The 115,343-nt window shown below is 64.3% G+C and carries 76 protein-coding genes and 3 pseudogenes (2 of these 79 only partly in view); 47 read left to right on the forward strand and 32 right to left on the reverse strand.

Translation table 11 applies throughout. From position 1 onward, the window contains the following. Positions 1 to 598 carry the 3' portion of an AMIN domain-containing protein gene (locus FRC98_RS08440; protein WP_146980859.1) on the forward strand. 146 nt of this gene lie to the left of the window's left edge, so the window shows 598 of its 744 coding nt (coding positions 147-744); its start codon lies beyond the left edge, outside the window; it ends in the stop codon at positions 596 to 598. A 22-nt stretch (positions 599 to 620) separates the two neighbouring features. Further along, positions 621 to 2,828, forward strand: coding sequence for a hypothetical protein (locus tag FRC98_RS08445; protein ID WP_146980860.1), 2,208 nt, complete (start codon positions 621 to 623; stop codon positions 2,826 to 2,828). Between the two features lie 3 nt (positions 2,829 to 2,831). Here the strand turns inward: FRC98_RS08445 and FRC98_RS08450 are convergent, their stop codons facing one another. Beyond that, positions 2,832 to 3,560 (reverse strand): tetratricopeptide repeat protein, encoded by a 729-nt coding sequence (locus tag FRC98_RS08450; protein WP_146980861.1) that lies wholly within the window; start codon positions 3,558 to 3,560, stop codon positions 2,832 to 2,834. Positions 3,561 to 3,669: 109 nt separating this feature from the next. Between FRC98_RS08450 and queA the strand changes: the two genes are divergently transcribed. The 9 genes from queA to FRC98_RS08495 all read left to right on the forward strand — a co-directional run bounded on the left by queA (position 3,670) and on the right by FRC98_RS08495 (position 29,600). Beyond that, a complete protein-coding gene (gene queA, locus FRC98_RS08455) occupies positions 3,670 to 4,833 on the forward strand; it encodes a tRNA preQ1(34) S-adenosylmethionine ribosyltransferase-isomerase QueA (RefSeq protein ID WP_146980862.1) in 1,164 nt (387 codons plus the stop codon). Positions 4,834 to 4,869: 36 nt separating this feature from the next. Then, positions 4,870 to 6,018, forward strand: a complete 1,149-nt coding sequence (gene tgt / locus FRC98_RS08460) for a tRNA guanosine(34) transglycosylase Tgt (protein ID WP_146980863.1) — start codon at positions 4,870 to 4,872, stop codon at positions 6,016 to 6,018. A 232-nt stretch (positions 6,019 to 6,250) separates the two neighbouring features. Next, complete coding sequence (gene yajC, locus FRC98_RS08465) at positions 6,251 to 6,604, forward strand: preprotein translocase subunit YajC (protein WP_146980864.1); 354 nt, start codon at positions 6,251 to 6,253, stop codon at positions 6,602 to 6,604. Positions 6,605 to 6,755: 151 nt separating this feature from the next. Next, complete coding sequence (secD, locus tag FRC98_RS08470; RefSeq protein ID WP_230467428.1) at positions 6,756 to 8,570, forward strand: protein translocase subunit SecD; 1,815 nt, start codon at positions 6,756 to 6,758, stop codon at positions 8,568 to 8,570. Between the two features lie 91 nt (positions 8,571 to 8,661). After that, positions 8,662 to 9,852, forward strand: coding sequence for a protein translocase subunit SecF (secF, locus tag FRC98_RS08475; protein WP_146980866.1), 1,191 nt, complete (start codon positions 8,662 to 8,664; stop codon positions 9,850 to 9,852). Between the two features lie 209 nt (positions 9,853 to 10,061). Next, positions 10,062 to 11,816: a single-stranded-DNA-specific exonuclease RecJ gene (gene recJ / locus FRC98_RS08480; protein WP_230467429.1), complete on the forward strand. Its 1,755-nt coding sequence runs from the start codon at positions 10,062 to 10,064 to the stop codon at positions 11,814 to 11,816. A gap of 18 nt (positions 11,817 to 11,834) precedes the next feature. Beyond that, positions 11,835 to 12,158 carry a hypothetical protein gene (locus FRC98_RS08485; RefSeq protein WP_146980868.1) on the forward strand — a complete coding sequence of 108 codons (324 nt, stop codon included), beginning with the start codon at positions 11,835 to 11,837 and terminating at the stop codon, positions 12,156 to 12,158. Positions 12,159 to 12,609: 451 nt separating this feature from the next. Beyond that, positions 12,610 to 20,547 (forward strand): PPC domain-containing protein, encoded by a 7,938-nt coding sequence (locus tag FRC98_RS08490; RefSeq protein WP_146980869.1) that lies wholly within the window; start codon positions 12,610 to 12,612, stop codon positions 20,545 to 20,547. Positions 20,548 to 20,897: 350 nt separating this feature from the next. Next, a complete protein-coding gene (locus FRC98_RS08495; protein ID WP_146980870.1) occupies positions 20,898 to 29,600 on the forward strand; it encodes a PPC domain-containing protein in 8,703 nt (2,900 codons plus the stop codon). Positions 29,601 to 30,213: 613 nt separating this feature from the next. On the opposite strand, the pseudogene FRC98_RS22230 reads toward FRC98_RS08495, so the two are convergent. Further along, positions 30,214 to 30,630: pseudogene (locus tag FRC98_RS22230) on the reverse strand (hypothetical protein); the annotation flags it as partial. A 287-nt stretch (positions 30,631 to 30,917) separates the two neighbouring features. On the opposite strand from FRC98_RS22230, the gene FRC98_RS08505 reads away from it, so the two are divergent. After that, positions 30,918 to 31,244: a PPC domain-containing protein gene (locus FRC98_RS08505; RefSeq protein WP_146980871.1), complete on the forward strand. Its 327-nt coding sequence runs from the start codon at positions 30,918 to 30,920 to the stop codon at positions 31,242 to 31,244. 143 nt (positions 31,245 to 31,387) lie between these two features. Here FRC98_RS08505 and FRC98_RS08510 read toward each other — a convergent pair whose 3' ends face one another. The 5 genes from FRC98_RS08510 to FRC98_RS22170 all read right to left on the reverse strand — a co-directional run bounded on the left by FRC98_RS08510 (position 31,388) and on the right by FRC98_RS22170 (position 34,154). Further along, on the reverse strand, positions 31,388 to 31,774 hold the full coding sequence (locus tag FRC98_RS08510; RefSeq protein WP_146980872.1) for a barstar family protein: 387 nt from the start codon (positions 31,772 to 31,774) through the stop codon (positions 31,388 to 31,390). After that, complete coding sequence (locus FRC98_RS08515) at positions 31,765 to 32,139, reverse strand: polymorphic toxin-type HINT domain-containing protein (protein ID WP_146980873.1); 375 nt, start codon at positions 32,137 to 32,139, stop codon at positions 31,765 to 31,767. The genes FRC98_RS08510 and FRC98_RS08515 overlap by 10 nt, the downstream gene beginning before the upstream one ends. Positions 32,140 to 32,629: 490 nt before the next feature. Next, positions 32,630 to 33,616 carry a HipA domain-containing protein gene (locus FRC98_RS08520; protein WP_146980874.1) on the reverse strand — a complete coding sequence of 329 codons (987 nt, stop codon included), beginning with the start codon at positions 33,614 to 33,616 and terminating at the stop codon, positions 32,630 to 32,632. After that, positions 33,613 to 33,945, reverse strand: a complete 333-nt coding sequence (locus tag FRC98_RS08525; protein WP_146980875.1) for a HipA N-terminal domain-containing protein — start codon at positions 33,943 to 33,945, stop codon at positions 33,613 to 33,615. The genes FRC98_RS08520 and FRC98_RS08525 overlap by 4 nt, the downstream gene beginning before the upstream one ends. Next, positions 33,945 to 34,154, reverse strand: coding sequence for a helix-turn-helix domain-containing protein (locus tag FRC98_RS22170; protein ID WP_146980876.1), 210 nt, complete (start codon positions 34,152 to 34,154; stop codon positions 33,945 to 33,947). Before FRC98_RS22170 ends, FRC98_RS08525 begins: the two co-directional genes overlap by 1 nt. 295 nt (positions 34,155 to 34,449) lie before the next feature. On the opposite strand from FRC98_RS22170, the gene FRC98_RS08535 reads away from it, so the two are divergent. Then, on the forward strand, positions 34,450 to 34,647 hold the full coding sequence (locus FRC98_RS08535) for a ChaB family protein (RefSeq protein ID WP_146980877.1): 198 nt from the start codon (positions 34,450 to 34,452) through the stop codon (positions 34,645 to 34,647). A 170-nt stretch (positions 34,648 to 34,817) separates the two neighbouring features. Beyond that, entirely contained in the window at positions 34,818 to 35,645 is an 828-nt protein-coding gene (locus FRC98_RS08540) for a metallophosphoesterase (protein ID WP_146981046.1), read from the forward strand. A 657-nt stretch (positions 35,646 to 36,302) separates the two neighbouring features. Here the strand turns inward: FRC98_RS08540 and FRC98_RS08545 are convergent. Both FRC98_RS08545 and FRC98_RS08550 read right to left on the reverse strand, forming a co-directional pair. Next, positions 36,303 to 37,616 carry a hypothetical protein gene (locus FRC98_RS08545; RefSeq protein ID WP_146980878.1) on the reverse strand — a complete coding sequence of 438 codons (1,314 nt, stop codon included), beginning with the start codon at positions 37,614 to 37,616 and terminating at the stop codon, positions 36,303 to 36,305. A 151-nt stretch (positions 37,617 to 37,767) separates the two neighbouring features. Next, complete coding sequence (locus FRC98_RS08550; RefSeq protein WP_146980879.1) at positions 37,768 to 40,668, reverse strand: ATP-binding protein; 2,901 nt, start codon at positions 40,666 to 40,668, stop codon at positions 37,768 to 37,770. 257 nt (positions 40,669 to 40,925) lie between these two features. Here FRC98_RS08550 and FRC98_RS08555 point away from each other — a divergent pair, with 257 nt between their 5' ends. Both FRC98_RS08555 and FRC98_RS08560 read left to right on the forward strand, forming a co-directional pair. Then, on the forward strand, positions 40,926 to 42,002 hold the full coding sequence (locus FRC98_RS08555) for a hypothetical protein (protein ID WP_146980880.1): 1,077 nt from the start codon (positions 40,926 to 40,928) through the stop codon (positions 42,000 to 42,002). Positions 42,003 to 42,178: 176 nt separating this feature from the next. Beyond that, positions 42,179 to 44,242, forward strand: coding sequence for a hypothetical protein (locus FRC98_RS08560; RefSeq protein WP_146980881.1), 2,064 nt, complete (start codon positions 42,179 to 42,181; stop codon positions 44,240 to 44,242). 91 nt (positions 44,243 to 44,333) lie between these two features. Here the strand turns inward: FRC98_RS08560 and FRC98_RS08565 are convergent, their stop codons facing one another. Beyond that, entirely contained in the window at positions 44,334 to 44,825 is a 492-nt protein-coding gene (locus tag FRC98_RS08565) for a HugZ family pyridoxamine 5'-phosphate oxidase (RefSeq protein WP_146980882.1), read from the reverse strand. Between the two features lie 51 nt (positions 44,826 to 44,876). Further along, on the reverse strand, positions 44,877 to 45,530 hold the full coding sequence (locus FRC98_RS08570) for a DUF6498-containing protein (protein ID WP_146980883.1): 654 nt from the start codon (positions 45,528 to 45,530) through the stop codon (positions 44,877 to 44,879). Positions 45,531 to 45,829: 299 nt separating this feature from the next. Between FRC98_RS08570 and FRC98_RS08575 the strand changes: the two genes are divergently transcribed. The 8 genes from FRC98_RS08575 to aroF all read left to right on the forward strand — a co-directional run bounded on the left by FRC98_RS08575 (position 45,830) and on the right by aroF (position 55,968). Next, a complete protein-coding gene (locus FRC98_RS08575) occupies positions 45,830 to 46,984 on the forward strand; it encodes a TPM domain-containing protein (RefSeq protein WP_283809647.1) in 1,155 nt (384 codons plus the stop codon). 276 nt (positions 46,985 to 47,260) lie between these two features. Next, entirely contained in the window at positions 47,261 to 48,163 is a 903-nt protein-coding gene (locus FRC98_RS08580) for a 1,4-dihydroxy-2-naphthoyl-CoA synthase (RefSeq protein ID WP_146980885.1), read from the forward strand. A gap of 94 nt (positions 48,164 to 48,257) precedes the next feature. Then, positions 48,258 to 49,595 (forward strand): isochorismate synthase, encoded by a 1,338-nt coding sequence (locus FRC98_RS08585; protein ID WP_230467433.1) that lies wholly within the window; start codon positions 48,258 to 48,260, stop codon positions 49,593 to 49,595. After that, positions 49,592 to 51,463, forward strand: coding sequence for a 2-succinyl-5-enolpyruvyl-6-hydroxy-3-cyclohexene-1-carboxylic-acid synthase (menD, locus tag FRC98_RS08590; RefSeq protein WP_146980887.1), 1,872 nt, complete (start codon positions 49,592 to 49,594; stop codon positions 51,461 to 51,463). The genes FRC98_RS08585 and menD overlap by 4 nt, the downstream gene beginning before the upstream one ends. After that, entirely contained in the window at positions 51,460 to 52,350 is an 891-nt protein-coding gene (locus FRC98_RS08595) for a 1,4-dihydroxy-2-naphthoate polyprenyltransferase (protein WP_146980888.1), read from the forward strand. Before menD ends, FRC98_RS08595 begins: the two co-directional genes overlap by 4 nt. Next, positions 52,347 to 53,501, forward strand: a complete 1,155-nt coding sequence (gene menC / locus FRC98_RS08600) for an o-succinylbenzoate synthase (protein ID WP_146980889.1) — start codon at positions 52,347 to 52,349, stop codon at positions 53,499 to 53,501. Before FRC98_RS08595 ends, menC begins: the two co-directional genes overlap by 4 nt. Further along, positions 53,498 to 55,051 (forward strand): class I adenylate-forming enzyme family protein, encoded by a 1,554-nt coding sequence (locus FRC98_RS08605; protein WP_146980890.1) that lies wholly within the window; start codon positions 53,498 to 53,500, stop codon positions 55,049 to 55,051. Before menC ends, FRC98_RS08605 begins: the two co-directional genes overlap by 4 nt. A 38-nt stretch (positions 55,052 to 55,089) precedes the next feature. Further along, positions 55,090 to 55,968 carry a 3-deoxy-7-phosphoheptulonate synthase gene (gene aroF, locus FRC98_RS08610; RefSeq protein WP_146980891.1) on the forward strand — a complete coding sequence of 293 codons (879 nt, stop codon included), beginning with the start codon at positions 55,090 to 55,092 and terminating at the stop codon, positions 55,966 to 55,968. 302 nt (positions 55,969 to 56,270) lie between these two features. Here the strand turns inward: aroF and menH are convergent, their stop codons facing one another. Further along, positions 56,271 to 57,059 (reverse strand): 2-succinyl-6-hydroxy-2,4-cyclohexadiene-1-carboxylate synthase, encoded by a 789-nt coding sequence (gene menH, locus FRC98_RS08615; protein ID WP_146980892.1) that lies wholly within the window; start codon positions 57,057 to 57,059, stop codon positions 56,271 to 56,273. 154 nt (positions 57,060 to 57,213) lie between these two features. Here menH and FRC98_RS08620 point away from each other — a divergent pair, with 154 nt between their 5' ends. Then, positions 57,214 to 58,800: a hypothetical protein gene (locus FRC98_RS08620; protein WP_146980893.1), complete on the forward strand. Its 1,587-nt coding sequence runs from the start codon at positions 57,214 to 57,216 to the stop codon at positions 58,798 to 58,800. A 114-nt stretch (positions 58,801 to 58,914) separates the two neighbouring features. Here FRC98_RS08620 and FRC98_RS08625 read toward each other — a convergent pair whose 3' ends face one another. Both FRC98_RS08625 and FRC98_RS08630 read right to left on the reverse strand, forming a co-directional pair. Continuing rightward, positions 58,915 to 59,856: a hypothetical protein gene (locus FRC98_RS08625; RefSeq protein ID WP_146980894.1), complete on the reverse strand. Its 942-nt coding sequence runs from the start codon at positions 59,854 to 59,856 to the stop codon at positions 58,915 to 58,917. A gap of 31 nt (positions 59,857 to 59,887) precedes the next feature. Further along, a complete protein-coding gene (locus tag FRC98_RS08630) occupies positions 59,888 to 61,042 on the reverse strand; it encodes an LNS2 domain-containing protein (RefSeq protein WP_230467434.1) in 1,155 nt (384 codons plus the stop codon). A 186-nt stretch (positions 61,043 to 61,228) separates the two neighbouring features. Between FRC98_RS08630 and FRC98_RS08635 the strand changes: the two genes are divergently transcribed. The 7 genes from FRC98_RS08635 (at position 61,229) to FRC98_RS08665 (ending at position 70,651) form a co-directional block, all read left to right on the forward strand. Beyond that, entirely contained in the window at positions 61,229 to 63,253 is a 2,025-nt protein-coding gene (locus tag FRC98_RS08635) for a hybrid sensor histidine kinase/response regulator (RefSeq protein WP_146980896.1), read from the forward strand. Between the two features lie 93 nt (positions 63,254 to 63,346). Further along, positions 63,347 to 63,700 (forward strand): arsenate reductase (glutaredoxin), encoded by a 354-nt coding sequence (gene arsC, locus FRC98_RS08640; RefSeq protein ID WP_146980897.1) that lies wholly within the window; start codon positions 63,347 to 63,349, stop codon positions 63,698 to 63,700. Positions 63,701 to 63,739: 39 nt separating this feature from the next. Then, positions 63,740 to 64,345 (forward strand): SRPBCC family protein, encoded by a 606-nt coding sequence (locus tag FRC98_RS08645; protein WP_146980898.1) that lies wholly within the window; start codon positions 63,740 to 63,742, stop codon positions 64,343 to 64,345. A 54-nt stretch (positions 64,346 to 64,399) separates the two neighbouring features. Further along, on the forward strand, positions 64,400 to 65,020 hold the full coding sequence (locus tag FRC98_RS08650; RefSeq protein WP_146980899.1) for a hypothetical protein: 621 nt from the start codon (positions 64,400 to 64,402) through the stop codon (positions 65,018 to 65,020). 102 nt (positions 65,021 to 65,122) lie between these two features. Next, positions 65,123 to 65,737: an inorganic pyrophosphatase gene (locus tag FRC98_RS08655; protein WP_146980900.1), complete on the forward strand. Its 615-nt coding sequence runs from the start codon at positions 65,123 to 65,125 to the stop codon at positions 65,735 to 65,737. Between the two features lie 39 nt (positions 65,738 to 65,776). Next, entirely contained in the window at positions 65,777 to 69,151 is a 3,375-nt protein-coding gene (locus FRC98_RS08660) for a hypothetical protein (RefSeq protein ID WP_146980901.1), read from the forward strand. A 51-nt stretch (positions 69,152 to 69,202) separates the two neighbouring features. Beyond that, complete coding sequence (locus FRC98_RS08665) at positions 69,203 to 70,651, forward strand: HAD-IG family 5'-nucleotidase (protein WP_146980902.1); 1,449 nt, start codon at positions 69,203 to 69,205, stop codon at positions 70,649 to 70,651. An 8-nt stretch (positions 70,652 to 70,659) separates the two neighbouring features. Here the strand turns inward: FRC98_RS08665 and FRC98_RS08670 are convergent, their stop codons facing one another. Continuing rightward, complete coding sequence (locus tag FRC98_RS08670) at positions 70,660 to 71,484, reverse strand: SDR family NAD(P)-dependent oxidoreductase (protein ID WP_230467435.1); 825 nt, start codon at positions 71,482 to 71,484, stop codon at positions 70,660 to 70,662. Between the two features lie 93 nt (positions 71,485 to 71,577). Between FRC98_RS08670 and FRC98_RS08675 the strand changes: the two genes are divergently transcribed. The 3 genes from FRC98_RS08675 to FRC98_RS08685 all read left to right on the forward strand — a co-directional run bounded on the left by FRC98_RS08675 (position 71,578) and on the right by FRC98_RS08685 (position 75,020). Further along, positions 71,578 to 72,969, forward strand: coding sequence for an ICP22 family protein (locus FRC98_RS08675; RefSeq protein WP_146980904.1), 1,392 nt, complete (start codon positions 71,578 to 71,580; stop codon positions 72,967 to 72,969). A 317-nt stretch (positions 72,970 to 73,286) separates the two neighbouring features. After that, positions 73,287 to 73,490, forward strand: coding sequence for a hypothetical protein (locus tag FRC98_RS08680; protein WP_146980905.1), 204 nt, complete (start codon positions 73,287 to 73,289; stop codon positions 73,488 to 73,490). 213 nt (positions 73,491 to 73,703) lie between these two features. Beyond that, entirely contained in the window at positions 73,704 to 75,020 is a 1,317-nt protein-coding gene (locus FRC98_RS08685) for a hypothetical protein (RefSeq protein ID WP_146980906.1), read from the forward strand. Between the two features lie 12 nt (positions 75,021 to 75,032). Here FRC98_RS08685 and FRC98_RS08690 read toward each other — a convergent pair whose 3' ends face one another. From FRC98_RS08690 to FRC98_RS08720, 7 genes are all read right to left on the reverse strand, one after another. Beyond that, entirely contained in the window at positions 75,033 to 75,650 is a 618-nt protein-coding gene (locus tag FRC98_RS08690; protein ID WP_146980907.1) for an anthranilate synthase component II, read from the reverse strand. After that, complete coding sequence (locus FRC98_RS08695; protein WP_230467436.1) at positions 75,650 to 76,387, reverse strand: aminotransferase class IV; 738 nt, start codon at positions 76,385 to 76,387, stop codon at positions 75,650 to 75,652. The genes FRC98_RS08690 and FRC98_RS08695 overlap by 1 nt, the downstream gene beginning before the upstream one ends. Further along, a complete protein-coding gene (locus FRC98_RS08700) occupies positions 76,371 to 77,798 on the reverse strand; it encodes an anthranilate synthase component I family protein (protein WP_230467437.1) in 1,428 nt (475 codons plus the stop codon). Before FRC98_RS08700 ends, FRC98_RS08695 begins: the two co-directional genes overlap by 17 nt. An 8-nt stretch (positions 77,799 to 77,806) precedes the next feature. After that, positions 77,807 to 79,030 carry an OmpA family protein gene (locus FRC98_RS08705; protein ID WP_146980910.1) on the reverse strand — a complete coding sequence of 408 codons (1,224 nt, stop codon included), beginning with the start codon at positions 79,028 to 79,030 and terminating at the stop codon, positions 77,807 to 77,809. A 56-nt stretch (positions 79,031 to 79,086) separates the two neighbouring features. Continuing rightward, the gene (locus FRC98_RS08710; protein ID WP_146980911.1) at positions 79,087 to 79,536 is read right to left on the reverse strand and encodes a hypothetical protein; all 450 of its coding nucleotides are present in this window, start codon (positions 79,534 to 79,536) and stop codon (positions 79,087 to 79,089) included. Between the two features lie 45 nt (positions 79,537 to 79,581). Continuing rightward, positions 79,582 to 81,888, reverse strand: coding sequence for a PrkA family serine protein kinase (locus FRC98_RS08715; RefSeq protein ID WP_230467438.1), 2,307 nt, complete (start codon positions 81,886 to 81,888; stop codon positions 79,582 to 79,584). Positions 81,889 to 81,959: 71 nt separating this feature from the next. Further along, the gene (locus tag FRC98_RS08720; protein WP_146980913.1) at positions 81,960 to 82,472 is read right to left on the reverse strand and encodes a hypothetical protein; all 513 of its coding nucleotides are present in this window, start codon (positions 82,470 to 82,472) and stop codon (positions 81,960 to 81,962) included. A gap of 394 nt (positions 82,473 to 82,866) precedes the next feature. Here FRC98_RS08720 and FRC98_RS08725 point away from each other — a divergent pair, with 394 nt between their 5' ends. From FRC98_RS08725 to FRC98_RS08735, 3 genes are read left to right on the forward strand one after another with little or no spacing between them, the layout of a single operon-like run. Beyond that, a complete protein-coding gene (locus tag FRC98_RS08725) occupies positions 82,867 to 85,533 on the forward strand; it encodes an HD family phosphohydrolase (protein WP_230467439.1) in 2,667 nt (888 codons plus the stop codon). Next, a complete protein-coding gene (gene ybeY, locus FRC98_RS08730; protein ID WP_230467440.1) occupies positions 85,520 to 85,951 on the forward strand; it encodes an rRNA maturation RNase YbeY in 432 nt (143 codons plus the stop codon). Before FRC98_RS08725 ends, ybeY begins: the two co-directional genes overlap by 14 nt. Then, positions 85,948 to 86,841, forward strand: a complete 894-nt coding sequence (locus FRC98_RS08735; RefSeq protein WP_146980916.1) for an ATP-binding protein — start codon at positions 85,948 to 85,950, stop codon at positions 86,839 to 86,841. Before ybeY ends, FRC98_RS08735 begins: the two co-directional genes overlap by 4 nt. Positions 86,842 to 86,957: 116 nt before the next feature. On the opposite strand, the gene mnmG is transcribed toward FRC98_RS08735, so the two are convergent. Continuing rightward, positions 86,958 to 88,862 (reverse strand): tRNA uridine-5-carboxymethylaminomethyl(34) synthesis enzyme MnmG, encoded by a 1,905-nt coding sequence (gene mnmG / locus FRC98_RS08740; RefSeq protein WP_146980917.1) that lies wholly within the window; start codon positions 88,860 to 88,862, stop codon positions 86,958 to 86,960. 820 nt (positions 88,863 to 89,682) lie between these two features. Here mnmG and FRC98_RS08745 point away from each other — a divergent pair. From FRC98_RS08745 to FRC98_RS08770, 6 genes are all read left to right on the forward strand, one after another. Beyond that, positions 89,683 to 91,728 (forward strand): ATP-dependent helicase, encoded by a 2,046-nt coding sequence (locus FRC98_RS08745; protein WP_146980918.1) that lies wholly within the window; start codon positions 89,683 to 89,685, stop codon positions 91,726 to 91,728. A 199-nt stretch (positions 91,729 to 91,927) separates the two neighbouring features. Next, positions 91,928 to 92,575 (forward strand): HEAT repeat domain-containing protein, encoded by a 648-nt coding sequence (locus tag FRC98_RS08750; protein WP_146980919.1) that lies wholly within the window; start codon positions 91,928 to 91,930, stop codon positions 92,573 to 92,575. After that, the gene (locus tag FRC98_RS08755; protein WP_146980920.1) at positions 92,572 to 94,176 is read left to right on the forward strand and encodes a zinc metalloprotease; all 1,605 of its coding nucleotides are present in this window, start codon (positions 92,572 to 92,574) and stop codon (positions 94,174 to 94,176) included. Before FRC98_RS08750 ends, FRC98_RS08755 begins: the two co-directional genes overlap by 4 nt. 167 nt (positions 94,177 to 94,343) lie before the next feature. After that, complete coding sequence (locus FRC98_RS08760; RefSeq protein ID WP_146980921.1) at positions 94,344 to 94,979, forward strand: HEAT repeat domain-containing protein; 636 nt, start codon at positions 94,344 to 94,346, stop codon at positions 94,977 to 94,979. A gap of 227 nt (positions 94,980 to 95,206) precedes the next feature. Then, the gene (locus FRC98_RS21425) at positions 95,207 to 96,598 is read left to right on the forward strand and encodes a hypothetical protein (RefSeq protein ID WP_230467441.1); all 1,392 of its coding nucleotides are present in this window, start codon (positions 95,207 to 95,209) and stop codon (positions 96,596 to 96,598) included. 376 nt (positions 96,599 to 96,974) lie between these two features. Beyond that, the gene (locus tag FRC98_RS08770) at positions 96,975 to 97,745 is read left to right on the forward strand and encodes a DUF3825 domain-containing protein (RefSeq protein ID WP_146980922.1); all 771 of its coding nucleotides are present in this window, start codon (positions 96,975 to 96,977) and stop codon (positions 97,743 to 97,745) included. A gap of 96 nt (positions 97,746 to 97,841) precedes the next feature. Here FRC98_RS08770 and FRC98_RS08775 read toward each other — a convergent pair whose 3' ends face one another. From FRC98_RS08775 to FRC98_RS08820, 9 genes and pseudogenes are all read right to left on the reverse strand, one after another. Next, positions 97,842 to 98,003: a YqaE/Pmp3 family membrane protein gene (locus FRC98_RS08775; protein ID WP_146980923.1), complete on the reverse strand. Its 162-nt coding sequence runs from the start codon at positions 98,001 to 98,003 to the stop codon at positions 97,842 to 97,844. 113 nt (positions 98,004 to 98,116) lie between these two features. Then, positions 98,117 to 100,894 (reverse strand): excinuclease ABC subunit UvrA, encoded by a 2,778-nt coding sequence (gene uvrA, locus FRC98_RS08780; RefSeq protein ID WP_146980924.1) that lies wholly within the window; start codon positions 100,892 to 100,894, stop codon positions 98,117 to 98,119. 73 nt (positions 100,895 to 100,967) lie between these two features. Continuing rightward, complete coding sequence (locus tag FRC98_RS08785; protein ID WP_146980925.1) at positions 100,968 to 104,735, reverse strand: ATP-binding protein; 3,768 nt, start codon at positions 104,733 to 104,735, stop codon at positions 100,968 to 100,970. Continuing rightward, the gene (locus FRC98_RS08790; protein ID WP_146980926.1) at positions 104,732 to 105,844 is read right to left on the reverse strand and encodes an ABC transporter ATP-binding protein; all 1,113 of its coding nucleotides are present in this window, start codon (positions 105,842 to 105,844) and stop codon (positions 104,732 to 104,734) included. Before FRC98_RS08790 ends, FRC98_RS08785 begins: the two co-directional genes overlap by 4 nt. Then, positions 105,844 to 106,974 carry an ABC transporter ATP-binding protein gene (locus tag FRC98_RS08795; RefSeq protein ID WP_146980927.1) on the reverse strand — a complete coding sequence of 377 codons (1,131 nt, stop codon included), beginning with the start codon at positions 106,972 to 106,974 and terminating at the stop codon, positions 105,844 to 105,846. The genes FRC98_RS08790 and FRC98_RS08795 overlap by 1 nt, the downstream gene beginning before the upstream one ends. A 1-nt stretch (position 106,975) precedes the next feature. After that, positions 106,976 to 107,647 (reverse strand): annotated as a pseudogene (locus tag FRC98_RS22175) (ABC transporter permease); the annotation flags it as partial. Positions 107,648 to 107,995: 348 nt separating this feature from the next. Then, positions 107,996 to 108,376: pseudogene (locus tag FRC98_RS22180) on the reverse strand (hypothetical protein); the annotation flags it as partial. Positions 108,377 to 108,386: 10 nt separating this feature from the next. Then, the gene (locus tag FRC98_RS08815; protein ID WP_146980928.1) at positions 108,387 to 109,409 is read right to left on the reverse strand and encodes an ABC transporter permease; all 1,023 of its coding nucleotides are present in this window, start codon (positions 109,407 to 109,409) and stop codon (positions 108,387 to 108,389) included. 105 nt (positions 109,410 to 109,514) lie between these two features. Then, a complete protein-coding gene (locus FRC98_RS08820; protein WP_146980929.1) occupies positions 109,515 to 111,236 on the reverse strand; it encodes a peptide ABC transporter substrate-binding protein in 1,722 nt (573 codons plus the stop codon). Positions 111,237 to 111,480: 244 nt separating this feature from the next. Between FRC98_RS08820 and FRC98_RS08825 the strand changes: the two genes are divergently transcribed. From FRC98_RS08825 to FRC98_RS08835, 3 genes are all read left to right on the forward strand, one after another. Continuing rightward, complete coding sequence (locus FRC98_RS08825) at positions 111,481 to 112,431, forward strand: hypothetical protein (RefSeq protein ID WP_146980930.1); 951 nt, start codon at positions 111,481 to 111,483, stop codon at positions 112,429 to 112,431. Positions 112,432 to 113,290: 859 nt separating this feature from the next. Next, a complete protein-coding gene (locus FRC98_RS08830) occupies positions 113,291 to 114,805 on the forward strand; it encodes a M16 family metallopeptidase (RefSeq protein ID WP_146980931.1) in 1,515 nt (504 codons plus the stop codon). Continuing rightward, a protein-coding gene (locus FRC98_RS08835) for a M16 family metallopeptidase (protein ID WP_146980932.1) crosses the window boundary here: on the forward strand, positions 114,805 to 115,343 show its 5' end (the start). 1,006 nt of this gene lie beyond the right edge of the window; only the first 539 of its 1,545 coding nucleotides appear in the window; the start codon lies at positions 114,805 to 114,807; its stop codon lies beyond the right edge, outside the window. The genes FRC98_RS08830 and FRC98_RS08835 overlap by 1 nt, the downstream gene beginning before the upstream one ends.

A 115,343-nucleotide genomic window follows, 5' to 3' on the forward strand; every position in this document is an offset into this window, starting at 1 on the left:
GCAGCCTGCACAGCCCGCCAGCGGTGGCGGTGAGGCGCAGGAAGAAGCTGGCGAGGAAGGCGAAGATGTCGGCTCCTACCAGATCTCGATGTACGGCACGCGCAGCCAGAACATGCGTCGGGCCGAGACGGCGCAGCTCGCCAACCGCCCTGTCGGTGAGCTTTATCGGGGGGTGATTCCGGGGACTCGCGATGAGCTTCCGCACCTCTCGGACGCGCGGCGCGAAGGCGCCCGGGCCGACCGCCCCAACCAGCTGACCTGGGTAGGTTTTCAGCCTGAAGAGACTCGCACGCGCGTCTTCTTCCAGAGCCCGCGGCCGATGCGCTACCGGGTCAACCAGGGCATGGGTGAGCAGCCCTCGCTGGTGTTGATCTTTGAAGATGCCGAGATCCCGACGCGTAACTTCAGCCGTTTTGTCGACGCAAGTTACTTCGGGCGGGCCGTCACCCGCATTGATGCCCGTGAGGTGGGGAGTGATGTGGAGGTGACCCTTCAACTTCGTGAGCAGGTCGAGCCTAAAGTGAGCACCGAGGGGGAGTATCTGTACGTGGACTTCCCCTACCAGCCTTCAGAGAGCGCGCAGGCGAGCGCAGACTAATCTTGAGGCCGGGTCCGACGACATGAGGCGACGATGGTCAGGGATTGGAGCCACCGCGCTGGCGTTGTGCCTGAGCCTGGCAGCTTCTGCAAAGGCTGAGCAGCCCGCTGAAGCGGAGGGCGCCGGCGGGTTAGAACTCCCGCCGGCTTTTGCGTTTCTTGAGACGCTGGAGCGCGTGCATACCCGCACGCGTTCGGCGCTCTGGGAGTGCAAAAATGTGGCGAGCGCCCTTTGCCCCTGCGTAACGATCGAGGGCGATGCGTTTAACGTGGTGCTAGTGGGGGTGGATGCGCGCGCCGACCAGGTGCGTGTCGCCGAGCTGCGCGCGGGCTCCGATAAGGGTGTGTGGGTCGCGCGGGATGTGATCTTTGAGCGCGGGCCAGAGAGCGGGCCTCATGCGACGCTTGGCGAGCTGCGCTGGCGAGAGGCGGGCTCGGCTGAGGTGTTTCGCGCAGAGCATGTTGAAGCGGACTGGGGTCAGGCAACGCTGCAGTTCGACGAGGTTCGCTGGCAGAGCGCACTTCTCGACGTTGAGCCCATCGCATCTCCCTCCTGCGAGGCGGCTGAGCACGATGGGTTGGACGTGGCCTGGCCGGATGCCTCGGGGATGGTGGTCGAGCGCGCCGAATTTACGAGAGATGAAGGCTGGCAGCTACATGGTGGTCGCGTCGCCGGGCGGCTTCCGCTGGCCCGGCGCGTGCCCGTGGGAGAGCGCATCGGCGGGCTGGTGCCCCCGGCGCTCCGGGTGGCCCCGGGAGGTTTACAGCTGGAACTTGGCTACTACGTGGCGGCCCCTTCCCTTTTGATGCGCGCCTCGATCGACAGCGCCCGCATCGCCGGCGTGGGGCTGAGCCGGGTGGCGCAACCGGTGACCTGTGCCCGCGATCGCTGCCGCTTGCAGGCGCTGCATCTGGATGCGGCGTTTGGCGGCGACGACCAGGCGGCGGTGGGCGTGGACGGTCAGCTCAGCGTGGGTGACGCGCGCCGACACCTGGGCGTGGAGCTTGAGACCTTGCGACTCTGGGGGGAGTCGCAGGCGGCGGCCTGGCGCCGGCGCAGGTTGGAGCGCAACGCCCTGCTCCGCGACTGGCGTCTGCAGCGCGCCGGGGTGAGCTGGGGTGGCGCTCACTCAGCTCTGCAGATCAGCGCGGCCCACGCCGACCTCCCCTACGCCGGCGCTAATGCCGGCGTGCGGATGCAGGATGCCTCGGTGGTGGATCTTGTCTACGGCGGCGGAGTTGATCTGGGTGCGTTGCGCGCCGATCTTCGCCTCTCGCACACCGAGCGTCGCGACGCCATCGCTCGAGGGCGGCTGGGAGGTGCTCAGATCGGGGTGCACCGCACCTTCGGTGATGCCGGGCGTGTCTGGATCCGACCTCGTCTCAACCTCAACCTTGCCTGGGCCGATGTACAAATGCCGGACTCGACCGAGCCTCCTCCGGGGCCTGTGAGTGGGACGTCGGCCGACGCGATGGTCGACGCCGGGCTTGCGCTTCGTGCGCGACTGGGGCGGGTCACCCATGTGTTGGCCCCGCGTGTGATCGCAGGGCGCAGGCAGGGGGCCGGCGACCTTAGCGCGTTCGCTCTACCGCTGGAGCCCGGGAGCGACGAGGAGCCCACCCGCCTTCTGCAGCGCGACGCGGCCTTCAACCTGGCCGGCGCTGTGGTCGACCAGGCGCTGATCTTTGGTAAGGGCTGGGCGTTGGGAGTGCCCCTGGGCGTGATGCTCACCGATGATGGACGCGCGCAGAACTGGCAGTCCACATACCAGGGGTCGGTGCGTCTTGTGGCGCCGGTGCTTCGGAAGCTGGTGGTGCGTGCCGACGCGATGTGCCACGGCCGCTGCCAGTCGTTGAGCTTTGCCGCCCGGGTGGAAGTCGCCTGGTTCGGCCCGATCCGCTCCCGCCATGTGCTCTGGCGGGGTCGTGGCTACCAGCCGACGTCGCCCTTTTTCGATACGCGCTTTCGCACCGACTACGTGTTGGGCTGGCACCCTGCCCTGGCCGCAGATGATGCGGCGGTCTTTCACACCTCGGCCTTCTTTGCGACCTGGCGGCGTTGGGCTGGCGAGCTGCGCCTTCACGGCGACGTGCAGACGCCCACCGAGCGCGGCGGGGAAGTCACACTGCGCTACGGCTGGCCCGAGCTGGGCTGGGCGCTGAGCATGAAAGCGGCGGCCTGGCCGGTGGTCGGACGCTGGGCGGGCTTTGTGGGGTTCTCGCTGCTCTGAGACTCAGAGGCGCGCGCGACGCTTCAGGCGCTCCAGGCGCGGATGATCCGGCTTGAGCTTCTCCAGACGCTCGATGGCGCGTTGTATCATCGCCTTATTCTGCGTGTTGATCGCAAAGCGCGCGCAGAGCACAAAGACCTCCGGGTTATCCGGCTCCATGCTCATGGACTGAGTCAGAAGCCGGCCGGTCTCATCGACGACCTCACGACTGGTCGGATCGAGTTTAAAGCGGGTGTAGGCGAGGTTGGCCAGGATGATGCCTCGCGAGGGATCGTAGGCCACGGCGCGTGTGAGCACGTCGTTGGCCGCGTTGAAATCGCCCAGGCGCAGGTAGGTCAGGCCGTCACGAAAGTAGATATCGCCCATGGCCGCAGCGTCCGGATCGACGCCGGGCACCTCCACACGCGCCGGTGCAGCGGCGGGCTTGTTCGAGGGCGGCTCCTGCTGCTGGTGCGACTGAATCTCGACGACCGCCCGGCCGATGGCCCGGCGAATATCGAGCGCCTTGCGCGTCAGGTCCATATCGCCCAGACGCTGGAAGTTCTCGGCGCGGTAGAAACGTTCGTAGCGCTCGTAGCGGCTGCGCACCTCTTCCATCTCGGAGCCCGGCGCCAGGTTGAGCACGACATAGGGATCGCCTGTGCTCTGAATGCGCTCGTAGTCCTCATGCACAATCGTCTGGATGCGGCCCAGGCGGCTGGCGCGGTCGTCGCTTTCGTCGGGATTACCCATGAAAATGCACTTTTAATCTGGACGGAAGTGTGTTTTGAGTCCGGAAAAGTCGTCGCTGGCGAGTGTAGCAGGAAGAGCGCCCGGCACAAAGGTTGTGGCAGGGAGAACGATGAGTATCGATGCAAAAAAAGAGCGCGTGACCCTCGACGTCTGGGCTCGCCATGAAGACGACGTGGCGCTGGACGATGTGGAGGCCTACGACTACGCCCTGCCCCCCGAACTTATTGCCGAGACGCCCGCCGAGCGCCGCGAGCACTCTCGCCTCCTGGTCTACGAGCGCGCGGGTGAGCGCCTTACGCATACGCGTTTTGATGCGATCGTCGACCATCTGCGTCCGGGGGACCTGCTGATCTTCAATGATACGAGGGTGGTGCCGGCGCGGCTGGAGGCTTTTAAAGAGACAGGCGGGCGCGTGGAGCTTCTGGCGCTGGAGGTGGAGCAGCCCGGCGGAGAGCATCGCTGGAGCGAGCCGGCCGCTGGACAGCTTCAGATGCGCTGCATGACGCGGAGCTCCAAGCCGCTTCGCACCGGTATGACGCTGACGGTTCGCGCCGGTGATGACGCCTTTCCGGTGGAACTTCTGGAGGTGGCGCCCGGCCGCGCGCTCGTCGCCGTGGACTCGTCCGGGAGCGCGCTGGCCTTTCTGGAGCGTTTCGGGCGCATTCCCCTTCCTCCTTATATCGAACAGCGCCGTCGAGAGTCCGAGGTCGATGTGGCCATCGACGACAGCGTGCGCTACCAGACGGTGCTTGCCAGTGAGCCCGGCGCGGTGGCCGCGCCGACGGCGGGACTTCACTTCTCTGAAGTTTTACTTGAAGGACTGGAGGCTCGCGGCGTGGAGCGCGCTACGCTTACGCTGACCGTGGGGCCCGGCACCTTTAAACCGGTGACCAGCGATACGCTCGATGAGCACCCCATGCATGCCGAGGCCTACCGAATCCCCGAGGGGCTTAAAGCAAAGGTTGAGGGTTGCAAGGCGCGCGGTGGCCGTGTGATCGCCGTGGGCACCACCTCCGCGCGCGCTCTGGAGGCCGAAGCCCGCCGCGAGGAGCCCCTTCTGCCCGGGTGGCGACAGACCGATATCTTTTTGCGCCCGGGCGACTCGTTGCGGCTCTGCGATGGTCTGATCACCAACTTCCATCTCCCCCGCTCTACGCTGCTCGCGCTGGTGACGGCCTTTGTCGGCTATCCGGCGGTGCGACGCATCTACAACGAGGCGGTCGCCGGCGGATATCGATTCTACAGCTACGGCGACAGCTCTCTGCTGCTCTGATCCCCCCTGCCCGCTCGGGCTGAAAGGACCCCATTTATGACGTCGATCGCCAACAGTGTACGTTGCGAGACTTTTTCATTCAGGGAGGTGGCGCGAGACGGCGCGGCACGCGCCGGCGAGTTGCAGCTGACCCACGGCACGGTCCAGACGCCGATTTTTATGCCGGTGGGCACCGTGGGCACGGTCAAAGCGATGCGCCCCGATGAGCTCGCCAGCCAGGTGGAGGCTCAGATCATTCTGGGCAACACCTACCACCTCTACCTTCGGCCGGGCCTCGACGTGGTGCGCGCCCACGGGGGGCTCCATAAGATGATGGGCTGGGACCGGCCGATCCTTACCGACTCGGGGGGCTACCAGGTCTTCAGCCTTAAAGATCTGCGCAAGATCCGCGAGGAAGGCGTGGAGTTTCAGGATCATATCTCCGGGTCCTACCACCTCTTTACGCCGGAGAAGGTCATCGAGATCCAGGAGACCCTGGGGAGCGATATCATGATGGCTTTTGACGAGTGTCCGCCTGCCGGCGCCGATGAGCACTACATGCGCGAGTCGATGGCGCGCACCACCCGCTGGGAGAAGCGCTGCCTGGAGGCGCGCACGCGAACCGACTGCGCGCTCTTTGGTATCGGCCAGGGAGGCACCAGCGAGAAGCTACGGCGCGAGCACCTCGAAGAGCTCGGGCCCCTTCCCTTTGAGGGCATGGCCATCGGAGGCCTGAGCGTGGGTGAGGAAACCCAGGCGATGTACGACACCGTCGAGTTCACCACGCCGATGATGCCCGATGAGAAGCCTAAATATCTGATGGGCGTCGGAAAGCCCGAAGACCTGGTGGAGTGCATCGCGCGCGGCATCGATATGTTCGACTGTGTGATCCCCACCCGCAACGCCCGCAACGGCCAGTGCTTCACCAGCCGCGGGGTCGTCGTGGTGCGAAACGCGGTACATAAAGAAGATCTGCGCCCGCTGGACCCAGATTGCGACTGCTACACCTGCCGAAACTTCACGCGCGCCTACCTGCGTCACCTCCTCAAGAGCGGAGAGATGCTCGGGCCGCAGCTCTGCACCCTGCACAATCTGCGCTACTTTTTGACGCTGGTCGGGCAGGCCCGCGAGGCGATCGTCGAGGGTCGTTTTGAGGCCTTCCGCAAGCGCTTCCATGAACTGCAGGCCGAGGGAGGCTCGCGCTGAAGGCGGCGTAAACGCCCCGGCCTGCGCACCCGACGCCGCGCCAGAGCCTGCGCCGGCGCGCGCTTGACCCGCCCCCGGAAGGCTGCTAATTCACAGCGTCCTTGCGAGCCGGAGAAAATGCCCTTTTGCTGCTGCCGGGAAATAAAACCCTCGCTGCGCCGGGCTATGGCCTCGCCAGCGAATCTGGCTCGAACCTTTCATCTCTCTCTGCGGTCTGGAGACCTCGCCAATCATGCAAAGCCCCCAACTCGTGATACTCGCACAGGCGGCCGGTGCGCCGAACCCGATGATGAACCTGGTCTTTATCGGCCTGATGGTGCTGATTTTCTGGTTCATCGTGCTCCGCCCCCAGGCCAAAGAGGCCAAAGCCCACCGCGATTTTGTCTCGGGGTTGAAGGCCGGCGATGAGGTCATCTCCGCCGGCGGGCTCTACGGCAAGGTGGTGAGCATCGACGGCGCCATCGCCCATGTGGAGCTGACCCGGGGCACCAAGGTTCGCTTCGACCGCAATAAGTTGCACCCGATCCCGGGTAGCGCCGTGACCGTTGGCGACCCCGAGCCCGAACAGAAGAAGAAAGACGACTGATTTGGCGGCGTCGCCTGACGCCTGCCCCAAGAATGTGTCCGGGCCCTCTACGATGCGGGGTCCGGCTCGCGAATTGACGACAGAGCGCGCTTTGCCGCCCGGGCCAGGATGGCCCGGCGCTGGCCGCGCGCTCGAACGGAGTTTCGGTTTTATGAAGAGCTCACTGTACCGCTGGGGAGTTGTTGTCGTGGCCTTTCTGGTCGCGCTCTACGTGCTGACCCCCACGATCATCGACTGGTCCGATGGCAAACTCGACGGCGCCCCGGGAAGCACCGATGGCGTCGCCTCGATGTTCCTGGAGACCAATGAAGCTACCGGCCAGGTGACCTGGGAGGGCATCCAGCCCCTGACGCTGGGCCTCGACCTCCAGGGCGGGCTGCTTCTGCAGTACCACGTCTATGTCGACCGCGCCGTCCAGGACCGCCTCACGCGTATGGCCTCCGACCTCGAAGAGCGTCTGGCTCAGGAGAAGGAAGGCATTGAGGTGGAGGCCAATCACCCCCCGGGTGAGACCTACATCGATGTCACGCTGGGAGAGTCGGCCGACAAGGATCTCTTCACCGAAGAGTTCATGGGCTTCTTCCCCAGCATGCTGCTGACCGACACGGGCAGCAACACGATGCGCCTGGAGATGGACCCGAACTACATCGACGAGACCAAAGATTTCGCGGTGACCCAGGCCATCGAGACCATCCGCTCGCGTATTGACGCGCTGGGTGTGGCCGAGCCTTCCATCACCCGCCAGGGCATGAGCGACATCGTCATTCAGCTCCCGGGCATCCAGGAAGAGAACATCGAGCGCGCCAAGGAGCTCATCGGTCAGACCGCGCAGCTTCGCTTCCAGATGGTCGACGACGATGGCACCAACCAGTACTTCGGCCAGTTCCGCGGCCAGCTCCCCGCGGGCTTTGCGCTTCGCAGCATCGACGGCGGCTACTTCTCGGTGACTCACCAGAGCAAGGACGCGCTCAAGGAGTTCTTCGCCGGCCGCGCTCCCGACGACCGCGCCATCGGCTACCAGTTCCACCCGGTCTACATCGACCGCGAGAACGGCGTCATCGATGAGCAGCAGTCCTACTGGAAGACCTACCTGGTCTACCGCGAGGCGGAGCTGACCGGCGACTACATCCAGGATGCCCGCGTGGCGGTCGACCAGCAGTTCAACCGCCCCTACGTCTCGCTGAACTTCGACGCCAAGGGCGCCGAGCTCTTCGGGAACACCACCACCGAGTACACCGGCCAGCGTTTCGCCATCATGATGGACGACGAGGTCAACAGCGCTCCGGTGATCAACGAGCCGATCCTCGGCGGTCGCGCCCAGATCACGCTCGGCTCGATGCAGTCCTACTCCGAGATTCAGCAGGAGGCGCAGGATCTCGTCATCGCGCTTCGCCACGGTGCGCTCCCCGCGCCGATCGAGCGCCAGTTTGAGACGATCGTCGGCCCGACCCTCGGTCAGGACTCGATTGACTCCTCGATGCGCGCTTTGATGGTGGGCAGCATCCTGGTCATCCTCTTTATGCTCATCTACTACCGCCGCAGCGGCTTCATCTCGACGATCGCGCTGACGCTCAACCTGGTGCTGATCATGGCCGGCCTGGCCGCCATCGGCGCCACGCTGACCCTTCCGGGCATCGCCGGCATCATTCTGACCGTCGGTATGGCCGTCGACGCCAACGTCATCATCTACGAGCGTATTCGCGAGGAGCTGGTGGTGCGTAAGAAACCCATTCGGGTGGCGGTCAAGGAGGGCTTTGATCTGGCCTTCTCGGCGGTTCTCGATGCCAACATCACCACCGGTATCGCCGCGCTGGTTCTGTTGCAGTACGGCACCGGCCCGATTCGCGGTTTTGCTATCACCCTGCTCATCGGGATCGTCTCGACGCTCTTCACCGCCGTCTACGTGACGCGCATCCTCTTTGACGACTGGATGGCGCATAGCAAGAAAGACACGCTGAGCATCTGAGCGAGACCCCTAATTACCCGAACGCGCGAACGCGTCGCCGGCCGGTCATCACGACTCGCCGGCGGCGCCCTCGAATAGCAGTGAGATACTCATGAAGATGTTGCAAATTTACCCCTACGATGCGCAGAACGACATCATCGGGAAGCGCAAAATCACCGGGATCGTGTCGATCATTCTCATGATCGCGAGCCTGGTGCTGCTGGTCACCGTCGGCCCCAAATGGGGCATCGACTTTCGCGGCGGCACCGAGCTGATCATCAAGGTCGACCCCAGCGTCACCGACGATGAGGTGCGTGACGCCGCCGCCAGCATCGGGCTGACTGACGCCTCGGTGCAGCGTTACGGTGCCGAGAGCGAGGGTCGCTTTATGATCCAGACCCAGGAAGTCTCGGTGGTCGATGAGGTCAAGGTCGAAGAGATCCGCAACGCGATGGAAGCGCTGGGCGACCTCGACGCCGCGCTCTGGAACGATGAGCAGCCCGACCGCATGGACCTTCGCTTCAGCGCCCAGAAAGACACCGCGCAGATCGAGGAGGCCATCCTGGCCACCGGCCTCTCGCAGGTGACGGTGCAGACTGCCGGTCAGGCCGAAGAGGCCTTCTACACGGTGCGCTTCCAGGACCTTCAGAACATTATTCGCGAAGGGTTCGCGGCGGCGTTCGGCGAAAAATTCACCGAAGCCGGCGGCCTGGAGCGCCTGGAGACGGTCGGCCCGCGCGCCGGTGAGCAGCTGCGTAACAGCGGTCTGGTCTCGATCATCGTCGCCCTGCTGGCGATCCTCGTCTACATCTGGTTCCGCTTTGACATCCGCTACTCCCCGGGCGCGGTCGGCGCGCTGGCGCACGACGTGACGATTGCCCTGGGCATGTTCGTTTTGCTGCAGATCGAGATCAGCCTGCCGATCATCGCCGCCGTACTCACCATCATCGGTTATTCGCTCAACGACACCATCGTGCTCTTTGACCGCATCCGCGAAGACCTCGACAGCGCCGGCACCAAGCCCCTGATCGAGGTCGTCAACGACGCGATGAATGAGACGCTCAGCCGTACCCTGATCACCTCGCTGACCACGCTGCTGGCGGTCACCATGATCGCGATTATCGGCACCGGCCTGATTCAGGATTTCGCCGTCGCGCTGATCATCGGCATCGTCGTCGGTACCTACTCCTCGATCTTCATCGCCGCGCCTTTGATGGTGCGCATGGACGGCTACCTCAAGGAGCGTCGCAAGGCTCAGGCGCTGCTCGATAAGGCCGACGCCGACCAGGGTGCCAGCGTGTGAACGCAGCCCTGACGCGTTGACGCAAGACGCTTAAGAGCCCCGCGGCGCCCGCCGCGGGGCTCTTTTTTTGAGCAGTAGGCCGCCCCCTCTCCTCTGCGCGGTGAATGACGTTGGGGGGAAACTTTGTTAGGCTCACCGTCGCCCGGCGCGCCCTTTTGACGAACGACCCCGCGCGCCCTTGTATTGCGCCAGACGCAGGCCCAACGACCATGGAACAGACCTCCCCCGAATGGGTTGTAACCCGAGCTCAAGACGTCAGCGCCGAGACGCTGGCCGGAGAGCTTGGCGTGCACCCGCTGACCGCACGCATTCTCTTGCAGCGCGGCATTGGCGACGTCGACCAGGCCGCGCGCTTCTTGAACCCCTCGCTCAAACAGATGGCCGACCCTTTTGGCATGAAGGGCATGGAAGAGGCCGTCGTCGAGGTGCTCACCGCCATCGATCGGGGTGAACGCATCATGATCCACGGCGACTACGACGTCGACGGGGTCTGCAGCGTCGCCCTGCTCTACCAGTTTCTGCGCCAGCTCGGCGCCCAGGTCGAGTACACCATCCCCCAGCGCGATCAGGACGGCTACGGGCTCAACGCGCGCAGCGTGCGCCGCTTTGCCGAGGCGGGTATCTCGCTGATCATCACGACCGACTGCGGCGTCTCCAACGTCGAGGAGATTCGGCTGGCCCGGGAGCTGGGCTTGCGCGTGGTGGTGGTCGATCACCACACCGTGCCGCCGGTGCTTCCGCCGGCCAACGCGATTCTGAACCCCCTGCAGCCCGGCTGCGGCTTCGCCTTCAAACAGCTCGCTGCGGTGGGGGTGACCTTCTGCCTTGTGGTGGCGCTGCGCTCGACCCTTCGCGACCACGGGGTATTTCGTCACATCCCGGAGCCGGACGTGCGCGAGTACCTGGATCTCGTGGCGCTGGGCACGGTGGCCGACGTGGTGCCGCTGGTGGATCTCAACCGCATCTTTGTGCGCCACGGCCTCGACGTGCTGGGCGGGCGACGACGCGCCGGGATCTCGGCCTTGATGGAGCGCGCCCGCGTCGACCAGGGGCCGATCTCTCCGCAGACGATCAGCTTTCGGCTGGCCCCGCGTCTTAACGCTGCCGGTCGCATGGGCGACGCCTCGATCTGCGTGGAGCTTCTGACCACCGAGAGCTACGCCCGCGCCATCGCCCTGGCCCGCGAGCTTGAGAGCCAGAACAAGGCCCGCCAGGGCCTGGAGCGGGAGCTTCTGGAGCTTGCGATTCCCGAGGCCGAGCGCGAGGTGGCGCTGGGCCGCCAGATGCTCGTTGTGGCCGGACGGGGCTGGCACCGCGGGGTGCTGGGCATTGTCGCCAGCCGCCTGGTGGAGCGTTTTCACCGGCCGGTGGCCATGGTGGGCATCGACGAGGAAGGTGTGGGCAAAGGGAGCGTGCGCAGCATCGACGGCATCAACGTCATCGAGGTGCTGCGCTTCTCCGAAGACCTGCTCGAGACCTTTGGCGGGCACACCGCCGCGGCCGGCCTCTCGCTGCTGGAGAAAAACGTCGAAGCCCTGCGCGAGCGCCTCGACGAGGGCCTCTGCCGGGGGCTGGAGGGGCGAGTGCTGCCGCAGCGCCGCCTGGACATCGACTGCGAGGTCTGCCTGGGGGAGCTCGATGAGCGTTTCGGGCGAGATCTGAGGCGGCTGGGCCCCTTCGGGACGGGAAACCGGGAGCCGGTGCTGCTCTGCCGCCAGAGCCAGGCCTCGCATGTGCGGGTGGTCGGCAACAACCATCTCAAGGCGAAGTTTCGGGGCGGCGGAAATGCCATCGACGGCATCGGGTTCTCTATGGCAGAGGAGGCGGCGCTGCTCAACGTGCCCGTCGCCGTCGCCTTCGTTCCCCGCTTCGCGACCTTCCGCGGGCGCACTCGCCTGGAGATGCATATCCGCGGTCTGCGCCGCGCCGATGAGCGCTGCCCCGACCGCGTGCTCACGCCCTGAATCAACCCCCGGTCCCCTATGCCACGCTACCGACGCCCCATCCGCCGGCGCGCGCTGAATATGCGCGCGGCCGCGATTCAGATCGCCGTACTCACGCTGATGCTCGTCGCCCTGCTCTCCTTCAGAGACGTGATCGGTGTGGGGACCACCGCCTTTGTGGAGTCGCTGACCTCCGAAGACGTGCAGGTGGCCGCCCCGGCCACCTCGCCAGCGGGCGAACGCAGCGGCGCGGAGACGCCGACGGTCGACACTGAGAAACGCCCCGAGACCGACGCTGAGATGGGCGATACGGCAGCGCCTGACGATGCCGCCGGCGCTCCGGTGCGCCCCGAGGGGACCTGAAGGCATCGGGCATCCCCTCAATTCTTCTAAAGCGCGACAGATTGGCACAGCCGATGCCCTGCCCGCCACCCCTGGTGTGGTATTTTGCAACATGGCATCGCCTCGACCCCACCCCTGGCGTGGTATTTTGCAACATGGCATCGCCTCGACCCCACCCCTGGCGTGGTATTTTGCAACATGCCATCGCCTCGACCCCACCCCTGGTGTGGTATTTTGCGACATGCCATCGCTTCCGGCGCGATTTTAAGGCGCGGAAAGGCATCGTGCATCGCTCCGGGCAGGGGCGCGCGCCCTCTCATCAGCTCCCTCCTCCTTCCCGGGCGACCCGGGGATCGGCGGTGACCGGGCGGTCAGCCCTACCTTGACCGCAGAGCGCCTTTTCGCGACGGTGTTAACGCTTTCTTACGTCGTTGACCCGGGCTTTTGGCCCGTCGCTTTTAAGGCCTGTGCCATGCGCGTCTCCCGTCTTTTTTTCGTCTTCTATATGTGTGTGGGGCTACTCGCCTGTGGTGGCGAGGAGCCGCAGCTGGAGTGCAGCGAGCGTGCCCCCTGTGAGCGGGGCGCCTGCACCTCCGAGAACGTCTGCGAAAACGCGTCAGTCTGCGAGCTGCCGGATGATTGCCTGGAGGGGTTCAACTGCATCGACGGCGCGTGCACCGACGCGGAGGCTGGGCTCTGCGAAGGGGTCAGCTGCGCGCGGGGCATCTGCGACCCGGCCAGCGGCCAGTGCGTCAACGACGCGGCGTGCAGCTCGCTGACCGTGGAGACGGCCTGCCTGGAGGCGCACCTCTGCGTGGAGGGAAGCTGCGTGAGCGAGGGGGACTTCTGCGCCGATCTGGGCTGTGAGCGTGGCGCGTGTTCGGTGGAGGAGCGCGCCTGCGTCAACGCCGAGCGCTGCGACGGCGACGACGCGCGCTGCCTCGCGGGCTTTTACTGCGCCGAGGACGACACCTGCCAGCCCAACGTCTGCGACGACGAAGGCGTAAGCTGCGCGCGCGGGGTCTGCGACCCGGCTTCTGGCGAGTGCGTCAGCGCTTCCGTCTGCGACGACCAGACGGAGTGCCTCGATGGCCTGTGGTGCGTCGAGGGCAGCTGCGAAGCCCCCGACGAGGCGTGTGCGCGCTGCGCGGGCAACACAAGCTGCGATGTCGACGACACGTCCAACGAAGTGATCTGCCGGGAGAATGTGCTCGGCTGCGAGCGCTCGGTGGACTGCCTCGACGGCCGGGTCTGCCGTGCCGGGCGTTGTGCCCCGGCCGAGGAGCTCAGCTGCGTTCAAGACAGCTATGAGCCCAACGACGGGACTGGCGAGGCCACCGACTTGAACGCCGCGCAGGCCGTCGATGGCGAGGTGCGCGCGTCGGTCTGCGAGGGCGACGTGGACCGCTTTACCTACAATGTGCAGGGCCAGGGGCTTATCCGCGGCGTGGCAATCTTTGAGCTTCGACTTGCGGAAGAGGACCTGGGCGCGGGCCAGCTCGACGTGCGCCTGCTCGATCCGAATGGCGAGGAGATCACCCGCGCGCAGAGCGACGAACGGGGCGTTTTGCGCCTGGAGAAAGACGTGCGCGCCTTTGAGCTCGGCGTCTACACCCTGGAGGTGCGCCCGGCCGAGGGTGCGCCCTCTTCCGGGCTTCGCTACAGCCTCTTCGGGCGTTTTGTCGAAGAGAATATCGCGGCGTTTTGCGCCGACGCCGAGACGATCGAGCCGGGGATTCACCCCGGCGACACCACCGACGCCATCCAGGGGATCGATGCCGGCGAATGCCTCGACGCGAGCTCGCCGGCCGAGGCCTACCGCTTTGTGCTGGAGCGTCCGGGGCGAGTGAGCCTGAGCGTGCGTTCGAACTCGAACGCGGCGCTGGGGGTGGTGTTGCGGGAGGGGTGCGACAGCCCGACCGGAGCGCTGGCGTGCGCGCTGGCGGAGGAGGTTGTGGCCGGAGAGACGCTGCAGATGACGCTTCGCGAAGGGGTCTACCACGTGATCGTCCAGGGGGAGACTACCGTTGAGCGCGGCGCTTACGACCTGACCCTGGCCATCGACGACTTGAGCTGCACCCCGGGCCAGAGCCGCTGCGTGGGTGAGGACCAGGCGGAGGTCTGTCTGGACGATGGCACGGCCTATGCGCCGCAGAGTTGCGAGCAGGGCTGCTCGGCTCAGACCGGTGCGTGTGTGGTCAGCGAGGGCGACCGCTGCTCGGCGGCCATCGACGCCACCGACGGGTTTGAAGGGGTGGTCAGCTGGCGCGATCTGACGCCGGACTACGATCCGGGCGCAGCGAGCTGCCTTCCCGGCAATCTCGAGTCCCGCTCGACCTCCCAGGCCGACGCGGTCTACCGCGTCACGCTCGGCCCCGGGCAGGCCGTCGAGGGGTGGCTGAGCAGCAACATCGCCAACACCGCCCTCTACATTATGGAGAACTGCCAGCAACCCGCCTCCAGCTGTCTGGCCGGCGCCGACAGCCGCCAGGCCGAACTTAACGGGCGTTTTGAACAGAGCGTCGTCTACGTCAACAGCTCGGCCGTCGAGCGCACCGTCTTTGTGGTGGCCGACAGCGGTGAGGCCCAGATCGCCGAAGAGGCCCCGCTGCGCATACTCGCCGGCGAGGTCATCTGCGAGCCGGGCACGACCCGCTGCGCCGGCGACATGCTGGAGGTCTGCAGCCCCTCGGGGGTGGCCTACCTCGATGAGCGCAGCTGCGCCTTCGGCTGCGCGGAGGCCCAGGCTCCGGACCAGGCGGCACGATGCGCTCCGATGCAGAATGACGTCTGTAAAGGGGCCGTGGCGCTCAGCGATGGCACGAGCTTTGAGGGACGCATCAGCGACTACGCCACGGGTACAGGCGCCAACGCGTGCGATGAGGCCGTCGAAGGCCCCGGCGCGCTCTTTTTCGCCGATCTGCAGGCCGAACAGGTGCTCGATCTGCACCTCGACGCGCAGTTTGAGGCGGCGATCGAAGTCGCCACGCGCTGCGATGATTTTGCAGGAAGTTGCCAGGCCTCCCAGCTCAACACGTTCCCCGGAGAGCAGGAGCTGCGCTTTGTGGCACCGAGCTCCGGCCGTTATTTCGTACGGATTGGCGCACAGCGGGCGGCGGCCGCCGGCGCGTTCACCTTAAGCGCCTCGGTGCTCTCCCCGAGCTGCGCTCCGGGCGAGCTTCTGGGCTGCATCAGCGCCACGGAACTCGGCTACTGCGACGGTTTTGGCCAGCCCCAGAGCTACGCCTGCGCCGGGGGCTGCAATGAGGGCGCGTGCGCGGAGCCCTCGGGCGATATCTGCGCCGACGCCCGCCTCATTGAGGTTGGCGAGCAGGTCACGGGCGACTTCCGCGGCATCAACGCGCTCGATCTGGGCACCGACCCGGTGGGCAGCTGCCAGCTCGACGCTTCGGGGGCCGGCCCGGAGACGATCTTCGCCATCGACGTGCCCGCCGGAGAGCGTCTGGACGTGGAGGTCGCCTCGGAAAACGCCTTTACTCTGGCCTACCTGATGACCAACTGCGAGCTTGCCGCGACCTGCCAGGATGGCAGCGGCCAGGGCCGTGAACACACCCTCTCGTACACCGCCGGCAGCAGCGATGAGCGCGTGTTTGTGGTGGTCGACCGGGTGATCGGCGCGCCGAGCTCCTCGGAGTTTGAGCTGACGACCTCGCTGCAGTCGCCGGGCTGCGCGATGGGCCCGGTGGCCTGCATCGACGACGCCACGCTCGGGGTCTGCGACGCCTCGAACTTCTATGAGCCCTACCGCTGCGAGGGGGGCTGCATCGACGGCGCGTGCGCAACGCCCAGGGGCGATATCTGCCAGGACGCGATCGTGCTCGGCGATGGCGAGTCGGCCACGGGCACCTGGGTGGGAAGCGACAGCATCAACCCCACCGAAGGATGCGCCGGCGTGACCGGTGAGGCGGTGGGCATCGATACCCTCTACGCCGTGGATCTGCAGGCCGGCGATGTGTTGCGCGCCGACCTGGATACAACGGCGAACACCGCCCTGCTCTACCTGGTCGACGATTGCGCCGGCACTTCAAGCTGCCTGAGCGCGGCGGCTCCCGACGAGGACTTTTTGTACCACGTGGCCGAGGAGGCCGGGCGCGTCTATCTGGCGGTGGACCGCACCGTGGCGAGCCCGCTGACACAATCCTTCGAGCTCTCGGTGAGCATTGAGCCGCAGGTTTGTACGCCCGGCACCCAGACCTGCCGCCCCGACGGGGCGACCCTGGCCTACTGCAACGCGTACGGCATCTACGACGAGTACCGCTGCGGGGTGGGATGCCTGGATAGCGCCTGCACCTTCCCCTCCGGAGAGTCGTGCTGGGAGCCGGTGCCCCTGGCCGAGGGAGAGGTCGCCCGTGGAGATCTGGTGGGCGATAGCGACTTCGATCTCGGCGATGATCCTCCCGCGGCGTGCATCGGAGGTGGGTATAGCCGGGCAACCCCGGGGGCGGACCGTTTCTGGGAGGTGAACCTTCGGGCAGGCCAGACGATGACGGCCTACTTTGAGAGCCCCTCGGCAGACGCCACCCTCTACATGCTCGATGACTGCCGCAGCCCGGCCGGCTGCCGTGCCCGCAGCCAGACCAATGGTCGGCGCGGCGAGTTGCGCTGGACGGCGGAGGATGACGAGACGCTGGTGGTGGCGCTGGATCGCACCTCCAGCTTCTCCAGCGGCACCACCCCCTTCACCTTCTACTACACCCTGGAGAGCAGCCCCTGCGCCATCGGCCAGCTCACCTGCGCCGGCGACGATGTGCTGGCCTACTGCGACGCACAGGAGCGCCGCCTGCGTGCCATCGCTTGCGAGAGCGGCTGCTCCGATGGGGCGTGTGTGGTACCCGGCGGGGACATCTGCCAGGACGCGATTCTGATAGGCGCCAACACATCGCTCAGCGGCGACTTCACCGGCACCAACCACATCGATCCCCCCGAGGAGATGGCCGGCCAATGCGACGTGGGAACGAACGGCACCTCGGGCGTTGATACGATCTACGCCATCGACCTGCAGGCCTCCCAGGTGCTTCGTGCCTCGCTCACCACGTCGGCCTACGGGGAGACCCTCTCGGTGCTGGAGAGCTGTGACCGTGGCGCCAACGCCTGCCTGCGCTTTGAGAGTGGCTACGACCCGAGCCTGGAGTTCGTGGCCCCCTCCACCGGTCGCTACTTCCTGGTGGTCGACCGCACCTCCACCTCCAGCACCACGCTTGCCTTTGGGCTTGAGGTCGAGGTGCTCGACCCGCAATGCACCCCGGGTCAGGAGCAGTGCTCAGCCGATGGCACTCAGCTTGAGCGCTGCGCGGCCAACGGGCTCTGGGAGAGCCACCCCTGCTCGGGGGGCTGCCTCGACGGGCGTTGCACCAGCCCCACTGGCGAGAGCTGCGCGGAGGCCGTGGTGCTCACCAGCGGACAGGTCGTGAACGCCTCGTTTGGCGGAAGCTCCGACATCACTCCGGGCAGTGGCGAGGTGGGCCAGTGCGACTTTGGCTTCAACACCGGCGGCGGGCCCGAGGGGGTCTATACGGTGGACTTGAGCGCTGGCGAGGTCTTGCGCGCCGAGCTCAGCACCACCCTGACCAGCGCGCTGCTCTATGTGCTCGACGACTGCTACGAGGCCTCAACCTGCCTGAACAAGCTGGCCGACGCCGGGCCGGGCACCCTCTACTTCCAGGCCCCGGAGAGCGGCACCTACACCCTGGTGGTCGACAGCCGCTTTACCACCAGCACCAACGACTACACCCTGGCCGTCGACGTGCAGTCGCCCGGGAGTTGCCAGCCGGGCAGCACCACCTGCGCCGACAACGACCAGAACCTGGCGGTGTGCAACGCGCTGGGCGTCTACGACTACGTGGCCTGTGATGGAGGCTGTGTGGGCGGCGCATGCGTTAACCCCACCGGCGACCGCTGCGTCGATATGATCGACGCCACCGCCGGCGGCACCTTCAGCGGCGGCTGGGCGGGCACCGTCGACATCAGCACCGATGCGAGTCAGGTGGGGCTCTGCGACTTTGAAAACCGCCCACCACGCGGTCGCGACACGTACTACCGCGTCGCGCTGGAAGCTGGTGAGGTCTTGCGGGCGAAGATGACCACCACCAACGCCTCCGCCCTGCTCTACCTCCTGGAGAGCTGCGGGCAGATCGAGAGCTGCCTCTTTGCCGAGGCGAACCCGCGCGACAACGAGCTCTTTTTTGTGGCTCCCGAGGCGATGGAGGCTGTGCTCGTGGTGGATACCACCAGCAGCTGGTCGAGCACCTCGACCTACGAGCTGACCATCGCCACCGAGACCCCCGGCTGCACCTACGGCGCTCGCCAGTGCAGCGCTGACGCAGGCTCGGTGGAGTACTGCAATGCCTATGGCGTGTGGGAGTCTTTTGCCTGCCAGGGAAGCTGCCTGGGCGGCTTCTGCGAGGTGCCCTCGGGCGATATCTGCCTGGACGCCATCGCGCTCAACCCCGGCGACGAATTTACTGGCGAGTTTGTCGACTTCAGCCCGCAGATCGACCCGCGCGACGCCGACTGCGTCTACGCGCAGCCCATCGGTGGCGCCGGTCGCGACGCCGTCTTTGCGCTGAGTTTGAGCGCCGGCGACATCCTGGAGGCCAGCGTGGTCAGCGCGCTGAGCAACATAAGCCTCTACCTGCTCAGTGACTGCCAGCAGTCGGTCGATGAGGCGTGTGTGGTCGGGCGCACGCGCACCTCTCGGGAGTCTTTCTATATCCCGGAGAGCGGCACCTACTACCTGGTGGTTGATACGACGAGCAGCTGGTCGACGGGGGCGTTCACGCTGCGCACCGAGATCGTAAGCGGCGGGGGCATCTGCCAGCCCGGCCAGCCCTACTGCCAGCCCGACGGCCAGACGCTTGCCCAATGCAACGATCGCGGCACCCAGGTCGACGCCCTGGTCACCTGTGAGTACGGATGCGACCGCGACCGCTGCGCGTCGCCGCCGGACGAAGAGCTCAACGATACCTGCAACACGGCGATGATCATCGATCGCTCCCAGCGCGTCAGCGACACCCTTACGCGCTTTAGCGATCAGCTCACCCTGCCTTCCTCAAGCTGCACCGGTTTGAACAGTTATGGCGAAGACGCCTTCTACGCCGTGCCCATGGAGGCTGGTGAGGTCTTAAGGGTGAGCATGGAGGTCGCCAGCGGCTCGGCGATGCTCTACCTCCTTGAAGACTGCGCCGACGCCGAGGTCTCCTGCCAGTCGGCCAGCGGCATGGGCACCCGGAACGTTGTCGAATACGCCGCGGACAGCGCGCGCACCGTGTATGTGGGGGTGGATACGACCTTCTACTCCTCGGTGCTCTATACCCTGGACTTTGAGCTGGGCCCGGCGGAGTGCGTGCCCGGCCAGAACGTCTGCGAAGACGGTGACACGCTGAAGGTCTGCGACGGGCTGGGTCGCTTTGAGGAGCAATCCTGCTACTTCGGCTGTGCGTCGGGCGCGTGCCTGCCGCCTCCCAACGACACCTGCGTGGAGGCCATCGACGCCACCGAGGGCATCAGCTTCGTGGCGGATCTGGGCGCGTACACCCCCCTCTACTCCCCGGAGGCTGCGTCGAGCTGCACCGGCAGCGAGGAGCTCGGGCCGGAGGCGGTCTTCTCGGTCGACGCCCAGGCCTATGAGCGCATCATCGTGGCGATGCTCTCCGATCAGACGGACCGGTCGCTGTGGATCAGCCAGGGTTGCGCGATCGAAGGCGACGGGGGCGGTGAGTGTGTTGCCGGCGTGCGCGGCTCGGCCGCTGGCGAGGTGCAGGTGATCGAGTTCCTGGCGCGCGAGCCCGGCCGCTACTTCATCTACGCCGACGCCGGCGCTCCGGCTGCCACTGGCGAGTTCAGCGTGGATATCTGGGTCGAGAGCCCTCAGTGCCAGGCCAGTGAGACCATCTGCTTCGATCCGCAGACCCTGGGCGTCTGCAACGAGGAGCGCAGCGGCTTTGTCGACTACCCCTGCGATGGTGGCTGCCTCGACGGCGCCTGCGCCGCCCCGCGCGGTGATATCTGCGAGGATCGCGTTCCCCTGAGCACCTCCGGCACCATCACAGGCGACCTCTCCACGCTCACCAACACCCTCAACCTGGCCTACCCCAGCTGCACCGGCTTCGACACCCCGGGCCCCGAGGCCCTCTTCGAGGTGACCCTGGAAGCTGGCGAGCGCATGGATGCCGTCGCCCGCAACATGGAGGGGGCTCAAGCCGACCTCGCGCTCTATATCCTCGAGCACTGTGGCGACGCCAACAGCTGCCTCGCCGGCCAGGACGCCTTCGGCCCCGTCGACGAGACGCTGAGCTTCACCGCCCCCGAGGCCGGCACCTACATCCTGGTGGTCGACAGCTACGACGCCGAAAGCGCCGGAGCTTTCGAGCTGGAGGCCACCTTCTTCTAAACTCTTCGGCTCCTTTTTCACCTTGATGCGCCGGCGAATCATCGCCGGCGCATTTTTTTCTTGCCCGATGTTTACAAAATCTCACAACCCCTCTTCTCTCGGCCGCCTCTGGCTCCCACTCTCGTGCAGCCCTGAGGCGGGATCGGGAGGGGTGATTACGCTATTTCTGTAAAAATACGTCACGGCTGCAATCCCCTTGACATGGATATGCAATTTCCCCATCGTATTCGACGCGACGTATTCCCGCTAACATAGCGAAAGTTAAGTGTTTCACAGGTTCTCTGGCGAGCAAGCCCGGCTTCGCTCCCTGATTTGTGGTCACAGGCGCACCCTTTACGTGAGGAGTCACCATGCAGCGGCCCCCCCTTCGGAACTGGACACCAGACGCGCAGAATCTGCGCCGGTGGTTCACGCTCGTGATGCTGAGTAGCTTCACACTTTTTGCCGCAGCCTGCGGCCCCGACGACGACCCCCAGGTGACCAACCTCTGCGAAGACGTCACCTGTGAGCGGGGCGTCTGCGAGGCCGGTGAGTGTGTCAACGCCGGCGAATGTGCCATCGACGAAGATTGCGTCGATGGCTTTTTCTGTGGCGACGACAACGTCTGCCAGGAAGCCAGCTGCGAGGACGTGACCTGCGAGCGCGGTGAGTGCTCCGAGGCCACCGGCCAATGCGAAAACGCCCCGGCCTGCGCCATCTCCACCCAGGATGAAGACTGCCTCGACGGCTTCGTCTGCTCCGTAAACCTCTGCGTCACCGAAGAGGCCTTCTGCGAAGAACTCGCCTGTGAAGACAGCCGCGGGGTCTGCTCGGTGGACGAGCGCGCCTGTGTGAACGCCGAGAACTGCGAGGGCTCCGACCAGCTCTGCGCCGACGGGTTCTTCTGCGCCGAAGACAACACCTGTCAGGCCAACCAGTGTGACGAAAACGACGAGTGTGCCCGCGGCGTCTGTGACCCCGCCAGCGGCGCATGCGTCGACCCCGAAGTGTGCTCGGCGGAAGACGACTGCACCGACGGCTCCTACTGCGTGGCGGGCAGCTGCCAGCCCGAGGCCGACGCCTGTGCGGCCTGCGAAGGCAACCAGATCTGCAACTACGACGCCGACGCGCTCAGCGTGAGCTGCGAAGAGAACCCGGCTGGCTGCTCCAGCGCCTTTGACTGCGCCGGTGACCGCGCCTGCCAGGGCGGCATCTGTGTCGACCCGGTGGCCTGTGTGCCCGATGCGCTTGAGCCCAACGACGACGCCGACAACGCCACCGACCTGGCCAACGCCGAGGGCGGCGTGACCGCCGCCGGCATCTGCGCGAGCGACGTCGACGTCTTCACCTTCAACACGCTCGGCCGCGGCCTTGTGCGCGGCACCCTTGTGGTGGACGTGCGCACCGCCTCCGAAGATCGGGGCCTGGGCCAGCTGGAAGTCGCTATCTTTGGCGTCGACGGCACCGAGCTCAGCCGCCAGACCACCAATGAGGTGGGCGTGGCCTCGTTTGCGCGCCTTCGCAACGCGGCCCAGATGGGCGTGCACCGCATCGAGGTTCGCGATGCTGGCGAGGTCCGCGATCCGGGCGTGCGCTACGAGATCTTTGCCGATGTGGTGCCCGAGGCCGTCGCCCAGGTCTGCGCCGACGCCGTCGTGCTCGAAGACGGCGACACCGCCAGCGGCGACACCTCCGACAGCACCAGCTACCAGATCCAGCCCTCCTGCGCCGAAGAGGGCAGCACCGCGGGTGAGCGCATCTTCACCTTCGAGGTTGCCGAGCGCAGCCGCGTCGAGCTCAACCTTCGCCCCTCCTCCCAGGTCGAGCTGACCCTCTCCTTGCGCACCACCTGCGAGTCCGCGTTCAGCGAGCAGGCCTGCCAGTTCACCTCCGGCGCCGGCGTCATCCAGCGCATCCGCCAGACGCTTGACCCGGGCACCTACTTCGCCGTGGTCAAAGGCCCGAGCAACAACACGGGCGGCAACTTCAACATCGATCTGAGCATCGACCCGTTGGTCTGCTCCCCCGGCGCCGCGGTCTGCCTGGATGAGGGCGCCTCCCGCGTCTGTAACGCTCAGGGCACCGGCTTTGAAGAAGAGACCTGCCTTGACGGCTGTGTGGCAGAGACCGGGCTGTGCGAGCGCCCCGACGGCGACACCTGCCTCAACCCCATCGACGCCTCGGGCGGCTTTTCCGGCATCATCGACTGGGGTGTTTACGAAGACGAAGTCAGCCTGGACGGCGGCGATGTCGAAGCTGGCGAGAGCTGCATGAGCGCCGGGCAGGCTTCGCGCACCTTCGGTCCGGAGGTCGTCTACTCAGTTAACCTTCCCGCCGGCCACGCCCTGCAGGCCAACCTCATCACCACCAGCGACCACGCCGCCCTCTTCGTCGTCGAAGACTGCGCCGACGCAGATCTGAGCTGCCTGGCCGCCCAGACCTCCGCCACCGAGCTTCTCGACGGTCGCTTTGAGCAGGAGCTGGTCTACACCAACGAGACCACAGGAATTCAGAATGTGTTGGTCGTGGCTTCGTCGTCGACGACACCGACCGGTGACTCCGAGATTCGCATCACCTCGGGTGAAGTGATCTGCGCGCCCAACGTCGCCCAGTGCGACGGCGATGCCCTGGTGCGTTGCAACGCCGCCGGCACCAACCTCATCGAAGAGCGCACCTGCACCTTCGGCTGCAACCCCGAAGGCGAGCTCCTCGAAGAAGAGACCGACGACGAGCCCGCTCTCTACGGCGGAACCTGCAACCCGGGGACCAACCAGATCTGCCGCAACGCCATCGACATCCTCGCCGAAGGCGGCATGTTTGAGGGCGCGATTCAGGACTACAGCAATGACCTTGACCCGGACGACAGCGCCAACCCCACCGGCTGCACCGGCCGTCGGGCCACCGGCGGCGACGCGACCTTCTTCGTCGACGCGTCGGCCGGCGACGTGATCACCGCGCGTCTTAACACTGAGTTTGACGCCTCACTCTGGATCACCACCGACTGCAGCCGCGCCGCCGAGACCTGCCTCGCGGGCAGCGACTCGGGTGTGGCCGCCGAAGAGTTTGTGCAGCTCACCGCCCCGCGCGATGGCCGCTACTTCATCATCGTCGACTCTCAGTCGGGCGAAGAAGGCCTCTTCACCCTGGAGGCCACCGTCGCCCTGCCCACCTGCACCCCGGGTGAGCTTCTGGGCTGCGCCGACGCCGACACCCTGGCCTACTGCGGCCCCAAAGGCGCCCCGGCCAACTTCGCCTGCGCCGGGGGTTGCACCGGCTCGACCTGCAACTCGCCGCGCGGCGATGCCTGCTTCGACGCCATCCCGGCCGTCGATGGCGATGTGTTCGCCGGTTCGTTCAACGGCCGCTCCAACACCCTGGAGATCCCCGGCGAGGTGCTCGGCGCCTGCGACTTCTCCAACTCGGATGACACCTACTACGCCGGCGACCCCGTGCTCGGCCCCGACGCCATCTATTCGGTGGCGCTTGAGGCCGGTCAGGCCCTGGAGGTCAGCGGTGTGAACAACTCCTTCAGCGGCGTTTACTACATCCTCACCGAGTGCGGCGCGGCCCAGAGCTGCTCCGATAACTCCGTGCGCGGCGAAAACCCCAGCCTGGTGCACTTCGCCGAGCAGGATGAGACGGTCTACGTGGTGGCGTCGCGCTACAACGCGCGCTCCTCCTCGTCGGAAGGCTACGTGCTCAACTTCAAGGTGGTCGACGTGACCTGCACCCGTGGCGAGCGCCGCTGCATGGACAGCGTCACCGCCGAGGTCTGCACCGCCGCCGGCTACTGGGAGAGCTTCGAGTGCCCCACCGGCTGCACCGATGGCGTGTGTGCCAACGCTCCGGCCAACACCTGCGCCGACGCTCAGGTTGTGACCGAGACGAGCACCTTCTCCAACAGCTTCGCGCAGCTTGAAAACACCATTGAAGTCGAGCCCAACACCGCCCCCAATGGTTGCTTCGCCGAGTACACCTCCTCTCTGGACACCGGCGGGCCGGACGCCTTCTACGAAGTGCGTCTGAGCGCCGGCGACAAGCTCGACGTTCGCAGTTCGGGCGGCTCGCACGTCCTCTACGTGCAGAGCACCTGTGGTGAGTTCAACTCCTGCCTTGCCAGCAACAGCGGCTCCAGCACCTCGCTCAACCAGGAGCTGACCTACATCGCCGAGCAGGACGAGACGGTCTTCGTGGTCCTCGATACCCTCTTTAGCTCCAGCAGCGACTTCGAGGTCTACTTCGGCATCACCCCGACCAACGCCGGCTGCACCACGGGCGACGCCTACTGCATGGCCGATGGCGAAACCCTGGCGGTCTGTGACAGCAACGGTGGCTACAACGCCTACCGCTGCACCGACGGTTGTGCGAACGACCGTTGCGGCACGCCCGACGCGCGCATCTGCGAAGATGCGGTGACGCTGACCGCCGGTCAGACCTACCGCGGCGACTTCAACGGAACCGCGTCGGTGCCCCTTGATCTTGCGGCGCAGGGCCAGTGCGACTTCGCCTCGCTCGTTGGCGAAGCCGAAGACTACGGCGACTGGATCACCCGCGTGCACGCTGTCGACGTGCGTCAGGGCGAGCTCCTGACGGCGAAGTTGCGCAGCCGCGCCGACGACTTCTTCATGTACATCACTGGCGAGTGCGGTCAGGGCACCGCGGCGTGCGAAGCGCTCTCGGATACGGGCTACAGCCCCGAGGTCAGCTACCTGGCCGACCAGGACGAGACGGTCTACGTGGTCGTCTCGCGTGCCGACGACGCCTCCAGTGGCTACTACCTGCTTGATGTCGCCACCCAGACCCCGGGCTGCACCCCCGGCACCACCCAGTGCCTGGCCGACGGCCGCACCCTGGGCACCTGCAACGATGAGGGCGTCTTTGACATCTACCCCTGCGGCGGCACCTGCTCCAATGGGGCCTGCGACCAGCCGGTGGGCGATGCCTGCTTCGACGCCATCCCCCTTGTCACCGGCCAGCCCACCACGGGCACCTTCATGGGCACCAATCAGATTGAGCCCGCCGAAGGGCAGGCTGGAGCCTGCGCGTTTGAAAACACCTTCGCCGGCCCGGAGACCGTCTACAGCATCTTCGTCCCCGCCGGTCAGGCTCTGACCGTGGAACTCGATACCCCGGTCTTCGGCGCCTACGTCTACATTCTGGGTGAGTGCGGTGAGGCCAACTCCTGCATCGCCCTGGCGCGCAACGACCGCGAGAGCACCACGACCTTTGTGGCCGACCGCGACCGCACCGTCTACGTGGTGGTCGACAAGACCGGCGCTGTGATCGACGAGCGTGAGTTCGCCCTCACCGCCGACTACCAGACCCCCGAATGCACCCCGGGTCAGCAGCGCTGCAGCGGTGACGGCACCTCGCTCCAGATTTGCAACGAGTTCAACTTCTTCGAGACCTACGCCTGCAACAGCGGCTCCTGCTCCGCGGGGCGTTGTGAGACGCCCAACGGTCAGAGCTGCCAGGACGCCCTGCCCCTGGAGCTCGACCAGTTCACCACCCTGACGCAAGGGTCGGTCAACTGGCTCGACTCGGGCGAAAGCGACTCGGGTGCCTGCTCGATCTCCGGCAGCAACCCCGTCGGTGAAGCGTACCGCTATGTCGACCTCGAAGAAGGCGATGTGCTCGACGTCGTCGTCGACCGAGCCACCAACTTCTTTATGGAGTTGATGATTCTGGAAGACTGCTTCGATTTGAACAGCTGCCAGGTCTCCGACGCCCTCTCCACCTCCAGCGGCGGCGAAGTGCGCTATGTCGCCGACCAGGCTCGCCGCGTCTACGTCGTCCTCGACGATGACTCGGAGTGGGGCTCGCAAGAGCTCTACGCCACGGTCACCCCGGCGGAGTGCTCCGAGGGTGAGCGTCGCTGCAACGCCGAGAGCGGTAACATTCAGGTCTGCAATGAGTTCGGCATCTATGAAGACGACTACCAGTGCGACGGTGCCTGCACCGAAGCCCTGACCTGTGAGACGCCGAAGGGCGACCGCTGCTTCGACGGGATTCCGCTGCCCGGTGACGGCGTGGCGGTGAGCGACAACGTCTCCGGCCTCTCCAATGAGATCGGCTTCAGCTCCGGTACTTACGGTGCCTGCACCTTCGACCACAGCGCCACCAGCGGCTACGACCGTATCTACTCGGTCCAAGCATCGGCCGGCGATGTGCTGCGGGTGAACTACAGCACCACCGACACCTCCAGCTTCTTCTACGTGCTCAGCGAGTGCGGTCAGATTGATAGCTGTTTGGCCAACGGTCACTTCCGTGCCGGTGCGAAGGATGTCTTCATCCCGATCACCGAAGACGGCACCTACTACATCGTGGCCGACCGCCAATCCTCCTCGACCACTAAGAACTACACCCTTGAGGTGGAAGTCACCCAGCCCGACTGCATCGCCACCGGTGTTACCCGCTGCACCCCGGAGGGCACCGGCGTTGAGTACTGCAACGCCTACGGCGTTTTGGAAGTCACGGAGTGCAATGGCCAATGCGTCAACGACCGCTGCGAAGCGCCCACGGGTGGAACCTGTGGCGACGCCATCACCGTGGTCCCCGGCCAGGTCTACACCGGCGACTTCAGCGGTCAGAACAACCTGGGCGCCTACAACACCGAGAGCACCGGCGTTTGTGAGTTCCCGTCGACCAACGAGACCCACGGTGCGGACACCTTCTACGAGGTCAGCCTGCGCGCCGGCGACGTGATGCTGGTGAACTTCACCTCCAACGCGTCCGAGGGCATGGCCTACCTGGTGGAAGACTGCCGCGACATCGGCACCTGCCTTGCGCAGGGCGTCTCGTCGGGTACCTCGAGCACCCCGCGCGGCTTTGAGTACATCGCCGAAGAAGACAAGACCGTCTTCATCGTGGTGGACCGCCGTGCCACGAGCACCAGCACGAGCACTTACGAGCTGAGCGTGGAGCTCACCGCGCTTAACTCCTGCACCCCGGGCACCACCGCCTGCTCGGCCGATGGAACGTCGATTGAGTACTGTGACGATCGCGGCATCGAGCGCTCCTACGCCTGTGCCGGCGGCTGTGTGGCCGGTCAGTGTTCGCCGCCGGAGGGCAACCTCTGCTTCGACGCCATTCCCGTCACCAGCGGTCAGACCCTTGACCACGACCTGGAAGGCGCCACCAACTCCTTTGAGTTCGGCGTCAACTCGGGCTGCTACCTCTCGGAGCGTTTTGAGCCGATTGGCCCGGACCGCGTCTACAGCATCGAGCTCAGCGCCGGTGACCGTCTGGATGTGGACTTTGAGGCGAGCTCGTATAACGCCGATAACATCCTGATGTACGTGCTCGACAGCTGCACGGGTCAGGTCGACAACACCTGTCGCACCGCGGCGTTCGGTAACTGGGATCTCTCCTTTGTCGCCGACCAGTCGCAGACCTACTACGTGGTCGTCGATGAGCTGCGCTCCAGCCCCTCGACCACCGTCTCGCGCACGCTGACCTTCAACGTGACGCCGGCGCAAAATGGCGAGGTCTGCCTGCCGGGTGAGTCGCGCTGCGAGGGTGGCACCGTGAGCATCTGCAACGCTGAAGGCACCGGCTTCGATACCCAGGCCACCTGTGAGTTCGGCTGCGAGCGCGACTTCTGCGCTGGCCCCGCCGAGCCCAACGACACCTGCGCCGACGCCCTGCTCATCAGCGGTCCGACGGTCATCTACGACGACTTCAGCGAGTTCGAGAACGACTACGGCGGATACTCCAACCGCTGCGGTAGCTCCTCGGCCTCCGGTCGCGACGCGGTCTACCGCCTGGAGATGGACCCGGGTCAGGTCGTGCGCGTGCGGGCTCGCTCGACGCGCAACACGGTCGAGCCTCAGGTCTCCATCGTGGAAGACTGCGAGAACATGGAGGCGTGCCTGGCCAACGATCGCAACGAGCCCGACGCCGTGGCTGAGTTCTTCTCCGCCACCGGCGGTACCTACTACGCGGTGGTCGACGGATCTTCGAGTCTTCAGGAGATGTACATCGTCGAGTTCGACTTCGACGTTGCCGATTGTTCCCCGGGTGAGCAGGTCTGCCTGGATGCGACGACCCTGGAGTACTGCACCGAGACGGGCGTCTTCGACACCATCGAATGCCCCCTGGGTTGCTCCAGTGACGCCTGCAACCTGCCGGCCAACAACACCTGCGAGGGTGCTATCGACGCCGGCGAGGGCCTGGAGCTGACGGTGGATATGGATGACTTCACCCGCAACTACGACCCCGACCTGGGCAGCGGTGTGGCCTGCACCGGTCGCCAGGGTGACGGCCCCGACATGGTCTACTATGTCGACGCCCAGAAGAACGACGTCATCAACGCCACCACCGGCAACTCCGACTTCTGGCGCGTACTGTGGATCACCACCGACTGCTCCGACCCGGCCACCATGGCCAACGAGTGTGTCGCCGGCACCAACGCACGCTTCAGCAGCGACGCCTCGCTGAGCTACCGGGTCCCCACGGCCGGTCGCTACTACATCATCGTCGACTCCTACGACTCGGTGCTCGACGAGGTCACCGGCACGCTGGACATCGACATCAGCGTCGACCGCGCGCTCTGCCAGCCGACCGAAGGTTTCTGCGATGAAAACGGCAACCTGAACTTCTGCGCCGCCGACGGTTCCGGCTTCATCACCCAGACCTGCGCCTCGGGCTGCGCCGACGGGTCCTGCACCCCGCCGGTGGGCAACGTCTGCCCCGACGCCGTTCCGCTCACCAGCGGCGTGGCGTACGTGGGTGATTTCGCCAACTACACCAACCACTTCGACCCGGGCTACGAGGGCTGCACCGGCTTCGACGCCCCCGGCGCCGACGCCGTCTTCTCCGTGCAACTCGACGCCGGCGAAACGCTCACCGCGACGGTCGAAAACGTGGCCGACGCGACCAACGACATGGCCCTCTACCTCATCAGCGATTGTGGTGATGAGCGCGCCTCCTGCCAGGCCGGCTCCGACCGTCCCGGCGAAGGCGCGGAGAGCGTGACGTTCACGGCAACCGAAGCCGGGGTTTACTACCTGGTGACGGATACCTGGATCGAAGGCGCCAGCGGTGAGTTTGAGATCACCGCGACGGTGAACTAAAGGTTGGTGCCCTCCCCTGCCGCATGAAGGCGTGTGGTGGGGGAAGTTGGAAGTACGAGCGGTCTCTTGAAGTAAAAAAGCCCGATCCCTGTGAGGGGGTCGGGCTTTTTCGCTTTGGCATTGCGAGAAATAGCGTTAACAGGAAAATGACACTGACCTTAAATACAGACCCAGAAAGCCGTTAAATACATTCTACATAAGTTATAAATCAACCAGGCCATCAAGCCCAAGGATGCTTGCCATCAACACTTTCCTGGCTTGCAAAAGAGAATTTATCGAATTCTCCTCAATAAGTTCACGACATCGCAGGATATTTTCATCGAGCTCTTGGAAATACAAAGACAAATAGACACAGATCGAACTAAGTAACGTTGAGGTCGGCGTTGCAAGGCATAAACAAGCGAGCGCGAATCTAGCGCCTTCAAGTGGTAACCACTCAAGCTGTTCGAACTCAGCAATAAAAAATTGCGCTGCAGCTTCTGACGCGCACGCGGGCCCGCTGTCAATATACACGTTTCGAAGTTCACTCATCGGGTTGACGCTATGACGTTTGCGCAATCTTCGCCCCTTACTTGACGCGGTTTATGCCTTTTCGCTGTGGTTCTAAATATAACTATGGATTCACCCAATACGTAACAACTCGAGTCTCACCATTGGCCAATGACACAGACCTATAGCCAAATGAGTTTCCATCGACATTAATGGTGCGATCAAAATTTGTGGGGCTGGGGCTTGGAACTCGCCCCCCTGCTTCCATAAATGAGTCCAGATCTTGCACGATCGACGACTCCAAACGGTTTTGTGAAACACCAGTCGATGATGGTGATATCCCTGATTTGTGACCTCGATCCCACGCATGATCAGAATTTACTGAGTAATTCCTACCATTTAAGGTCGTGTCTCGAAGACCAGTAGAAACACCGGTTCGAGAATTACGAGGAGTAAAAGCGCAAGTATTGTGCACCAACACCCCGGGACTTCCCCGCGGCGAGCTCACATAGTAGTTGTGGGCATCCTCGACCTCAAAATTAAAAACCTCGAAGCTGCCCTAGCGCCGCTCCGAGCCACCACGCGGGCCAGGCTGCCGTCGGTGGTGCGCAGCACCGTCCCGGCCTCAAGCTCCCCCATCGGTGGCCATAGACTCGCCAAGCGCGGGCACGAAGAAGGGATGCTCGGGGGCGCCCGAGATGGTGGTGGGTTCGGGAGTGCCGGTGGTGGAGGCGTAAGCGACTCGGAGGTCGATGAACTTGAGGGTCCGACGCTCGATTATGGGGCGAGTTGATCGACTTCGCCGAAAAGAAGGATCGGGCTCCTAATATGCGGTTACGGGGGAGACCTCGCGGCAACGCCGTCTTCTCCATCGCCCTGGCCGCCGGCGAAACGTTGACCGCGACGGTGAGCAACGTGGCCGACGCCACCAACGACATGGCCCTCTACCTCATCAGCGATTGTGGCGATGAGCGCGCCTCCTGCCAGGCCGGCTCCGACCTGCCCGGCGAAGGCGCGGAGAGCGCGACGTTCACGGCCACCGAAGCCGGGGCTTACCTACGACCTGGTGACGGATTCCTGGACGGAAGGCGTCAGCGGTCAGTTCGAAATCACCGCGACGGTGAACTAAAGGTGGTGCCCTCCCCTGCCGCATGAAGGCGTGTGGTGGGGGAGGCTGGAAGTGACAGCGGTCTCTTGAAGTAAAAAAGCCCGATCCCTGCGAGGGGGGGGCGGGCTTTTTCGTCTCAAAAGACATAGTGAACGAAAACATGATGTCATATTGTCGAACGCAAATAATGTTACCTGCTCAAATGCCTCAAGATGGATTTTTTGGAGTCTTCTGGAAAATACACGTCGAGTATCCTGCGTTGCTCAACTGTATGGAGGTGAACAGCATCCGCGAGAACCTCAAGATACAACCGCCTCTCGTTGGGGCTGAGCTCAGGGAATCCGTCATGGATAAGTGACAAGCGGTGCTCGGGGATCCAACCCAAGTCGGTCAGACAGTCATGGAGGGCATCCCAGTTGAAGCCAAAGTACCCTGGGAAGTTCATTCGCTCATACAGCGCTTGAAACAAGTCTTCCTTTGAGCAGATGCCGCTCGGAACCCGCACCACCTGACCCTCGATCACGAGCAGCTCACTGGCGTGTTGAACATAATGAAACGACGGCACAGTTAAAAACATTCAAAACTCACGGTTCGGCTGATGATTGGATGACGTCGTTTCCTGATCACAACGACATAAAAGCGCGTCGCATTTGCCCTGCACAAGTCCTCTATAAAGCAGGCGCGTCGAAGCGCTGGGGTTGTACGGTCTGCAACAATTAGAAAATCTTGAGGACTTCCCCGCGGCGAACTCACATAGTAGTTGTGGGAATCCTCGACCTCAAAATTAAAAACCTTGAAGCTGCCCTGGCGCCGCTCCGAGCCCACCACGCGAGCCAGGCTGCCGTCGGTGGTGCGCAGCACCGTCCCGACCTCAAGCTCCCCCATCGCTACGTACTCGTCGCGCGCCGGCACGAAGAAAGGATGCTCGGGGGTGCCCGAGATGGTGTTGGTTTCGGGAGCGGCGGCGGTGGAAGCGTAAGCAACTCGGAATGCTTAACTGACAATCTGGCTGGCGAGGTCGCCAACTAAGGGGTCTGACTCGCCGATCTGGGTAGCTAGATCGGCAGCTCAGGGGTCTTACCTGCCGATCTCTCGTCGTGAGAACAGCCACTAAGGAGCCTTACCTGCCGTTCTCGCTGGCCAGAACGCCAATTAAGGAGCCTTACCTGTCGATCTGGGTAGCGAGTTCGCCGACTCAGCAGGCTTACCTGCTGGGCTGGCGTCTCGAGAACGCGAGGTAAGGAGGCTTAGCTCCGGATCTGGGTGGCGAGATCGCCAGGTAAGGAGGCTGACCTGCCCCTCTGAGGTGGTGAGTACGCCAACGAAGGAGGCTTACCTGCCGATCTGGGTAGCGAGAGCACCAACTCAGCCCGGGATGTCAGCAGGTAGAGCGTCGTGACGTCGCGTTGGGTCCGCATCCGGCGTGAACGAGCTATCCGCGAATCTCCAGCGCACGCAGCCGCTCATCAAAGATGGCCTGGTAGACCACCTTCGCCTCATCGCTCAAAAACGAGCGCGCGATCAGGTCGCGAGCCTTATCGCGGTGATCGCAGATGTCGTTGAGGATGGTCCGGGCGCGTTGCTCGATGAGGCCAAAGCGGCTGGCGAGGTCGAGAAGATCGGCGCCGGTCACGAAGCCGTAGGTGGCGATGCTCTCGGGTTCTTCATCCTCAGCAAAAAGATCGATGGCGAGTCGCGACTCTTCGGGCAGGTGGAGTTTGGTGCAAAGCAAATCATAGGCCGGAGTGAGCACGTAATCTCCAAAGGTCGCGGTCTGTTGCAGCGAGAAGTTCTTGAGGTGGGCGTCCCCGTTGGCGACCGCGTAGTTGAAGACGATTTGGCGAAAGAGCTTTTCCAGCTCCACCGGGTATGCGCTGCAGTACTTACGTAACGCCTGGCCAAGCTCCTCGTAGCTCGCGCCGTATTTGTAAAGAGGGCCTGCGCTTTCGGGGGTTTTGCCCATAAGCTGGCAAAAATCTTCCTGGGCGACGCGGGTTCCGTCGCGGCGGCGGTCGAAGCGGCGGGTGATGTAGGCGAGCTCAGAGTTGGCGAGTCGAATGCAGGCGTTGGGGGCGGTGTGGATGCCGTAGATCTGCTCGGCAAGCTGCATGGTGAGGTTTTCGTTGGCGGGCACGTCCTCTTGAAAGCGCGGCAGCGCGAGGCCCGGGATGGGTTTGAGGATGTACTCACCATCTTCGGTCACCGGCTGGAGTTTGCCGCGATGAAGGCGCAGCGAGATCTTTTCTTGAACGCCCGAGATCGACATATGCGCAGCCGTCCTGGTGCGGATCTCCATAATATCGGCGCGCGTAAATTCGAGGCGGGGCGGAAAGGCGCGGCGATCCGCGAGTCGGGCCAACGCAGGAGCGCTGTAGCCCTCCTCATCGAGTTTTGCGAGGGTGCTCAGGCAGCGATTCATCGTTCCTCCTCGCTGGCGGGCTCGACCGAGACGCTGCCGATGGTGTCGCGGCCGGTGGCCAGCAGCAGCCCGAAGGCGTCGTTTTCGTCGATCTGGAGCAGGCGGCACTGCAGCTGGCGAGTGCTGCCTTCGGCGAGCAGGCCGTAGAAGAAGGCGAAGAGATGATCGCAGAGGAAAGGCTGGTTCTGGAGGGGCAGCGTAAGGCTTACGGCGCTGGCGTCTGGCTCTTGCAGGTAGGACGCATCGTACTGAAAACGAAAGCGTCCATCATTGAGCTCATCGAGGCTGCCGGCGAGCCGACCGTGGTTGTAGACACGCGCGCGTCGCATCAGGGGCTCCTGCGGAGCTCGACCTTCAGTTGAAGGCCGAGCACATGAAGAACCCTGTCGACAATATCAAGAGAGGGGTTGGCCTTGCCCGACTCTATATCGCTGAGCGTGTGCACCGACACACCGGCCAACTCGGCCAGGGACTTCTGGTCGATGTTCAGCTCTTTTCGTCGATGTCGGATGAGGCTTCCCAGCTCTTTGGTCTTCATAATATTGAAAATTAGTCCGCAGAAAGCAGCTCGTCAACTCATCTGGACTTTAGTTTTCATTATTATGAAAACTTTGTCGCAAAAAGCTCATGACTGCCCGAACTCCGGCTAAATGTTCATTATTATGAAAGCATTGACGCCGTTAGCGCGTTTGTTTGCCCGACATCTTCCTCCAAACGCTTGCTCTCCACGCTCCCCCGGGGCGCTCCCCCACCCGTTGCGCCCTCCCCTCGCGCGTTTAGCTTTCGCCCATAGAACTCGCCAGTTTCCGCGACCTTGAGCCGAGGAGTACGAGATGCCCTACCAGCGAAACGCAGACCTTCCCAAGAACGTGCGGGACAACCTGCCGAAACACGGCCAGGAGATTTATCGCAAAGCGTTTAACAGCGCCTGCGAGCAGTACGATGAGGAGGAGCGCGCCCATAAGGTGGCGTGGTCGGCGGTGAAGACGACCTACGAGAAGTCTGACGGGGAGTGGAAGCGTAAGGATTGAGACTTCTCCACCGGCACTCACGCGATAACCATCATTATGGTAACTCCAGGCGAACCTCCCTCGCCAAACGAGGGCGGCGCACGTAACCTCCTTTCAACGCGAGGCGCCTTTCCGTGCGCCGCCCTGCACGTCTGCCATCTCCCCCCAAAGCATCCCGGGGCTCCCCCTTCATGCCGCTCACTCGCCGCACCTTTCTCAAACAACTCGGTACGCTGGCGCTCGCTGCAGGCACCGTGGGCGCCGCTGACCTGCTGCTCGTAGAGCCCGGCTGGCTGGAGGTGACCGGCCACCGCGTGCGCGTGCCCAACCTCGCCAGGCACCTGCGCGGCTACCGTGTGGTGCAGGTCACCGATGTGCATATGGCGCGTTTCGGGGAGCTGCACGAGGCGATGCTGCAGGCCATCGACCGCTTCGACCCCAACCTCATCGCGCTCACCGGCGATATCATCGAGCGCGACAGCGATCTCGAGGACTTTGATACCCTCTGCGACCACCTCATGCGCACCGGCCGGCGCGTGGTGGCCACGCTTGGAAACTGGGAGCACCGCGCCCGGTTCGGCGTGGAGGCGATCGCGACGATGTACCGCCGCCACCGCATCGAGCTCTACGTCAACGAGCACCTGACCCTGCCCGGCGGCGTGGTGCTCGCCTGCACCGACGACTCGAGTTTCGGTCAGGGCGATATCCTCAAAACCTGCCGCAACCTGCCCGAAGGTGACCTCCGCCTGCTCCTCACCCACGCCCCGGGCATTCTGGAGCCCTACCCTGTGGGCGCGCCTCGCTTTGACCTGACGCTCGCCGGCCACACCCACGGCGGCCAGGTGCGCGTCTTCGGTTTCGCGCCGGTGCGCCCCCCGGGGAGCGGTCGCTTTGTGAGCGGCAGCTACCAGACCCAGGCCGGCCTGACCTACGTCAGCCGGGGCATCGGCACGAGCACCCTGCCGATTCGTTTGGGATGCCGCCCCGAGCTCGCGTGTTTTGAGTTCGTTGAAGCCTGATGACGCCAGAGAGCGCCCGGAGCTCAGCGTCGGCACCGCCCGGAGGTGCAACGCTGGCCGTGACCGCACTGCTCGTCTGAACGACATTCGGATGCTGAGGAGGGACTCTTGGACGGTGTGGATGTCACACGTTGCCTTCGTACCGACGAGGGCACGTAGGGCGAGTACTCGCCACCATGAAAGGTCTCACAGAGTGCAAAGCAACGGTTTAAGTCCAACTCTGATTTGTAGTTGCCGTGGCAGGTCTCAACGCCTGCGCCGCTTTCGATGCATTGGTGCACGTTCGCCACGCAGTCATTGCGACAGGCGTTCCCCTCGGCATTCTCTGGCGAATAACTCGCGGGCGTAAAGGGCGTCGCACAACCCACAATTCCCATACCGGGAAGCCCAATCATCAGCATCAGCACACACGTTCGGGTCGCTACAATCATCGAAAACTCTCGGCAGCAAAAGGGGTCTAAGACTCTTCGCGTCGGCACATGCTCGACATGACGTGCCCCAACGCTACCCCCGCATGTCCTTGCTCGCATGCGGATAAATGATCGCCTGAGTATAAATAATGGCCCGGCTTCGCACTTTTTGGGCAAAAGAAACGCCCGCCTCCCTTTTGGGGAAGCGGGCGTCTTGACGATCAACAGGTCACGTCGTGAACGGACCTTATTCGGCGTAGACGGCGAACATGCCGCCCGCTCCGGCGACGTTCACGCCGTCGACGGTGGTCACACAACGCGAGGCCGGATCAAGCGTCGAGTCGCCATCGGCGTTGTAAGGGGTGATGTCTTCAAAGGACTCGCCGCCGTCCGTCGAACGAAGCACAAATCCCCATTCTTCACTCGATTCGCGTCCCACAGCGTAGATCACGCCTTCGCCAAGGCAGACGTCGTGCACCCAGGTGGTGCTATCGTCGAAGAGCGTTCCGACGTTGAAGAAGTTCCAGCTCGCTTCGTCGGTGGCATCACCTTCGCCACGTTCGTGGGTGTAGATAATGCCGGTGTCGGCGTCCTGGTTCACGCCGCCCGCGACCAGGTAAGTGTCATTGACGTCAATGCCCACCAGCTCGCCATCAAATGCGCCAAGCCCCGAGGCGTTGAGTTGAAGGATGTGGAAGTCGAAGTCGCTCTCGTCCCACTTCGGCAAGAGCACTGTCGGCGGCTGTGAGATGGTGCTGCCAACGGCGTAGAACTCGCCATCGGTGTCGATCTCCATGTCCTGAATCTGGATACCGAAGCTGTCATCGTCCTCGTCACCGTCGCTCCAGAACCCGGCGCCGCTCTCCCAGCTCTGAGCCGGTTCGACGTCGTCGCCACGGCGGTAGACGAGGTCGGTGCCGGTGGAAGATTCCGCAATCGCCCAGCCCTCGGCGTTGCGGCGGAATCGGCCGGCGCTGAAGCTAAACCCGACCGTCTCACGCGTGTTCCAGACCTCGGCGGCGTTGCCATCGGGCGCGATGCTGACGACGCGCGTCGAGTTCGCGATCTGACCCGCCACGTAGAGGTTCCCGTCGGCGGAACGGGAAATGTCCAAAACGCGCGCCGCCATCAAAAAGTCGGCCGGGGTTGTGGAGGGTGCAGCCCAGTTCGCCCCCCCGTCTTCGGTGAAGTAGAGCCCCTGATCGCCCGAGGTGGTGCTTCCACAGCCGACGAAACAGGTGAGATCGTCGTCACAATGCAGGGTATCGGTACGGTTCCCTACGCAGGGATGCTCGTAGAGGCTCCAGGGTTCGACCTCTACCCCGGTGTCTTCGACATCGCCAGCATCATGTTGCCCGCCGGCATCTTCCTCACCGCCGGCATCTTCCTCACCGCCGGCATCTTCCTCACCGCCGGCATCTTCCTCACCGCCGGTATCTTCTTCACCGCCGGTGTCCTCCACAACACCGGTATCCGAGTCGGGGTCACCGTCGCTCTCACTGCAGGCCACGCCTGCAAGAGCACACACCAACGACAGACAAATCATGTGCTTCAGGCTCATCATTACTCCACGCTTTATGCACACATCAGGCAGCTCGAAGAAACCAACGCGCCAGGAGCGGTGTCGTCGGCGAGGCCCCTCGATCTGCGGAGTAGGAAGCCGAGAAGCTATCAAAACCAACGCGAGACGGCAACAGTAACCGTTCGGTTAATTATAGCGCAGCATCATGACCGATAATGAGCACCCCCTCCGCCACCCGATACCCCACATCATCGGTCACGATCACCTCACCAAGCCCCAGATTCCGCAACATCCGCACCGTGCTGTAGACGCGGTTGGCCGCAGAGCGGGGTTCGATCTGCTCGCCGGGCCAACCGGCGGCGATCACTGCGTCCATATCGGCCGAGGGCTCTCCGGCGCGGGCGCGCTCGATGAGCGCGAGCAGCAGGCGGCGCAGGGGCGCGCGGCTGGAGAGATCGATGGGCTCCCCGTCATCGAGGCGCACCGTGTCGCCCCCTTCGCTGACACGCAGCATGTGTTCGGGGCGCTCCTCGGGAAGCGCGTAGCGCTGGCGAGTTGCGCTGGCGAGTTGAAGGGCATGGCGCACGTACACGGTGACAAAGGGGTCCTTGAGCCGGGGCTTAAGCGCCTCAATCGTCTCGATGGCGTCGTAGAGCATGTGAAAGTCACCCTGCTCCAGGTGCCAGGCTGCGGCATGCAGCTCAAGGCTGGCTTGCCAGGCGTTCGCGAGCATGATCCACCGGGGGGACGTCGTCGGGCGCCGAAGCTCACCGGCCTGGCTCAGAGGCTGGATGCACTCCGGGAGCTGCGCGCGCGCCTCGACGATCTTCGGATCTTCGGGCGACTGCGACACATCATAAAAAAGTCTGTACGCGGAGATGATCCCGACATGCACCTGGGAGCCGACGCGCTCGGCGCGCGCCAGCGCGCGTCGGATGACCGATGGGAACGCATCGGTGGCCCCGAGCTCCCAGGCGCAGAGGACGGCCTGATTGTCGGCGATGAGCGCGCTGTAATCCTGCGCGTGGGCGTCGCAGAGGCTGATGGCATGATCGATGAGCTCGCGCGCCTCCTCCACACGGCCCGCCGCCATCGCATAGGTTGCCCGTGACGAGGCGTTTCGCGCGCGCAGCACGGCGAGCCCCATCTGAGCGCAACCTCGGTCGAGCTCGGCGCTGATCGCCAGGGCCCGGTCCATGTCGCCGAGGTAGTAGTTCAGAAGCGCCTGATAGTAGGTCAGGTTGAGGACATTGGTTCGGTAGCCATGGGACTGCTGGGCGTCGATGGCATCGCGCAGAACACCCAGCGCAGCGCCGGTTTTGCCCTGTTCATGAAGTGCGACGGCCCATCCGACGCTGATTCGCGCGCGATAAAACGTATGCGTGTGTTGATGGCTGGCCTCGTAGGCTACGCGCAAGCGTTGCACCGCCTCGTTGAGCATCGCGTCGGCATCGGCTTTATCTCGAAAGTACCCCAGGCGCGCGCTGTTGAGTTGGTAGCGTCCCCGCTCGTGCTCGAGGTTCAACTCGACAAAAGGCTCTCCCTGCGTCTGTGAGCCCGAGAGCAAGACTTCACCGGATTCTCGCATCCGCCCCAGGTCCGCGAGGATCAGACCGCGTTCCAGCATCACCTCGGCCAGTGAGGGGGAATCGGGGGGGCTTTCGGCCGCGTCGGGACTGTCTGATGGCTCGTTGATGCGCGATTGGGAGGTCTCGATGGCCTCCAGGGCGCTGTTGAGCCGACCGGCGGTGCGCAAGATCTGTGCACGAATCAACGCTTCGCGCGCGCTCATCGGGAGCTCCGGGTGCAGCGCCCGGAGCGAGTCAAAGCGATCCAGGTAAGCCCCCAGAAGCCCGCGTACCTCGAAGGTCGGGAGCATCGCATAGAGCAGGCGTCGGGCTCGCCAGGGAGCATGAGGGCGCAGACGATCGACGGCAGCGCTGAGGTTGGCCGACGCCATCACCAGACGTTGAAGTGCGCGCTCCCCCTGCGGACCGCGCACCTTTGAGTCGAGTTCACTGGCGAGCGCTTCGTAATAGTCACTGTGGCGTCGGGCGGCCTCGTCGAGCAGCTGCGCGTCGACGTTTTGCCTTCCGAAATCGGCGATACTCTCCAGCACGCGAAAGCTCAGTTCGCCGCGGGCCTCGTTCTGACGTGTTTCGATGAGGGACTTCATCACAAGGGATTGCAGGACATCCCCCACCCACGCCGCGTCACTGCCGGTGTCGACAATGGCCTCGGCTGCCTTCAGGTCGAAGGGGCCTGCGAAGACGGCACATTGGGACAGAGTGCGCCGCTCGACCTCGTCGAGCAGATCCCAGGACAGACCGATCGCCTCACCGAGTGCTCGTCGTGAGCGTTCACCCGGGGCGTGCGCCGGGCGCAGGATCTGAAAGCGCTTTTCCAGGCGTTGAAGCAACCCCTCGGTCGACATAATGGTCTGGCGCGCGGCCGCCAACACGATGGCCAGGGGAAGGTGGTCAAGACGCTCCAGCAGAGCGCGGAGGACGCCGTCAGGAACTTCGCCGGGATCATAATCCTGACGTGCGCGGCGGGCGGCCTGCACAAAGAGCGCGTGCGCATCCTCCGGAGAGAGGGGTGAGAGCGAGAATGCTCTCACCGCTGCCTCGGGCATCACCACGCGCGAGGTGAGCAGCACCCGCAGCTCTGCGCAGTCTCTCACCCGCTCCAAGAACGCGTTGACCTCCGGGGCCACGCGGTCAGCGTCGTCGAACACGAGGAGAAGGGGGCCCCGCTCGCTCAACACACGCGCGATCTGATCGAGCACCCTGGCACGGTCAAACTCCGTGACCGGCGCAAGTTCCAGCGCGTGGACCAGCTCGTCGTAGAAGGACGCTCCGGGCTGAGCCGTACGGGCATCGACCCAGGCTACGGGCGGGGGCGACTCCGCGTTGAACGCGTGTGCCCAGCGCCGGGCGGCGGCCTCGGCGAGGTGAGACTTTCCAACGCCGGGCGGACCATATACCGCCACGCGTGCCGCGGGCTCGTTCAACATGGCGGCGAGCGCATCGCGCTCATGCTGACGAATCCCCTCGGGCGCTTCCGTCATCGTTTGATCTGGCGTGGTCACGTTCGCTCCTGAGACAACGGTGCGCACGTCGTAGCATCCCCTCGGCGCAACCTCTTCGTCGAGCGGGCATCATACGTACTGGCCGACCACATTCAACGCTGCGCTCCGGGCTGCGCTCCAAAATTCTCCCCGGGACCGACTCTTTTCAGGCGCCTCCACCAAAATTTCAGTGAGTTTGGGTGGCTGCCTTCAGGTCCCCTTGTTAGGGCTGATTGCGCACGGTTGCTGAGCTATCCCAGACAGGATCGAGGTTCACCATGAAGCACGTCATCCGAGCGACGGCCGGCCTGATCGTGGCTTTTGCGCTCGCAAACACGGGCTGTGGCGACATCAACGCCGATCTGCAGCCCGCCGACATTGACCACGCACACGACTCGCCAGACGCGAGCATGGATGCAACCGACGTGTTCGAGGGGCGCTACCACGAAATCTATCTTGATGAGGGGAGTCGCACACTTTACGCGCTTGGCCGAAGCGATGAAGCCTTGCGCCTTTACAGCGCGATGGTCCCCGCAACGCCGTGGGAGCAACTCGTGTGGACGCGCAACGCCCTTCCCCACGCCCTGGCCCACGATGCCAACGTTCGAGTGACCTCGCTGGTTCGGCATGAAGGTGCGCTCTTTCTGGCTACCGGAGACCATGGTGCGTGGACGCGCGAAGCATCGTCTGGACGATGGCAACCATTTGAGATCGACGGCGCCATAAACGAGGGGCAGGTGACACGATTCGCGGTGCATGAGGGCCGGCTGTTTGCGCACATCGTGTACCGCTCGAGTGGCGAGCATAGCGCTGCGGGAGAGCGTCGTGTGCAGATCTGGGCGGAGTCGCAGGAGGGCTGGCAACTGCAACACGAGGCGCTCAACATGCTCATCGACTACGTGCCGCAGCGCACACGAACCCTGCGATCCACGATGTATGGCACCGTGGAGATTCAGCGCGAGATGGACGACATGTGGGAGCGCGTCGCAGAGATCAACCAGGGGGCATCGGCCAGGTTAACGCTCTGGGAGGGAGAGATGAGCGCGATCACGCGTGGCGGCGTATGGCGCAGCCATACGAACGCGGAACACTGGGAGAAGCTCCCCGGTGAAGGCGCATGGCGCTTTGCCATCGCGCGCGATGGGCTTGTGTTAAGTCAACTCGACCAGCGCATCGAGATTATGGCACCTGATGCCACACGACACGCGCTTCCCCCGCTGCCCACAACTTCCGTGTTGCCCGCGGAGCTCGCTGCACTCGGTGACGAGGTGTTTGCGACAGTCTACGACGACCACATCTACAGGCTCGCCGGCGACCGCCAGAGCTGGATCCCCATGACGCCGGCGATCAGGTGACTCCCGGCGAAGATCAGGAGGGAGGCCCGCGTTTTCAGATGCGTGAATGGAAAGCGCAATCCTTTCAGGGGCTTTGGGTGGGAACGTCATCGAGGGATTGAGACGCTTGGGTCAGGTCGGGAGGTTCCCGGCCCGATCTGACGATCGTTGCTCAACGCTGAACAAGGAGCCTACCCATGCGTTCCGAACGTGCCTTTTCCCTCTTCCCGGGTCGCAGCCGAGCGTTGCCCCTCCTCGTGGCATCGCTCCTGACCGCGGGGCTCGGAGGCTGCGTCGTCTCCGACGACGATTCACCCGTCACCCCACCTCAACTCAACGTCTACGAGCCCGCGCCCGAGCACGACGCACCGCCTTCAAACGATGACGCCCTCCCGGTGGATGACGACGGCGACATGGCCTTACGCGGCGTGGAGAGCGAGCAGGTCTGGGGCGAGCCTCAAGGCCCGCGGGGCGGCGACTTTGCGGAGGTGTGGGCGACCTCCGGGGGCTACTACGCGCTGGAGCGTGGCGCGCACCGCCCCGCTTCGCTGTGGCGCTCCGAACGCGGCGAAGCGTGGTCGCAGGTGGCGACCACCCAAAACGTCGCCAACATCCGAGAGGTCGTCGCGCACCGCGGCGTTGTCTTTGCGTTTGGTGAGTCCACGCTGCGCTCGCAGGATGGCGAAACCTTTGAAGTCGCCGACCTGGACGGCGTCAGGGCCAGCGACGTGTTGGCGGCGCGCGTGTTTGACGACGCCCTCTACCTGAGTCTGCGCGACACGGCCTTCTCCTCGCGCCTGGCCCGCATCGACGACGCGGGCACCACAGTGGTTGCCGAGAATCTCCCCACGCTTGCGGGCGATTTCATCATCGACGACCAGCGCGTTCTGATCACTGAAGGAAGCTACCACGGCGGGATTTACCGAGGTCAGCTGGGCAGCGCGCAGTGGACTCTGGCCGATACACCGGAACATGCGATCAACGGTGGAGTGGATCTTCATCGGAGCCCGGTCGGGTACCTCGCGACCTCGAACCACGGCACCTGGCGCTCCGAAGACGGCACCCACTTCGAGGTTGCGCTCCACCAGGAGGCCCCGCAAGCAGCGATCGCAGACGACTCGCTCTACTTCGGGCCCCTGGAGCCCTGGGGGTATGTCGCGCACATCACCCTGGACGACCTTGCTGGAGAGCGCGCCAACGCATCGGTGAGCTATCTGGAGCCGATTGAGGCAGACGACCTCACGATCGTCAGCGACGGCAACTCCGTTGTGAGCGCGGCGATGGGCGCGGGCATCTTTCTGCACGGGCCGGGCGGCGACGCGATGCAAAACGTCAGCCCGCTCCTTCGCCCTCTTCGTGATCTAAGTACGAACGCATCGGAGCGCTGGGCGCTGAGCGCGCGCGGGGCGCTCTTTATAGAGGATGCCCAGGGCACGTGGCAGCACCTGAGCTACGAGCATGAAGGTCGCACGTTGGGTTTTGAGCGCATCGCATCGGTGCCCGGTGCGCTCTTCACGATCACACGCGACAACGACTTCGTGTCGCTGCACGCCTCCGGGGCGCGATGGATCTTCGATCAGGGCATCGCCCTTGGCGAGGGCCGTTCCTCGGCGCTGGAGCTCGTCGGCGACTCGATCTGGGCGGGGTTTGCGCCGATGACCCTTCATGGTGATGGCCCGGCTGTGACCTTTGGTGGCGGGCTCTTCGTGGCGCAAGACTTCGGGCAGAACGCCTGGCAGTGGAGCCGTCCCGAGCACGGATTGAGCGACCTTTATCCGGGCCGCGGCACGCCGCCGGTGTATGCACTTTTGCCGGACTCCGATCCGGCCATTGTGGTTGGGCACGACGGCATCTTCCTGCAGGACCATGACCGATGGGTTCCCGCGCGCGACACAGCGGGGCTAAACGCCGCCAACCTGCGAGCCGACCAGGTCTGGCTCACGCGAACGTCGCGCGCGATCTACCTGGCGACAACCACCTCGGAGGGCAGTGAGCTTCGTCGCTCGCTGGATGGTGGTGACTCCTGGGCGCTGCTGCACGACCGGGCTACGCTGGGGCACGTCACCGCGATGGAAGGCGCTCAAGACACCGTGTTCATCGCCACCGACGCGGGTGTCTTCAGCCTCTTTCCCAACGGAGAACTTCGACGCATCGGTGCCGATGCACCTCCCGGGCGCGTCAGCACCCTGAGTCTCCAGGAATCGACGTTATTCGCCGCGACCAACTACGGCGTCGTCGCGCTGAATGTGGTGTTTGACTGAGCGCGCGTCGATTCCCAACCCGTTTTGCGCTGTGTAATCCGGCGAGTGCCCCTCACCACGAGGGGGCTCGCTGGATGGCGTGGTTGCCGATTCAGGGATTGAAGAGGCTCTTCCAGAGATCGCGCTCCACCCACCCCATCCGCCCGAACCCCGCGATGAAGCGCACGCGTTCTACGCGCAACCTGAAGAAGTGGAAGTCGGCAAACCCCACGTACCCTTTTGCCTGCGGATGCACCTCCAGATAACGCGCCCGCACCTCCTCCGTCCCATCCGTACTCACCGACTCCACTCGCCCCTGAAAGCTCGCTCGGCCCCGTTCCAGAAGCTCGCCCTCGCCCTCGGTCGCGGCGACCACCAGCGAGGCTCGGCCGTCCGCCCGAAGGTTTCGGGTATGTTCGGCAAGATCACTCAATAAAAGCAGCAGGTCGCCGTCTTCGAGCCCCGCCACATCCACCACCGACGCGTAAGGAAACCCGCTCTCCTCGCTGAGCGTCGCGAGCACCCCGTGCCGTGACTCCATCAAAAGCCGGCGCGCCTCCCCCGCCAGCGCATCCAGCGATCCCGACTCCTTTTCCCTCTTCATCTCTCAACCTCCTCTTATCCTGGCCACCAGCACCCAGGGAACATGATCGCGTTAACGCGCGGCGGAAACTCTCGCACCTTCGGCCGACGCACTCGGCTCACTGACCTCGTCCTTCGCCTTCGGCCTCAGCGGGAAGAAGTACACCACGTAGACCACGATGAAGATCCAAAGCGGTGAGAGCTTAAAGTACGCCGCACCCGCGAAGAAAAAGATCAGCAGGTGCATCCGAAACACGTTGGCGTAGGGCGCCATGGGTTCAAAGCTGCGCACCGACTTCAGGAGCCGCTCCCGCGCCCCCACAGCGAGCATAAGCACAAAGGGAAGCATCGAAGGGAGGTACTTCCACGCAAGCGCCGGCGATGGCTCCTCGGCCAGAGGCAGAAAAGCCCACACAAAGACGGCGTGAATCGCGTGAAACATGCCGAAGTGAATGCTGAAAAAGATGATCAGCGCCAGCGCCTTCGCCACCCGAAACGCGGGCCCCGGCACCCCGTAGTTCTCCATCTCTGGAGGCCAGAAGGCGTCGTGAAAGATCATCGTGAGGAGTGTGCCGCCCCCCACAAGAAGGCTGGCCAGCCACAGGGTCCACACCAGCTCCTCTGCCCGCCACTCTCCGTAGAGCGCGAGCGCCAGCCCCACGGCAAACGCGATCAGGTCGACGAGAATGGTTCGAAAAGGTTTAAGCCGCAGCGCGACGGCGTTCATGGAGACCTCGGGGGCAATAACGCGCGGGGATGTTCATCGGTCCCGGGCAGCATAACGCCAGACGGGCTTCGGCACGACGTGCGATACAACCGAAAGTCGCGTTTACACCCGCCTTGCCTTCCCCGAGACTGGCGCGACCTGCCCTCCCCACAAGATCTGCGACTGCGACGGCTGATCATGCGCACACTCTCCTCACTATACTACTTTTCCTCTTCGCCCTCGCGTGGGCCCCCCACGCCCATGCCACCACGATCCTGGACGTCCCGAACCCTCGCGATAGCGGCGGCTGGGTCTCCGACATGGCGGAGGTGTTGAGCGACGCAGACGAAGAGACCATCAACGACGCCATCGACGCGATCGAGGAAGAGACGGGCGTTGAGATCGCGCTCGTGACGGTCGAGCAGGCCACGGCGCCCTCCCCCAAAGACTTCACCACCGGGCTCTTTAACCTGTGGGGCGTGGGCAAACACGACGCTAACAACGGCCTGCTCATCGTGCTGGTGCTGGGCGAGCGACGCCTGGAGATGGAGACGGGCTATGGGCTGGAATCCATCCTCACTGACGGCTGGCTCGCTACCATGCAGGCCGAGAAGATGGTGCCGCACTTTAAGGAGGGCGACTTCGCTCGCGGACTTCTCAGAGGTGTGATCGCCGTCACCGGGCGGCTGCGCGCTTACGCCGAGGAGCTTCTCGTCAGCAACAACTCTGAATCTTCCCACTTTAATCGCACGCCCCCTCCGATCGACACTTCGGCCGATGATGCAGATACCAGCGAGGGCGCGTGGGTTGGGTGTTCCTGGTGTGGCTTTATCGTGCTTTTTCTCATCGTGATCTGGCTTGTTGCGCGGCGAAAGCGTCCCCGCCGTTGCGAACTCTGTGAGACCAAACTTGTGCCCATGAGTGAGGCCGACGCAGAACCGATCATCACCGAGGCACAGCGCCTGGAGCGCGCCATTGGCTCACGTCGCTTCTTCTTCTTCGAGTGCCCGAGCTGTCAGTTCGTAAAGCCCATCTATCAAAACGTCGGTGACTACAAAACCTGCCCGCAATGCGATCGGCGAACCCTTGAGGTCCGCGTCGAAAACCTCGTCAACGCCACAACATCGTCTCCCGGACGACGGCGCATCTTTGAACACTGCCTCTTCTGTCTGCACAGCGCCCACCACGACGAGACGACTCCCATGGTACCCCGGCGCGCTCCCTCAACATCCCGCACCGTTATCATTCGCGATGATGACGACGATGACGACGACGGAGGCTTCTTCGGTGGATCTTCCTCCAGCGATAGCTCTTCTTCGGGCGGCGGATGGTCCTCCAGCAGCAGCTCGTTCTCAGGCGGCGGCAGCTCCTCCTCGGGCGGAAGCTCCTCCTCCAGTAGCAGCACGCGCAGGAAGCGCTCCGGATCGTTCGGCGGCGGAAAATCCGGTGGAGGGGGCGCCGGCTCCAGCTGGTGAGCGTCTACGATCCCTGACGCTGCCAACCCTTTCCTGATGCGATGAGCCGCCACGCGAGCGTGAGCGGCTCATCGCGTTTTCGTTCTCCCCCGACCCCTACCTTAGAGCCGAACGTGTCGGGGAATGTCACGATGTTCAAACCGTTTTGAACACGGCCGAGATCGTGGTAATCCCTCCCCGATCCGGGCCGCCTGCGTGGCCCTGCTTACAGAGCCGTAGCGCCACTCGCGCGCACGGCCTCGCCCGCACATTGACGCTGCCAATGGAGCTGTTGCCATGATCTCCGACATCTTCGATCCCACCGCCTGGACCCCCGTCGAGGGTTTTGATTTTCAGGACATCACCTACCACCGCGCGGTGGACCAGGGCACGGTGCGCGTCGCCTTCAATCGCCCCGAGATCCGCAACGCCTTCCGACCTCAGACCGTCGATGAGCTCTTCACCGCCCTCGATCACGCCCGCCAGTGGGCCGATGTTGGCTGCGTACTCATCACCGGCAACGGCCCCTCGCCAAGAGACGGCGGCTGGGCCTTCTGTTCCGGCGGGGACCAGGCCGTTCGCGGCAAAGATGGCTACCAGTACGCCGGCCGTGAGCTCGCCGACGACCCCATCGCCCGCGCTCGTCTGGGCCGGCTGCACATTCTGGAAGTGCAGCGCCTGATTCGCTTCATGCCCAAAGTCGTCATCGCCGTGGTGCCCGGCTGGGCGGTCGGCGGCGGCCACAGCCTGCACGTGGTCTGCGACATGACCATCGCCAGCAAAGAGCACGCCGTCTTCAAACAGACCGACCCCGACGTCGCCAGCTTCGACGGCGGTTACGGCTCTGCGCTCCTGGCCCGCCAGATCGGCCAGAAGCGCGCCCGCGAGATCTTCTTTCTGGGCCTGAACTACAGCGCCGACGAAGCCTTCCAGATGGGCATGGTCAACGAAGTTGTCCCCCACGCCGACCTGGAAAAGCGCGCCCTGGAGTACGGAAAGCTCATCAACTCCAAGAGCCCCACGGCCATGCGCATGCTCAAGTACGCCTTTAACCTCCCCGACGAAGGCCTCGTCGGCCAGCAGCTCTTCGCCGGCGAAGCCACTCGCCTCGCCTACGGCACCGAGGAGGCGCAGGAGGGGCGAGATGCGTTTTTGGAAAAACGCCCGCAGGACTACTCGAAGTTTCCCTGGCACTTCTAAGGTCCCGGGCGCGACTGCGCGCCAGAGGATGCTCACGTTCAGGTGTCATTAAGCCCCGGTATGTTCGATGACTGGCCCGACCCTTTCAGACCGCTTGGCTCGTTGGAAGAACCCACTGCACGTCGAGTCGCGGCTGGTGGAGTTACCGCTCTCTCTGCCCGCGCTATTTGAGCGTGGGCGCTTTCTAAAGCGAGCCTTCTACCTGCGTTCGCCCGAGGGTGACGAGCATCCCTTTGAGGAGATTCTGGGCCTGGGCTGTGTGTGGGAAGCGTCGCTGGACGACGAGGCGGGTTTCGCCGGGGCCACCGAGCAGTTTCAGCGTTTCGACCTCCCTAAAGAAGTCTCAGAGCACGCGCGATTGCTACTCTTCGGCGCATTTGACCCGACGATGAGCGCGGCGGAGGACCGAACCTGGGAGCATTTTTCCCGTCGGGCCCTTTACCTCCCCGAGCTTCTACTTCTGCGAAACGACGAGGGCATTCGCGCCGTTTCGGTCACGCTGGCGTCCTCGGCGCTCACGTCGCTGGAAACGTGGCTGGAAAGGCTGACCGACACCTCGCCAGCCCCCACTCGCAGCGCTGACGCGCGCCAGCTCCCCGGTCCTTTTTTTGACCTTCACGGCGAAAGGGAGCGTTTTCTCGGCAACGTCTATCGCTTTGTGAGAGCGCCGAAGGGGCAGAAAATCGTGTACGCGCGGCGCGCGGTGCACACCTCCCCGCCCAAAGCATGCGATGCGCTTCTCGACTCGCTCAATTCCCGTTTTGATAGTTGTGCGACCTTCGCGCTGAGCCCTCACCCCGGCGCTCCGGTCTTTGTGGGAGCGACCCCAGAGACGCTGGTGAGCTGCCGGCGCAATAGACTGCACACGGTGGCCCTGGCGGGCACGACACGAGGCAAGAGCGCGCCCGACAGCCCGGAGCGCGCACAGGCCGAGGCCGAACTTCTGGAGAGCCCGAAAGATCTCGATGAGCATTACGTGGTTGTCCGCATGATCTCCGAGAGCCTGGTAAAGCGCGGTTTCTCGGGGGAATATGGCACGCCGCCCCGCATTCGACGACTGGCCAACGTCTCCCATCTGGAGACGCCGATCAAGTCCTATACGTCTGGAAACTTCGGTCTCCTCGATGCTGTGGACACCCTGCATCCGACGCCGGCTGTGTGCGGGCAACCGCGGGAAGCCACCCGGGAGCGTATCGCCAAATATGAGGGCTTTGATCGCGGGCTCTACGCCGGGCCCATCGGCGCGATGTCGCCCCGGGGTGACGGGCGAGTCTTTGTGGCGCTGCGTTGCGGGCTGATTCAGGAGCAGCGAGCACTGCTTTTTGCCGGCGCTGGAATTACCCCGGAGAGCGATCCGGAGGTGGAGTGGGCCGAAACGAACCAAAAACTTGAGGCCATCCAGAGCGCCCTCGACGGGGAGGGGTTGACATGACCACCCCACAGGCCGCCTGGCCCAACATCAACACGCTGTGGGCACACGCACTCGTCGATGAACTTGCGCGCTGCGGACTCAAACACGTCTGCATCAGCCCCGGCTCGCGCTCCACGCCATTGGTCGTGGCCTTCGCGAACCACCCCGACATCCATGACATCTCCATCATCGATGAGCGCCAGGCCGCCTTCGTCGCGCTGGGACTAAGCCTGGCCAGCGGGCAACCTGTCGCGCTCGTCTGCACCTCCGGCACCGCCGCCGCCCATTACTATCCGGCCATCTGCGAGGCATCGAGCTCCGGCGTGCCTCTCCTCGTGCTCACCGCCGACCGCCCCCCGAACCTCCACGACACAGGCGCACCGCAGGCCATCGACCAGACCCGAATCTTTGGTCAGCACGTGCGCTGGTTTCACCAGGTCGCCGAGCCCGAACCCACCGCCGAGAAGATGCGTTACCTCCGCGCGCTGGCCTGCCGTGCCTGCCAGCGCGCCGCAGGGCCCGACGCGGGGCCCGTGCATCTCAACCTCCCTTTTCGCAAACCTCTGGAGCCCACCCCACTTCCCGAAGGCCACCGCGACGCCGTGCCCCCGGAGCTTCTCGAAAGCGATCCACTCGCCATGATGGGACGATCCGACGACGCGCCCTACCTGCACACACCACCGACCCGGGCCATCCTCGACGAGGCCACCCTCGACACCATCGCCGGCCTGCTCGCCAGCGCTGAGCGCCCTCTCATACTCGCCGGCGCCGACCACCGGGGTAACGCCTACGCTTCCACGCTGATCGAACTCGCCAGGCGCATCGGCGCGCCACTCATCGCCGAACCCACCTCCGGGGTAACCCGCAACGCCGAACTTCAAGACGCCCCTCTGCACTTTGGCGACGCCATCTTCGGCAGCAGTCTGCTAACAATCCTCGGCGCCCCCGACCTCGTGCTGCGCACCGGCAAAGCCCCCCTGGGCTGGGCCGCGGCCCGCGCCGTGCGATCCTGGTCGCACGCGACCACCATCCTGCTCTCGCCAGACGCCGACCCGGCCGACCCGGATCATCTCTCCAGCTGGCACCTTCGAGCCGAACCCGCCACCACTCTGCGAGCCTTGAGTCGACGCCTGAGCGCGTCAATGCGGCCAGCCATACCGACCAACGCCGCCTGGCTTGGCGCCTTTCAGCAGGCCGAAACACTCGCCAGTCAATCGCTCGTCGCCATGCTCCAGAACTTCCGCAGCGAGCGGCCCGACGCCCCCCTGACCACACCGGAAATTTGGCACGCCCTCGGGGAGCGTCTGCCCGACGGTTGCGCGCTGATGATCTCCAACAGCATGCCCATCCGTGACGTCGACGCCTTTATGGCGCAACGACGCGCGCCGCTTCAGATCTTCTTTAACCGCGGCGTCAACGGCATCGATGGCATCGTTGCGACCGGGCTGGGCATCGCTCTCGCAAGAAAAGCTACTGGGCTCCACGCTCCCACTGTCATCGCGCTTGGCGACGTCGCACTTCGACACGATCTCTCGGCGCTGGCGCTGGCCCGAGAACTCGATCTTCCCATTCTCGTCCTCGTCCTCGACAACGAAGGCGGCGCCATCTTCGACGAGCTCCCCATCGCCAACTTTCCCGACGTCCACACCCGCCACTTCCTCACCTCGGCACGCGCTGACATCACCCGCAGCGCCCCCTCGGCGGCCCGGATCTCGGAGGCAACTTCACCTTCGGAACTCCACGACACTCTGAGCGTCTTCTTCGAGAACCCGCAACTTCAGGTCGTGGTCGCCCGCAGCGAGCGCCAGCTCGACCGCGATCTTCGCGCCGCACTCCGCGCCGGGACCCGAACCCTCATCGATCATCGCTCCCAGGGAGACCTCCCATGACCACCTCCTCCCCCTCCAAACTTCAATCCTGGCTCCTCGCCAGTCGCCCCAAAACCCTCGCGGCGGCCGCTGTGCCCGTGGTGGTCGGGAGCGCCGTGGCCTACGGTCAGGACCTCTTCGCCCCCGGCCCGGCCATCGCCGCACTCGTGGGGGCCGGCCTGATTCAGATCGGCACCAACTTCGCCAACGACTACTTCGACGCAAAAAGTGGCGCCGACAACGAAAACCGCCTCGGCCCCACCCGCGCCGTCCAGGCCGGACTGCTCACCCCGAACGCCATGAAGTGGGCCACTGCCCTGACCTTCCTGGCCGCCGCGCTCGTCGGCCTCTACCTCATCGGCGTCGGCGGCTGGCCCATCCTGGTCATCGGCATCGCCTCGATCCTCTCGGGCATCGCCTACACCGGCGGGCCTTACCCCCTGGGCTACAACGGCCTGGGCGATCTCTTTGTCTTTATCTTCTTCGGCATCATCGCCGTCACCGCCACGCATTATGTGCAGGCGTTGAGCTTCTCCATCGAGGCCCTCGTGGCATCGATTCCCATCGGGCTCCTCTCGACGGCCATCCTCATCGTCAACAACTACCGCGACGTCGACACCGACCGCGTCGCTGGCAAAAACACCCTGGCTGTGCGACTCGGAAAGGCCGTCACACGCAAACAATATGCGGGCGTCGTGCTGGGGGCCTATCTGGTGCCCGTGATTCAGGTCGCCGCTGGCCTCTCCCAGACCTGGGTGCTCCTGCCCCTTGTTAGCCTGCCTCTCGCCATGAAGTGCATCCGCGCGCTCGGCGAACTTGAGGGCAGCGCTCTCAACGCACTCCTCGCCAGAACCGCCGGTCTTCTCACCGTCTTCGGCGTACTCTACGCCATCGGATTCGCGCTATGAACGACGCCATCCTCACAGCCGTATTTGAAGCGCCCGAACTTTCCTGGAAACGGGTGACCCTCCCGCTAATGGTGCCGATTCGCACCAGCGCGGCCACCTACGAAGCGCGCGAAGTACTCGCTCTGCGCCTGCGCGCAACTGTAGGCGGCGAGCAGGTCGAGGGTTATGGCGAATGCTCGCCATTGCCCGGATGGTCGACGGAGACGATCTCGGAGGTGGAGCTCGCGCTACGCGGCCTGGCAAACAGCCCCGCCCTTAAAGAGAGCCTCACCCTTGCTCCGGAACACCTCGACGCGGCGCTGGGTAACCTCGCCAGCATCCCCACCCTCCGTTTCGGCGTCGAGCTGGCCATGCTCGACGCTCTCGCGCGACAGCAACGCGTCCCCCTGGCCAATCTCTTCGCCGGCGACAACCCCGTCGATCTCACCTTCGGCGTACGTCTCCAGACCACCCACGCCCTTGATCCGCCTGCAATCACCGCCGGACGCGTCCGTGTCTCCGTGGGAGTAAGCAACCGCGCCGCCAAACTCAAAGTAGGCCTCGATCCACTCGAGACCGACGTCGAACGCATTCGTCTCGTACGCGAACAATGCCCCAACGCCGCAATTCGCCTCGACGCCAACCGCGCCTTCTCCCTCGAACAGGCGCTCGCCTTCGCCGAGGCCGTCGCGCCTTACAACATCGACTTCCTCGAAGAGCCCGTCGCCTGCGAGACCATCGAAGAATTCCTCGAACTCAGCCAGAAGAGCGCGGTCCCTATCGCGGCCGATGAGTCCTGCTCCCCTCCGGACTTCGCCCTCAAACTCATCGAGGCCCGAGCCGTCAACGCGCTCGTCCTCAAACCGATGAGCCTGGGAGGACTTCTGCCCACCCTCCAACTCATCGAACGCGCCGAAGAAGCCGGCCTCCGCGTCGTCATCAGCAACCTCATTGAGAGCGCCATCGGACGCCGCGCCGCAGCCCATCTCGTCGCCGGCAACGCACGCTTCAACGCCCTCGATGGCAGCCACGGCCTCATCACCGGCAACTGGCTCAAAGAAGACATCGCTCCAGAGCGAGACAAAAACCTCGGCGGAACTCTGCGCCTGGATGATGCGCCTGGCCTGGGCTTTGTGCCCACCCCCTTCGCCCCGGGCAGGGAGGCCACATGAGCTCGCTGCTTCCCTCAACAGACTGGCTCAACGCCGCCGCCCAACATCACCCGGAACGACTCGCCATAGTCGCCGGCGATAAAGCGCTCTCGTACGCGCAGCTCCGCGACCTCGTTTTCCGGCGATCGAGCCGGCTTGCCGCGATGAACCTCGACCCCGGCAGCCGTGTCGCCCTCATCGCCGAGAACAGCTTGAGCTGGCTACTCGCCGCACACGCCATCCTCATGTCCGGCGCGACGCTTGTCCCCCTGCACCACCGCGCCACGCCCGATGATCTGCGCACCCAACTGCGCATCGTGCCCGTCGACCTCATCATTCACGACGCATCTGCGACCCTCCCCTCGGAGCTCGACGCGCCGCTGCTCGCACTGGACGCACTTGACGCCACGGATGCCGCTGCGCCCGAGAGCGCTGACATCATGGTTCCTCCTTTGCCAGGGGAAACCATCGCTGTCGACGGCGACAACACCCTGGTGATCCTCTTCACCTCCGGCACCACAGGCACCCCGAGAGCGGTCCCACTCAACGCGTCGAACATTCACGCCAGCGCGATGGCTTCCGCGCAACGTCTGGGACTCCATGACGACGACCGCTGGCTCTGCTGCCTGCCCCTCTGCCACATGGGCGGGCTCGCCACGATGTTGCGCAGCCTGCTCTACGCCACGACACTCGAGCTCGCCAAAGATACCGACATCGCCTCGCTCGTGTCCTTGCTCACAACTCGCCACATCACGCTCGTGAGCCTCGTCCCGACCCAGGTGCACCGCCTGATCGCGGAGTACAACGCCCCCGTAAAGACCTCCCTGCGAGCCGCCCTCGTAGGTGGCGGCCCCATCGACGCTCGCGACCTTCAGGCCGCCCGCGAACTGGGGATTCCTGTGCTCCCGACCTACGGCATGAGCGAGGCTGCAAGCCAGATCACAACGCTCCCCCTCGACGCTCCCCTGGACGCCCTGGAGAGCGCCGGCGCACCGCTCCCCGGCACCGAGCTCCGTATCACCCTCGATGATGGCTCCACCGTAGCACCTGGCCAACCCGGCGCTATCGAGGTGCGCGGCCCCACGCTCACCCCGGGCTACCTCAACGCCAACGCCGCGCCTCTCTTCGGCAACGATGGTTGGATGCGCACCGGCGACGTCGGCCACCTCGACGCACGCGGTTACCTCTACGTGCACCATCGCGCCTCCGAGCGCATTGTCTCCGGCGGCGAAAACATCGACCCCACCGAGGTCGAACGCGCGCTGCGCGCGCATCCAGACCTCTCCGATGTCGCTGTCTTCGCCCTCGACCACCCTGAGTGGGGCCAGCAGCTCTGCTGCGCGCTCGTCGTAGACCCCTCACACGCTTCCCACATCCAACGCTCCAGCGCCGCACTGGTCGAACTCTCAGACGGCAGCCTTTATCAAAGCCTGCGTGAATTCTGCCGCGAGCGCCTCAGTACCTTCAAAATCCCCCGGCGCTGGTTCCTTACCGACGCCATCCCCCGCACACCCAGCCAGAAAGTACGCCGTCACCGGCTTGCCGATCTCGCTGCACGTGTCGGTCAATAGAGTCCCCGTCTTCGCCTTTCCCCCCTGAGGTCACCCTCATGAGCACCGCCGACATTACCCCCTCCCTCCCCTCCTCCTCCGACGCGACCTCGGTCGATCCGCGCCTTCCTCGCACCGGTCGTCGCAACGACGGCTCCCGTCATATCGTGCATATCGGAGATGTCCCCTTCGGGGCTGAACCTTTCGTGGTGATCGCCGGCCCCTGCGCGGTCGAATCCGCAGACATGATCACCCGCGCCGCTGCTCGCGTCGCAGACCTTGGTGCAAATGTGCTGCGCGGCGGCGCATTCAAGCCCCGCACCTCCCCCTACAGCTTCCAGGGCTTAGGCATGCCGGGCATCGAGATGCTTCAACATGCCTCCCACACCCACGGCCTGCCCTTCGTCACCGAAGTCCTCTCCGAGTCCGACGTCGAGGCCATGGCCGAGCGCGTTGACGCCTTCCAGATTGGCGCCCGCAACATGCAAAACTTTGCGCTTCTCGAAGCCGTCGGTCGCACCGGTCGCCCCGTCGTCCTCAAACGCAACTTTGGCGCCACCCCCACCGAATGGCTCCTTGCCGCCGAACACGTCGCCCGCGCCGGCTCCGATAAGATCATCCTCTGCGAACGAGGCATCCGCTCCTTCGGCGATGAGACCCGCTTCACTCTCGACCTCGCTGGCGCCATGTGGGCGCAAGACGAGAGCCGCCTGCCGGTCATCGTCGACCCCTCCCACGCCATCGGCCTCCCCCATCTCCTTAAACGCGCCGCCGCCGCAACACTCGCTGCAGGCCTGGATGGCCTGATGGTCGAAGTGCACCCCGACCCCACGCAGGCCCGCTGCGACGCCGACCAGGCCCTGACGCCTGCCGCCTTCGAAGAGCTGATGGCCCACCTCCAGCGCTTCACCATCGAGCGCCCCCTTCTCGCTCGCTGACCTCCTCGCCCCCTCCTCCCCTCATTCACGTAACCCGGCTCCCCCCGCTCGCGCGCGTCACTCCCAACCCCAGGTGCGCGGCGCGCGCGCGTTCAGCCCCTCTTTACGACGCCAGAACAGGCCATCTCGCGCGTACAGGCGCGATCTTCACGTCGATACTCGCCATGCACCGGCGAAGGGGCCGCATATTCGTTGCGAAATGGTTTGCGCACGCACGTAAAGCTGCCTCGGTGAGCCTCAACGTCTCACACCCCGCTGCGTCAACCTCTCCCCTGACCAGAAAAGTCGCCTGCGCACACGCATTAGACGCCTTCCCAGAACGCAGCGATCGCCTCCGCAACCGCGGACGGCGCTTCCAGATGCGCGTTATGACCGGCCCCCTCTACGATATGGAACGCCTCGCCGCTGAGCCTTGCTGCACGCTGCGCCATCGCCGCATAGCGCGCATCCAGACGACCCGCCATCCACAGTGTCGGCATTGAGAGCTCACAGAGCCTGGGCCAGAGACTCTCCTGGAGCCCCGGGCTTGCCTCGGCAATCACCCGGGCCAGAGCATGCACATCACCCCGGGCGCGCTCCTTCACCATCGCCTCGAACCCCGGGTGGGCACGCAGACTGTCAAAAAGCTCCAGGCCATACCAACGTTCCAGAAAACGCTCCAGCCCCACCTCCCGCATCTCCCGGGCGCGAGCCGCGTCCAGACGCGCGCGCTCCGCGCGCTCCTCCTCACCTTCAATCCCCGGGCTGGCAGACTCCAACACCAGCGTGCGCACACGCTCCGGATGATGCATCGCAAGCCACATCCCCACACGTCCCCCCATCGAGTACCCCACCACATCCGCAGCCTCGACTTCGAGATGATCCAGCACTCCGAGCACCTCCCCGGCCATAAAGGCGATGGACGCCGACGCACCGCCAACGGTCTGGGCACTCCGGCCGTGGCCCGGAAGATCCACACGCACACAACGACGACGCGCACTCAGCTCCTCGCACAGCCCGCGAAAATCTCGACCACTCCCCATAAACCCGTGAATGAAGACCGCCACCCGCGCCCCTGGATCCCGTGCATCGCCGACTTCATAATGAATCATCACTGCTCCCACTCCGTATTAACGACCCTCGCGAACCTTGATCCTCTCCCTGTCTCGCGCTCACGCAGACTCTGGCAAAGGGCTCGGCTTCGCGCTAGCTTCGCTCACCCGACGCATAGTGTCCCAACTTTTATTAGACCGCCTGAGAATGATCATGATGACTGCACACGCTCGTCTGCTCTCCGCCGCTACGCCGCGCATTCTTGCCATTGCTACCGCCTCCCTCCTCAGCGCTTGCACGTCGCCGGCCGAGAACAGCTGCACCGACGCCAGCGACTGCTTCGAGGGTGAGATTTGCGTCCAGAACATCTGTGCGCGGACCCTCGAAGATCCCGACACAGGCGACGATCAGCCGGACGCCGCTGACACCGACAGCGGCACGCCCGACGCCTCCGACTCCGGTACGGACGCCGATGCCCCCGATCCCGATCCCGTAGACGCCGGCGATGACGCCGACGCGAACCCCTCCGACGCCGACGGCGGCGATGACGCACAGGCCTCCCCCTGTGGCCCCAACCCCTGCAATGAGCCCGGACGTGGCGTCTGCAGCGTCGATGGGGATGAAGCCGTCTGCAGCTGCGACGACGGACTCGTCGAGCGACTTAACGCGTGCGTGAGCTTCGCCTGCGAATCTGCAGGGCTGGGGCCGGTCGTCGAGTTCTCCGGCGCACAGGCCAACCGGCAGGACGTCGAAGCGTCGGTCGTGTGGGCCGATGACGCCTACCTCATCGTCTGGAGCGATGATCGCGCCTCTTCCAACGCGTCCCCCCACATCTACGCCGCGCGCTTTGATGGCAACGGCAATCAACTCGGCCAGGAAGTCCAGCTGACCTCATCCCCCGGTGGCGCTCACATCTCCACGACCAGTCTGGTCAAAGCCGCCAACGGCTATGGCCTCATCTGGCGCGACGGGCGCGGCGGCCCCAACCGTAACGACGCCTACTTCCAACGCCTGGATGTCAACGGCCAACCCGTAGGCTCCCCGCTCGCAATTACCGACGGTATCTGGGCCGATCGTGTCGCGCTGGCATGGACCGGCGATCATTTCATCGCCCTGTGGGCCCACACCTCCAACGCTGACCCGGAACTCAAACTCGCGAAAATCTCCGCTGACGGTCAGCTCGATGGCACCCCGGTCGAGATCTCTACCGATACGCCCTCGGGCTGGGCCAACCTCGTCTGGACCGGCAGCTCCCTCGGCGTGACCTGGCGCCAGAACGTCGTCCCCGACAGCTACTCGCCGCGAACCTTCTTCCAACGCTTTGACGCAAACTTGAGCCCCCTCGACTCCGGGCCCCTCCAGGTCGGGGACGGTTTGATGCGCTCGCCAACCCTCACCTGGACCGGCTCGCACTTCAGCATCGCCGGCGACAACAACGGCTATCACGCCACGAGACTCTTCCAGGCAACCTACGACCCCGTTGGCCAACCCGTCCGCGAGGCCGAGGAGATTTCCTTCGTGGGCCATGAAGTTCACGGGCTCAACGCCCTCTGGAGCGGACAGGACTACCTCTTCTTCTGGAAGAACGCCCAGAACATCATGGGTCAGCGCTTCAGCGCACAGGGCGTTGAGTACGACGCCGCGATCGAGTTGATGGATTACGGCACCTTCCCCTGGTATCCGGCCTCCGCCTGGGACGGTGAGCGCGCATTGGTCGTCTGGAACGCCGGCATCGGTGACGACGGCGAAGGCTACCCCGACCACTACCGCTTTGTGATGCGCACGTACTGCCCTGAATAACCGTCTCGGCCAAGCACAACGACAAAAAAACGCCGGCGTCCCTCCAGGGGCGCCGGCGCTTTTCTCTTCTTGCTGCCTGCAAGAAGGCTATACGTGATCTTGAGTCACCCGATGTTACTTGAGCAACCACTCGTCGATAACCATCACCGAACCATGATGACGATCATCGCCCGCGTTATTCGCGACCAACACCATATACTCGCCAGGCTCCAGATCGAGCACGGTGGGTTCCGGCTCAAGCTCCGGGGATGACTCATCCCACGTATACAGATACGCGAAAGGCTCGCTGTTCTCGATCTTCGGCAGCTGGTCGGTGTTGATCACAAAAACCGTATTTTTACCCCGCACCCCCCTCAACACATACGTGTAGCCCTCCCGTGCCTCAAAGGTCTCGCCGCTGGCCTGTCCCGGTCCCAGAAAACCGGCATAGTCCCCGATGGTACCTTCGTGATCAGCCACCGACGCGAGCATGCGTGGAGTCGAGGCGATCTTCACCGCCAGATAATTGTTCACGTCCGTGCCCGACGCCCCTCCCAGGTTTTCCAGAAAGGCGTCATAACTTCCTCGCGGCAACTCCTCGCGATCCCAACCAGCCTCCGGCCCCACAAAGCTGGCGTCATTTACGGTCATCACCACGCGCTCGTTCTCGGTGTTCTGCACCTCGTTGTAACCTCGGAGCTCCCGCACTACCAGCAACTCCACCGGCGTCGAGAGCTCCTCGAGTTGAAAGAGCGTGCGCAATGTCGTCCCAACAGGCAGCGTAAGCGCAACCCGGTGGTAGTCCTCGTAGAAAAGCTCGATCGGCGCCGTCCCACCACCGTCGGGATCATCACCTGACGCATCGACGTCACCGCTGACATCAGTCGCCACGTCCTCTTCGGAGTCGCCTCCCGCGTCGTGCTCCTCGCCGGAGTCCCTCTCGTCGCCACTGCCGGCATCATCCGGCAGGTAGAGCGGAACATCCGCCCCTTGCGGCGAACCACACCCGGCCAGCAACGCCGACACGACCATCACGCCCGCAAGCCCGCTCCGCATCAACCACATCTTCGACACCATCACTTCTCTCCTGCTCCTCGGCCCTCTGCCTTTACGGAGTCCATACAAAAGGTTGGTCGGTCGGGGCCTCGCCACGTACCGCCTCCAGGTGCTCTACATAATCCTCACCCAGCGCTACCGTGCCCTCCTCTCCCCCGTGTTGCCCCAGGATAAAGGTGCGTTCGGGCGCGATGCCCGCCTCGGCGTACGCAAAGATATCGGTTGTTGCGTTGCCATAGGCCATCACGATCTCAAAGCCCAGATCCTGCAAGAACGCCAGGTACGCCGCTTTATACGCGCCAACGCCCGTATTATTCGGCAAAGACTCGGCGTTGGAGCCCGTCAGGCGAAGATGCCCGTGCGCCACGCCCTGATCATCCAGCCAACCCCGGCTCTGCTCCGTCAGCCAGTAAGGTCGCCCCGTGATGTATACGAGCTGATAGCCATGCAGCTCGTTTCGCACCTTCGTGATATCCACCGCCCCCACACGCGCCTCCGGCACAAAATCCCCATCGAGTAGCGGCTCAAACAGGTCGTTAAAGATGTCCTGAAAGAGCTCACTGTCCGAAGTCGTCAGCGTCGCGTCGATATCAAAGACGATAAACCGCGTCTCTTGAGGAAAGACACGCAGGTACGAGCGCGCCGCTGTATTATCGCCCATCACCCGCTGCACCAACGCGTAGGTCCCCACCGGCGGCAAGGCATCAGGGGCGAGCGTCAACACTGAGCGCCCGTCGCTATCGGTCAGGGCCTCCCCCAGACGCACGTAGCTCCCCGAGCAGTCGTCCATCCATACCTCAATGCGCTCCCCCTGCAGGTCTTTGCTCGTCGGCCCGTACGTGAACTTCCCCGTGATCAGCGCCTCGCGCTCCGGGTGCGTGATGACGTCCTGCGCGCTATGCCACTCATCCAACGCCGTAATCGCCCCACTGCCAAAGCTCTCCCAGTCCACCGTCTCGCCAAACTCCGGCAACGGAGCCTGATTGCAGAACGCGAGTTCTGGCAAGTCCACATCACCACCGGCGTCCCCGAGCGCAACATCCATCTCCGCGCCCACATCTCCGGCGTCATCGAGATGCACGTCTGCATCCTGACCCGCCACATCCGGAGTCCACGTCTCCGCGGTGCTCGTCGACGTGCCACAACCGATCAACAACAGCGCCACCAGCGGCGCACACACATGCCAGACCACGTTACGCTTGCGCATACTCATTCTCCTCGATCAGGGGGTTGCCCCGAAATCCTTGTGTTCTCCATCCACGCATTCACCGCACAGGCTGGCCAGAAGTCCCCGGCTTTTCAAGTTCAAACGACCGCCATGTTTGGCCAACCACGTCGCGCGAACACATTTAGGCCCGACGCTTGAACACGTCTCCACGACCTCGGGAAAGCCATGCCGCCCCACGAGCCGAACTCACCGATGGCCTTCGACGCCAGCGCACCAGGTGAGACTTTCTGGGCCTACTTCGATGCCACGCCCAACCCCATGAAAGTCCTCAACGCCGAGGGGCGCATCTTGCGCGCTAACCCGGCCTTCTTCGCCTTTTTGCAACGGGATCATCGTCACATCGTCGGCAAGACCATCTTCGAGCTCATGCATCCCGAGGATATGCCTGAGGCGCGCGAGCATCTGCGCGACCTCGTCTCTTCCCCACCTCCTCCATCCGACCACCCCACGCAATGCAGCTACTACGCCCGCCAGTTCATCACGGAGCGGCGTTACAAACGCACCGACGGCCAACACGTCTGGGCCAACCTCTACCTTATGGTCCTCTGGAACCCCGACCGCACGTTTCGTCATGTGCTCGGCGAGATGGTCGATATCACGGGACGCAAGCTCGCGGAGCAGGCGCTGGGTGACCGTCGCCGGGAGCTCCGCGCCATCCTGGAAACCGCCAGCGACGCCATCATCACCTGCGATGCTCACGGAATGATGAAGCTTTTCAATGACGCCGCCGAACGCATCTTCGGACTCACCCAGGACGAGGCTCGCGGCTGCCCTGTTATCACACTCATCGATGCTCCCGCCCTCGAAGCCCGCGCGACCATGCGCTCGATCGCCGACCAACTCAGCGCCCCACCCCACTCTGAGCGCGCATCGGTACGCCTGACAACCCGAGCCCGTCGATTTGACGGCACCTCGTTTCCGGTCGACGTCGGTGTCGCACGCGCGTCGATCGCCGATGAACTCACCTTCACGATCATCGTCCGTGACCAGACAGAGCAGCACCACCTCAAAGAGCGGGTGCGCCGCACCGAGCGCATGGAGGCCTTCGGACAACTCGCCGGCGGCGTAGCTCACGACTTCAACAATGTGCTCACCATCGTTCGCAGCTACGCCCAGATGATCCAGGACAAGACGCCGCAAGGCGATGAGCGCACCGAACTTCTCAGCAAAATACTCGCCGCGACCGACCGTGGCGCGCGTCTCACACGGCAGCTTTTGGTGTTCAGCCCCGATACTTCCAGTGAACGCAGCTGCATCAAACTCAACGAGGTCGTCGCTGCGCTCGACGCGCTCTTCCAGAGCGTCATAGAGGAGGATATCGACTTAAATGTCGATCTTGCATCCGACCTGCACCCCATCGACGCGGATCTCAGTCAGATGGAGCAGATCATCCTCAACCTCGTCATCAATGCACGAGACGCGATGCCCGATGGCGGCGCACTTACCGTGCGTACGCGCAACATCCATGTCGGTGCCGAAGATCGTATCGGCCCGGAGCGCCTGCCCTCGGGCGACTATGTGGTGCTCGAAGTCGAAGACAGCGGAGAAGGCATGCGTCAGAAGCTCGTCGACCGCATCTTCGAGCCCTTCTTCACCACAAAATCTTCTGGCACCGGCCTGGGACTCTCCACCGTCTACGGCATTGTGCGGGGCCACGGTGGAATCATTGATGTCGACAGCGCGCCGAGCCGGGGAACACGCTTTACCGCCTTCCTGCCAGCGTCCTGCCCTGAACCATCCTCTCAATGGGAGCCGGACGGCCCCCCATCTACAACCCAACGCACGCCGGAAGATGAACCACTGCCCTCCCTCTCGGCCTACACCATCCTCGTCGCAGAGGATGAAGACGACATCCGCGCCTCCCTCACTCGCAGCCTGCGTGATGAGGGATATACGGTACTTGAGGCCCGCGACGGCCGTGATGCACTTAACCTTGCACAAGAGATCGAGGGCACCATCGACCTCCTCATCACCGACATCGTCATGCCTCACCTCAGCGGATGGGAGCTCGCAGGACGGCTCCCGAAATTTCACCCGCGAATGCGAGCAGTCTTTGTCTCCGGCTATGCAGGTGAAACCCTCCAGCGAAAACGCCTCAGCGGTGGCGACGTGCGTATCACCAAACCCTACGATCTCAGCTACCTCAAGACGGTTGTGGCCCGAATGCTCACGCGAACGCCCTCCTCCTGACCCGCACCTTCCACGCATCCTTGCCCCTTAAGCCCGTTCTCGGGTATCGATCAGCCTTCGTGAGCCCACGCTAACTTCGATCCTGAGAACAGTATGACGACCTCCACACTGACCATCTGGCACAACCCGCGATGCAGCAAATCTCGCCAGACCCTGGCTCTGCTCGAAGAACGCGCCGTCGCGCTGACGGTACGCCGATACCTCGATGATCCTCCTTCTCTCGCGGAACTTCGCGAGGTGCTGAGCAAGTTGAACATCAAAGCCAGTGACCTCGTACGTAAGAAAGAAGCCGTCTTCAAAGAGCTGGGCCTGGCCGACGCCGACGACGATGCCCTGATTGAAGCGATGGCAACCCACCCGAAACTCATTGAGCGTCCGATTGTCATCGCAGAAGACGACGCCGCCATCGGTCGCCCCCCTGAAGATGTTCTTCGCCTGCTGAGCTAATCGTTCGATCGCACCGACTTCAGTCACTCGGGAGACGGAATGACCCCACCGAAGATGAGCGCTGACGCGGTTCAGAAGGCGACCGGTCACTCCTGGGACCACTGGTTTTCCCTGCTCGACGACCTTGGCGCGAAGCAGATGAGCCATAAGGCCATCGCCGACCACCTGCACACGCAACAGGGAGTCTCCGGCTGGTGGGCGCAGTCGATCACCGTGGCGTACGAGCGCGCCCGCGGCATGCGCGAGGTCGGGGAGACCACCCGGGGTTTTCAGGCATCCAGGCAGAAAACATTCCTGCCGAACCCTGCGGCCGCATGGGAACTGCTGATCTCGACCGAGGGACTCGGCGCCTGGCTCGGATCTGGCGCACCGGATGCGTTGCACGAGGGCCAGACATTCGACCTGCCCGACAGCGTGCACGTCGAAGTCCGTACGATACGCGCCGGCGAACAACTCCGCCTGGGTTGGACGCCGACCAACGCCGACCGCACCCAGGTCGTCATTGTATGGGTCACCGCAAGCGCGTCCGGCAAGGGCACCATCGGCTTCACCCACGAGAACCTCCCCGACGCTGATGCCCGAGAAAGCGCCCGCACACGCTGGAGCGAAGCCCTCAACTCCCTGCAAGCCCTCACTCGCCGCTGATCCAACTTCGATGGTCCTCTTAGAAGCCAGACCTCCCGAGCCAGATGATGATGTATGACTGAGCCCGCCCCTCCATCCGACACGGACGACGCAGCACGCACGGAGGAACACTCCTCCCCGAAAGCACGCACTCGCAAACAGGTCGCGATCTTTATCGTCGCGCTCCTCCTGGTCGTGGGATGGACACTCTTCTTCATCTACACCGAGCCTGAGGCCGTCATCCAATGGATGGGCGTTGAGAACAGCTATCTGGTCGGCTTCCTTATCTCAGTCTTCGGCGCGCTGGGCTCCGTCACGCCCTTTTCCACCTATCCGGCCGTCTACGCGATGGCCACCACCGAAGTGAACCTCTTCATCCTCATTCCCCTGGTGGCCATCGGGTTGACTATTGGCGATGCACTCTTTTTCTACTTCGGAGTCACCGCCCAGAGCGTGATGCCCGAGTGGCTAGAGCGCTGGATGGAGCGCGTCTGGAACTGGCTTCAAACCAAGCCGGAGATCTTTCTGCAGGTCTTCATCTTTCTCTACGTGGGCTTCTCCCCCTTCGCCAACAACCTCCTCACCGCCCCCCTGGCGATGGCCGGCTACCGCTTTCGTAAAATCGTTGTGCCGTTGACCCTGGGCAACTGCTCGTTGCCCATCGCGGCAACCTACCTGGCAAGCGTCAACGCCTGAAACAATGCGACGATCCGCGCCTCAGACCTTGACACCGTCGAGGCGGGCGTCCACCATCGCCGCGCTCGAAATGGCGACGCAACCTGACTTTAGGATAAAAGAATGAGCAAGCACCCCGAGTTTCACCAGTTTCGTCCCCACCCCTGGCACGGTCTCTCCGTGGGCGAAAACGCCCCCGAGGTCGTCAACGCGTACATTGAGCTGACCCCTTTTGATTCGGTCAAATACGAGATCGACAAAGAGACCGGCTACCTGCGCGTGGACCGCCCCCAGCGCTTCTCCTCGCAGCCGCCCACCCTCTACGGCTTCATCCCGCGCACCTACTGCGCCGACCGCGTCGGCGAGCTCTCCCTGACGACCGATGAGGGCGACCTCGATCCCCTCGACATCTGCGTGCTCAGCGAGCGTCCCATCACCCGCGCCGAGCTCCTGGTCAGCTGCCGGGTCATCGGTGGCCTGCACATGGTCGATCACGGTGAGGCCGACGACAAAATCGTCGCCGTTCTCGAGAACGACACCGTCTGGGCCGACGCCCGAGACATCGGCGATGTTCCCGGCGTGCTCATCGAGCGCTTGCGCCATTATTTCCTGACCTACAAGATGGTGCCTGGTGAGACGACATCCAACGTCCAGGTCGATACCATCTACGGCGCCGAACACGCCCAGAAGCTGGTGCGTGCGGCCATGGCCGACTACCAGGAACACTTTGGCAAGTAAGCGCCGGGACGCTCCCGACGCCACACTCGGGAGAGAGACGTGCTTCGCACCCCTTCGACGCTACTCGCACTGGCCGCGCTCAGCCTGAGCGCGGCCTGCTGGCCCACCAATGAACCCACCCTCGGGTTAGGTGAGGCCAGCCCCTCGGGAGGCCCCCGGGTCGACTTTGACCTCGACGAGCGCCCCTTCCCTGACATCCCCTTCCCCAACGATCTGGCCACACGCGCTGACGCCACCAGCCCCACGGGCAAGCGGCTCAACGTGTCCACGCTGGCGGCCAGCGCGGCCGAGGCGAAGGTCCGAAACGCCATCAATGAGCAGACCGGCTTTGCCGTCTTCGCTCCGATGCACGTCTCTTTTGACGCGCCCCTGGATGTTGACAACCTCATCGCGCGCCATCAGCAACTTACCCCCGACTTTGACGACGACGCTGTCTACCTGGTCAACGTCGACCCTGACAGCCCCGGCTACGGCGATGTCGTCCTCCTGGACATGGGGCTCGGCAACTTCCCCATCACTCTGGAGCGCGCCAACAACTACTTCCTGCTCGACCCGCGCGCCGACGACCGTAATCTCCTCTTCGAAGAGAGCGCTGAGCAGGCCACCGGCCCCGGCGGTGAATTCACCTGGGTCGATGACACCGACGACGACGGCAACCTCGACCGCCCCAACACCCGCGATCCTGACGGCGACCCGACCGTGTTTCGACAGGTGTTCGATTTCTACGAGCGCGAAACCAACACCCTGATCCTGCGCCCGGTCAACCCGCTGGAGCCCGGCACCACCTATGCCGTCGTACTCACCGACGCGCTGGTCGGCGAAGACGGGCAGGCCATCGACAGCCCCTTCGAGAGCGTCAATCACCTCGACCAGAGCCAGGCGCTGGAGCCCCTGCGCGAGCTTCTTCCCCAACGCTTCCCGGAGCGCTTCGACCGCGACCTCTCTCAACTTCGCTTCGCCTGGAGCTTCACTACTCAGGTGCCTACCGAAGTCCTCGAAGGCGTGCGCGCCGGCCTCTACGGGCATGGCCCCCTGGCCTGGCTCTCCGAGCGCTTCCCGGCTGAGTTCCTGGCCGTCCACAACGTCAAAGCCCCCGACGCCGCCGAGCCGATGACCTTTAAGCTCGACGCCCTGCTCTCCTTCATTGTCCCGCTCGCCAACGAACAGCTCGGCCCGTCGGGCACGCGTGCCATCGAGGAGGCCTTTGAAGACGTCGACTACGTCGTCAGCGGCACCTACCTCTCCCCGCATTTCCTCATCGACCCCAAAGGTCTGGCTCGAGAAGGAAATGAGGCCAACGACGACGCCCTCTTCCAGATCGACCTCGCCAGTGGCCGCGCCGAGGTTCGCCCCGCCGAAGTACATTTCATCTGCACCGTCCCAACCTCCGAGGGCACCCGCCAGGCTCCCTTCCCCGTAATCATCTACAGCCACGCCATCAGCTCGACGCGCTTCGAGATGCTGGCCTTTGCCGGGGCCATGGCCAAGTTCGGGTTTGCCACCTGCACCATCGACGCCGCCGGCCACGGGCTGGAAGTCCCCGCCGAATTCCGCGGCCTCCTCGAAGGTGTTGGCGAGAGCGAAGGCCTCGACAACCTGGCCGACGTCATCGGGCTTCACCGCGCTCGCGACATTGACAACGACGGCGCCACCGACTCCGGCGCCGACTACTTCTCTGCTGATGTGCTTCACTCCCGCGACATGATTCGCCAGACCACCATCGACCAGATGCAGCTCATCCGCATTCTGCGCTCCTTTGACGGCCAGAGTCGTTTTGACGCGGCGAACACCGAGAGCGACTTCGCCCGGCGCCTGCCCCATCTCATCGCCAACCCCGATCAAGATGCTGACGGCCAGCTCGAGCTCTGGGGCGACTTCAACGGCGACGGCACGGTCGACGTCGGTGGCGATCGCCCCTACGCCGCCTGGGGCACCTCCCTGGGAGGCATTCAGGCTACGGTCCTCTCGGGCATTGAACCCACCATCGTCGCCGGCGCCTCCAACGCCGGCGGCGGTGGCCTCCTCGACATCGCCACCCGCACCACCATCGGCAACGTACGCAACGGCGTCATCTTACGCATGATGGGTCCTCTGGTGATTGGCCGACCGGTCGAAGACGGCCAGCGCACGCGCCTTGACTGGCTCTTCCCCCAGGGCGACAGCTCCGTCTCCTCGCCCATCGCGCTGCTCCCGGCGCTCGACGACGGCGATCGCATCGTCGTCCGCAATCTCACCCGGGAGGCCAATCCAAACGTCCCCGACGACGAGGCCTACGCCCAGACCTATGTGCGCGATGGCGCCTTCCGCGTGGGCATCGCTGCCGACGCACTGGGCGCGTCGGCGCGCCGTGCGCTCATCGGCTTCGACAACCAGATCGATGTCTACGAAGACTTAATGGGCTGCAAAGAGGTGCAAACCTGCGGACGCAACAACTGCGACGCCGGTCACTACTGCAGCGACGCTGAGACCTGCGAGCCTCTCTCCGGCTGCTTCTCCGCCTTCGACCTGGAGCGCGTGGCCGAGACCGACCCGGAGCGCGCCGCACGTTTTGAACATCGCATCGTCCACGACCCCACTCGACTCGGCGACCCGATCGTCATCGAAGTCTACAGCGCCGACGGCGAGCTCAAGCACAGTGTCGACAAACTCGGCTACACGTATACCTCGCAGAACCTTTACTACCCGGCCGGAGCCCCGCTGGCCGCCCCGGCCGAGGGCTGGGGACTTCGTCGTCAGACCCCGCGTTTCCGCAGCTTCATGGGCCTCTCCCAGATGCTCCTGGAGCAGGCCGACCCCGCCGTATTCGCCTCCCATTTCGTCGGCAACGCGCTTCGTTACCCCTACGAAAGCGAAGCCTTCCGGTCCGGGCAGACCAACTTCCTGACCATCGGCACCCTGGGCGACCAGGTCGTACCCATTAACGCCGCCCTGGCCATCGCGAGGGCCAACGGCGTGCTCGAAGTGCTCGCCAGCGATCCCCGCTACGGCATGCCGGAGAACCAGTTCCTCATCGAGAACTTCGTCTACGAAGGCATCGCCACACTCAACCGCTTCCCCTCCCACCCCGACACCCTCTTCGACCCGGACAACCTCGACGAGGGCAAATGGCGGCGTGCCGACCAGCCCGACAACGACGATCCCAAGCCCGTCGCCGACGAGCCGCTTCGCGCCACCATTCAAACCGAGTCCGGCATCAGCGCGCTACGACTGGGCTACCTCGATCACCGTGGCACCCACACCTTCAACGCCCCCAACCCCGACGCCGCCTTCGACATCCACACCTTCCTCACCAACCAGGTGGGCTGGTTCCTGGCCACCGGCGGACAGAGCATCTCCGACGACCACTGCCTCGAAGAGATGTCGATGGCCGGCTGTGAGTTCTTCGATAAACTTGATTATGACAACCCCCTTTAACGGGCTGCGACGCTCCCCCCCCTGGGGAGCGCCTCCCGGGAGTAACCCCCTATGACTTTTGGAATCTTTGAAGCCTACCCCGACGTCGAGCCCGAGCGCGGCGTCTTCTGCAACCGCACGCTCAACATGCGCTCGATCAAAGCCATCGGCTACGACATGGACTACACCCTGGTCCATTACCACGTCGACGCCTGGGAGGGCCGCGCCTACGAGCACATCAAGCTCCGCCTCCTCGCCGCAGGCTGGCCCGTCGAAGATCTGCACTTCGACTCCCACTGGGTCAGCCGCGGTCTGGTCATCGACCTGAAGCTCGGCAACGTCGTCAAAGCCAACCGTTTCGGCTACGTCTGGCGCGCCGCCCACGGCACCGAGATCATCCCTTACGCCGACATGCGCGAGGCCTACACCCGCACTTTGGTCGATCTCAATGACCACTCCCGCTGGGTCTTTCTCAACACCTTCTTCTCCATCTCAGCGGGCGTCATGTACGCACAGCTCGTCGACCTCCTCGACCGCGGCGTGCTCCCGGAAGTGCTCGGCTACGCCGACCTCTACTGGCGCGTCCAGGAGGTCCTCGACGCGGCCCATATTGAGGGCGAGCTCAAGGCGGAGATCATGGCGAACCCCGAGGTGTATGTGGATCGCGACCCGGAGGTTCCCCTCACGCTTCTCGATCAGCGTAACGCCGGCAAGAAGCTCGTGCTGATCACCAACTCCGAGTGGGCCTACACCCTCTTCATGCTCAACTACACCATCGATCCCTTCCTCCCCGATGGTTTGACCTGGCGAGAGATCTTCGATCTGGTGGTGGTCTCCGCGCGCAAACCCGCGTTCTTCTCCGGCTCCGCTCCCATCTTCGAGGTCGTCAACGACGAGGGCCTGCTCAAACCCTGGGTGGGCAAACTTGAAGAGGGCCGCGCCTACCTCGGCGGCAGCGCCTCCGATGTCGAGGGCGCGCTCGGCATGTCCGGCGACGAGATCCTCTACGTCGGCGACCACCTCTTCGCCGACGTCAACGTCACCAAGAGCGTGCTACGCTGGCGCACAGCCCTGGTGATGCGCGAGCTCGAGCAGGAGCTCTGCGCCATTGAAGCCGCCGCCGAGAACCAGGTCGAGATCCGCCGCATGATGCTCGAGAAGGTCAAACTCGAAGATGAGTTCTCCACCCGTCGACTCGCCCTTCAGCGACTTCGCCAGGGTTACGGCCCCCAGACCGACGCCGACCCGGAGGTCCTGGAAGCTGAGATGGCCCGCATCCGGGAGCAGCTCGTCGAACTCGACAGCAAACTCGCCCCGCTGGTCATTGAAGACGGCGTCGCATTCAACCCCACCTGGGGTTACCTGATGCGTACCGGCAACGATAAGAGCCACCTCACCCGCCAGGTCGAGCGTTACGCCGACATCTACACCTCGCGCGTCTCGAACCTGCTGCGCTACTCACCCTTCATGTTCTTCCGGGCACCGCGGGGCAGCGTCCCCCACGATCCGGGACATCCCTGACACGCGCATCACTCTTCATGATGGTGTTTGGGGCGAAGGCGCTCGCCAGCCTTCGCCAGCACCGTCTGCGTAAGCCCCGGGGTGTGGTAGGCCAGAAAGGTCGCCACTTTTCCGTGGCCGGTGATGACAGCCTCGCGCTTGCGCGAGGCGATGGCTTTGAGCATCTCCCGCGCCGCCTTATCCGCGGGCCACATCAGCTGCGCCGGCCGCCGGTCCTCCCACTCTTCGTGGACCTGGTTCTGGTTGTCGACGCGGTTGATGTCGCTGTGCACAAAGCCCGGCTGCAAGAGCGTGCAGCTCACGCCGCTGCCAGCGAGCTCGGCACTGAGCGCCTGCGCCATGCCCCGCACCGCGAACTTCGACGCGCAGTAGGCGGCGTTACCCGGTATCCCCAGGGTGCCGGCGACGCTGCCCATCACCACCGCCCTCCCCTTGCTCGCGTACAGATGCGGCAGCGCATAACGCAGCGTCATCGCCGCGCCGGTCACGTTCGTATCGAACTGACGACGCCATTCACTGGCGTTCAGCGCTTCGAGCCGACCTCCCACCGAGAAGCCCGCGTTGGCCACCGCCACATCGAGCCCGCCGAAACGCTCCGCAATCGCCGTAACAGTCGACTCGATATCGCCGACCCGCGTCACGTCACATCCGAGCGCTATCGCCTCCGCTCCATCGCTCTCCAGGGCGGCGACCACCTCCTCCAGCGGCTCCATCCGACGCCCACTCACCACCACGCGCGCGCCCTGGACACCAAACTCCCGGGCAAGCGCCGCGCCGATACCGCTTCCCCCTCCGGTGATCCATACGACTTTATCTTTGAAGACATCTGCCATCATCGCATCCTTTTTTTCTAAGCGTTGACGCGTTAAAACTCACGCTCTGCTGCGCACCTTAAGCGCCACACACCTTGCTCATTGAGAAGCGCCATGGTCACCGATCCTCGCCAGACCGTCAAAGACGCCTCCGCGCGCTCCTGGGAGTGGGTCAAACGCAAGACCTTCAACCCGCTGCCCTTCTACCGCCGCGCCTGGGAGATCCTCAAACACGACCCCTGGGTCTTCCTCTGGAAGATGCTCGCCGACCTCCTCGGGCGCACCGCAAATCTGGCGCTCCTGGCTGTGGCTGCGGCGATCGTGGCGCTCGACCTCCAGCACTTCGCTGCCAGCGGAGGCGCGCTCACCCAGTGGCTGGACCGCTTCACCGCGATCGCCTCCAGCCCCGCCTTCATCGCCGGGCTGACCGGCGCCATCTTCTGCGTCGCCCTCATCGGCGCCGCGCTCGAAGCTCTGGTCACGGGCGGCATCTGGGGAATGCTCGCGGCCGGCCTGCGCGATGAGCCCATTGAGAAGTTACGAACCTTCGGGCGAGTGGCGCTTCGACGCTTCCCTGACGTATTTGCCCTCTTTCTGCTGCGCTTTGCCGTGCGCCTGGTCACCATCTGCATCGCTGCCGCCGTCGCGATTGGCCTGGCCAACGCCTTCGCCTCTCCGGAATTCGCCGGTCTGGGAACGTTTGGAAAAGCGCTGACCGTCGCCCTCCCTCTCAGCTTCATCGTCAGCTGGTTCGCGCTCACTCGCCTCGTCCTCGAAGTCATCGGCGCCCCGATGATCATCGACGATCTGAGCCTGGGCGAGGCCGTCCTGGAGGCGGCCGCCTTCGTCCTGGATAACTTCTGGCCGATGTACCGCCTCTTTATCTATGCGTTGGGGCTGCTGCTGGTCCCCCTGGGGCTCTACTGGGTCGTGTTGATGGCGCAAAACTTCGCCATCACCTGGCCCGCCCTGGCCGCCCCGCTCGCGCTCTTGCGCTTTGCCGGCGAAGTGCTGATGTGGGCGTCGATCAGCGTGCTCGGCGTGCTCTTCTATGGTGCGGTGTTCGCGTTCTACCGCAAAGACGATCGCTTCGTGGAAGAGGAAGAACGCCGCAGCGGCGCCCATGCCGCGGTCTCAAACCCCGACCCACAGCGCAACCCCACAGAACCCACCTTCCATGAAGGCGTCACCCTGGCCGATCTTCTGCCGCAGGAAGCGCCGCACCGCTTTGCGATCGACGACCTCCTCCCCCCCGATGAAGCACCACCCTCGCCAGCGCAGGACCACGACGACAACGATTCCCGCGCAGACGAGCCCTCCGCATCGCTCAGCAGCGGCCAACCTTCGGCCGAGGACGACGCCTCCCGCAAGGACGCCGACGCCACCGAGACTCCGATGCCACCCGAGGATGAGGACACCTTCTCTCCTGACACACCGGAGCGTCTCCCGCACTCAGAAGGCCGCGACGCTCAGGCCGACGATGACGGGTCTTCCGAACCTCGCTGACCCCCGTCTTCTGGCGCTCTCGTTCGCGCTCCTCAACGGCATCTGACGCGATCCCTTCGTGCCCCGCTGCGAATTTTTTGGTCTCGGACGCGTCTCCCTCTATGCTGAACCCCGCATAAGACAAGGTTGAGCAGCCCCCGCGGCACTTTTCTCCCTCCCGGGGTTGGACTTTTATTACAGTCTCCTTAAAATGATTCAGGAAGACTGTAAGTCCCTCGCTCGTTAAGTCTGCGGAAAGGCAAGAGAAGAGGTGGCTTTTCAGTACCGCCCGGCCCCCCGGCCCGGGCAACCGTATCGAGCACCGAAGGAGTCGCGCCATGCTGTCGGATCAGATCATCTACGACGAACTCAAACGCCAACGCGAACACGACACCAGCTGGCAGCCGGAAGCCCTCCGACTGCCCCTCTACATCCCCCGGCACGACGATACCCGTGATGAACACGACGAAGACGAGGCCGAAGAGACCTCGCGCGGCGTGGTCATCATCGACATGAATGATGGCTACAGCATAGTGACCTGAACGCACCCGGGAGCCTCAACGTACCGGACGCTGATGATGATGCGCCGGCGCGCTCCTCCGCTGTTTAATCGCCCTTCCGAGCACTCGGAGGGGCGTTTTTTTTGGCCCATCCCTCGCCATCCCATAAAAGTTTGAGCCTCCCGCCTTGCCCCACACCCGATCGCGACGCATACATAATGGCGAGACCAACACCGCACGCGCCACGAGGAAGAGATGGGAGAGTCGATCAGCGCCACCTGGACCGAAGTCTTTGAGAGCCGTGGGATGGAACTTCATCCTGCACCCGCCCCCGCCGGAGTGAGCGGTGCGGAAGCCTGGTTTGAAGGGCTCTCGGCATTTGAAAAGCATAGTTTTGTGCGCCTCCTCATCAGCGCCCACGGCGACGAAGCGCACGTCTTCGTCGAGCTCGCTGCGGGACCTCCCGAGGGCCAGGAGGCTTTGCTCGCCAGCGCGGCGAGTGCGTGGCTCAACCGCGCTACCCCTGCCACCTGGGAGACCTCATCGACGGGGCTTCCGGCCCAACTTCGTGCCCGTCTGCCGCATACCGACGCGCTCTTCGCAACCCTGGACGCCCTGCTGAGCTTTATGGCGCGCGCCAGCGAGGTCGACTCCGCTGAAGGCTGGCTGAAGTTCTTCGGCCACACCACGGGCGCCACACCGACCTCCCCGGCAGCGCAGAAACCCGCCACCTCAAAAAGCGCGGGCTCACCATTTGAGACCATCGGGCAGAGTGAAAGTTCGCCAGCAGACGCCGACGCACCTTCCCCGGCCAGTGCCCAGCGCCTTGAGGTGGTCGACTCCGGTGAGGGACCGCTCAAATTGAACGTGCACCTGAGCGATGTGCTCGGAAGCGCTGAGACGCAGCGCCTTGTCCATGCGCTCTCGCACTACCTGCACGCTCGCTATGACGTTCAGGCCCATCACGCCACAGATACATCAGCCCCGCGTACACTCTCGCTGGCCATTGAGCCGGAGCGCTACCTGGGCAGCCGGAGAGAGCTCACCGACGACCTGCAGCGCTTCTGCAAACGCCTGGGCGACTACATTGAAGCCGGTGGCGATCTTCAAGACTACCTGGGCATCAACGACGTTGTGCTCTCCACACTGCCGTCGACCGAAGCTCCATCGCCAGCTCCATCACCGTCGGCAACCTCCTCATCGTCGCGGCAGCCCCGGTCCAGCGACGCCGACACCGGCGTGGTCTTTGACCTGAGCAGCGCCAGCGCCACGACAGCCCGCGAGCTCGTCCAGGGCGACTTCACCGACAGCCGCCTCAAGCGCGACGACGCCCAGACGGCCCTGGTAGACCTCGTGCTGCGCCACCCGGGCTACTCCGAGCGCCGCATCAACCAGGTCCTCACCATCCTGCTATCCATCGACTACGCCGCCGCCGAACGGCTCGCCGACAGCGCCCCCTGCGTCATCGCCTGGGGCATCTCTCGCGAGCGAGCGCTCTCCTTTAAAGACGTGCTGCACAGCGCCGGCGGAAAAGCCCTCCTCGTCGAACCCGGGACCTTTGGCGAGTCCTAAGGCGCGAGGGGCTCAGGCCGGGATCATCGCGAGAAAGTTCCGCAACATCCCCAGCCCCGCCGGACTCAGAATCGACTCCGGGTGGAACTGCACCCCGTGTGTGGGGTGAGTCTCGTGGCGCACTCCCATCACGAATGCATCCGTATGAGCGTTGGCAACAAGCGGCGCTCGTACCGGCGCGCGCGCGACCAGACTGTGGTAGCGCGCCATCGGCAAAACCTCATCCATCCCTTTAAAGATGCCGCTGCCATCATGGGTGATGGCGCTGGCCATGCCGTGACGCGGCTTCTCGCTGCGAACCACCGGGGTTCCAAACACCCGGGCAATGGCCTGATGCCCCAGACACACCCCCAGAATGGGCACCTCACCGGAGAGCGCCTCGATCGCCGCCTCGCTGATGCCGGCATCGCGCGGATGGCCCGGCCCTGGCGAGACCACAAGCGCCGAGGGCCTGGCCTCAAGCAGATCTGATAGCGAGATTGCATCACTACGCACCACCGCCGGCATAACCCCGGCGCGCGCCAGTCGGTCCGCCAGGTTGTAGACAAACGAGTCCCGGTTATCGAGAAGCACCACCTGCCCGGGCCCTCGAATCGCCCAGTCGTTAGGGTCGCGGCGAGTCCATCCCATTACACATCCTCAAGCATCGCTTTAAGTTCGGCGGTGCATCCCATTTCCAGCGCTCGCTCATCGATGGAGCGAGCTTCCAGCACGCCGACGCCCGTGGAAAGAAGCGCCAACGCACGAGCCTCACCTAAACCCTTAAGTGTAACTTTAGCTTCTTTAAGCGGGATCTCGGCCGCAGAAGCTCGCTCCAGCAGCACCTCGCGGGTGATACCCGGCAGAATGCCTCTCACCGGCGGCGTGACCCATCTATCCTCAAGCAGCACAAGAAGGTTCGCTGCGCTGCACTCCCCCACCTTCCCGTTCTCGCTGACACCCACGCCATCGTCAGCGCCGGCGAGCTGTGCGCGACGGCGAAGCTCCACCGAGCGTAGCCAGCTTGTGGTCTTGTGTTCGGCCAGCGCGTCGCCGGGCATGTAGAACCCGGGCATCGTGACCAGCGCAGGCGGCGACAACGCGGGCAACCCGGGCCGCCACCTTCCGCACACTCGTCCGCTCCCGCCAAAATCAATCGCCGGGTCACGCCGGCTCACCGTGACCCTCCAGAGGCCCTCGGGCCCCGGCGGCGTAGCGAGCAGCGCGCAGCCCTCCTCAATCTGAGCCTCATCAAAGCCCAGCGCCCGCCCCGAGCGCCGAAGTCGGGCGCAATGACGATCGAGAAATCTCACGTGCGACGCCTCGACACGCACCGTCTCAAAAAGACCGTCCCCGTAGAGAAAGCTGCGATCATCCTCCATCATCATCCTCCCCGCCGCGCCCTGGCCCCTCACTACGGGGCGACTTCTCCCCATCCAGCCCCAGGGCTTTGAAGAAGGGGCGGGCCTTCCAGCGGGCCTCTTCCCACTCGCCGGTCGGGTCAGAGTCGGAGACGACCGCCCCGCCGGCGCCATAGCGCACTTTTGGGCCGGTGAGCGTCGCAGTGCGAATCAACACGTTGCTGTCAAAGCCGCCCGCGGCCGACCAGTAAAACATCGAGCCGGTATAGGGCCCGCGCGCGCTGGCCTCATGTTCGGCGATCCACTCCATCGCTCTCAATCGAGGTGCGCCCGTGATGCTTCCGGCGGGAAAACACGCGGCAAAGACGTCCAACGCGTCCGCGCGGGCCGGAAGTTTCCCTTCGACCGTCGAGATCAGATGATGCACCGAGGCAAAACTATGCAGCCCGCAGAGCTCGCTCACTTCCACACTTGCGGGCACACACACCCGCGTGAGGTCATTGCGCATCAGATCGACAATCATCACATTCTCAGCCCGATCTTTTTCGCTGGCGCAGAGCTCTTCGGCCAGCGCCGCATCCTCCTCAGCCGACGCGCCCCGGGGGCGCGTGCCCTTGATCGGCCGGGTCTGCACCACCCCATCCTCCCTGACCTCAATGAACTGCTCGGGGCTCACCGACGCGATCGTGGTCTCACCGGCGCGAATCAAGCCACCGAAAGGACCGGGCGCAGCCTGACGCAAACGCCGGTAGAGCTCCCAGCCCCCGACGCTCCAGCGGGCCTCCCACCGCTCGCTGTAGTTCACCTCGAAGAGCTCGCCATCAAAGATCGCATCGACCCCGGCCTGCACGCCGCGTTTATAACGCTCCCCCTCGACCTCCCGAACGTCCACGCGAAGTTCCCGCGCCGCCTCAACCTCAGCATCGTCCGCCGGGTCCACGGCGCCCTGCGTTTCGATCCACGCCATCGCCCCCTCGACCCACGCCTCGCTCCCGCTGGCCCACCAGCTTCGCTGCGCGTGATCGAAGATCAACGCCCCATCAAACGCGCCGACCCAGAGCAGTGGCGAGTCATCGCGCGGCAGCTCCGCGCGTAGTTCATCGAGGTAGGCGCCACACTCATAGGACCAGAAGCCGGCAAGCCCCCCACAAAAAGGGAGCGCACCGCCCTCCCCCGACGCCTCACATCGGGCATGGGCCTGACGCATCCAGGCGGGCACATCGTCGACCACGACGCCTGCCGGCTGCTCGACGATCCGGCCCGAACCCACGGCTGACTCTTCGAGCCAGCGTCGGGGATTCCACATCAACATCGACCAACGCGCATGCGGGCCGGAGCCGCTCTGAGAATCAAAAAAAAGCACGTCCCCCTCCACACTGGTGAGCAGAGCCCGCGCAAGCTGGAGTGGGGACGTGCCGATGGTGAGACGACGCGACATGACCACGCTCATTTGCCGCTATGCCTCAAGATGATCTCGACGCGATCGTTATTCTCGGCGTCATCGCTGAAACGCACACGCTCCTGACCAAAGCCCTCGGTGGAGATGCGCGACGCGTCGACGCCCCGCTCCACCAAAAAGTCCCGCACGCGGTGGGCGCGCAGCTGCGACGTCGCCAGGTTCTCGGTGACGTTGCCACGACGCTGGGTGTAGCCCTCGATCTGAATCGAGAACTCATCGTACTCTTTGGTCAGGCGAGCCAGCACATCGAGCATCGCGTCGGTGTTCTGGCGGAAGTTCGCCTCCTGCGGCACGAACATCCGCGCCATCACGATGCGGATACCCTGATACTCTTCCTCGGTATAAGGCCCACCGAAGTTGTCGCGAGCCATCTGCCGCAGCACCGAGATGCGGTTTTCAGGGCGCATCTTCTCGACCATCTCCTCGTGGATGGGCTTAGCCGTTGACTCGGCCTCCTCAAAGAGCTGAACCGCGAAGTTGACCTGCTGCAAGATGGTGCCGGCCGCCCCGGGCTGGCTCTGCAGCAGCGAGCGCGCGTTGCTCAGCTGCGACTCCGCCCGGTTAAACACCGCGCGGCTGCGCTCGTACTCATCGGCTTTGTACTCCAGCGCCGCTGCGCGAGCCGCCTCCGCGGCCTCAATGCGCGCGTTGACCTGCTGGAGGTTCTCCGAGGTGGTATCGGTGCTCGTGGACTGCGCCGCCTCAAAGGAGCTCTCGCGTCGCGAGGCTTCGGCGCGTCGGCGTGCTTCCTGCTCGCGCACCGCGGTGCGAATTTCGCTGTCGAGCTGTTGAATCTCCCGGGCAAGCGCGTTGCGGCTCTCGTTGGTCGCACGCAGCTCCGGGTTGACCTCTTCGATCTTCGCGTTGGCGGCCTTAAGACGCTCGGCCGATTCAAACTGCGTGGCCACGGCCACCGCCGTGCGGTAGCGCAGCGTGCCCAGGATCGCGTACTCGCGGGAGAGCTCGTCGCGCCGCTCCTCGCGGGCCTCCTCCGAGACACGACGAAGCTGGCGGGCCTCCTGGTGGTAGCGCGCCGCGTTGGGAATCTCGCGCAGCTCCTGGGCCGCCGGGTCCTGAAGCATGCGTTCCAGCTCCACCAGCTCATCGGACTTCGGGCTGGGAGCACACCCGGTGGCCAGCATCGCGCTCGCTGCCCCCGCCGCTCCCAGGGCGATCATCTTCCCAAACTTGCTCTTAAAACTGCCTGACATCTGACTTCTCCCGGGCTGATTCGTTCGGGTCGTTTCGTGTGTCGAAGGGGATCGCTCTACTGCTGCGAGACGCGGTTGAGCTCTTCCTGAAGCTCGGCTTTGCGTCGCTCCAGCGCGCTGATCTCAGACTGCAGCTCTTCGATCTCGGCGCGCGCCTGATGGTAGCGCTCCTCCTGACTCTCGGCGCTGGCGTCGATATTGCCGGCCTGCACCATCGCGCGGACCATATCCAGCCCGTACTCCACGCGGCGCATGCGCATCGTCACCGCTTCCTGCTGCCCGTTGGCAAGCAGCACTTCAGCTTCTTGCAGCCAGCCCTCGATCATCTCGACGTCGCGCGTGGCGACCTCGTTGCGATCGCTGGACTCCAGCTCTTCGAGCTGCGCACGAAACTCCCCGATCTGCTGACGACTGCGCTCCGGATTGTTGGCAAACCCGAGTTGGGCGACCAGCGTCACTGCCGCAAGAACGGCCACCCAGAGCATCTTCTGCCCCACTGCTCTCATCCTGCTCTCCTCGTACACGTCGTGTCGTTGGGACTCTGTGATCCTTCAGCTCTTATACCGATTCGACAGCAAGAAGGCCACCGCCTCCCGAGCGCTCTCATCACAGTAGCCGTAGCGCGACTTCAGGTTGGTGAGCGTCGTCTCCACGCTCTGGCGCTCCGAACTACTCAACGCCCCGTCTTCGCTCTCGAAGTAGGTGAGCAGATTCTCCTCAATACGCTGAATCTGCCGCTGCCGCTCCTCAAAGAACGCCTCCTGGAGCGCCTCAAAGAACATCGGGAAGATCTGCTGGTAATCGACCTTCATACCCGGGTTATCGATTGAGAACGCGGCGATCGAGGTGATAAGTCCGCGGCGGAAGTCTTCCGGGTCTTCCTCGTGGTTGATGGTCTCTTCCATCTCGGCCATCAGCTCCTCGTCGGGCTTCTCGTACTTGCCGGTGATGCGGTTGTAGACCTTCTCTCCCTTGAGCCACTGACTGACGTGGTCGATGTAGCGCGCAAAGAACTCGCCATACTGCTCTTCTTCCACCAGCCCCATCGCGCTGCGGATCTCCAGGTCGATGATGTCGAGGTAGCGCTCTCGCACCACATCGATGAATTGATCGTGGCGGTAGTAGGGCCCGTCGGGCTTCATCTGCAAAAAGGGGAAGACGCTGGGATCACGCACAAGTTTGCCCAGCTCCTCGAACACCGCCAGCGGCGAGAGCGTCGGGAAGCGCTCGTTCTGGCTGGCGTTGAGCAGGATCATCTTCATCTCACGCGGGCTCGCCCCGTAGCGCCCTTCGTAGTCGGCGCTCCCCTCCCCCTCGGCCATCAGACGCGGCACGATGGCCTTGAGCTCACGGGCGCGCTCCGGCCCGATATTCGAGGGCACCCGACCGTGGGCGTAAAGATCGGCCTTCTCAAGCGGTGAGAGCCTGCCGACGATGTCGCGAATCGTGGCGCTGTATTGGTCCGCCTGGGGGCGTTTCAGCCGCGTGAGCACCGCCCACAACGCCGCCACAAAGGTCGTGTGCGGCGCGATGCGCTTGGTGAAGTTCACGCTGGCGATCTGCTCGCGGTAGATGATCTCCTCGACGGTGTAGTCGAGCAGGTAGGGCACCCGCACAAGCTCCACCCGACCCTTAAACGAGGAGTAGTCCGCGGTCTGCTTGTAGGCGTCGAGGTAATCCTCGTTGGCCGTGGCCATCATCACCGTATCCAGGTGAAGGATGCGGTTCTCCAGCGAGACCGTGGCCTTCTCGCTGGTTGCCAGCAGGTATTTGTTGAAGTCGGGGTGACGTTTAAACAGGTCGTCGTACTCGATGATGCCCCGGTTCGCGTCGACCAGATCGCCAAAGGGCTCAAAGATCGTCTGGTTCTGCAGGCTCGCCGGCAGCGCCGAGAGGCTGCGGTCGACCGTCAGCTGGCGCAGCCCGGCGTCGACCCGCATCTGCGGTTCCACCGTGACGGCGCCCGCACGGTAGCGGCGGCTGATATAAAAACGCTCCACCTGCACATGCTTCATCACCCGGGCGAAGTCGCCGCGGTAAGCGGTCAGGAGCGCATCGAAGATCTGGCGATTGGTGTGGCTGAGATCGCCCCGGAGGATCGTATCGCTGAAGGTAAATGGCGCGTCGCCCTCGTCGTCGGCATCTCCGTCAAGGCGCTCGCGAAGCGCGTCGCTGTCGTTGTTGTCGCTGGGAATGATCCACTCGTCGACGAACTCCTGCAGCAGCGCCTGGCGTTGCTTGAGCGGGATGAGAAGGAGCGGATGATCTTTGAGGTCGCTGGAGATCTTCGCGTCGATGTCTTCTTCATCGAGAAATGCAAAGCTCTCCAGCGTCGACGCGTCGACGGTACGGGTCTGGTAGCCCCCGAAGCCGATGGAGCTGCCACGAGCGAGCTTCTCGGTCGGAAAGATCCAGTTGAAACGGTAGAGCGCGCCGTCTTCGGTCTGTGAGTAATGCTCCATCGCCCGCATCACCGTGTCGACGAAGGTGCTCTTGGCGCTGCCGTTGGGGCCGTGAAGCAGGATCAACTTGTTGACCTTGCCCTCGCGCACAAAGTTCTCGAGCAGCTTAAAGACCTGCTCCTGGGTGCGTTCCTGGCCCACCAGACGATTACGCCCCTTATCAAAAGGCGTGTTAAAGAGCCCGAAATGGGTCACCTCGCCCCAGAACTGCGGCTTGGTCTCTCGCCCGAAGAAGTCGAAGCAGTCGCGCACGTACTGGGCGCTGCTGCGCGCATGACGCCGGGGATGTTGCGCAAAGGCTTCCATAAACTGCGGGAAGCTCATGATGCGATGGTTGTCCTGAAAGTCGTCCTGGACCTCGGAGGCCACGCGCTCTAGCAGATCTTTGCTCGCCATCATGATGTCCTTTGCCTCAGCTCATTAACTGGCCCCTGACCAACCCACCTCTGCCACCCGAGACTGCAGCGTCAGGAGGCCTGGTCGGCTTGCTGGACCTTCACCGTAAATTGAAGCGCTTCGTCGCGCAGAATGTCACATCGGTCGTCGTTGCACACGCTGAAGTTCCCCACCGCGTTGAGCGTATAGTCGCCGGCCTCTTCAGCCGTGACCTCAAGCGGAATCGTGGCGCGAGCCTCGGTGAGCTGCAACGCCTCGCGATTCAGAACTGTGGTCCCAAGGCTTAAACCTTCAACCTCTTCAAAGGTGATCTTCCAGGGGTACTCCAGGTTGATCTTCAGGTTAGCGCCGGGCACCACCCCCAGATCAACCCGGGAGGCCGCGCCGGCGGCGATCGGCTCCGAGGGGGACTCCAGACGGTAGTTGGTGGCGCGCGCACGCGAGCCCGGGGGCGCCTCAGAAGGCGCAGCGGCCATGGGTTCCGGCGCCACGGGCGCGGCCTGCTTTGGCTCACAGCCCATCAAACTCGCGCTGCCTACAAGGGTGAGCGCCGCCGCGCTCATTGCCAGAGAGATTCGCATCATCAACCTCAAGGAGGGTCAAGCGCTCGCCATACTGGCGAGCGAGAAATTGCTGCGGCTCATCCGAGCCCGGGTCGCATCAGGGCGCTGAAGGGAGTATTCAGACCGTGCACCGGCCCTCCCGCGTGGGGGCGGCGCCGGCGCGTGCGCGACGATCGTCTGCTTACACAGCACGCCCGGCGGCGTGCTTGTTCCCGAGAGCCCGCTGCTGGGTGCCGGAAATTCGCGATCGCGCCCCCCTGTTATCTGCGCTCAGGGCCTCCTCTGGCAAGCGCCCGCGCTTGCGCCGGGGGCCGGTGGCCTGCATGCTGAACAGCGATGCGTCCGCTCGCCACCTCAACTTCTCCATCACGAAGCCATTATGGCCCTTGAGTCACGTCGACAAACCCGGTCGTTTATGACGCCGGCATCACGCGCGCTTCGGGAAAAGCGGCTGCGTAAACTCTTCGACAACGCGCTCTTCCAATACGGCGCGTTTGCGATCTTTGTCGCCGCTGTCGTCGCGATCATGAGCGGCGGCATGGAGAGCCGCGACCGCAGCGTCACCGAAGACATGATCGGACAGGTCGCTCCGGTGACGGTGCAGGCCACCCGCGACTTCCCCTTTGTGGAGCGCGACGTGGCCGCCTCCGAGCGTCTGCGCGAAGAGGTCGCCCTTGCCGTGCCTTCGGTCTTCGACTGGCAGGAGGGGCTGGGCGATGAGCTGCGAGCGCAGGTCAGCGCGGCGTTCGGCGCGATGCGCGCGCATCTGGCCGCCGTGGCCCGCGAGCGCCTGCAACGCGACGATCCCGAGCGTCTCGAACAACTCGAGAGTGGCGCGACGACGCCGGCGCTGCTGGAGCGACGACTGATAGGCACGCTGTCGGCCTCCGAGCGCGTACGGGCGGCGTTTGAAGCGCGCAACGAGCATTTTGAAAAGCACATCAACACGCGCATCCCCGAGCAGGACTTCGAGGTCCTCGCCCGGCAGGGCTTTCCGCTGGACGCCGAGAACGCCATCGGCACGATCGTGGCCGAGGTGATGTCGCGCTGGATCGTCAACAACCCGCTGCGCATCGAGCGCGAGCGCGACAACGGCGTGTACCTGCGTCGTCTTCGTGGCGAGCAGTTCATTCTCGAGTACCACGTCACCGATCTCGATGGTCGCTTCATCGGGCTGGAGGCCATTCCCCGTCAGGTCGAGGAGGCCGCGCGCCGCGATCTCATTGGCATCAGCGATCAGGAACTTCGTCAGGCCATTTTAACGACGGCCTCAGCCCTGGTGCGGCCTAATACCACCTACAACGAAGCCAAAACGCTGGAGAAACGCCGCGCTGCCCGCGACTCGGTGGCCGACCAGGTCATCAGCGAGGAGTTTCGTCGCGGCCAGATCCTCATCGATCGCGGCCATATCATCACCGAGCGCCATTACCGCATTGTTCAAGAGATGCTTGAAGGTGACGACTCCTTCCAGACCACCCAGGTGCTCACCGGCGTGGCCATCTTCAGCCTGCTCTTGCTTCTGGTGTTCTACGGCTTTGGCCGGCGCAACATCCGAAAGTTCCGCCCCCAGCCCCGCGATATCGTCTTTATGGGCACCACGCTGCTGGTGATGCTCCTGATCACGCGGGTTGGCGTCGCGCTGAGCGCGGCGCTCGCTGAGCAGATCGCGGTGATTCCCGCCCAGGCCTGGTATTTTGCGCTGCCGGTGGCCGCCGGTGGCATGCTCATTCGCCTGGTCCTCGACAGCGAACACGCCGTGATCTTTACGCTGCTCTTCAGCGTGCTGGTGGGCGTGATCGCCGACAACTCCCTCTTCTTTTCGGCCTTTACCGCCATGGGCACCCTGGTGGGTGTGACCACCGTGCAGCAGGTCAAGCACCGCATGGCGCTGATGTGGTCGGGCCTTGCGGTCGGCGTGGTCAACGCCTCGGCCATCATCGCCTTTTTGCTCCTTCAGGGGGAGCTGCTGCAGGTCTCGGCCATCTCGCATGTGGTGCTGGGTTTTGCCGGCGGCGTGGCCTCGGGCTTCTTCATCTCGGCGGTGCTCCCGCTCTTTGAGGCGGTCTTTGGTTATACCACCGACATCAAGCTCCTGGAGCTGGCCAACCTCAACCACCCCCTCCTGCGCGAGCTGGTACTGCGTGCGCCGGGCTCCTACCACCACAGCATGATGGTCGGCTCGCTCTGTGAGGCGGCCGCCGAAGAGATCGGCGCCAACTCCCTGCTCTGCCGCGTGGGCGCCTCCTACCACGACATCGGCAAGGCCAAAAACCCGCAGTATTTCGCCGAGAACCAGAAGCTGGGCGAAAACCCCCACGATAAGCTCAAGCCGAATATGAGCGCGCTGATCATTAAGGCGCACGTCAAGGACGGCCTGGATATGGCCCGCCAGCATCGCCTGCCGGTCGAGATCCAGGATTTCATCGTCCAGCACCACGGCACTAGCCTCATCGCCTACTTTTACCATAAGGCCAAACAGGCCGAAGATCCGGACATCCCCGAGGTTGATGAGAAGGACTTCCGCTACCCCGGCCCTCGCCCCCAGAGCCGCGAGACGGCCATCTGTCTGCTCGCTGACGGCATCGAAGCGGCCAGCCGCGCCATGCCCAACCCCAGCCCGGCCCGCCTCAAGGGGCTGGTGCAGACGATGATCAACAAGGCGTTTACCGACGGTCAGCTTGACGAATGTGACCTGACGCTGCAGGACCTGAACAAGATCGCGCGCGCGTTCACTCGAATCCTCAACGGAATCTACCACCACCGCCCCGAGTATCCGGGCGGCAGCAAGCGCGAGAGCGAAAAATCCACCGACGCCGGCGATCGCGGACGCAAGACGCGCCCCACCCGGCCCAACGAAGCCAAACCGGCCGCCGAGCGCACCAAAACGCCCACGCCGGCCGCTGACGCAAGCTCCGAGGTCTGGGAGATCGACGACGATGCCCAACCTCAGGACGGAAAGGACGACGATGCCCGTCGAGATCATGAGAATGGGAAGCGCACAGGATCATCCCCAGGCCGAGGCGATCGCAAAGACGATAACTCGCGCCCTCGAGACGACCTACCGCGCCTTGGAACTTCGTGACCCCGAGCTCTCGGTGGTGCTCACCGACGATGACGAGATCCGCCAGCTCAACCGCCAGTGGCGCGGCGAAGACCACGCCACAGACGTGCTCTCCTTTCCGCTCTACGAGGCCGACGAGCTCCCGGAAGACCCGGTGGCGCTGGGAGACATCATCATCAGCCTGCCCTACGCCGAGCGCCTGGTGGCCTCGGAGGAGCATCGCCATCGCCTGGCCGAAGCCGCCGGCGTCGACCCCTCGGAGCTTCGCTGGACATTGGTCGACGAGGTGAGCTTTCTCTTCGTGCACGGCCTTCTCCACCTCATCGGACACGACCACGCCGAGCCCGAAGAAGAAGCCGTGATGCGCGCCGAAGAGCGCCGCGTCTTCGAGCTGATGACCTCGGCCCTTGAGACTTCCACCGCCCCCTCCTCGCCATGAAGATTCAACATCTCGACGATTACACCGCCGCCTGCCCCGGTTGCGACCGCGCCCGCTACACCATCGGCGCGCGCGGTGAGGTCGCCCACGCCGAGATCTGTCAGGACTGCTTTGCGGTCTGCCCGGCCTGCCAGGGCCAGGAGTACACCTACGAGGTCGACGAGCGAGGCTACGAGGTCGCCCGCCAGTGTACGGTCTGTGGGGCGCTCAAGCGTCGTATTCAGGCCTTCAACGATGCGCGCGTGCCGTATTTGCACCGCCGCGCCACCCTGGAAGGCTTCCGTACGCACCGCGCGCGCCAGGGTGACGCGGGCGCCGGCGACGCCATCGGCAACCTCCCGCGCGTGCGCCTGAGGCTCTTTCACTGGGCCAAAAACTTCTCTCCCGGGGAGCGCGGCTACCTGCTGCACGGAAGCGTCGGCACCGGCAAAACCCACCTGCTCGCCGGCACCATCCGCCACCTCACCCTGGAGAAGGGCATCAACGCCCGCTTCATCGAGTTCACCCACCTCTTGAGCGCCATCAAAGAGGGCTTTGACCAGGGCCGCGGCGAAACGAGCATCCTGGGGCCGCTCTCCGAGGTCCCCGTGCTGGCCATCGACGAGCTGGGGAAGGGGCGCAACACCGAGTGGCAGCTCTCGATCATCGATGAGATCATCTCCAAGCGCTACAACGCCGGGCTCACAACCCTCTTCACGACCAACTACGACGTACGCGAGAGCGCCTCAAACACCCTCGATGTGGGAAGCCCCGATTTTCGAAAGATGGCCACCGCCGCGACGCTCTCCGAGCGCGTGGGCGACCGGGTCTTCAGCCGTCTCCATGAGATGGCCGACTTCGTGCACGTCGACGCCCCCGACTACCGCCGCGCCGAGGCGCAGCGCCGCTAAAGCCCCACCGTCACGCTCGCCAGGCAGGGGTTGGTGAACGCATTTTCATGATGTGAAAATCAAAACGCCCCGGCACATCCGTGCCGGGGCGTTTTCGCGTTTCACTCACCTCACCATCAACTCGCTGCGCGCAGATGCACCAGCAAGGCCGAGATGGCTGCCGGCGTCACCCCGATGATGCGCGAGGCCTGCCCGACGCTGCGCGGGCGAACCTGCGCAAGCTTTTCGCGCACCTCGGTGGAGAGCCCGTGCACCGCCTCGTAGTCGAGCTCCGCGGGAAGCTCCTGCGACTCCAGCTCGCGGTGACGCGCGACCTGCTCAAGCTGCCGGTCGATGTAGCCCTGGTACTTGACTTGAATCTCCAGCGCCTCGCTGGCGATATCATCAAGCTGCTCCAGCTCCGCGGTGAGCTGCGGCGCAAGCGTCGCGCTCAAGCGTCGCACCATCTCCAGCGAGACATCCGGGCGGCGCAACAGCTCTTCGAGCGTCGCGCCGTTTCCGAGACTTCCGATGCCCACCTCCGAGGCCAGGCGCTGGTTATCGGCCGAGGCGCCCACCATCTGCCTTTTCATCCCCTCCAGGCTGGCCTCCATCGCGTCGCGCTTGGCGCAGAATTTTGCCCAGGCGTCGTCGTCCAGAAGCCCCAGCTCGCGGGCATGCCCCGAGAGGCGCAGGTCGGCGTTATCCTCGCGAAGAAGCAGGCGATACTCCGCGCGGCTCGTAAACATCCGGTAGGGCTCATCGACCCCGCGCGTGACCAGGTCGTCGATCAGCACGCCGATGTAGGCCTCGTCGCGGCCCAGCACGAAGGGCTCTTCGCCCCGAAGCTTGCGCGAGGCGTTGATCGCCGCCATCAGCCCCTGCGCCGCTGCCTCTTCATACCCGGAGGTCCCGTTGATCTGACCGGCCAGATACAAGCCCTGCACCGCGCGCAGCTCCAGGGTGTGGTCGAGCTGCACCGGGTTCACAAAGTCATACTCCACCGCGTAGCCCGGGCGCACGATCTCGGCGCGCTCCAGACCCGGCACCGTCTTCAAAAACGCCATCTGCACGTCCAGCGGCAGGCTGGTGGAGAGGCCGTTGGGGTAGACCTCGACGGTGTCCAGGCCCTGGGGCTCCAGGAAGACCTGGTGGGAGGTCTTGTCGGCAAAGCGCACCACCTTGTCTTCCAGGCTCGGGCAGTAGCGCGGCCCCACCCCTTCGATCACCCCGGTAAAGAGCGGAGAGCGGTCAATCGCCGCCTCGATCACCCGGTGGGTCTCGGCGTTGGTCTGGGTGATGTAGCAGTCGACCTGCTCCATCATCTCGCGCTCATGGTAGAAGCTGAACCGGCGAGGCACGGTGTCGCCGGGTTGTTTTTCAAGCGACGCCCAGTCGATGGTGCGAGCGTCCAGACGCGGGCAGGTGCCAGTTTTGAGCCGGCCCATCTCCAGGTTGAGATGCCCCAGGGTCTCGCTCAGCCCGTAGGCCGCCTGATCACCTGCGCGCCCCGCCTTAAAGTTGTCGAGCCCCACATGGCACAAGCCCTTGAGGAAGGTGCCCGTGGTCACGATCACCGCGTCGGCCTCGTAGAGCACGTTGAGCTTAGAGATCACCCCGGTCACCCGCGGGCGCCCGTTATCGTCGACCACCTGCAGGTCCTCGACACTGCCCTGCTTGATGTCGAGGTTCTCGGTGTTCATCAGCTTCCACTGCATATGCTTGCGGTAAGCCGCCATATCGCATTGCGCACGGCTGGAGCGCACCGCAGGCCCCTTGCTCGTATTGAGCCGCTTGTAGTGAATCGCCGACGCATCAGCGATCTCCCCCATCACCCCGCCCAGCGCATCGACCTCCCGGGCCAGATGTCCCTTGGCCACCCCGCCGATGGCCGGGTTGCAGCTCATCTGCCCGATGGTGTCCACGTTCATCGTGATCAAGAGCGTGGCATGGCCGCGTTTGGCCAGCGCATGCGCCGCTTCTGAGCCGGCGTGGCCGCCACCAATGACAATCGCGTCGTAACGTTTGGGATTCTTCAACATCGGGTGCTCTCATTCCTTAAGGGGCGTCTCGGGCGTGGGCGCGCAAGGATTTCGCAGGCGGCCAACAGGCCAACCTATAGGGAATCGCAGGCATTTCTACAAGCGCGCCGATTCCTTCGGGCGTCCGCATCTTTCGTACATTGGCCCCCTCGCGACCGCGGCCGGGCCTGACCTCGGGTTCTCGCTATCCAGATCGCCAACTCAGCCTCCTTAGCTCCGCTTCTGGCTACCCAGATCGCCAACTCCGCCTGCTGACCTCCGCCACTCGCCACCCGAGAACGCCAACTCAGCCCCCTTACCTCCGCTTCTCGCTATCCAGATCGACAACTCAGCCCCCTTACCTCCGCTTCTGTGGACCCCAGAACGGCTACTCAGCCCCCTTACCTCCGCTTCTCGCTATCCAGATCGACAACTCAGCCCCCTTACTTCCGCTTCTGTGGACCCCAGAACGGCTACTCAGCCCCCTTACCTCCGCTTCTCGCTATCCAGATCGACAACTCAGCCCCCTTACTTCCGCTTCTGTGGACCCCAGAACGGCTACTCAGCCCCCTTACCTCCGCTTCTCGCTATCCAGATCGACAACTCAGCCTGCTGACCTCCGCCACTCGCCAGCCGAGAACGCCAACTCAGCCCCCTTACCTCCGCTTCTTGCTATCCAGATCGACAACTCAGCCCCCTTACCTCCGCTTCTCGCTATCCAGATTACCCACTCGGCCTGCCGGGCTTCCCATATCTGAAGATCGAGAACGTTGGACAAAAAACCCTGCGCTGACTTAGCTTGCGGCACGTCACGCTGTGCGCCTTTGAAGTGAGCCGAATCATGGATCTGCAACTCCACCTTCTCAACCCCCAACAACGTCAGGCCGTCGAGCATATCGGGGGCCCGCTGCTGATCCTGGCCGGCGCCGGCAGCGGCAAGACCCGGGTGATCATTCACCGCATTGGCTACCTGCTCCAGCAGGGCATCGCCCCCGGGCATATCCTGGCGGTGAGTTTTACCAACAAGGCCGCCCAGGAGATGCAGGAGCGCGTGGCGCACCTTGTGGGTCCGGGGGCACGCGAGATTTATCTCTCGACCTTCCACAGTCTGGGCGCCGACATTCTGCGCCAGGACATCGACGTCATCGGCTACAAAAAGCCCTTTACCATCCTCGACCAGGGCGACCAGCTGGCGGTGGTCAAAGACGCGATGGCCGAGCTCAAGCTCGACCCGAAGATGGTCGACCCGCGCAACGTGCTCGCGCTTATCAGCCGCGCGAAGATGGCCTTTACCGACCCGGAGCAGGTCGAAGAGCTGCGCACCAACCCGCTTCTTCCCTTCGCCCAGCGCATCTTCCACCGCTACCAGAGCGCGCTCCGGGGCCTGAACGCCGTGGACTTCGACGACCTGATCTGCCTGCCGGTGCGCGTCTTTCAGGCCAGCGAAGAGACGCGGCTGAAGTGGTCGCAGCGCTTCCATTTTGTGATGGTCGACGAGTACCAGGACACGAACCACACCCAGCTCCTCTTTCTCGATGAGCTTGTGCGCGACCACCAGAACATCGTGGTCGTGGGCGACGACGATCAGTCCATCTACGGCTTTCGCGGGGCGGTGGCCGAGAACATTCTGGAGTTCGAGCACCAGTTTAAGAAGTGCCGGGTCATCAAGCTCGAGCAGAACTACCGCTCCACCAACACCATCCTCAAAGCCGCCAACGAGCTGATTGCCAACAACTCCGTGCGTAAGGAGAAAGCCCTGTGGAGCGCCAACGGCGACGGGGAGCCGATCCTCTATGTGGAGTGCGCTCACGAGCGCGAGGAGGCCGAGTTTGTGGGCGCCGAGATCGAGCGACTCAAGCTCAACTTAGGCCTTGAGTACGACGATTTTGCCATCCTTTACCGGGTGAATCCGCAGGCGAGGCTCTTTGAGGAGGCGCTGCGCGGATTTCGGATCCCGTACACGCTGGTGGGGGGCACGGAGTTCTTTGATCGTAAGGAGGTCAAAGACTTTCTGGGTTACCTCAAGGCGGCGCTCAACCCCAACGACGAGATCAACGTGCGGCGCATCGTCAACGTGCCGCCGCGGGGCATCGGCCCGACCCTTCTGGAGCGCATCAGCGATCTGGCGCATGAGCGCGAGTGGGGCTTTGCGCAGGCGCTCGAAGAGGTCGCCGGCGATCCGGATCTCGTGCACGGCATCGGGCCCACCAGCGCCTCGCATCTGAGCGAGCTTGTGCAGATGCTCAAAAGCTACCGCGCTCGTTTTCGCGAAGCCGAGAAGAACGGCACCTCGCTCACCGAGGTGGGCCGCGCCTTTCTCAAGCGCACCAAACTCATCGAACACGTGCGCAACACCGAGAAAAACCCCAAAATCGCTCGCCGCCGCGTCGACAACCTCGAAGACCTCCTGGGCTCCATCGCCACCTTTGAGGAGCGCGAAGGCGGCACGCTGGAGGGCTACCTCAACCGCATCTCGCTCGACCGCACCTACGATAACGGGGAGGAGGAGAAGGCGCGCGGGGTCAAGATGATGACCCTGCACTCCTCCAAAGGTCTGGAGTTCAAGGTGGTCTTCTTTGTGGGGCTGGAAGAGGGCTACATGCCGCACGAGCGCAGCAAGACCAGCGAGGACGGCATCGCCGAGGAGCGCCGCCTGGCCTACGTCGGGCTCACCCGCGCCAAGGAGGTGCTCTATCTGACCTCGGCCGCCGAACGCACCCGTTTTGGCCAGAAGGAAGAGCGCGAGCCCAGCCGCTTTCTCGACGAGATTCCGCTGAAGTTGCTCAAAACCGTCAGCGCCGCGGGCGCAAGCTCGCTGAGCGCGAAGCGCGAAGATCAAAATCTGCGTTATCTGGCCGCGCTGCGCTCGGCGATCTTCGACGACTGAAGCGATGGAGACGCCAGAGCTGCCCCGCAACCTCGCGCCTTGACGAGAATTCGCAGCGGAGCCCTTTTACCGTCCCGGGCCATCCGTTAGTCTTTCGGCCGCAGCGCCCGGGCTCTCGACATCGACGCCGGCGCGCGGCCCACATTGTTGACGACGTTCACGCATCGCCGGGCCTTCGGCCCGGCCTATGAGGTACATCATGTCTCGCTGGTTTTCTGCTTCTCCCCTTCTGCTGACGCTCGTGCTGGCTCTGCCCGCCTGTCAGGACTCCCAGACTCGACCCGACCAGGCCACGGCCACCTCGCCGACCACCGATGAGCCCGGTCAGATGGCAGAAAAGAAGGAGGAGGCGCGAAACCTCCACGCCGAGCTCCGCGCGCTCTTCGGCGGCTTTGAGTACGTCCCCACCCGCGAAGACCTCTTGCAGGTGGGTCCTGGCGAGGAGGTGGTGCCGGTGCTCCTTGAGCTTTACCGCTCCGAGAAGGTCAGCCCGCACCAGCAGCACCACGCGCTGCGCGCGCTGCAGTTCTACCCGGAGCACCCGGAGGTCGCCCGCACCTATGAGACGGTGATTCGCGGCGAGGACACTGCGGACCAGGACCGCCGGGTGGCGGTGCGCGCGTACGGCCGCGCCTTTGGTGACCAGGGCCTGGAGCTGCTTGGCTTTGCTCTGGCCCACGACGACTACCACACCCGCGCCTCGGCCATCGCCGCGATCGAGCTTATTGGCAGCGAGCCCTCCCTCGAGCTCCTTGAGAGCCGCATGAGCGAGGAGCCCGAGGTCGAGCTTCAGGCCGAGATCAAACGTGTGCTGGACGCCGCCGCCAAGAGCGAGGCCACCCGATGATGCGCACCCTCACCACCCGACTCGTGGCGCTGCTGGCGCTGACCTCGGCGGCCGCGCTGGGGGCCTGCGTGCCTCAAGAGCCCGCCGAAGAACAGCCCCTGATCGTCATCGACGAAGATCCGGAACCCACCGAGAACGACGCCGGCGATGAAGACACATCTTCAGATCCCGACGCCGATGGCGAGCCCGCGACCGTCTGCACCAACACCTGCTCCAGCGCCCGCGATGGCCAGTGCGACGACGGCGGCACCGGCGCCCTCTTTGAGAGCTGCGACTACGGTACAGACTGCGCCGACTGCGGCTCGCGACCGGTGATTGAAGAACCCGATCCCGACCCGGATCCCGAGCCCATCTGCACCGACAGCTGCCAGTACGCCAACGACGGCGAATGCGACGATGGCGGCGCCGGCGCCCAGTACGACGTCTGCACCTACGGCACCGACTGCGGCGACTGCGGCTCGCGTGACGCCCGCCGCAGCTGCAACTCCAACGCCGAGTGCAGCGAGGGGCGCGTGTGCAACGCGACCGGCCAATGCGTGAGCAGCCAGGGCGCCTCGTCGATCGAGTTTGTGACCATCACCGACTTCCAGGCCAGCGCCCAGGACGTCTGGGACTCGGAGTTTGAGGTCGGTGGCGACGTGCGCTCGGTCTCGCTGATCGTGGAGATGATGGATCCCGCGGCCACCGCCTACATCTGGGAGGTCATCACTCCACAGAACACGCTGCTCTTCGATTTCGAACGGCAAGATCAGTCATTGATGCACGTTTATCCCGTCACTGCTGGCGGGCAGATGGGCATTCTTTTGCCCAACTCGCCACAGTTTGCGCTGAGCGCGGGCACCTACCGTGTTCGCCTCTGGACCGAAGACGCCTCCCGGGTGCGCGTGCACGCGCTGATCAAACGCGGACCGCTTAACCCCCAGGGTGGCAGCCTGCCGGTGAACTTCTGGTTTACCGAACAGGATTATATGGACGCTGCCCAGGCCCAGCAGAGCGCGGACTTTCAAGAAGGCCTGGAGGTCTTCCGTCAGATCTACGCCAACATCGGCATCGCACTCGGCCCGGTGCGCTACCGCGATGTCGAGGGCACTCTGGGTCGCCAGATCGCCGTGCCGCAGGACGAAAACGTACTCTGCGAGGGAATCCGTCAGGTGGCCACCGAGGCCAATCTCTCGGGCATCAACCTCTTTATGATCGACGACGCACCGAGCCTGGGCATCCTGGGCATCTCCTGCGGCCTGCCCGGCGCTCCCACTCGCCCCGGGGTGGCGCGTGCAGGCGCGGCCATTGCGCTGGCCTATCTGAACTACTCCCCGGAGATTTTCGGCGAGACGGTGGCTCACGAGGCTGGCCATTACCTGGGTCTCTTCCACACCACCGAGCGCACCGGCGCGGACTTCGACCCTCTCGACGATACGCCGGAGTGCCCGGCACCCCGTCCTCTTGGCGAGGATGAGTTTATGGGGCCGGATGATTGCATCGGTCGGGGCGCCGACAACACCATGTTCTGGACCTCGTTCAGCCAGGGCGGTCGCCAGACCACGCTGACCCCCCATCAGCGCTTCGTGCTGATGAACAACGCGCTCATCGAGACCTACTGAGTATCGGAGATTTGCGGGCGGTCGTCGGTTTACACAACCCAACACTTTGCGATAAGTTACATCTCGAACCCGGGCGAGCTCTCGCGCAGTCTTTTCTCCTGATGAATGACTCGGCACACGCGTTTTTGGGGAGAGGCGCCTAAAACCTGATCATCCAGGATGACTCGATGTCTCATTTAGGTATCGCCATCACCGGTCTCTTGTTGCTGGTGTCGTTGGCTCCCGGCTGCGATCGCGTTGAGGTGGCGGCAACTTCGGTGCAGGAGCAGGCTCGTTCAAACCCACCACTTGAGCCTGAGCCGTCGGTCGACTCCCCGGCCGGCACCGATAAATCTCGAACCCAACTCATCGAGCTTTTCAGCGGGTACGAATTCGTCCCTGACGCCAGCGACCTTAATCGGGTTGGCACTCCTGACGAGGTTGTGCCAGTACTCATTGCGCTCTTCCACTCTGAAAATATATCCCCCCAGCAGCGACATCACGCATTGCGGGCGCTACGACACTATCCAGATCATCCCGATGCAATGGCCACACTCGAAACGGTCATCGTCGATGACGAGGGCAACGCCCTGGCGCGCCAGGTCGCGGTGCGTGCCTACGGGCGAGCGCTGAACGATGAGGCCATAGACCTGCTAGCGTTGATGCTTGAGCACAAAGATGACCTCATCCGAATAACAGCACGGGCCGCGCTTGAGCACATTGACTCGGAAGAAAGTCGACGCGTGTTGGCAGAGGATTCGAGTCTCGATTCGAACGTTTCGGCAACATCCAATTCTTCCTTCGCCGAGGATCCGTTGCCATGAAGTATGTACATCAGCGCCCTAACGCCATCTCCTCTTCCCTTTCGATGCTGTGTGCGTTGCTGCTCTCGGCGTGTTCACCTCCAACAGAGTCTGATCCATCTCTCGTAGCGACTCCCCCCGATGTATCCTTCGAGCCTGATAGCTCGTTAGACGATGTTGGACAGGACGTCGACGCTCCCGAAGTACCGACTATTTGTGAGAATTCGTGTGCTACGTCGGGAGACGGCGTGTGTGAAGATGGCGCACCCGACGCACCGTACAGCTATTGCGCCTATGGCACCGATTGTATCGACTGCGGCCCCAGGCCCGTGCTTGACGAACCCGAGCCGGAACCCGAGCCGGAACCCGAACCAGAACCCGAGCCGGATCCCCTGTGTGCTAATCATTGCCCTCACGCTGGCAATGGAATCTGTGAGGACGGCGCTCCGGATGCAAGTGGTGCGCTTTGCACCTACGGTACCGATTGCACCGATTGTGGACCGCGCGATGCACAACGCCACTGCCTGGAGCAAAATGATTGCGCCGAAGGGTTGCTGTGCAACGCCACCGGTCAATGCGTGGCAAGCCAGGGAAGGTCTTCTCTTGAGAGGCTGACCCTGAATGAGTTCGAGTCGACAGGCTACCGCAACTGGACCACGGAGTTTGAGGTAGGTGAAGGCATCCAGTCGGCAACGCTTCTCCTGGAGATGAGCACGTCGACCGATACCGCCTGGGTTCAGGAGATTCGCGCTATCGACGGCCCGCTCTATTACCTGAATGGAAGCCCTGAGCAGTCGTTGACCTCCGTCTTCAGCAGCAGCCGTGGGGGGCTCCTGGGGGTGTTGATGCCAAACACGCCACGCTTCACCCTGGAGCCCGGGCGCTACACGGTACGTTTGAACACCTACGACCCCGGTACAGTGCGGCTGCACCTGCTTCTTAAGCGTGGGCCGGAACATCCCCAGGGAGGCAGCCTCCCCATCAACTTCTGGTTCGCGAATCAAGATTTTGTGCAAGCTGACGACGCCCCCCATGACGACGATTTTGTTCGTGCGCAGGAGCGGTTCTTCGAGCTGCTTTCCCTTGCTGGCATCTCCCCCGGCCCTGTCACGTACAACGAGGCCACTGGCACGCTGGCGCGGACAATTGCCGCGCCTTCAGACGGTCCCGCAAGCTGCGGTCACCTCCGCGAGATTCTCTCGGAGGGATCACAGCCCGGGATCAACATCATGATGATCAGTCACTACCCGGACTCCGGGGTTGAAGGCCACTCATGCGGTATCCCTGGTCCCCCCAATCTTCAGCTCAATTCTCGCTCCGGTGTACTGGTCAGCCTACAAAACCTGCGTTACTCGCCTGGGTATGTTGGAAATGTCATGGCCCACGAGGTAGGGCATTATCTGGGACTCTTTCACCCGTCGGAGCGCGGTGGCACCAGTCACGATCCTCTCGGCGATACCGAAGAGTGCACAACGGAACATGACCTCAATGAGGACGGCACGATCAGTCGCGATGAGTGCGTTGGCTTAGGCGCTGAGAACGTGATGTTCTGGACCGGCTCGATGGTTAACTCGGAGGTCGAATGGACCCCCCATCAGCGCTTCGTGCTGATGAACAACGCGCTCATCGAGACCTACTGAGCCTTCGGGGCGCTCCTCAACGGGGAGCGCCCGTTTTTCTGGCCAGGGCAATCGCAAAGTGGGCCCCCACCACCCGCCACCGTAGGGGGACCCCTTGTGGGTCCCCGCCCTGGGAGTTCGGGAGGGGCACAAGACCCCTCCCTACGGATTGGGTGGGTTCTCCATAAAAAGTCTTGTGAGACTTTGCGATTGCCCTGTTTTCCTGGCCTGCCTGGCTTGACAAGAGGCGCGCTGGCCCCGAAAGTTCCCCGCCACCCGAGCACCCGCCCGCGAGCTAAGTCGTGGCGCCCGCGGTGTTTCTCACTACAGTTTTGTTCCGGCGCGCTGGCCGGGGGGCAACCTCAGTGCGCCCCCCTTACTCTTCCCCGGATCTTGCATGTACGACGCGACACTTCCTCCCCTGAAACAATTTGCTTTTCTGCCCGACTTTCCCGACCACCTGGCCGAGCTCGAGGAGCTGGCCGAGCCCGAAGACTGGGAGTACCGCTTCACCGACAGCGACTTCCCGCGCCCCATCCTCTACTCCTACATCATTCACACCTTCAATCGGATCGAGGAGGAAGGCAAAGTCGTCACCACCGACGACGGCACCGGCGCCTGCTTTGATACCGGCCTTGTGACCGAGCATCAGGAGCCCATCTACGCGATCTTTGGCGACAATAAGATCCCCGACCGGCAGCCCTGGTACTTTCAGGGTTTTGTGCGCAAAGGCGACACGCGTATGAACCGCTTTCCCACGCTGCCGGACATCGCCACCTACTTCGAGGATCCCACCGACGTGGTCTTCGATCCGCGGATGGAAGTGCGCAAAAACATCGAGCACATCATCGCCGAGAACCGCGAGCGGCTCCCCGAAGAGTTTGATGGCATGGGGGACTTCCAGCTGCAGACCCTGCTCACCGGCGGCTTTGAGAACGCCCTGGCCCGCGTGCGCCGCAACTACCGCATCGCCGTGCCGCAGTACCACCGCGGGCGCATTCAGCTCCTCTTGCCCCTCTGCCTGCGCCAGCCTTCGGAGGCCGACCTGGCTGCCGTGGTCGAGCGTCGCGAAGGCTACTACCGCGTGGCCACCTGCCTGACCCTCGACCAGGCCTACTCCAACGCCCGGCTCATCGGGCGGCTGGATGATAACTGGCTGCGCAACTGATTCATCGGTACCAGCGCTTAAAACGAACGAAGGCCACCTCCCAAAAGAGGTGGCCTTCGTATTTGCACCCTGAAACGGGCTGGCTCGCGTTGTGTTTCAATCCGCTTTGGCGATCACCCAGATGGCGTGAACGATGCCCGGGATAAAGCCCAGAATGGTCAGAAGAATGTTGATCCAGAAGGCCGTGCCCAGACCGACGGTGAGGAAGACGCCCAGGGGCGGGAGAAAGATTGCGGCGATAATTCGGATCAGGGACATCTACGGCTCCTTTCGTCATTCAGTGTGACGAGGTGCAACGGTTTTTGGGGGGGCATTTTTGCGAACACGTCGCGAAACTAGACGCAGGACGCCGCGATGCAACGTATGTGCGCCTACCCGGCCTGCTTCTTCTGGGATTGAAAAAGCTCGCGCAGGTAGCGCCCGGTCACGCTCCTCTCCACCGCCGCCACCTCCCGGGGGCTTCCGCTGGCCACGAGCTCACCGCCTCGCGGGCCGGCATCCGGGCCTAAGTCGATGACCTGGTCGCAGCGGGCGATGAAGTCGATGTTATGCTCCACCGCGATCACGGTGTGGCCGAGCTCCACGAGCTTGCGCAGCGCCACCAGCAGCACGGCCACATCTTTAAGGTGCAGACCGACGGTGGGCTCATCGAAGATAAAGAGTACCGGGTCGGTGTCGCCGCGCTTTCGGCCATCGGCGATGTAGGTCGCGAGCTTGAGGCGCTGCGCCTCACCGCCCGAATAGGTGGCGGTGGTCTGCCCCAGGCGCAGGTAGCCGAGCCCGACCTCCAGGAGCGGCTTGAGCTTTCGCTGGAGCGCGGCGTGCCCCTCAAAGAAGTCGACGGCTTCGAGCACGGTCATCTCAAAGATCTGGTCGATGGTCTTTCCGCGGTAGCGCACGCCGAGGACTTTGGGGCCAAAACGCTTGCCGCCACAGTCGTCGCAGGGCACGTCGACGTCGGCCATAAAGTGCATCTCGACGGTGACCGTGCCGGTGCCCTCGCAGACCTCACAGCGACCGCCGGAGGTGTTGAACGAAAAGTCGCCCATTGTCAGGCCCTGCCTGCGCGCGTCGTGGGTGCCGCTAAAGATTTTGCGGATGTCGTCGTAGGCCTTGGTGTAGCTCATGGCGTTGGAGCGCGAGGAACGGCCGATGGCGGACTGATCCATCATCTCGACCTCGGCAAAGCCCTCCAGGCCTTCCAGAGCGTCGAAGTGGCCGGCCTCCACCCCGCCCTGGCCGCGCAGACGGCGCCAGCCGTTAAAGAGCACGTCTTCCATCAGGGTGCTCTTCCCCGAACCGCTGACGCCTGTGATGGCTGTGATGCGCTCGTGGGGGATGTCGACGGTGAGGTCTTTGAGGTTGTGATGGCGCGCGCCCACGATGCGCACAAAGCCGGGGATGTCGGCGGTGGTCTGCGGGATCATCGCCTCACAGGCCGAGAAATCGACGCGCTCATCGAGATCAAAGCCCGAGAGCGGACCTTCGTAGGTGAGCTGCCCGCCGCCCTCCCCGCCCACCGGGCCGATCTCGAGCACGTGGTCGGCGCCCAGGATGATCTCGGGGTCGTGTTCAACCACGACCACGGTGTTGCCCAGGTCGCGCAGCCCCCGCAGCACTTCGAGCAAATTTTCGGAGTCGCGGGCGTGCAGGCCAGCGGTGGGCTCATCGAGCACATAGAGCGTGTCGGTGAGCGCGCGGCCCAGACTTGAGGTCAGGTGAATGCGCTGCATCTCCCCGCCGCTCAAGGTGCGGGACTGGCGCCCGAGCTCCAGATACCCCAGCCCCACCTCGTGCAGATAAAGCAGGCGGTGGGTGATCTCGGCCAGCAGCGGCTCGATGCGGGCGCGCACATGCGGTGCGAGCTCCATCACGTCGAAGAAGGCCAGGGCCTGCTCGATGCGCATCTCCCAAAAATCGCTGATGAGGCGTCCGGCAAAACGCACGTTTCGGGCGTCGGGGTGCAGGCGCGTGCCCTCGCAGTCTTCGCAGGTGTCGTAGCCGCGGTAGCGCGCCAGCATGATGCGCACGTCGGTGCGGTGCTGCTTCTTCTGCAGAGCTTTGAAGAATTTTGCGATGCCCGGGTAGCCTTTGCCCCCGAAACGCACAAAACGCTTATGCTCCTCGGCCAGATCGCCGTAGGGGATGTCGATGGGGATGCCGGCGTTGCGGCAAGCTTCCATCATCTTTTTATGCTGGGTTTTGTATTTCGGGGTCTGAAAACAGGCCACCGCCCCGTCTTCCAGGGTCACCCGGGGGTTGGGGATGACCCGGGCGTAGTCCACGCCCATGGTTTTGCCAAAACCGGTGCAGGTCGGGCAGGCGCCCACCGAGCTGTTGAAGCTAAAGAGCGCCGGCTGGGGCTCGACCATGTCGCGGCCGCAGCTGTTGCAACGAAAGGCCTGGTCGAAGACCCGGGGCGCCTCCTCCTTGCGGTGCTCAAAGACCTCCACGCGACCTCGGCCGAGCCCCATGGCGGCCTCGACGGCCTCGGCGATGCGCATGCGCTCGTCGGCGCGCAGCACCAGGCGGTCCACGACCACCGGGAAGGCCTCCATATCGAGCAGGCTCTCCACCCCACTCTCGGTCACATCGACGGTCTCATGGTCGATGTAGAGGCGGCGGTAGCCCTGCCCCACGAGGTGTTCCAGCAGCAGCGCGCGCTGCGAGGCTTCTTCGGGGGCGACGCTCGCCACCAGGATGAGGCGCGTGCCCTCCTCAAGTTCATCGAGCAGGCGATCGACGACCTCGGCCGGGTTATCGCGGCTTACCTCCACGCCACAATCCGGGCAGCTGGTGACGCCGACGTGGGTGTAGATCAGGTGCAGGTGATCATCGATCTCGGTGACCGTGCCCACGGTGGAGCGGGCGTTGCTCACCTCGTTCTTCTGACGCAGCGCGATGGCCGGTGGCACGTTGCTGATCGCGTCGATGGGCGGCCTGGGCAGGCGCTGCAAGAACTGGCGCGCGTAGGTCGAGAGCGACTCGGTGTAGCGCCGCTGTCCCTCGGCGTAGAGGGTGTCAAAGGCCAGGCTGGATTTGCCCGAGCCGCTCACCCCGGTCACCACCGTCAGGCAGTTATGGGGGATGGTGCAGCTGATCTGCTTGAGATTATGGGTGCGAACACCTTTAAGACGGACGGCGTCCATAGACTGCGCTCACGGGTACGGAAGGAGGATCGTTCGGGGCACGTCCGGCACACGGGCGCGCTGCTACGGGCGGCTAACGGCTCAAATCGCTCACAGATTCCAGCGCCTCGCGCTCATCGCTAAGCTCCCCGGCGTCGCCTGCGAGCGCGGCGGCCTCCTCAAGGTAGACGCGGGCCTGCAGGGGCTGGCCGAGCTGAATGTGGGCATGGGCCAGCAGCCGTTTTGCGCGGGCCTGCTCCACCGGATCGGAGGAAGGGGCCTCGGCCAGGGCACGCGACGCGTAGGCCAGCGCCTCAAAAGGTCGGGCCTGGGTGACGAGCGCGCGCAGGCGAAGCTGCACCAGGCGAGCGGGCCCGTCGACGACCTCGTCATGGTAGAAGGCCGAGGCCTCCGACTGCAGAAGGCGCTCCAGCTCTTCGAAGTGGCCCACGTTGAGCAGGTAATCGCCCAGACGGACCAGCACCTCCAGATGCTCCACCGGGCCGGGGGCAGCCGCGAGTTCTTCGCGCAGCGCGGCTTCCTGCTCGGGAGCCGGCGTGGCCAGCGATGTGGCGAGCGCGTTGATCAGGCGCAGCCGGCCCTGCTCAAAAGGCGCGAGCTCCGCCGCGTGGTATTGCAGCAGATGGTTGGCGAGGCTTGCACGGTAGGCCAGTGAGGCCTCCGGGTTGCTCAGCGCCATGACCAGAAGTCCGCGCGTGGCCTGGGCCTCAAAGGCATCGGACTGGGCGCAGCGCTCCAGGTGGTAACGGGCCGCGGGCGTATCGCCGGCGTAGGCGGCGACCTCACCGGTGAGGCAATGCGAGCGGTCGCGGAAACCAAAGAGCGCGTCGCCGCGGGCGTGCACGCGCTGGAGCACATCGATCGCACGCCGGGTCTCATCCAGGGTGAGTAAGAGCGGAGTGAGTCGGCGAGCGATCTCGCGGGCGGCTTCGCGTTCATCGCCGCGGGAGGTTTGTGCAAAAAGCGCGTCGAGCGCGTCGACGTGAGCCTTGAGCTCATCGAGGGTGCGGGCCTGGCGAGCGGCCACCTCCAGGACTTCGGCGCGCACCATCGGGGCGACCTCGTCGGAGAGTTCTTTGAAGATGGCCAGCGCGCGTGCGCTCATGCGCCGCGCTTCATCCGGCGCTCCGGCTCCCAGATGGGCGCGGGCGGTCAGCGCCAGCGCCCGCGCGCTTAACACGCGCCCCCCCTCACTGATGGCGAGGTTTGTGGGCAGATCTTCAAGCTCTCGACCGATGCGCTCGCCAAGCTCCTGCGCGACGGCGAACTCGCCACGGGCCAGCGCGAGCTCCAGCGAAAGGAGGTTGACCGAGATGCGTTGCAGCCCGCCGAAATCCCGGGCTTGCTCCAGGGCCTGCACCTGCAGCTCGGAGCCAAGCCGGGAGTTGCCACGCATGATCTCGGCGTGAGCGCGGTAGAGGTTGACGCGGGCGGCGTGCAGCGGGCTCTCCGGGGGCTCAAGCCCGGCGAGTTCTTCGAAGCGGCGGGCCTGGTAGAGACGCTCGGCCAGCGCCAGAGAGGCGTCAAACCCGGTGGTGCGCTGGTACTGCTGACGCGCCGCGCTCATCGCGCTCTCGGTGAGCGAGATGGCGATGCGATCGAAGCCTCGAAGATCGAAAGAATCGGCCAGCTGCAGCAGCACTCCCGGCGCATAGCCACGCTCCAGCGAGACGTTGAGCAGCTTGAAGGCCTCATCGAGCTGCGCGGCGACCTCTTCGGGGCGCTGCGACTCCACGTCGATGGCCGCCCCTAAGAGCTGCGCCTGGGCGTGGGTGATGCGCCAGGGCCCTGAGCGAGGGGCGCGCGTGGTGATGAACGCAAGCGCCTCGCGCGCCCGGCCGAGCTCGCCGCGTTGCAGAAAACGGTAGGCGGCCCGAAAGAGCGGCTCCACGCTGGCCGGCTCGGCGAAGTAGCGCCCGGCGACGCTCTCGCAGAGGTGGGCGAGCTCGGAGGCGGTGCCCTCCTCGCCAGCAAAGAGGGTCTCGGCGCAGATGCCCGAGAGCGCGCCGTCGATGCGGTCATCGAGCAACGCGAGCGAGCTGCGGGCGCTGGCGCGTAGCACGGTCTCGCCAAGCTCCACGACCTCCTGGCCGCCGTAGGGGCGCGCCTGGTAGCGCTCCAGGGCGGCCAGCAGCAGCGCGTCCCAGGCGCGCAGCGCGTGGGCGCGGGCCTGAAGATCGGCCCAGGCGCGCTCGCCAGGTGCCGGGGCGCCTTCGACGCCCAGGACCATCTGCAGGGCGCGGGCCATCATCTCCTGCTCGGGTCGGCGAAGCTCCTGATGGTCGCGTTCCCAGCGGCGGTACGCCCGGAGCGCGGCGTCGGTGGCCCCGCTCACATAAAAGGCGTAGGCCGCATCAAGGGCCAGTTTGCTCTCCAGGCGCTGGCTGCCGGCGTCGGCAAAGCCCTGCCTGGCGAGCTCCAAAAGCTCTTCGGCCTGCTGAAAGTCGCCATTTTTAAGGGCGATCAGCGCGCGGATGCGCGCGACTTCGCCGGCGCGCAGGGGATCTTCGATGCGCTGCACCTCGACCAGCGCGCGGGCCATACGGGCCTGCGCGCGCTCCAGACCGCCGTCGCGGCCGGCCCAGATCGAGGCCAGCGCGCCGAGCTGGTAGGCGCGGGCCCGGCCCAGCTCGCGCTGGGGGGATGGCCAGCGACCAAAAAGCGACGCGGCACGCTCAGCATAGATCACCACCGCGTCCCACTGCCCTTCATAGGCATAGGCGCGAGCGATAGCGAGCGCGGCGTCCGCCCCGAACCCCTCCACTCCGATAGCCGCCCCTCGCCGCATCCAGGCGCCGAAGCCCGCGGCGGCCTCCAGATCGAGCAGGCGCAGCTCGGCGCCCCGCTCCGATCCATCGACGTTAAGCCCGGGGATCTGGCGCAGGAGGTAGGCGGCCTTGAGCGGGTGGCCCTGGTACATCGCCACAAGCGCCTGCAGCGCCTGCCGGCGATGCGCTAACGTGGCGTCGGCGCCCAGCCGAAACCCCGACTCGGCCAGCGCCGGACGTTGGGCGGCCGGTCCAAATCCGGGCGCCAGCGCACCGGAGCTCAGCCCGAGCATCAGGTCGTTGCCGGCGTCGGCGACCAGCAGCTCCGCGCCGCGCCCTGCCCCAACCTCTCGCAGCTCGGCCATCGTGCGCACATTCAGCGCTTCGCCGCTCTCCACAGCCTCCAGGAGCCCCTCGGTGGGCATGCCCATCGCGGTGTAGGTGGCCATCCGCGGAAGCGCGTCGCTCACCGGGCCTTCGCGAAGCACCAGGTACGGCCCCTGGCCCGCGTCAAAGCGCTGGGTGGCGTTAACGACGCCCTCGGCGTCCACCTCCAGGGTACCCACGATGCGCTCGGCCAGGCTGGCCTCGGGCGCGTCGCCCTGCGCGCGCAGGACTACCGCGCTCTCCACGCCCTCGGGGAGCGGCCCCACCCAGCGGATCTCCTCGCTCTGGCCCCCGGCCCACAGCCCCACCGTGCTCGCCAGGAGCTCATCGTCGAGGGTGTCGGCAAAACGCACCTCCGGGGTGCCCACCATCGCCAGGTTAAACCACGCGACAGGCACCTCGGTCAGCGGCAGAAGCTCCCCGCTGCGCTCACCCGTGGGAACCACCTCAAAGGCCTGCACCGCCTCGTGATGGGTCACCAGCGCGTAGCGCTTAAGGGGCTGGCCCTGGGCGGCGACCACAAACCATCGCCCCGAGGGGTCTTTGGTCAGCGAAGCACCGAGCTCTTTGAAGGGCGCTGCGGCAAGATCGCCCTCCACGCGCACCACATCACGGCAGCCGCCGAGCAGGGAGACCGCAACCACGCCGCAGAGCGCGGCGCGTGAGAGGCGCGCAAGCCACGTCATGCCGAGACCTCGTCTTTGAGTTCTGTGTCAGAAGTCGGTGCTGCGGATGCCGCCGGTTTTGATGCGGCGTTGGCATCTTTGGAGGCGCCGCCTTTGGCCATCGCCGTCTTAACGCGCTCGCGGCGCATCGGCTCGTCGATGAGGTGGCAGGCCACATAATGGCCCGGCTCGGCCTGCTCAAAGCGCGGGACCTCCATCGCGCAGCGCTCCCAGGCGTAGGGGCAGCGCGTATGGAACACGCACCCCGAGGGCGGGTTCAAGGGGCTGGGCACATCGCCCTGCAGCACGATGCGCTGGCGGGTCTTTTCCACTTCCGGGTCGGGGATGGGCACCGCCGAGATCAGCGCTTCGGTATAGGGGTGAAGCGGGTTGTCGTAGATCTCGCGACCGTCGGCCAGCTCCGCCATCTTGCCCAGATACATCACGGCGATGCGATCCGAGATATGACGCACCGCCGCCAGGTCGTGGGCGATGAAGAGGTAGGTCAGGTTGAACTCTTTTTGCAGATCCTCCATCAGGTTCATGATCTGCGCCTGAATCGAGACATCGAGCGCGCTGATGGGCTCGTCGCACACGATAAAGCGCGGCTCACAGGCCAGCGCGCGCGCAATGCCGATGCGCTGGCGCTGCCCGCCGGAGAATTCGTGGGGGTAGCGACGGATAAAGCGCGGGTCGAGCCCCACGATCTCCATCAGCTCCTGCACGCGCTCGCGGGCGGCCTTGCCGCTGGCGAGCTTATGGACCTTGAGCGGCTCGGCGATGATATCGCCCACGGTCATCCGCGGGTTGAGCGAGCCGTAGGGGTCCTGGAAGATCATCTGCAGGTCGCGGCGCAGCGGGTGCAGCTCGTTCTCCGGAAGCTCACAGAGGTTCTTGCCGTCAAAGACGACCTTTCCCTCGGTGGGCCGGTAGAGCTGGATGATGGAGCGACCGGTGGTCGACTTCCCGCAGCCCGACTCACCCACGAGCCCGAGGGTTTCGCCCTCGTAGATCTCAAAGTTCAGCCCGTCGACGGCGCGCACCCGGTTGACCTCCCGGCGCACCAGCGCGCCGCGGTAGACCGGAAAGTGCATCTTGAGGTTTTCGATCGATAAGAGCGTCTCTGCCATTACGACCTCCCTTCGGCGTCGAGCTCGGCCAGCGTCGTTTCGTTGATGGAGCCGCGTCCCGCGAGCTCCTCGACCCGGGTTACCCGGGCGGTGGAGGCCTTGGAGCCCAGGCGAGCCTGGTAGACCTCGGAGGCGCGCCAGCAGGCCGAGCGGTGACCGGGGGCCACCTCAAAGAGCGGCGGCCGCTCGCTGTGGCATTTCGAGACCGCCCAGGCGCAGCGCGGCGCAAAGGGGCAGCCGGGGATCGGCTTGGAGGTATCCGGCGGACGCCCCTCAATGGGGATCAGCCGCTCCTCGTGGCCGCGGTCCAGGCGCGGCACGCTTTTCAGAAGCCCCACGGTGTAGGGGTGCCCCGGGCTCTCAAAGAGTTTGTCGGCGGCGGTCACCTCCATCACGCGACCGGCGTACATCACGATGATGCGGTCGGCCATGCCGGCCACAACGCCTAAGTCGTGGGTGATGACGATGACGCTTGTGCCCAGGTCGGTACGCAGGTCTTTGATGAGCTCCAGGATCTGCGCCTGAATCGTCACGTCGAGCGCCGTGGTGGGCTCGTCGGCGATCAAGAGCTTCGGCTCACACAGAAGCGCCATCGCGATCATCACGCGCTGGCGCATCCCGCCGGAGAACTGGTGGGGATACTGGTCGATGCGCTCGCGCGGCCCGGGAATGCCCACCTTCTCGAGCATGGCGATGGCCTTCTCGCGGGCCTCCTCCTTGCTCAAGCCCTGGTGGGTCTGCAAGGGCTCGATGAGCTGACGCGAGATCTTCAAGAAAGGGTTGAGGCTCGACATCGGGTCCTGCCAGATCATCGAGATCTCATTTCCCCGAATACTCCTCAGCTGCTTCTTACTCGCCCCGAGCAGATCGCGCCCATCGAAGGTCACCTCCCCGCCGGCGATGCGGCCCGGTGGTGAGGGGATCAGCCCCAGGATCGAGATCTGGCAGACGGATTTGCCCGAGCCGGACTCACCGACCACGCCCACGCATTCGCCGCGCTTGATCTCAAAGCTCACCCCGTCGACGGCGCGAACTTCACCGTCGTCGGTATCAAAGTAGGTCTTTAAGTCGCGGACCTTCAGGAGCACGTCGTCGGTGCCCGGGGTGCCGCTGGTCTCGTCGCTCTTCACGTCAGTCCTTACGCAACTGCGGGTCGAGCGCGTCACGCAGCCCGTCCCCTACGAAGTTCAAGCTCAAGAGGGTGATCGCCAGCGCCGCCCCCGGGTAGATGATCAGCCAGGGGGCCGTCTCCATCAGCTGGCGGCCTTCGCTGGCCAGCGCGCCCCAGGAGGTCATCGGCGCCTGCACGCCCAGCCCCAGGAAGGAGAGGAAAGCCTCTTCCAGCATCACCGCCGGCACCGTCAGCGTAGCGTACACGATGATGGGGCCCAGGGCGTTGGGGATCAGGTGGCGGAAGATGATGTTGAATTTGGAGACGCCGATGGTCTGAGCGGCCTCCACAAACTCCTGACCTTTGAGGCTGATGACCTGCCCGCGCACAATGCGCGCCATGGTCAGCCACTGCACCGCACCCAGCGCGATGAAGAGCAGGAAGATGTTTTGGCCAAACACCACCATCAAGAGGATGACCAGGAACATAAAGGGCAGCCCGTACATGATGTCGACCACCCGCATCATCAGGTTGTCGACCTTGCCGCCCACAAAGCCTGCGGTGGCCCCGTAGCTCACCCCGATCACAAAGGAGACGAAGGTCGCCAGGAGCCCTACCGCAAGCGAGATGCGCGCCCCGAAGAGCATGCGGCTCAACAGATCGCGGCCAAGCTGGTCGGTGCCCAACCAGTTGCGCTGGGGCCGGGGCAAACCCTCAAACTGCTCGGGGGTAATATAGCCCTGACCCTCGGTGTCCATACGCGCCAGGATGTCGCGGGCCTCCCCGCGGCTGACGATATCGACCAGGCGGCCGGCGTCTTCAAAATGCAGCAGCCCCGCCTCGTCGGCGTCGCAGGCGAAGACGTCGGGGTGGTCGATCGGCGCCATATTGCGCTTGATCACCGACCACTGCCGACACGCCGGGATGAACTCGGTTGGCGAGGGCATTGAGAAGGGAGCCGCGGCGTACTCGTCGTAGTTCAGCGCCCCGTCGCCGTCGCGATCGATGCGCTCAAACTCCCAGTGTTTGTACGCCAGCTCGATCTCATCGGCGTCGACACGGCCGTCGCCATTGGCGTCGATCTTCTCAAAGGACCACACCTCTTTGCTCAGCCGCCCGTAGTGGGTCGAGGGCACGCTGTAGGCCCCCGGGGGGCGCGGCACCACGTAGCTGTGCTGCTCCTCCTGGGTAAAGCGCGTGCCGTACTTCACAAAGAGGGGGTAGAAGATGGCGAAGCTCGCCATGATCGCCACGATGATCAGCCCGCCCATCGCCGCGCGGTTTTTCTTGAGCCGGCGAAAGGCGTCTTTCCAGAGGCTGGTGCCCTCAACGAGCTCGTCCTTATGTGGCGAGGGCTCGGGGGCGGCGGAGGCAGGACGCACATCGCCGTCGCTGCCTGTGGGGGGAAGATTTGCCGTCATAATTGCTCTCTCAGTCGTCGTAGCTGACCCGCGGGTCGAGCACCGTGTAGAGGATGTCGACGACCAGGTTCAAAACCACCAGCAGCGAGGAGTAGAGGATGATCGTACCCAGCACCAGGTTGTAGTCCCGGTTGAGCGCCGAGCGCACAAAGTGGGTGCCCACGCCGGGCAGGTTGAAGATCTCCTCGACCACCACCGAGCCCGTCAGAAGCGCCGCAAAGGCCGGTCCCAGGTAGCTGACCACCGGCAGAAGCGCGCCCTTGAGCGCGTGGCGCAAGACCACGATCTGCTCGGTCAGCCCCTTGGCCCGCGCGGTGCGGATGTAATCCTTGCGGATCACCTCCAGCATGCCCCCGCGGGTCAGGCGCGCGATGTAGGCCGCGTAGAAAAGCCCCAGTGTAATGGAGGGCAACACGCTGTCGGACCAGCTCTCCCAGCCCACCGCGGTGAACCACCCCAGCTTGAGCGAGAAGAGCATGATCAGAAGCGGCCCCAGCACGAAGTTCGGGATGCTCACCCCGACCATCGCCACGGTCATCACCCCGTAATCGGGCATTGTATTCTGGCGCAGCCCGGCGATAAGCCCGGCCGGCACGCCGATCAGAAGCGCGATGAGCAGCGCCTGAATGCCCAGCTGAATCGTGTAGGGGAGCGCCGAGCCCAGGGTCTCAATGACCGTGCGGTCGGTGACCATCGAGCCGCCCAGGCTGCCCTGAAGCAGCGTGGAGACGTAGATCACGTACTGCGTCTCGCTCCACTCCGAGAGGGGCAGGACCTCGATCGGGCCCAGCACCAGGCTTCCGGCCGACTCCCAGTACTGGCAGCCCTCCAGAGGCGTGAGCGGCGGGGGGTTATGCACCGGAAAGATCGGGCGGTCGAGCGCGTGCTCTTTAATACAGGCGCAGGCGTTGGCCTCGCGCTCCTGCAGACAGGGGTTACTGGGGGCCTGGCGGGTGATCCACAGCGAGAGGGTGATGATGATCAAAATCACCACCACCGAGCTGAGGAGGCGCCGGATGATAAAGCGGGTCACTGCACTCTCCGCGTTCGTCCAGGGGGGGGAGCAGGCCGACCGGAACGGTCGGGCGCTCAAAAAAGCGGGCCGCTTCAAGGGGCGAGTGACGCCCCTTTTGGGGGCTTACTCGGCGGCTTCGTTGCCTTCGGCGGCGGGGGCCTCGGGCAAGCTCATGTACTTCAAGAGGTGGATGTCGCGGTTATGGGGCTCAAAGCCTTTCAAGAATCGCGAAACCAGCACGTTGTTGGTGTAGTAGTAGACCGGAATGACCGGGCCGCGCTCGAGCACAATCGCCTCGGCCTGCGCCAGCAGCTCCATGCGTTTTGCCGGGTCGCGCTCGGCGCGGGCCTGGTTGAGCAGCGTGTCGTACTCCTCGTCGCTCCAGCCGGTGTTGTTGTTGCCGTTGCCCGTCTCCCACATGTCCAGGAATGTCATCGGGTCGTTGTAGTCGCCAATCCAGCCGGCGCGCGCGATCTCGTAGTTCATCGAGGAGACGTCCTGCAGGTAGGTGCGCCACTCCTTGTTCACGAGCTGAATGTCGACTCCTAAGTTGCGCTTCCACATCGACTGCACGGCCTCGGCAATCAGCTTGTGGTTCTCATCGACGTTGTAGAGGAGCTGAATGCGCGGGAAGCCCTCCCCGTCCGGGTAGCCGGCCTCGGCCAGAAGCTCTTTAGCGCGGGCCACATCGTAGGTGATGCCCTCACCGGGCGACGCGTAGCCGGGCAGGCCCTGGGGCACGAAGTGGTTGGCCACGGTGAAGAGGTTGTTCATCGTGTCTTCCACCAACGAGCGGCTGTCCACTGACATCGCCAGCGCCTGGCGCACGCGATTGTCGGTCAGCGGGCTCTCCTCGTCGGTGACGTTGATGCGGTAGTAGTAGGTGCCCAGCATCGGCTCCTGCAGATAATCCGGGTGCGTCAGAAGCCCCGTGATCTGCGCCACCGGCAGGCTCGTCCCGCTCCAGTGCAACTCGCCAGTACGGTACGCGTTCACCGCCGCGTTGGTGTCCTGGATGATGCGAATGCGCGCCTGATCGAGCGCCACGTTGGCCTTATCCCAATAGTTCTCGCTCTTCTTGAGCATCAGGTCCTGCTGCTCGCGGTAGCTCTCCAGCTCGTAGGGACCGTTGGTGATGATGTTCTCGGGGCGAGTCCAGTCGTTGCCCTTTTCTTCGACAAGATCCATGGGGACCGGGAAGAAGGTGTAGAAGGCCACGAGCTCCGGGAAATAGGGAGTGGGCTGGGTCAGCGTCACCTCCAGGGTGCGGTCATCAACAACCTTAACCCCAACCTCGCTCCAATCGGTAACCTCGCCCTTCGAGAAGCCCTCGGCGTTTTGAATCACCCACATAAAGCTCTGGTAATCGCTGGGGAAATCGGGGGTGAGCACCCGGCGCCAGGAGCGCTCAAAGTCGGTGGCCGTCACGGCCTTGCCGTTGGACCATTTGGCGTCTTCGCGCAGCTTAAAGGTGTAAGTGCGACCGTCTTCGCTGAGCTCATACGACTCCGCAACGCCCGGCACCACAAGCTCGCTCGCGTCGTCGAGGCCCTCGGTGGTCGGCCCCGGCATCATCAGGCCCTCAAAGAGGTTGAAGGCGATGCGCCCTTCCGGCGCGCCGCTCATCCGCCCCGGATCGAGGGTCTGGGGGTCGGCGGCCACCGCGAAGGTGAACATCTCAGCCTCGGAGCCGGCCACGAACTCGGCCTGACCGCCTTTGGCCTGCCCCTCACCACCGGCGGTGGGCTGCTTCTTATCACAGCCCCACACGCTCAGCGCCATCGCCCCTACCAGCGCGCCAGCCAGCGCGCGCTTACCCATCGTCTTTGCGGAAATTCTCACCATCGTCTCAACCTCAGCGCCGTTGCGATTTGACTGAATTTTCTCTCAGTTAAGCGGGCTTGGTTGTACTGGCAGCGGGCCTCGGGTGTCAATCCGGCGGTGTGGGTGGTGGTGAGGCGTCGGGGTACTCTGGGAGAGCGCGAGCCTCCGGGGTGGTCACGGGACGCCGCTCGCCATAGGGTAAGGATCCCTGCCACACGACCTCATCCGGGCTTCGGATGTGCCCGCTCCCATTTCTCGAGATGCCATGATGATTTTGGAAAACCGCCTCAGCCTGCCCTCCTCCTCCGCAATGGGTCGTGCCGTGTTTGCGGCGCTCGTAGGGACGATGCTCGGCGCATGTTCGCACGCCTCCCGCGCCCCGGAGGCTTCATCCGGGCCGAACGCGTCACCGCCTGTGCCACTGCCACCCGCTGAAGCGAGCATCGATGACGCAATCCTCGTCAGCTGGGTGGACGCGCCAGACGCCTTGAGTCCACAGGCCCGCCAGGAGCTTCTGGGTGCAGAGTGTGAGCAGGGAGACGTGCAAGCCTGCATCTACGCTGGCGCGCTCGTTGAAAACTGGGAGTCGCTGCGCGGCTACTGCGCGATGGGCACCCATGAGGCCTGCGCGATCCTGGGTAGCTACGCGCCCTACGACGCTACGATGGCCAACGCGCACGCAATGACCGGCGCGCATATGTTGTACCGCACGTTGACGCTGGCCAGGCCCGCCGATGCGCCGGGGACGTTGGATACTGACGTGCGCCAAGCGCTCTACGACGCCACGATTCATACCGACGACCCGTGGATTCGCCGTCAGATGAACTTTTTTGGACATCGCGCGCTCCTCGGTCGCTGCCAGGCGGCGCTCGACCGGCTCGAAGCCGAGCCCGGCAATCAGGACGCTGCTGCGATGGCCGGAAACCTCTGCGGCTACGCGCTCGACGCCATGAACGCGACCTCCGTCATGGTGGAGGACGATGCGTTTACGGTGGCCGCCCTGGCCGAGACCTCTCGCATCTACGGACGCCTCGCCAGGGCCATCGACGCGATGCTGCCCGCCAACGCCGCCCGCGCCTCCGGTGAAGCGGCCGACGCCGATGAGCGGGTCGCGCAGTACTATGAAAACTCCGATGAGGCCTACGCACGCGCAGCAGAGGTCATGAAGGCGTGTGGGTGCGGGCATTGGGCGTTGATCGAGGATTTTGTTCGCTGAACACGATCCAAACACGTGACCCGACGACTCGTCGCCTGAACATGCTCCCCCACCCGGGGTGGGGTCGAGGCGATGCCTTATCAAAAAACACCCATCCGATGGGGGGTCGAGGGGGTGCTCAAGGTCTCCAGCTCTCATTTTATGCGAGCCGAAGGCCCCCATTGTGCCAACCTGTCACACTCAGCCCCCCCCCCTGCTGACAATGCCCGGTCAAAAAGACCCCATCTGGATGGGGAGCCAGCGCATCGCCTGTGCCAACCTGTCACACTCAGGCCCCCCTTTTCCGATGGCATGTCGCAGAATGCCACATCCGATGGGGGGTCGAAGGCGATGCCTTATCGGAAAACACCCATCCGAGGTGGGGTCGAGGGGGTGCTCGAGGCCTCCAGCTCTCATTTTTCGCGAGCCTGAGGCCTCGACCACGCCAACCGGTCACACTCAGCCCCCCCTGTTGGCGAATTTTGGTCAAAAAGACCCCATCCGGATGGGGGGCCAGGGCATTGGCTGTGCCAACCTGTCGCACTCAGCCCCCCCTTTTCCGATGGCATGTCGCAAAATACCACATCCGATGGGGGGTCGAAGGCGATGCCCGATGTGTTTGCCTCGCGTTCTGGCGGGTTCGGGGGGATGAACGATGGCCTGCACCTGTGTTTCGAGCCGGGGAATCGTCAGAACGCTCTTGCCGCAGGATCTGGCGAGCCGAAGCTCTGGCGCGCCTATCGCCCGCAAGGTGGCCCGGTTGGCAGCCCCCCTTTCGTGGTGATAGACCTGCAGCCCTGTTGGTAGTGCCCGATGATGCGCTTTGATGGCGCATGAGCGTTGACTCACATTTCTCGAATTTTTTGAAAACGGAGACGGCATGACCTCGTACTCGATGGCCTCTGCCCCCTGGCGCGCGGCGCTTGTGGCGGCCGGCGCGCTGGCGCTGAGCCTGACGCCCCCGGCAGCTTCCCCCGCCCTGGCGCAGGATTCGCCCGACCCGAGCACCCAGAAGACGGTCGAGGCCGGCGACCTGATGGAGAGCCGCACGCTGGAGAACGGTCTCGATGTGATCGTGATCTCCGACCCCACCCTGCCGATCGTCACGATCGAGCTCACCGTGAAAAACGGCGCTTACACCGAGACCGCTGAGCTCAACGGGTTGAGCCACCTCTACGAGCATATGTTCTTTAAGGGGAACGCCGTTATCCCCAACCAGGAAGCGTACCTGGAGCGGATGCGCGAGCTGGGGATTGTGTTCAACGGCACCACGAGCAGCGAGCGGGTCAACTACTTCTTTACGCTGCCGGCGGCGAACCTCACCCCGGGCCTGCAGTTTATGTACGACGCCACCACCTCCCCGAATTTCGATGAGGCGGAGTTTGAGCGCGAGAAGCAGGTCGTGCTTGGCGAGGCCGACCGGGCCGAGTCGAGCCCCTACTACTGGCTCAACCGCGGGGTGGAGCAGCTCCTGTGGCATACCTACCCGGCGCGCAAAGATCCGCTGGGCTCGCGAGAGGCGATCATCAACGCCACCGTCGAGCAGATGCGGCGCATGAAGGAGCTTTATTATGTGCCCAACAACTCGGTGGTGATGGTCGCCGGCGATGTGGAGCCCGAGGCGGCGTTTGAGGCCGTTGAGGCCGTGTTCGGGCAGTGGGAGCGCGCCGAAGATCCCTTTACGATTGAGCCCGTCCCCCCCCACCCTCCTCTTGCCGACGATAGCTATGTGGTGGTGGAGCGCGAGGTGCAGGTTCCGGTCTTCCAGTTCAACTGGCACGGCCCCTCGGTCGGCGAAGACCCGGTGGGAACGCATGCGGCCGATGTGCTCAGCTATATTCTGAGCCAGCCCACAAGCAAGTTTTATAAAGCGCTGGTCGACAGCCAGCTCACCCTCGGCGCCTCAAAAAGCTATTACACTCAGGCGTTTACCGGGCCCATCAGCCTGACGGCCCAGGCCCTGCCCGAGCAGTTCTACGCGGCGATGGAGGCGGCGCTCATTGAGGTCTCGCGCTTTGCCGACCCCGACTACTTTACTGATGAGCAGCTGGAGGCGGCCAAGACCATCCTGGCCGTGCAGGAGATCTACGGTCGCGAGCAGACGAGCTCCTTTGCCCACACCGTGACCTTCTGGTGGGCGGTGGCCGGCCTGGATTATTACCGCAGCTACATCGCGGATCTGGAGGCGGTGACCCGCGAGGATATCGCCAACTACGTGCGCACCTACATCCTCGACCAGCCCATGGTCGTCGGCGCGCTGGCCAGCCCGGAGCAGGTCGAGAGCCTGGGGCTGAGCGAGGAGCGCCTGCAGGAAGTCGTCGAGAGCGTGCGCGCTCGACTGGAAAATGAATCGAGCGACACGAGCGATAGCGCTGAAAACGAAGGAGGCCAGTGATGATGAACGCTTCGAACCTTTGGATGCGCTCGTGTGTCGCGCTTGGCGCGGCGGCTGTCTTTGCGGCCTGCTCCGGCGGTGCCCCCACCCCGGATGAGACCCCGACGGAGGCGCCGGCACCCAACACCGCCGCCTCCGATCGCCCGATCCCCGAGCTGCGCGAGCTGAGCTTTATCGAGGGCTCGCCAGAGATCACCGAGCTGGAGTCCAGCGAGACGGTGCGCGTCACGCAGGTCGGCGAGCTGAAGGTGATTCATCGGATCACGCCGGCCAACCAGGTGGTGGTCGCGCGGCTGATCACCGAGGGGGGGCAGGCCGGCCTCACCGAGAGCATCGCCGGCATCGAGCGCCTGGCGCTGGGTGTGGCCGCCGGTGGCGGCACGCTCTCGACGCCCAAGGACGCGTTTAACGCGCGTCTGGACAGCGTGGGCGCCTCGGTGGGCTCCTTTGCTTCCGCCGACTACTCCGGGATGTCGATGCGCTCGGTGGTGGAGCATTTTGACACGACCTGGGAGCTCTTTACCCAGGCGGTGCTTGA

The organism is Lujinxingia vulgaris (assembly GCF_007997015.1).
GTDB lineage: Bacteria > Myxococcota_A > Bradymonadia > Bradymonadales > Bradymonadaceae > Lujinxingia > Lujinxingia vulgaris.

Excerpts from the sequence above, each read along its gene's own strand:
- FRC98_RS08445 (WP_146980860.1), top strand. The coding sequence starts at position 621 with ATGAGGCGACGATGGTCAGGGATTGGAGCCACCGCGCTGGCGTTGTGC.
- FRC98_RS08450 (WP_146980861.1), bottom strand. The coding sequence starts at position 3,560 with ATGGGTAATCCCGACGAAAGCGACGACCGCGCCAGCCGCCTGGGCCGC.
- queA (WP_146980862.1), top strand. The coding sequence starts at position 3,670 with ATGAGTATCGATGCAAAAAAAGAGCGCGTGACCCTCGACGTCTGGGCT.
- tgt (WP_146980863.1), top strand. The coding sequence starts at position 4,870 with ATGACGTCGATCGCCAACAGTGTACGTTGCGAGACTTTTTCATTCAGG.
- yajC (WP_146980864.1), top strand. The coding sequence starts at position 6,251 with ATGCAAAGCCCCCAACTCGTGATACTCGCACAGGCGGCCGGTGCGCCG.
- secD (WP_230467428.1), top strand. The coding sequence starts at position 6,756 with ATGAAGAGCTCACTGTACCGCTGGGGAGTTGTTGTCGTGGCCTTTCTG.
- secF (WP_146980866.1), top strand. The coding sequence starts at position 8,662 with ATGAAGATGTTGCAAATTTACCCCTACGATGCGCAGAACGACATCATC.
- recJ (WP_230467429.1), top strand. The coding sequence starts at position 10,062 with ATGGAACAGACCTCCCCCGAATGGGTTGTAACCCGAGCTCAAGACGTC.
- FRC98_RS08485 (WP_146980868.1), top strand. The coding sequence starts at position 11,835 with ATGCCACGCTACCGACGCCCCATCCGCCGGCGCGCGCTGAATATGCGC.
- FRC98_RS08490 (WP_146980869.1), top strand. The coding sequence starts at position 12,610 with ATGCGCGTCTCCCGTCTTTTTTTCGTCTTCTATATGTGTGTGGGGCTA.
- FRC98_RS08495 (WP_146980870.1), top strand. The coding sequence starts at position 20,898 with ATGCAGCGGCCCCCCCTTCGGAACTGGACACCAGACGCGCAGAATCTG.
- FRC98_RS08505 (WP_146980871.1), top strand. The coding sequence starts at position 30,918 with ATGCGGTTACGGGGGAGACCTCGCGGCAACGCCGTCTTCTCCATCGCC.
- FRC98_RS08510 (WP_146980872.1), bottom strand. The coding sequence starts at position 31,774 with ATGTTTTTAACTGTGCCGTCGTTTCATTATGTTCAACACGCCAGTGAG.
- FRC98_RS08520 (WP_146980874.1), bottom strand. The coding sequence starts at position 33,616 with ATGAATCGCTGCCTGAGCACCCTCGCAAAACTCGATGAGGAGGGCTAC.
- FRC98_RS08525 (WP_146980875.1), bottom strand. The coding sequence starts at position 33,945 with ATGCGACGCGCGCGTGTCTACAACCACGGTCGGCTCGCCGGCAGCCTC.
- FRC98_RS22170 (WP_146980876.1), bottom strand. The coding sequence starts at position 34,154 with ATGAAGACCAAAGAGCTGGGAAGCCTCATCCGACATCGACGAAAAGAG.
- FRC98_RS08535 (WP_146980877.1), top strand. The coding sequence starts at position 34,450 with ATGCCCTACCAGCGAAACGCAGACCTTCCCAAGAACGTGCGGGACAAC.
- FRC98_RS08540 (WP_146981046.1), top strand. The coding sequence starts at position 34,818 with ATGCCGCTCACTCGCCGCACCTTTCTCAAACAACTCGGTACGCTGGCG.
- FRC98_RS08545 (WP_146980878.1), bottom strand. The coding sequence starts at position 37,616 with ATGAGCCTGAAGCACATGATTTGTCTGTCGTTGGTGTGTGCTCTTGCA.
- FRC98_RS08555 (WP_146980880.1), top strand. The coding sequence starts at position 40,926 with ATGAAGCACGTCATCCGAGCGACGGCCGGCCTGATCGTGGCTTTTGCG.
- FRC98_RS08560 (WP_146980881.1), top strand. The coding sequence starts at position 42,179 with ATGCGTTCCGAACGTGCCTTTTCCCTCTTCCCGGGTCGCAGCCGAGCG.
- FRC98_RS08565 (WP_146980882.1), bottom strand. The coding sequence starts at position 44,825 with ATGAAGAGGGAAAAGGAGTCGGGATCGCTGGATGCGCTGGCGGGGGAG.
- FRC98_RS08570 (WP_146980883.1), bottom strand. The coding sequence starts at position 45,530 with ATGAACGCCGTCGCGCTGCGGCTTAAACCTTTTCGAACCATTCTCGTC.
- FRC98_RS08575 (WP_283809647.1), top strand. The coding sequence starts at position 45,830 with ATGGCGGAGGTGTTGAGCGACGCAGACGAAGAGACCATCAACGACGCC.
- FRC98_RS08580 (WP_146980885.1), top strand. The coding sequence starts at position 47,261 with ATGATCTCCGACATCTTCGATCCCACCGCCTGGACCCCCGTCGAGGGT.
- menD (WP_146980887.1), top strand. The coding sequence starts at position 49,592 with ATGACCACCCCACAGGCCGCCTGGCCCAACATCAACACGCTGTGGGCA.
- FRC98_RS08595 (WP_146980888.1), top strand. The coding sequence starts at position 51,460 with ATGACCACCTCCTCCCCCTCCAAACTTCAATCCTGGCTCCTCGCCAGT.
- menC (WP_146980889.1), top strand. The coding sequence starts at position 52,347 with ATGAACGACGCCATCCTCACAGCCGTATTTGAAGCGCCCGAACTTTCC.
- FRC98_RS08605 (WP_146980890.1), top strand. The coding sequence starts at position 53,498 with ATGAGCTCGCTGCTTCCCTCAACAGACTGGCTCAACGCCGCCGCCCAA.
- aroF (WP_146980891.1), top strand. The coding sequence starts at position 55,090 with ATGAGCACCGCCGACATTACCCCCTCCCTCCCCTCCTCCTCCGACGCG.
- menH (WP_146980892.1), bottom strand. The coding sequence starts at position 57,059 with ATGATTCATTATGAAGTCGGCGATGCACGGGATCCAGGGGCGCGGGTG.
- FRC98_RS08620 (WP_146980893.1), top strand. The coding sequence starts at position 57,214 with ATGATGACTGCACACGCTCGTCTGCTCTCCGCCGCTACGCCGCGCATT.
- FRC98_RS08625 (WP_146980894.1), bottom strand. The coding sequence starts at position 59,856 with ATGGTGTCGAAGATGTGGTTGATGCGGAGCGGGCTTGCGGGCGTGATG.
- FRC98_RS08630 (WP_230467434.1), bottom strand. The coding sequence starts at position 61,042 with ATGCGCAAGCGTAACGTGGTCTGGCATGTGTGTGCGCCGCTGGTGGCG.
- FRC98_RS08635 (WP_146980896.1), top strand. The coding sequence starts at position 61,229 with ATGCCGCCCCACGAGCCGAACTCACCGATGGCCTTCGACGCCAGCGCA.
- arsC (WP_146980897.1), top strand. The coding sequence starts at position 63,347 with ATGACGACCTCCACACTGACCATCTGGCACAACCCGCGATGCAGCAAA.
- FRC98_RS08645 (WP_146980898.1), top strand. The coding sequence starts at position 63,740 with ATGACCCCACCGAAGATGAGCGCTGACGCGGTTCAGAAGGCGACCGGT.
- FRC98_RS08650 (WP_146980899.1), top strand. The coding sequence starts at position 64,400 with ATGACTGAGCCCGCCCCTCCATCCGACACGGACGACGCAGCACGCACG.
- FRC98_RS08655 (WP_146980900.1), top strand. The coding sequence starts at position 65,123 with ATGAGCAAGCACCCCGAGTTTCACCAGTTTCGTCCCCACCCCTGGCAC.
- FRC98_RS08665 (WP_146980902.1), top strand. The coding sequence starts at position 69,203 with ATGACTTTTGGAATCTTTGAAGCCTACCCCGACGTCGAGCCCGAGCGC.
- FRC98_RS08670 (WP_230467435.1), bottom strand. The coding sequence starts at position 71,484 with ATGGCAGATGTCTTCAAAGATAAAGTCGTATGGATCACCGGAGGGGGA.
- FRC98_RS08675 (WP_146980904.1), top strand. The coding sequence starts at position 71,578 with ATGGTCACCGATCCTCGCCAGACCGTCAAAGACGCCTCCGCGCGCTCC.
- FRC98_RS08680 (WP_146980905.1), top strand. The coding sequence starts at position 73,287 with ATGCTGTCGGATCAGATCATCTACGACGAACTCAAACGCCAACGCGAA.
- FRC98_RS08685 (WP_146980906.1), top strand. The coding sequence starts at position 73,704 with ATGGGAGAGTCGATCAGCGCCACCTGGACCGAAGTCTTTGAGAGCCGT.
- FRC98_RS08690 (WP_146980907.1), bottom strand. The coding sequence starts at position 75,650 with ATGGGATGGACTCGCCGCGACCCTAACGACTGGGCGATTCGAGGGCCC.
- FRC98_RS08695 (WP_230467436.1), bottom strand. The coding sequence starts at position 76,387 with ATGATGATGGAGGATGATCGCAGCTTTCTCTACGGGGACGGTCTTTTT.
- FRC98_RS08700 (WP_230467437.1), bottom strand. The coding sequence starts at position 77,798 with ATGTCGCGTCGTCTCACCATCGGCACGTCCCCACTCCAGCTTGCGCGG.
- FRC98_RS08705 (WP_146980910.1), bottom strand. The coding sequence starts at position 79,030 with ATGTCAGGCAGTTTTAAGAGCAAGTTTGGGAAGATGATCGCCCTGGGA.
- FRC98_RS08710 (WP_146980911.1), bottom strand. The coding sequence starts at position 79,536 with ATGAGAGCAGTGGGGCAGAAGATGCTCTGGGTGGCCGTTCTTGCGGCA.
- FRC98_RS08715 (WP_230467438.1), bottom strand. The coding sequence starts at position 81,888 with ATGGCGAGCAAAGATCTGCTAGAGCGCGTGGCCTCCGAGGTCCAGGAC.
- FRC98_RS08720 (WP_146980913.1), bottom strand. The coding sequence starts at position 82,472 with ATGATGCGAATCTCTCTGGCAATGAGCGCGGCGGCGCTCACCCTTGTA.
- FRC98_RS08725 (WP_230467439.1), top strand. The coding sequence starts at position 82,867 with ATGACGCCGGCATCACGCGCGCTTCGGGAAAAGCGGCTGCGTAAACTC.
- FRC98_RS08735 (WP_146980916.1), top strand. The coding sequence starts at position 85,948 with ATGAAGATTCAACATCTCGACGATTACACCGCCGCCTGCCCCGGTTGC.
- mnmG (WP_146980917.1), bottom strand. The coding sequence starts at position 88,862 with ATGTTGAAGAATCCCAAACGTTACGACGCGATTGTCATTGGTGGCGGC.
- FRC98_RS08745 (WP_146980918.1), top strand. The coding sequence starts at position 89,683 with ATGGATCTGCAACTCCACCTTCTCAACCCCCAACAACGTCAGGCCGTC.
- FRC98_RS08750 (WP_146980919.1), top strand. The coding sequence starts at position 91,928 with ATGTCTCGCTGGTTTTCTGCTTCTCCCCTTCTGCTGACGCTCGTGCTG.
- FRC98_RS08755 (WP_146980920.1), top strand. The coding sequence starts at position 92,572 with ATGATGCGCACCCTCACCACCCGACTCGTGGCGCTGCTGGCGCTGACC.
- FRC98_RS08760 (WP_146980921.1), top strand. The coding sequence starts at position 94,344 with ATGTCTCATTTAGGTATCGCCATCACCGGTCTCTTGTTGCTGGTGTCG.
- FRC98_RS08770 (WP_146980922.1), top strand. The coding sequence starts at position 96,975 with ATGTACGACGCGACACTTCCTCCCCTGAAACAATTTGCTTTTCTGCCC.
- FRC98_RS08775 (WP_146980923.1), bottom strand. The coding sequence starts at position 98,003 with ATGTCCCTGATCCGAATTATCGCCGCAATCTTTCTCCCGCCCCTGGGC.
- uvrA (WP_146980924.1), bottom strand. The coding sequence starts at position 100,894 with ATGGACGCCGTCCGTCTTAAAGGTGTTCGCACCCATAATCTCAAGCAG.
- FRC98_RS08785 (WP_146980925.1), bottom strand. The coding sequence starts at position 104,735 with ATGACGTGGCTTGCGCGCCTCTCACGCGCCGCGCTCTGCGGCGTGGTT.
- FRC98_RS08790 (WP_146980926.1), bottom strand. The coding sequence starts at position 105,844 with ATGGCAGAGACGCTCTTATCGATCGAAAACCTCAAGATGCACTTTCCG.
- FRC98_RS08820 (WP_146980929.1), bottom strand. The coding sequence starts at position 111,236 with ATGGTGAGAATTTCCGCAAAGACGATGGGTAAGCGCGCGCTGGCTGGC.
- FRC98_RS08825 (WP_146980930.1), top strand. The coding sequence starts at position 111,481 with ATGATGATTTTGGAAAACCGCCTCAGCCTGCCCTCCTCCTCCGCAATG.
- FRC98_RS08830 (WP_146980931.1), top strand. The coding sequence starts at position 113,291 with ATGACCTCGTACTCGATGGCCTCTGCCCCCTGGCGCGCGGCGCTTGTG.